This window comes from Mycobacterium sp. FW102-FHT13B02 (genome assembly GCF_058790275.1).
On the sequence record NZ_JBYTCM010000010.1, the window covers coordinates 1 to 114,197 of the forward strand.

General features: G+C 66.8%; 109 protein-coding genes and 4 pseudogenes (1 of these 113 running past the window's edge). 70 read left to right on the forward strand and 43 right to left on the reverse strand.

The genetic code is table 11. The features are described from left to right. Positions 1-101: 101 nt before the first annotated feature. The gene (locus tag AC3WTE_RS18045; protein ID WP_492439601.1) at positions 102-1,307 is read right to left on the reverse strand and encodes an esterase/lipase family protein; all 1,206 of its coding nucleotides are present in this window, start codon (positions 1,305-1,307) and stop codon (positions 102-104) included. A 149-nt stretch (positions 1,308-1,456) separates the two neighbouring features. On the opposite strand from AC3WTE_RS18045, the gene AC3WTE_RS18050 reads away from it, so the two are divergent. The 5 genes from AC3WTE_RS18050 (at position 1,457) to AC3WTE_RS18070 (ending at position 5,541) form a co-directional block, all read left to right on the forward strand. Beyond that, positions 1,457-3,448 (forward strand): glycosyltransferase family 39 protein, encoded by a 1,992-nt coding sequence (locus AC3WTE_RS18050; protein ID WP_492439602.1) that lies wholly within the window; start codon positions 1,457-1,459, stop codon positions 3,446-3,448. 95 nt (positions 3,449-3,543) lie between these two features. After that, positions 3,544-4,299 (forward strand): YebC/PmpR family DNA-binding transcriptional regulator, encoded by a 756-nt coding sequence (locus AC3WTE_RS18055; protein ID WP_459369856.1) that lies wholly within the window; start codon positions 3,544-3,546, stop codon positions 4,297-4,299. A gap of 25 nt (positions 4,300-4,324) precedes the next feature. Next, the gene (locus tag AC3WTE_RS18060; protein ID WP_492439604.1) at positions 4,325-4,744 is read left to right on the forward strand and encodes a MarR family winged helix-turn-helix transcriptional regulator; all 420 of its coding nucleotides are present in this window, start codon (positions 4,325-4,327) and stop codon (positions 4,742-4,744) included. Between the two features lie 21 nt (positions 4,745-4,765). Beyond that, the gene (locus AC3WTE_RS18065; RefSeq protein ID WP_492439606.1) at positions 4,766-5,212 is read left to right on the forward strand and encodes a hypothetical protein; all 447 of its coding nucleotides are present in this window, start codon (positions 4,766-4,768) and stop codon (positions 5,210-5,212) included. Further along, positions 5,209-5,541 (forward strand): rhodanese-like domain-containing protein, encoded by a 333-nt coding sequence (locus AC3WTE_RS18070; protein WP_492439608.1) that lies wholly within the window; start codon positions 5,209-5,211, stop codon positions 5,539-5,541. The genes AC3WTE_RS18065 and AC3WTE_RS18070 overlap by 4 nt, the downstream gene beginning before the upstream one ends. 6 nt (positions 5,542-5,547) lie before the next feature. On the opposite strand, the gene AC3WTE_RS18075 is transcribed toward AC3WTE_RS18070, so the two are convergent. Further along, entirely contained in the window at positions 5,548-6,198 is a 651-nt protein-coding gene (locus AC3WTE_RS18075; protein ID WP_492439610.1) for an NAD(P)H-binding protein, read from the reverse strand. Between the two features lie 113 nt (positions 6,199-6,311). Between AC3WTE_RS18075 and ruvC the strand changes: the two genes are divergently transcribed. The 14 genes from ruvC (at position 6,312) to AC3WTE_RS18145 (ending at position 22,578) form a co-directional block, all read left to right on the forward strand. Next, complete coding sequence (gene ruvC / locus AC3WTE_RS18080; protein ID WP_029105302.1) at positions 6,312-6,869, forward strand: crossover junction endodeoxyribonuclease RuvC; 558 nt, start codon at positions 6,312-6,314, stop codon at positions 6,867-6,869. Beyond that, positions 6,866-7,453, forward strand: coding sequence for a Holliday junction branch migration protein RuvA (gene ruvA / locus AC3WTE_RS18085; protein WP_492439612.1), 588 nt, complete (start codon positions 6,866-6,868; stop codon positions 7,451-7,453). The genes ruvC and ruvA overlap by 4 nt, the downstream gene beginning before the upstream one ends. Beyond that, positions 7,450-8,517 (forward strand): Holliday junction branch migration DNA helicase RuvB, encoded by a 1,068-nt coding sequence (gene ruvB / locus AC3WTE_RS18090; protein ID WP_492439614.1) that lies wholly within the window; start codon positions 7,450-7,452, stop codon positions 8,515-8,517. The genes ruvA and ruvB overlap by 4 nt, the downstream gene beginning before the upstream one ends. 5 nt (positions 8,518-8,522) lie before the next feature. Beyond that, positions 8,523-8,909 (forward strand): DUF1304 domain-containing protein, encoded by a 387-nt coding sequence (locus AC3WTE_RS18095; RefSeq protein WP_459369863.1) that lies wholly within the window; start codon positions 8,523-8,525, stop codon positions 8,907-8,909. A 32-nt stretch (positions 8,910-8,941) separates the two neighbouring features. Next, entirely contained in the window at positions 8,942-9,736 is a 795-nt protein-coding gene (locus tag AC3WTE_RS18100; protein WP_492439892.1) for a lytic transglycosylase domain-containing protein, read from the forward strand. Between the two features lie 137 nt (positions 9,737-9,873). Further along, complete coding sequence (gene yajC / locus AC3WTE_RS18105) at positions 9,874-10,206, forward strand: preprotein translocase subunit YajC (RefSeq protein WP_492439618.1); 333 nt, start codon at positions 9,874-9,876, stop codon at positions 10,204-10,206. A gap of 65 nt (positions 10,207-10,271) precedes the next feature. Then, a complete protein-coding gene (gene secD, locus AC3WTE_RS18110; protein WP_492439619.1) occupies positions 10,272-12,209 on the forward strand; it encodes a protein translocase subunit SecD in 1,938 nt (645 codons plus the stop codon). A gap of 7 nt (positions 12,210-12,216) precedes the next feature. Further along, positions 12,217-13,476, forward strand: coding sequence for a protein translocase subunit SecF (gene secF / locus AC3WTE_RS18115; protein ID WP_492439621.1), 1,260 nt, complete (start codon positions 12,217-12,219; stop codon positions 13,474-13,476). Positions 13,477-13,481: 5 nt separating this feature from the next. After that, positions 13,482-15,128, forward strand: a complete 1,647-nt coding sequence (locus tag AC3WTE_RS18120) for an ABC transporter substrate-binding protein (RefSeq protein WP_492439623.1) — start codon at positions 13,482-13,484, stop codon at positions 15,126-15,128. Further along, positions 15,125-15,649, forward strand: coding sequence for an adenine phosphoribosyltransferase (locus AC3WTE_RS18125; protein ID WP_459369868.1), 525 nt, complete (start codon positions 15,125-15,127; stop codon positions 15,647-15,649). Before AC3WTE_RS18120 ends, AC3WTE_RS18125 begins: the two co-directional genes overlap by 4 nt. A gap of 41 nt (positions 15,650-15,690) precedes the next feature. Next, positions 15,691-18,030, forward strand: a complete 2,340-nt coding sequence (locus AC3WTE_RS18130; RefSeq protein WP_492439624.1) for a RelA/SpoT family protein — start codon at positions 15,691-15,693, stop codon at positions 18,028-18,030. A gap of 130 nt (positions 18,031-18,160) precedes the next feature. Next, positions 18,161-18,919 carry a hypothetical protein gene (locus AC3WTE_RS18135; protein ID WP_492439626.1) on the forward strand — a complete coding sequence of 253 codons (759 nt, stop codon included), beginning with the start codon at positions 18,161-18,163 and terminating at the stop codon, positions 18,917-18,919. A gap of 206 nt (positions 18,920-19,125) precedes the next feature. After that, the gene (locus tag AC3WTE_RS18140) at positions 19,126-20,091 is read left to right on the forward strand and encodes an ESX-1 system-associated protein (protein ID WP_492439628.1); all 966 of its coding nucleotides are present in this window, start codon (positions 19,126-19,128) and stop codon (positions 20,089-20,091) included. Between the two features lie 1,104 nt (positions 20,092-21,195). Then, on the forward strand, positions 21,196-22,578 hold the full coding sequence (locus AC3WTE_RS18145) for an EspK C-terminal domain-containing protein (RefSeq protein WP_492439630.1): 1,383 nt from the start codon (positions 21,196-21,198) through the stop codon (positions 22,576-22,578). Between the two features lie 6 nt (positions 22,579-22,584). On the opposite strand, the gene AC3WTE_RS18150 is transcribed toward AC3WTE_RS18145, so the two are convergent. Further along, a complete protein-coding gene (locus tag AC3WTE_RS18150) occupies positions 22,585-23,412 on the reverse strand; it encodes a thioesterase family protein (RefSeq protein WP_492439632.1) in 828 nt (275 codons plus the stop codon). Between the two features lie 53 nt (positions 23,413-23,465). Then, on the reverse strand, positions 23,466-23,936 hold the full coding sequence (locus tag AC3WTE_RS18155) for a winged helix-turn-helix transcriptional regulator (RefSeq protein ID WP_492439634.1): 471 nt from the start codon (positions 23,934-23,936) through the stop codon (positions 23,466-23,468). Between the two features lie 93 nt (positions 23,937-24,029). Here AC3WTE_RS18155 and AC3WTE_RS18160 point away from each other — a divergent pair, with 93 nt between their 5' ends. Continuing rightward, complete coding sequence (locus AC3WTE_RS18160) at positions 24,030-24,731, forward strand: SDR family oxidoreductase (RefSeq protein WP_492439636.1); 702 nt, start codon at positions 24,030-24,032, stop codon at positions 24,729-24,731. 29 nt (positions 24,732-24,760) lie between these two features. After that, positions 24,761-25,186, forward strand: coding sequence for a tautomerase family protein (locus AC3WTE_RS18165; RefSeq protein WP_492439638.1), 426 nt, complete (start codon positions 24,761-24,763; stop codon positions 25,184-25,186). Positions 25,187-25,226: 40 nt separating this feature from the next. On the opposite strand, the gene AC3WTE_RS18170 is transcribed toward AC3WTE_RS18165, so the two are convergent. From AC3WTE_RS18170 to AC3WTE_RS18180, 3 genes are read right to left on the reverse strand one after another with little or no spacing between them, the layout of a single operon-like run. Beyond that, on the reverse strand, positions 25,227-26,054 hold the full coding sequence (locus tag AC3WTE_RS18170) for a thioesterase family protein (RefSeq protein WP_492439640.1): 828 nt from the start codon (positions 26,052-26,054) through the stop codon (positions 25,227-25,229). Next, entirely contained in the window at positions 26,051-28,900 is a 2,850-nt protein-coding gene (locus AC3WTE_RS18175) for an MMPL/RND family transporter (RefSeq protein WP_492439641.1), read from the reverse strand. The genes AC3WTE_RS18170 and AC3WTE_RS18175 overlap by 4 nt, the downstream gene beginning before the upstream one ends. After that, positions 28,897-29,328: an MmpS family transport accessory protein gene (locus tag AC3WTE_RS18180; protein ID WP_492439643.1), complete on the reverse strand. Its 432-nt coding sequence runs from the start codon at positions 29,326-29,328 to the stop codon at positions 28,897-28,899. Before AC3WTE_RS18180 ends, AC3WTE_RS18175 begins: the two co-directional genes overlap by 4 nt. A gap of 94 nt (positions 29,329-29,422) precedes the next feature. On the opposite strand from AC3WTE_RS18180, the gene AC3WTE_RS18185 reads away from it, so the two are divergent. Beyond that, positions 29,423-30,049 (forward strand): TetR/AcrR family transcriptional regulator, encoded by a 627-nt coding sequence (locus AC3WTE_RS18185; protein ID WP_492439645.1) that lies wholly within the window; start codon positions 29,423-29,425, stop codon positions 30,047-30,049. Between the two features lie 3 nt (positions 30,050-30,052). Here the strand turns inward: AC3WTE_RS18185 and zwf are convergent, their stop codons facing one another. The 3 genes from zwf to AC3WTE_RS18200 form a co-directional block, all read right to left on the reverse strand. Next, the gene (gene zwf, locus AC3WTE_RS18190) at positions 30,053-31,552 is read right to left on the reverse strand and encodes a glucose-6-phosphate dehydrogenase (protein WP_492439646.1); all 1,500 of its coding nucleotides are present in this window, start codon (positions 31,550-31,552) and stop codon (positions 30,053-30,055) included. Positions 31,553-31,650: 98 nt separating this feature from the next. Further along, positions 31,651-32,532 carry a peptidylprolyl isomerase gene (locus tag AC3WTE_RS18195; RefSeq protein WP_492439648.1) on the reverse strand — a complete coding sequence of 294 codons (882 nt, stop codon included), beginning with the start codon at positions 32,530-32,532 and terminating at the stop codon, positions 31,651-31,653. 170 nt (positions 32,533-32,702) lie between these two features. Beyond that, entirely contained in the window at positions 32,703-33,512 is an 810-nt protein-coding gene (locus AC3WTE_RS18200) for a DsbA family protein (protein ID WP_492439650.1), read from the reverse strand. Between the two features lie 33 nt (positions 33,513-33,545). Here AC3WTE_RS18200 and AC3WTE_RS18205 point away from each other — a divergent pair, with 33 nt between their 5' ends. Then, a complete protein-coding gene (locus AC3WTE_RS18205) occupies positions 33,546-34,253 on the forward strand; it encodes an MBL fold metallo-hydrolase (protein ID WP_492439652.1) in 708 nt (235 codons plus the stop codon). Then, the gene (gene hisS, locus AC3WTE_RS18210) at positions 34,244-35,509 is read left to right on the forward strand and encodes a histidine--tRNA ligase (RefSeq protein ID WP_492439893.1); all 1,266 of its coding nucleotides are present in this window, start codon (positions 34,244-34,246) and stop codon (positions 35,507-35,509) included. Before AC3WTE_RS18205 ends, hisS begins: the two co-directional genes overlap by 10 nt. Before the next feature lie 136 nt (positions 35,510-35,645). Here hisS and AC3WTE_RS18215 read toward each other — a convergent pair whose 3' ends face one another. Further along, entirely contained in the window at positions 35,646-36,164 is a 519-nt protein-coding gene (locus AC3WTE_RS18215) for a cytochrome b (protein WP_492439654.1), read from the reverse strand. Next, positions 36,161-37,225 carry a catalase family peroxidase gene (locus AC3WTE_RS18220; RefSeq protein ID WP_492439656.1) on the reverse strand — a complete coding sequence of 355 codons (1,065 nt, stop codon included), beginning with the start codon at positions 37,223-37,225 and terminating at the stop codon, positions 36,161-36,163. Before AC3WTE_RS18220 ends, AC3WTE_RS18215 begins: the two co-directional genes overlap by 4 nt. A gap of 44 nt (positions 37,226-37,269) precedes the next feature. On the opposite strand from AC3WTE_RS18220, the gene dtd reads away from it, so the two are divergent. Both dtd and AC3WTE_RS18230 read left to right on the forward strand, forming a co-directional pair. Beyond that, a complete protein-coding gene (gene dtd / locus AC3WTE_RS18225) occupies positions 37,270-37,710 on the forward strand; it encodes a D-aminoacyl-tRNA deacylase (protein WP_492439894.1) in 441 nt (146 codons plus the stop codon). Between the two features lie 43 nt (positions 37,711-37,753). Further along, entirely contained in the window at positions 37,754-38,185 is a 432-nt protein-coding gene (locus AC3WTE_RS18230; RefSeq protein WP_492439658.1) for an Rv2576c family protein, read from the forward strand. Between the two features lie 58 nt (positions 38,186-38,243). On the opposite strand, the gene AC3WTE_RS18235 is transcribed toward AC3WTE_RS18230, so the two are convergent. From AC3WTE_RS18235 to AC3WTE_RS18250, 4 genes are all read right to left on the reverse strand, one after another. Beyond that, positions 38,244-38,660 carry a ChaB family protein gene (locus AC3WTE_RS18235; RefSeq protein WP_492439660.1) on the reverse strand — a complete coding sequence of 139 codons (417 nt, stop codon included), beginning with the start codon at positions 38,658-38,660 and terminating at the stop codon, positions 38,244-38,246. 1 nt (position 38,661) lies between these two features. After that, on the reverse strand, positions 38,662-39,057 hold the full coding sequence (locus AC3WTE_RS18240) for a hypothetical protein (RefSeq protein ID WP_492439661.1): 396 nt from the start codon (positions 39,055-39,057) through the stop codon (positions 38,662-38,664). Then, complete coding sequence (locus AC3WTE_RS18245) at positions 39,057-41,180, reverse strand: catalase (RefSeq protein WP_492439663.1); 2,124 nt, start codon at positions 41,178-41,180, stop codon at positions 39,057-39,059. Before AC3WTE_RS18245 ends, AC3WTE_RS18240 begins: the two co-directional genes overlap by 1 nt. An 80-nt stretch (positions 41,181-41,260) precedes the next feature. Next, positions 41,261-42,295, reverse strand: a complete 1,035-nt coding sequence (locus tag AC3WTE_RS18250; RefSeq protein WP_492439665.1) for an alpha/beta hydrolase — start codon at positions 42,293-42,295, stop codon at positions 41,261-41,263. A gap of 221 nt (positions 42,296-42,516) precedes the next feature. On the opposite strand from AC3WTE_RS18250, the gene mbp1 reads away from it, so the two are divergent. Further along, positions 42,517-42,753 carry a microaggregate-binding protein 1 gene (mbp1, locus tag AC3WTE_RS18255; protein ID WP_492439667.1) on the forward strand — a complete coding sequence of 79 codons (237 nt, stop codon included), beginning with the start codon at positions 42,517-42,519 and terminating at the stop codon, positions 42,751-42,753. A 68-nt stretch (positions 42,754-42,821) separates the two neighbouring features. Here mbp1 and AC3WTE_RS18260 read toward each other — a convergent pair whose 3' ends face one another. From AC3WTE_RS18260 to AC3WTE_RS18270, 3 genes are read right to left on the reverse strand one after another with little or no spacing between them, the layout of a single operon-like run. After that, positions 42,822-43,352 (reverse strand): DUF6328 family protein, encoded by a 531-nt coding sequence (locus AC3WTE_RS18260; protein WP_492439668.1) that lies wholly within the window; start codon positions 43,350-43,352, stop codon positions 42,822-42,824. A 3-nt stretch (positions 43,353-43,355) separates the two neighbouring features. Further along, positions 43,356-43,568 carry a hypothetical protein gene (locus tag AC3WTE_RS18265; protein WP_492439670.1) on the reverse strand — a complete coding sequence of 71 codons (213 nt, stop codon included), beginning with the start codon at positions 43,566-43,568 and terminating at the stop codon, positions 43,356-43,358. A gap of 16 nt (positions 43,569-43,584) precedes the next feature. Then, on the reverse strand, positions 43,585-43,944 hold the full coding sequence (locus AC3WTE_RS18270; RefSeq protein ID WP_492439672.1) for a hypothetical protein: 360 nt from the start codon (positions 43,942-43,944) through the stop codon (positions 43,585-43,587). A 148-nt stretch (positions 43,945-44,092) separates the two neighbouring features. Between AC3WTE_RS18270 and AC3WTE_RS18275 the strand changes: the two genes are divergently transcribed. The 3 genes and pseudogenes from AC3WTE_RS18275 to AC3WTE_RS18285 all read left to right on the forward strand — a co-directional run bounded on the left by AC3WTE_RS18275 (position 44,093) and on the right by AC3WTE_RS18285 (position 48,034). Continuing rightward, positions 44,093-45,877: a thiamine pyrophosphate-requiring protein gene (locus AC3WTE_RS18275; protein WP_492439674.1), complete on the forward strand. Its 1,785-nt coding sequence runs from the start codon at positions 44,093-44,095 to the stop codon at positions 45,875-45,877. A 12-nt stretch (positions 45,878-45,889) separates the two neighbouring features. Beyond that, a pseudogene (locus tag AC3WTE_RS18280) lies at positions 45,890-46,840 on the forward strand (SDR family oxidoreductase); the annotation flags it as partial. 333 nt (positions 46,841-47,173) lie between these two features. Next, positions 47,174-48,034 (forward strand): SigB/SigF/SigG family RNA polymerase sigma factor, encoded by an 861-nt coding sequence (locus tag AC3WTE_RS18285; protein ID WP_492439676.1) that lies wholly within the window; start codon positions 47,174-47,176, stop codon positions 48,032-48,034. Here AC3WTE_RS18285 and AC3WTE_RS18290 read toward each other — a convergent pair. After that, on the reverse strand, positions 48,016-48,249 hold the full coding sequence (locus tag AC3WTE_RS18290; RefSeq protein ID WP_492439678.1) for a CDGSH iron-sulfur domain-containing protein: 234 nt from the start codon (positions 48,247-48,249) through the stop codon (positions 48,016-48,018). The genes AC3WTE_RS18285 and AC3WTE_RS18290 overlap by 19 nt on opposite strands. After that, positions 48,246-48,923 (reverse strand): HemK2/MTQ2 family protein methyltransferase, encoded by a 678-nt coding sequence (locus AC3WTE_RS18295; protein WP_492439679.1) that lies wholly within the window; start codon positions 48,921-48,923, stop codon positions 48,246-48,248. The genes AC3WTE_RS18290 and AC3WTE_RS18295 overlap by 4 nt, the downstream gene beginning before the upstream one ends. Positions 48,924-49,233: 310 nt before the next feature. Between AC3WTE_RS18295 and AC3WTE_RS18300 the strand changes: the two genes are divergently transcribed. Both AC3WTE_RS18300 and AC3WTE_RS18305 read left to right on the forward strand, forming a co-directional pair. Continuing rightward, a complete protein-coding gene (locus AC3WTE_RS18300) occupies positions 49,234-49,452 on the forward strand; it encodes a hypothetical protein (RefSeq protein ID WP_155899225.1) in 219 nt (72 codons plus the stop codon). Between the two features lie 18 nt (positions 49,453-49,470). Continuing rightward, the gene (locus AC3WTE_RS18305) at positions 49,471-49,626 is read left to right on the forward strand and encodes a DUF6131 family protein (RefSeq protein WP_492439681.1); all 156 of its coding nucleotides are present in this window, start codon (positions 49,471-49,473) and stop codon (positions 49,624-49,626) included. Between the two features lie 66 nt (positions 49,627-49,692). On the opposite strand, the gene AC3WTE_RS18310 is transcribed toward AC3WTE_RS18305, so the two are convergent. From AC3WTE_RS18310 to AC3WTE_RS18345, 8 genes and pseudogenes are all read right to left on the reverse strand, one after another. Continuing rightward, the gene (locus AC3WTE_RS18310; RefSeq protein ID WP_492439683.1) at positions 49,693-50,475 is read right to left on the reverse strand and encodes a DoxX family protein; all 783 of its coding nucleotides are present in this window, start codon (positions 50,473-50,475) and stop codon (positions 49,693-49,695) included. Positions 50,476-50,511: 36 nt separating this feature from the next. Beyond that, positions 50,512-50,769 (reverse strand): annotated as a pseudogene (locus AC3WTE_RS18315) (SDR family oxidoreductase); the annotation flags it as partial. Between the two features lie 155 nt (positions 50,770-50,924). After that, positions 50,925-51,131, reverse strand: a complete 207-nt coding sequence (locus AC3WTE_RS18320; RefSeq protein ID WP_492439684.1) for a hypothetical protein — start codon at positions 51,129-51,131, stop codon at positions 50,925-50,927. Between the two features lie 51 nt (positions 51,132-51,182). Continuing rightward, positions 51,183-51,482, reverse strand: a complete 300-nt coding sequence (locus AC3WTE_RS18325; RefSeq protein WP_492439686.1) for a hypothetical protein — start codon at positions 51,480-51,482, stop codon at positions 51,183-51,185. Positions 51,483-51,548: 66 nt separating this feature from the next. Beyond that, complete coding sequence (locus AC3WTE_RS18330) at positions 51,549-53,015, reverse strand: aminotransferase class I/II-fold pyridoxal phosphate-dependent enzyme (protein ID WP_492439688.1); 1,467 nt, start codon at positions 53,013-53,015, stop codon at positions 51,549-51,551. Then, on the reverse strand, positions 53,002-55,926 hold the full coding sequence (locus AC3WTE_RS18335; RefSeq protein ID WP_492439690.1) for an FAD-binding and (Fe-S)-binding domain-containing protein: 2,925 nt from the start codon (positions 55,924-55,926) through the stop codon (positions 53,002-53,004). Before AC3WTE_RS18335 ends, AC3WTE_RS18330 begins: the two co-directional genes overlap by 14 nt. Positions 55,927-55,944: 18 nt before the next feature. Beyond that, positions 55,945-57,051 carry an enolase C-terminal domain-like protein gene (locus AC3WTE_RS18340; RefSeq protein WP_492439692.1) on the reverse strand — a complete coding sequence of 369 codons (1,107 nt, stop codon included), beginning with the start codon at positions 57,049-57,051 and terminating at the stop codon, positions 55,945-55,947. 29 nt (positions 57,052-57,080) lie between these two features. Beyond that, complete coding sequence (locus AC3WTE_RS18345) at positions 57,081-58,892, reverse strand: glycoside hydrolase family 15 protein (RefSeq protein WP_492439694.1); 1,812 nt, start codon at positions 58,890-58,892, stop codon at positions 57,081-57,083. 78 nt (positions 58,893-58,970) lie between these two features. Between AC3WTE_RS18345 and AC3WTE_RS18350 the strand changes: the two genes are divergently transcribed. The 3 genes from AC3WTE_RS18350 (at position 58,971) to AC3WTE_RS18360 (ending at position 61,762) form a co-directional block, all read left to right on the forward strand. Next, on the forward strand, positions 58,971-59,987 hold the full coding sequence (locus AC3WTE_RS18350) for an iron-containing redox enzyme family protein (RefSeq protein WP_492439696.1): 1,017 nt from the start codon (positions 58,971-58,973) through the stop codon (positions 59,985-59,987). 118 nt (positions 59,988-60,105) lie between these two features. Then, positions 60,106-60,666 carry a hemerythrin domain-containing protein gene (locus AC3WTE_RS18355; RefSeq protein WP_492439698.1) on the forward strand — a complete coding sequence of 187 codons (561 nt, stop codon included), beginning with the start codon at positions 60,106-60,108 and terminating at the stop codon, positions 60,664-60,666. 4 nt (positions 60,667-60,670) lie between these two features. Next, positions 60,671-61,762, forward strand: coding sequence for a M42 family metallopeptidase (locus AC3WTE_RS18360; protein ID WP_492439700.1), 1,092 nt, complete (start codon positions 60,671-60,673; stop codon positions 61,760-61,762). On the opposite strand, the gene ctaD is transcribed toward AC3WTE_RS18360, so the two are convergent. Next, positions 61,763-63,421, reverse strand: coding sequence for an aa3-type cytochrome oxidase subunit I (ctaD, locus tag AC3WTE_RS18365; RefSeq protein WP_492439895.1), 1,659 nt, complete (start codon positions 63,419-63,421; stop codon positions 61,763-61,765). Positions 63,422-63,534: 113 nt separating this feature from the next. Here ctaD and AC3WTE_RS18370 point away from each other — a divergent pair, with 113 nt between their 5' ends. From AC3WTE_RS18370 to AC3WTE_RS18380, 3 genes are all read left to right on the forward strand, one after another. After that, positions 63,535-64,071: a Dps family protein gene (locus tag AC3WTE_RS18370; RefSeq protein ID WP_492439702.1), complete on the forward strand. Its 537-nt coding sequence runs from the start codon at positions 63,535-63,537 to the stop codon at positions 64,069-64,071. A 137-nt stretch (positions 64,072-64,208) separates the two neighbouring features. Further along, on the forward strand, positions 64,209-64,886 hold the full coding sequence (locus AC3WTE_RS18375; RefSeq protein WP_492439704.1) for a PAS and ANTAR domain-containing protein: 678 nt from the start codon (positions 64,209-64,211) through the stop codon (positions 64,884-64,886). Positions 64,887-64,916: 30 nt separating this feature from the next. Next, complete coding sequence (locus AC3WTE_RS18380; protein ID WP_492439706.1) at positions 64,917-65,942, forward strand: Rv2578c family radical SAM protein; 1,026 nt, start codon at positions 64,917-64,919, stop codon at positions 65,940-65,942. Positions 65,943-65,944: 2 nt separating this feature from the next. Here the strand turns inward: AC3WTE_RS18380 and AC3WTE_RS18385 are convergent, their stop codons facing one another. The 5 genes from AC3WTE_RS18385 to AC3WTE_RS18405 all read right to left on the reverse strand — a co-directional run bounded on the left by AC3WTE_RS18385 (position 65,945) and on the right by AC3WTE_RS18405 (position 70,742). Continuing rightward, positions 65,945-66,562, reverse strand: coding sequence for a TetR/AcrR family transcriptional regulator (locus tag AC3WTE_RS18385; protein ID WP_492439708.1), 618 nt, complete (start codon positions 66,560-66,562; stop codon positions 65,945-65,947). Positions 66,563-66,581: 19 nt separating this feature from the next. Continuing rightward, complete coding sequence (locus AC3WTE_RS18390; protein WP_492439710.1) at positions 66,582-67,403, reverse strand: mycofactocin-coupled SDR family oxidoreductase; 822 nt, start codon at positions 67,401-67,403, stop codon at positions 66,582-66,584. Then, positions 67,400-68,962, reverse strand: coding sequence for a flavin-containing monooxygenase (locus tag AC3WTE_RS18395; protein WP_492439712.1), 1,563 nt, complete (start codon positions 68,960-68,962; stop codon positions 67,400-67,402). The genes AC3WTE_RS18390 and AC3WTE_RS18395 overlap by 4 nt, the downstream gene beginning before the upstream one ends. Then, positions 68,959-69,558, reverse strand: a complete 600-nt coding sequence (locus tag AC3WTE_RS18400) for a TetR/AcrR family transcriptional regulator (RefSeq protein ID WP_492439714.1) — start codon at positions 69,556-69,558, stop codon at positions 68,959-68,961. Before AC3WTE_RS18400 ends, AC3WTE_RS18395 begins: the two co-directional genes overlap by 4 nt. 131 nt (positions 69,559-69,689) lie before the next feature. Further along, a complete protein-coding gene (locus AC3WTE_RS18405; RefSeq protein WP_492439716.1) occupies positions 69,690-70,742 on the reverse strand; it encodes an IS1595 family transposase in 1,053 nt (350 codons plus the stop codon). Positions 70,743-70,771: 29 nt separating this feature from the next. On the opposite strand from AC3WTE_RS18405, the gene AC3WTE_RS18410 reads away from it, so the two are divergent. Further along, positions 70,772-71,122, forward strand: a complete 351-nt coding sequence (locus AC3WTE_RS18410) for a hypothetical protein (protein WP_492439718.1) — start codon at positions 70,772-70,774, stop codon at positions 71,120-71,122. Here AC3WTE_RS18410 and ypfJ read toward each other — a convergent pair. Further along, complete coding sequence (gene ypfJ / locus AC3WTE_RS18415; RefSeq protein WP_459369898.1) at positions 71,119-72,009, reverse strand: KPN_02809 family neutral zinc metallopeptidase; 891 nt, start codon at positions 72,007-72,009, stop codon at positions 71,119-71,121. The genes AC3WTE_RS18410 and ypfJ overlap by 4 nt on opposite strands. Positions 72,010-72,041: 32 nt before the next feature. Between ypfJ and AC3WTE_RS18420 the strand changes: the two genes are divergently transcribed. Then, positions 72,042-73,568: a carboxylesterase/lipase family protein gene (locus AC3WTE_RS18420; RefSeq protein ID WP_492439720.1), complete on the forward strand. Its 1,527-nt coding sequence runs from the start codon at positions 72,042-72,044 to the stop codon at positions 73,566-73,568. On the opposite strand, the gene AC3WTE_RS18425 is transcribed toward AC3WTE_RS18420, so the two are convergent. Then, positions 73,556-74,071: an SRPBCC family protein gene (locus tag AC3WTE_RS18425; protein ID WP_492439722.1), complete on the reverse strand. Its 516-nt coding sequence runs from the start codon at positions 74,069-74,071 to the stop codon at positions 73,556-73,558. The genes AC3WTE_RS18420 and AC3WTE_RS18425 overlap by 13 nt on opposite strands. Positions 74,072-74,104: 33 nt before the next feature. Continuing rightward, positions 74,105-74,563 carry an MPT63 family protein gene (locus AC3WTE_RS18430; protein WP_492439896.1) on the reverse strand — a complete coding sequence of 153 codons (459 nt, stop codon included), beginning with the start codon at positions 74,561-74,563 and terminating at the stop codon, positions 74,105-74,107. Positions 74,564-74,702: 139 nt separating this feature from the next. Here AC3WTE_RS18430 and AC3WTE_RS18435 point away from each other — a divergent pair. Next, positions 74,703-75,350, forward strand: a pseudogene (locus AC3WTE_RS18435) (phosphoribosyltransferase); the annotation flags it as partial. Between the two features lie 2 nt (positions 75,351-75,352). Here AC3WTE_RS18435 and AC3WTE_RS18440 read toward each other — a convergent pair. Then, entirely contained in the window at positions 75,353-76,234 is an 882-nt protein-coding gene (locus tag AC3WTE_RS18440) for an oxidoreductase (protein ID WP_492439724.1), read from the reverse strand. 71 nt (positions 76,235-76,305) lie between these two features. Here AC3WTE_RS18440 and aspS point away from each other — a divergent pair, with 71 nt between their 5' ends. Then, positions 76,306-78,114: an aspartate--tRNA ligase gene (gene aspS / locus AC3WTE_RS18445; RefSeq protein WP_492439726.1), complete on the forward strand. Its 1,809-nt coding sequence runs from the start codon at positions 76,306-76,308 to the stop codon at positions 78,112-78,114. On the opposite strand, the gene AC3WTE_RS18450 is transcribed toward aspS, so the two are convergent. Continuing rightward, positions 78,107-80,659: a flavin-containing monooxygenase gene (locus AC3WTE_RS18450; protein WP_492439728.1), complete on the reverse strand. Its 2,553-nt coding sequence runs from the start codon at positions 80,657-80,659 to the stop codon at positions 78,107-78,109. The genes aspS and AC3WTE_RS18450 overlap by 8 nt on opposite strands. A 77-nt stretch (positions 80,660-80,736) precedes the next feature. Between AC3WTE_RS18450 and AC3WTE_RS18455 the strand changes: the two genes are divergently transcribed. Further along, complete coding sequence (locus tag AC3WTE_RS18455) at positions 80,737-81,180, forward strand: nitroreductase family deazaflavin-dependent oxidoreductase (RefSeq protein ID WP_492439730.1); 444 nt, start codon at positions 80,737-80,739, stop codon at positions 81,178-81,180. Between the two features lie 4 nt (positions 81,181-81,184). On the opposite strand, the gene AC3WTE_RS18460 is transcribed toward AC3WTE_RS18455, so the two are convergent. Beyond that, positions 81,185-82,369: a thiolase family protein gene (locus tag AC3WTE_RS18460; protein ID WP_492439732.1), complete on the reverse strand. Its 1,185-nt coding sequence runs from the start codon at positions 82,367-82,369 to the stop codon at positions 81,185-81,187. A gap of 96 nt (positions 82,370-82,465) precedes the next feature. Here AC3WTE_RS18460 and AC3WTE_RS18465 point away from each other — a divergent pair, with 96 nt between their 5' ends. The 9 genes from AC3WTE_RS18465 (at position 82,466) to AC3WTE_RS18505 (ending at position 94,382) form a co-directional block, all read left to right on the forward strand. Next, positions 82,466-82,942 (forward strand): winged helix-turn-helix transcriptional regulator, encoded by a 477-nt coding sequence (locus AC3WTE_RS18465; protein WP_492439734.1) that lies wholly within the window; start codon positions 82,466-82,468, stop codon positions 82,940-82,942. A gap of 9 nt (positions 82,943-82,951) precedes the next feature. Next, positions 82,952-83,863, forward strand: a complete 912-nt coding sequence (locus AC3WTE_RS18470; RefSeq protein WP_492439736.1) for a DUF389 domain-containing protein — start codon at positions 82,952-82,954, stop codon at positions 83,861-83,863. 48 nt (positions 83,864-83,911) lie between these two features. Beyond that, complete coding sequence (locus tag AC3WTE_RS18475) at positions 83,912-87,220, forward strand: transglutaminase family protein (protein WP_492439737.1); 3,309 nt, start codon at positions 83,912-83,914, stop codon at positions 87,218-87,220. Continuing rightward, complete coding sequence (locus AC3WTE_RS18480; RefSeq protein ID WP_492439897.1) at positions 87,220-89,832, forward strand: circularly permuted type 2 ATP-grasp protein; 2,613 nt, start codon at positions 87,220-87,222, stop codon at positions 89,830-89,832. Before AC3WTE_RS18475 ends, AC3WTE_RS18480 begins: the two co-directional genes overlap by 1 nt. Further along, positions 89,829-90,713 (forward strand): transglutaminase family protein, encoded by an 885-nt coding sequence (locus AC3WTE_RS18485; protein ID WP_492439739.1) that lies wholly within the window; start codon positions 89,829-89,831, stop codon positions 90,711-90,713. Before AC3WTE_RS18480 ends, AC3WTE_RS18485 begins: the two co-directional genes overlap by 4 nt. 4 nt (positions 90,714-90,717) lie before the next feature. After that, positions 90,718-91,758 carry a zinc-binding metallopeptidase family protein gene (locus tag AC3WTE_RS18490; RefSeq protein WP_492439741.1) on the forward strand — a complete coding sequence of 347 codons (1,041 nt, stop codon included), beginning with the start codon at positions 90,718-90,720 and terminating at the stop codon, positions 91,756-91,758. Positions 91,759-91,791: 33 nt separating this feature from the next. Beyond that, positions 91,792-92,100, forward strand: coding sequence for a DUF4333 domain-containing protein (locus tag AC3WTE_RS18495; protein WP_492439743.1), 309 nt, complete (start codon positions 91,792-91,794; stop codon positions 92,098-92,100). An 82-nt stretch (positions 92,101-92,182) separates the two neighbouring features. Beyond that, on the forward strand, positions 92,183-93,019 hold the full coding sequence (locus AC3WTE_RS18500) for a DUF3097 domain-containing protein (protein WP_492439745.1): 837 nt from the start codon (positions 92,183-92,185) through the stop codon (positions 93,017-93,019). A 34-nt stretch (positions 93,020-93,053) separates the two neighbouring features. Continuing rightward, a complete protein-coding gene (locus tag AC3WTE_RS18505) occupies positions 93,054-94,382 on the forward strand; it encodes a replication-associated recombination protein A (RefSeq protein WP_492439746.1) in 1,329 nt (442 codons plus the stop codon). On the opposite strand, the gene AC3WTE_RS18510 is transcribed toward AC3WTE_RS18505, so the two are convergent. Continuing rightward, positions 94,379-94,996, reverse strand: a complete 618-nt coding sequence (locus AC3WTE_RS18510; RefSeq protein ID WP_492439748.1) for a hypothetical protein — start codon at positions 94,994-94,996, stop codon at positions 94,379-94,381. The genes AC3WTE_RS18505 and AC3WTE_RS18510 overlap by 4 nt on opposite strands. A 163-nt stretch (positions 94,997-95,159) precedes the next feature. On the opposite strand from AC3WTE_RS18510, the gene alaS reads away from it, so the two are divergent. The 9 genes and pseudogenes from alaS to aroB all read left to right on the forward strand — a co-directional run bounded on the left by alaS (position 95,160) and on the right by aroB (position 104,820). Further along, the gene (alaS, locus tag AC3WTE_RS18515) at positions 95,160-97,850 is read left to right on the forward strand and encodes an alanine--tRNA ligase (RefSeq protein WP_492439749.1); all 2,691 of its coding nucleotides are present in this window, start codon (positions 95,160-95,162) and stop codon (positions 97,848-97,850) included. Positions 97,851-97,852: 2 nt separating this feature from the next. Then, positions 97,853-98,371: a Holliday junction resolvase RuvX gene (gene ruvX, locus AC3WTE_RS18520; RefSeq protein ID WP_492439751.1), complete on the forward strand. Its 519-nt coding sequence runs from the start codon at positions 97,853-97,855 to the stop codon at positions 98,369-98,371. Further along, entirely contained in the window at positions 98,368-99,654 is a 1,287-nt protein-coding gene (locus AC3WTE_RS18525) for an endolytic transglycosylase MltG (protein ID WP_492439753.1), read from the forward strand. The genes ruvX and AC3WTE_RS18525 overlap by 4 nt, the downstream gene beginning before the upstream one ends. Then, entirely contained in the window at positions 99,651-100,436 is a 786-nt protein-coding gene (locus tag AC3WTE_RS18530; protein WP_492439755.1) for a shikimate dehydrogenase, read from the forward strand. The genes AC3WTE_RS18525 and AC3WTE_RS18530 overlap by 4 nt, the downstream gene beginning before the upstream one ends. 494 nt (positions 100,437-100,930) lie before the next feature. Then, positions 100,931-101,362: a prepilin peptidase gene (locus AC3WTE_RS18535; protein ID WP_492439757.1), complete on the forward strand. Its 432-nt coding sequence runs from the start codon at positions 100,931-100,933 to the stop codon at positions 101,360-101,362. Further along, positions 101,359-101,853: a GNAT family N-acetyltransferase gene (locus AC3WTE_RS18540; protein ID WP_492439759.1), complete on the forward strand. Its 495-nt coding sequence runs from the start codon at positions 101,359-101,361 to the stop codon at positions 101,851-101,853. The genes AC3WTE_RS18535 and AC3WTE_RS18540 overlap by 4 nt, the downstream gene beginning before the upstream one ends. Positions 101,854-101,896: 43 nt before the next feature. Next, positions 101,897-103,093, forward strand: a complete 1,197-nt coding sequence (gene aroC, locus AC3WTE_RS18545) for a chorismate synthase (RefSeq protein ID WP_459369921.1) — start codon at positions 101,897-101,899, stop codon at positions 103,091-103,093. Positions 103,094-103,097: 4 nt separating this feature from the next. Next, positions 103,098-103,610, forward strand: a pseudogene (locus AC3WTE_RS18550) (shikimate kinase); the annotation flags it as partial. Between the two features lie 118 nt (positions 103,611-103,728). Further along, on the forward strand, positions 103,729-104,820 hold the full coding sequence (aroB, locus tag AC3WTE_RS18555) for a 3-dehydroquinate synthase (RefSeq protein WP_492439761.1): 1,092 nt from the start codon (positions 103,729-103,731) through the stop codon (positions 104,818-104,820). 55 nt (positions 104,821-104,875) lie between these two features. Here the strand turns inward: aroB and AC3WTE_RS18560 are convergent, their stop codons facing one another. Further along, positions 104,876-105,445, reverse strand: coding sequence for a B-4DMT family transporter (locus AC3WTE_RS18560; RefSeq protein ID WP_492439763.1), 570 nt, complete (start codon positions 105,443-105,445; stop codon positions 104,876-104,878). A gap of 33 nt (positions 105,446-105,478) precedes the next feature. Between AC3WTE_RS18560 and AC3WTE_RS18565 the strand changes: the two genes are divergently transcribed. The 9 genes from AC3WTE_RS18565 to AC3WTE_RS18605 all read left to right on the forward strand — a co-directional run. Further along, positions 105,479-106,570, forward strand: a complete 1,092-nt coding sequence (locus tag AC3WTE_RS18565; protein WP_492439765.1) for a M24 family metallopeptidase — start codon at positions 105,479-105,481, stop codon at positions 106,568-106,570. A gap of 28 nt (positions 106,571-106,598) precedes the next feature. Continuing rightward, positions 106,599-107,162 (forward strand): elongation factor P, encoded by a 564-nt coding sequence (efp, locus tag AC3WTE_RS18570; protein WP_459369926.1) that lies wholly within the window; start codon positions 106,599-106,601, stop codon positions 107,160-107,162. After that, positions 107,155-107,622, forward strand: coding sequence for a transcription antitermination factor NusB (gene nusB / locus AC3WTE_RS18575; RefSeq protein WP_492439767.1), 468 nt, complete (start codon positions 107,155-107,157; stop codon positions 107,620-107,622). The genes efp and nusB overlap by 8 nt, the downstream gene beginning before the upstream one ends. 2 nt (positions 107,623-107,624) lie before the next feature. Then, complete coding sequence (locus AC3WTE_RS18580) at positions 107,625-108,164, forward strand: hypothetical protein (RefSeq protein WP_492439769.1); 540 nt, start codon at positions 107,625-107,627, stop codon at positions 108,162-108,164. Between the two features lie 75 nt (positions 108,165-108,239). Continuing rightward, positions 108,240-110,489 (forward strand): molybdopterin-dependent oxidoreductase, encoded by a 2,250-nt coding sequence (locus AC3WTE_RS18585; RefSeq protein ID WP_492439771.1) that lies wholly within the window; start codon positions 108,240-108,242, stop codon positions 110,487-110,489. 441 nt (positions 110,490-110,930) lie between these two features. Next, the gene (locus AC3WTE_RS18590; protein WP_492439773.1) at positions 110,931-111,701 is read left to right on the forward strand and encodes a GntR family transcriptional regulator; all 771 of its coding nucleotides are present in this window, start codon (positions 110,931-110,933) and stop codon (positions 111,699-111,701) included. Beyond that, a complete protein-coding gene (locus AC3WTE_RS18595; protein ID WP_061006677.1) occupies positions 111,698-111,928 on the forward strand; it encodes a 4Fe-4S dicluster domain-containing protein in 231 nt (76 codons plus the stop codon). Before AC3WTE_RS18590 ends, AC3WTE_RS18595 begins: the two co-directional genes overlap by 4 nt. A gap of 13 nt (positions 111,929-111,941) precedes the next feature. Beyond that, positions 111,942-113,372, forward strand: a complete 1,431-nt coding sequence (locus tag AC3WTE_RS18600) for an ABC transporter substrate-binding protein (RefSeq protein ID WP_492439775.1) — start codon at positions 111,942-111,944, stop codon at positions 113,370-113,372. After that, positions 113,369-114,197: the 5' portion of an ABC transporter permease gene (locus tag AC3WTE_RS18605; protein ID WP_492439777.1), read on the forward strand. The gene runs 26 nt beyond the window's last position; only the first 829 of its 855 coding nucleotides appear in the window; it begins with the start codon at positions 113,369-113,371; the stop codon falls past the right edge of the window. The genes AC3WTE_RS18600 and AC3WTE_RS18605 overlap by 4 nt, the downstream gene beginning before the upstream one ends.

Here is a 114,197-nt window from a genome sequence, read left to right on the forward strand (position 1 = left end):
CTAACCGAAGATGACACGCCGCGACCCCACTCAAAACCCGAGTGCATCAACCACGCAACACAAAACGCAACAGCCACTGACCGCGGATCGTCGTGCACAAATCACGCCAACCAGACGCGCAGGCGCTCGTAGATCCGCTCGTCGTTCAGCAGCGTGAAGTGATGCGCCTCCGGCAGGTGCAGGTGATTGTCGCGGTCGAACCCCATGTCCCGCTTCCTGCTTCGGCCGCGCGCGCTGCGCACCTGAACCAGTCCGTCGCCGAGCACCCAGCCGATCGGGTTGGCCGGCGTCCGGGCCAGGGTCGCGGTCACGCAGTAGTACGACACCCCGTCGAGCAGCGGTATCTCGATCGGTGCTGCGGCGCGCAGGGCATCCGGCTCCCGGTCACGCCAGTCGCGTTCGTCGAGCGAGCCGAACCGCAGGTCGCGTATTCCGGTGCTGCGGCGCCGCAGCAGGCTGCCGAACGGCCGGGTTTCCGGCAGCGCGCTGAGTGCGGCCGACCCGTAGTGCACGACCTTCTCCAGCGGTGCGCCGGTGTGCGGTGTGCCCAGCGTGACGACCGTGCGCACCTGGTCCACCCATGCCCGGTCGGGCACCGCGCAGGCCGAGCGGATCACCAGGCCGCCCATCGAATGGCCGACCAGCGAGATCGAGGTCACCGGCACCGGCCACGCCGCCACCAATTTATCCAGCAGGTCGGCAAGCAGCAGGCCGTTGTCGGAGATGTGCAGACCGGTGTTGTAGCGGATCTCCACGCCGGTGATGCCGATGTCGGCTCCGAGGCGCTGGCTGTAGGTCGGCCGCTTGCCGAGCGCCCAGAATGCCTCGGTCTCGATCAAGCCGTGGAGAAAGACGACGACGTCGCCCGAGAGAGCAGGGTAGGCGGCCCGCAGGCTGTCGGTGTCGAGTGCGACGGGCCGGCCGTCGACGCGCACCGACATCGTGGTCGCCAGCACAGAGCCCTGCTCGTGGAGCTTGTCGCCGATCAGACCTTGCAGTGCCGCGAGCGCCCGGGCACTGCCGGGCCGGTCGGACAGCTTGCCTGTGACTTGTCCGTGTACCGCCTTGCCGGCGAGGGGCGCCGCCGTCGTCATCGTGTGACTGATGGTGGAGTAGACGCCGTCGGTGATGGCGTCGTAGACGACCTTCACGGGCTTGGCCGCCGGACCGACACCGAAACCCACCAGCCGGAACACGCGCTCGGAGATGGCGCGCTGGACCTGGTGGATGCCGTCGACGGCGCCGCCCAGCTCATTCAGGCCGAGAGCGGCAAGGGTGCCGGCTTCGCTGGCGAGGGGGTCGTCCATGAAATGAGTGTACGAATGTTCACTGGATATGCCGGGGGTAAATCTGCTGATTGTGAGCAGATTCATGAACTGCGTACCGGTCGGCAAGTCATAGCGGTGGCTCGCCGGCTTCACAGCTAGGCCATAGCTGGAGCTGCCTTAATGGTCGGGTGACTACGACATCCGCTGCCGTCCTCGACGCCCCGGCGGCCGAGCCGGAGACCGCGGCGCCACGGCGCTGGAGTCTCGCGACCAAGACCGGGGAGCGCGCCGCGCTGGCTCTGCTGCTGGTCGTCACCGCGGCCGGCTACCTGTGGAACATCACCGTCAACGGCATGGGCAACCAGTTCTATGCGGCCGCCGTATGGGCCGGCTCGCAAAACTGGGAGGCGCTGCTGTTCGGGTCCATCGACCCGCACAACGTCATCACGGTGGACAAGCCGCCGCTATCGCAGTGGGTCATGGCGCTGTCCGGCCAGATCTTCGGCTTCAGCAGCGCCAGCATGTTGATCCCCGAGGCGCTGATGGCGGTCGGCTCGGTGTGGCTGCTCTATGCCTCGGTGCGACGGATCAGTGGTCCGGCAGCCGGTCTGCTCGCCGGGGCGGTGCTCGCACTGACTCCGGTGTCCGCCATGATGTTCCGCTTTAACAACCCCGATGCGGCCATGGTGCTGCTGATGACGCTGGCGGCCTACTTCACCGTCCGGGCGGTCCACGGCAGTGTCGACGACGCGGCTCGCCGCGGTGTCGACGACGCGGCTCGCCGCGGTGGCGCCAAATGGATGGCGCTGGCCGGTGTCGCCCTCGGGTTCGCGTTCCTGGCCAAGATGCTCGAAGGCTTGATGGTGATGCCGGCCCTCGGGCTGACGTACCTGATCGCCGCGCCCGTAGCGCTGCGCAGCCGGCTGTGGCACCTGCTGGGCGCGCTGGGTGCGCTGCTGGCCTCCGCCGGCTGGTTCGTGGTGCTGACGATCCTGTGGCCGGCGTCGTCGCGCCCGTACATGGCGGGTTCGACCGACAACAGCTTCATGAATCTGGTATTGGGCTACAACGGGTTTGGTCGCGTGCTCGGCAAGAACCACATGGGCAGGATCGACCCCGACAAGCCGTCGATGGTGCACACCCTCACCGGTGAGCACGCGGGTCACGCCGCCGGCGAGGCGATCAAGACGGCAGGGCATCACGGGTTTGGCATGGGCGATCAGACTCAGGGCCTGCCGCGACTGTTCACCGGCGAGTTCGGCTTCGAGATCGGCTGGCTGGTGCCGGCCGCGCTCCTGGCCACGGTGCTCGTCTTGATCTCCCGTGGACGCGCACCCCGCACCGATCTGGTCCGTGCCGGCGCACTCCTGTTCGGCGGCTGGCTGGTGAGCGTCGGCCTGGTGCTGAGCTTCATGAAGACCAACGTGCACCCGTACTACTGCCTCGCGCTGGTTCCGGCGATGGCCGCGATGTTCGCGATCTTCGTCGTCGAGTTCTGGCGCCGCCGGGATTCCAAGCTGCACCGGATCGGTTTGGCGACAGTGCTTTTGGCCAGTGGGGTGTGGGGTTTTGTGATCCTGGACCGCAATGCCGAATGGCTGCCCGCATTGCGCTGGGTGCTCCTGGCCGCCGCGGTTGCCGGGGCCGCCGCACTGATCTGGTCGGGCGGCGACAACCGCAAGCGCATGGCGACGCTGGCGCTGGCACTGGCGATGTTCGGCGCCGTCGGGGGATCAGTGGCCTACTCGCTCGCGACCTTCGGCCAGCCGCATCTCGGCGGCGGACCGTCCGTCGGCCCGGCGGACAAGGACGACAAGGGGCACGGCGGCTGGGGTCAGCGGGACGCCAACCCCCAATTGAACGCGCTGCTCAAGGCGACCACCACGAAGTGGTCCGCCGCGATCGACCGGTCGTCGCCGGCCGCCGGCCTGGAGCTGGACACCCGCACGCCCGTCATCGCGATCGGTGGATTCGGCGGCAGTGACCCGGTCCCGACGCTGCAGCAGTTCCAGTCATATGTGGCGGGCCACGAGGTGGCGTACTACATCGTCTCCGACAACAAGGGGCACTGGGGCGCTGATGCGCACAGCGACATCGCGGACTGGGTGAGTGCCAACTTCGCGCCCATGAAAGTCGGGTCCGACACCGTCTACAACCTGGCCGTACCGGCCAAGAAGTAACGTCTGTTTCTGCGATTGACCAGGCCTGTCGGGCCCGCTATCCCGCCCACGTAAACTGGTCAATCGAAGTTTCACCAGAAAGAGGGCGTACACGCATGAGCGGCCATTCCAAGTGGGCGACAACCAAGCACCAGAAGGCCGTCAAGGACGCGCGCCGAGGTAAAGAGTTCGCCAAGCTGATCAAGAACATCGAGGTGGCGGCACGCACCGGCGGTGGTGATCCGGGCGGCAACCCGACGCTGTACGACGCTATCCAGAAGGCCAAGAAGACCTCGGTCCCGAACGACAACATCGAGCGGGCCCGCAAGCGTGGCGCGGGCGAAGAGGCCGGCGGCGCCGACTGGCAGACCATCATGTACGAGGGCTACGGCCCCAACGGTGTCGCCGTGCTCATCGAGTGCCTGAGCGACAACCGCAACCGCGCCGCCGGCGAGGTCCGCGTCGCGATGACCCGCAACGGCGGCAACATGGCCGACCCCGGTTCGGTGTCTTACCTGTTCTCCCGCAAGGGCATCATCACCCTGGAGAAGAACGGTCAGACCGAGGACGACGTGCTGATGGCCGTCCTGGACGCCGGCGCCGAAGAGGTCAACGACCTCGGTGACGCGTTCGAGGTCATCTGCGAGCCGACCGACCTGGTCGCGGTGCGCACCGCGCTGCAGGACGCCGGTATCGACTACGACTCCGCCGAGTCCGGCTTCCAGCCGTCGGTGTCGGTGCAGGTCGACCTCGAGGGCGCCCGCAAGGTGTTCAAGTTGGTCGACGCGCTCGAGGACAGTGACGACGTGCAGAACGTCTACACCAACGTCGACATCCCGGACGACGTCGCCGCACAGCTCGACGAGGAATAACCGCTTCGGCGGTAGCGTGCCGAGCATGTCCCAGCCGCCTCCGTTCAGCCCGACTGTCGCACTGCTGACGGTCAGCCGGGTCTGGGATGCCGCATTCGCCGACGCGCTGAAGCCGCTGGGTCTGACGACGCGAAAGTACGGCCTGCTGGGGCACATTCGCGGAAGTGCCGGCATCTCGTTCAGTGAGCTCGCGCGACGGTCCCGGATCACTGTGCAGAGTGTGCACGCCGCCGTAGCGGGGTTCGTTGAGGCAGGTCTGGTCGATGACGGCACGGCCCATGCCGGTGCGGCATCCACCTTGCGCGTGACGGCCGAGGGCGACGCGCTGTTGAATCGCGCCGCTGACGTCGTGACCGCTCTCGACGCTGAGTTCACCGCGCAGCATCCCGAACTGACAGAGGCGCTTCGCACGTACATGAGGCGGATCACGTCCGACTCTGCATAACCTTCAGTTAGGCTGAAGGTTATGCAAGCGCTGCTGTTGTCCGTTCATGTCGTAGCGGGCATCCTCTTCGTCGGGCCGATTGCCGTGGCCACCAGCCTGTTTCCCCGATACGCGCCAGTCGTGGGCGCGTCCGCGGATGCCGAACGCAGTGCAGGCACCGCCCGGCTGCTGCATCGGATCACCCGCGTCTACGGCGTGCTGGCGCTCGTGGTTCCCATCGTCGGCCTCGCCCTCGCGGGAGTCCAAGGGCGCATGTCCGAAGTGTGGATCATCACGGCGGTCGCGCTCACGGCCGTCGCCGGCGTTCTGCTCGTGGTGCAGATCGCGCCACGTCAGGCGCAGGCGCTCGCCACGCCGGGCGGTGTCGCCGAACTGCGGGTCCTCGGCATGGTGACGGGCGTCTTCAACCTGCTCTGGGTCGTCGTCGTGGTGCTGATGGTCGTGCACCCGGGATCGAGGTACGTATGAGCATCCGCCATTATCTGCGGCGGCCACCGGCCGTCACGGCGGCCGAGGCGCTGCGGCTCGTCGAAGAGGGCGCACTCGTCGTCGACGTGCGCCGCGCTTTCGAATGGCATCGGGTGCACATTGCGAGTGCGGTGCACCTGCCGCTGGAAGCATTGCCCGAGGGCTGCCTCGAACTTCCCGACGATCGCTTGCTCATCACGTTCTGCACCGGGGGCATCCGGTCCGCCGGCGCGGCAAATCTGTTGGTGGAGAACGGTTTCGAAGCGGTGAACATGACAGGTGGGCTCATTCAGTGGCGGGCCGCCGGTGGCCCGCTTGTCGCGCGATGAACCCGCTCAGCCGAGCGCCGCGGTGATCGGGATGTTCCCGGAGATCAGTTCGAACGTCCGCCCGGCGGTTTCCGGCGCATCCAGTACGGCCAGGAGAACGGCCGCGACATCCGCGCGCGGAATGCTGCCGCGGCCCGTGTTTTCCGCGATGTGCACCAGGCCGATGCCGGGCTCGTCGGTGAGTCGTCCCGGTCGGACGATCGTCGTCGTCAATCCGGTGCGGGCCCGCACGTCGGCGTCGGCCTCGGCCTTGGCCCGGATGTACGCCAGGAACACGGGGTCGTAACCAGCATCCAGGCTGCGGTCGTCGGCCGAGATCGCCGAGACCATGACGTAGCGCGTCACCCCGGCGGCTTCAGCGGCATCGGCCAGCAGGATCGCCGCGTCCCGGTCCACTGTCTGTTTGCGTTCGGCCCCGCTGCCCGGGCCGGCCCCGGCCGCGAACACCACTGCGTCGGCACCCTCGAGTTGCGCGGCGACGTCGGCCACCGACGCCTGCTCGAGGTCGAGCACGATCGCCGTCGCGCCGGCCGACTCCACGTCGGGGGCATGGGCCGGATTGCGGATCAGCCCGGCTACCGTGTCGCCGCGACGGGCAAGCAGTTGTTCCAGCAGTAGGGCGATTTTCCCGTGTCCGCCCGCGATGACGACCCGCATGCGTCCACTGTGTCACGTGCCCGCCCACATCTGAGGCGTGTCCCTCGCCGGAACTGTCGCCACCGCCCGCTAAGCTATCGAACAGCTGTTCGGGACCGTAGTGAGGAGTGGGCGTGCGGGTGATGGGCGTCGACCCTGGTCTGACGCGCTGTGGCCTCTCGATGATCGAGGGTGGCACGGGGCGCAAGGTCACCGCGCTCGATGTCGACGTGGTGCGTACCCCGTCGGACGTCGAGCTGCAGCGGCGGTTGCTGACCATCAGCGACACCGTCGAGCACTGGATGGACACCCACCGGCCCGACGTCATCGCCATCGAGCGGGTGTTCGCCAACCAGAACGCCAACACCGCCATGGGCACGGCACAGGCCGGCGGCGTCATCGCCCTGGCGGCGGCGCGCCGGGGGATCGACGTCCATTTCCACACGCCCAGTGAGGTGAAGGCCGCCGTCACCGGAAACGGTCGGGCGGACAAGGCCCAGGTCACCACCATGGTCACCAAAATCCTTGGGTTGCAACAGAAACCGACTCCGGCTGACGCCGCCGACGCGTTGGCCCTGGCCATCTGTCACTGCTGGCGGGCGCCCATGATCGCCCGGATGGCCGCGGCGGAGGCCAAAGCGGCGGAGTTCAAGAAGCAGTACGCGGCAAAGGTGAAGGCGGCACGCGCATGATCGCATCGGTCCGTGGCGAGGTCATCGACGTCGCGCTCGATCACGCGGTGATCGAGGCCGCCGGCGTCGGCTACAAGATCATGGCCACCCCGGCGACGCTGTCCACGCTGCGCCGTGGCGCCGAGTCGCGACTGATCACCGCGATGATCGTGCGCGAGGACTCCCAGACGCTGTACGGCTTCGCCGACTCCGACGCCCGCGACCTGTTCAACACCCTTCTCGGGGTGTCCGGTGTCGGTCCCAAGATCGCGCTGGCGACCCTCGCGGTATACGACGCTCCGACGTTGCGACAGGCCTTGGCCGACGGCGACGTGACCGCCCTGACCCGGGTGCCGGGCATCGGCAAGCGGGGCGCCGAGCGCATTGTGCTGGAGCTGCGCGACAAGATCGGTGCGACGGCGGGAGCGGGCGGCGGTGCCGTCGGAGGGCATTCGATTCGTGGACCGGTTGTGGAAGCCCTCATCGGACTCGGTTTTCCGGCCAAGCAGGCCGAGGAGGCCACCGACAAGGTGCTCGCCAACGATCCGGACGCCAACACCGCCACGGCGCTGCGGTCCGCCCTGTCGATGTTGGGTAAGAAGTGAGCCGCTTCGAAGACGAGGGCGCCGGGCCTGACGAGCCACAGGACCGGGAAGTATCACCCGCGCTGACCGTCGGTGAGGGCGACGTCGACGCCAGCCTGCGGCCCAAGTCGCTGCGCGAGTTCATCGGCCAGCCCAGGGTGCGTGAACAGCTGCAACTGGTCCTCGAAGGCGCCAAGAACCGCGGCGGCACACCCGACCACATCCTGCTGTCGGGGCCGCCCGGCCTCGGCAAGACCTCGCTGGCCATGATCATCGCCGCCGAGTTGAGCTCGTCACTGCGCGTCACGTCGGGTCCTGCGCTGGAACGCGCCGGCGATCTGGCCGCCATGCTCAGCAACCTGGTCGAGGGCGACGTCCTGTTCATCGACGAGATCCACCGCATCGCCCGCCCCGCCGAGGAGATGCTGTACCTGGCCATGGAGGACTTCCGGGTCGACGTCGTCGTCGGCAAGGGACCCGGCGCGACGTCGATTCCTCTGGAGGTCGCGCCGTTCACCCTGGTCGGTGCGACGACCCGCTCGGGCGCGCTGACCGGCCCGCTGCGCGACCGGTTCGGTTTCACCGCTCACATGGACTTCTACGAGCCGCCCGAGTTGGAACGGGTGCTGGCTCGCTCGGCCGGCATCCTCGGTATCGAGCTGGGTACCGAGGCCGGCGCGGAAGTGGCCCGGCGGTCCCGCGGCACGCCACGCATCGCGAACCGGCTGCTGCGGCGCGTTCGCGACTACGCCGAGGTCCGCGCGGACGGCGTCATCACCCGGGACGTGGCCAAGGCCGCACTCGCGGTCTACGACGTCGACGAGCTCGGCCTGGATCGTCTGGACCGGGCGGTATTGACCGCGCTGACCAAGAGTTTCGGGGGCGGCCCGGTCGGCGTCTCGACGCTGGCGGTCGCGGTGGGGGAGGAGGCCACCACCGTCGAGGAAGTGTGCGAGCCGTTCCTGGTGCGCGCCGGCATGATCGCCCGGACCCCGCGGGGCCGCGTGGCCACCCCGCAGGCGTGGACGCATCTGGGCCTACAACCGCCGATAAACGGACTTGGGCAAGCCGGACTGTTTGAATAGTGCTCATGCTGACTGCAGGGTTGATCGTTGCCGGCCTGGCCGCGCTGTTGCACGTGTACATCTTCGTGATGGAGTCCCTCACCTGGACCTCACCGCGTACCCGGGCCACCTTCGGCCTCACCGAGCAACAGGCGGTGGACACCAAGGAGATGGCCTTCAATCAGGGTTTCTACAACCTGTTCCTGGCTGTCGTCACCGCCATCGGTATCGCAGCAATTGCCATGGGGCACTGCGGAATCGGTCTCGCGCTGATCTTCGCCGGGGTCGGTTCCATGCTGGCCGCGGCGCTGGTGTTGCTGCTGTCGTCCCCGGACAAGGCGCGCGCGGCGATCTCACAGGGCCTCTTCCCGGCGATCGCGGTCGTGCTGCTGGTGATCGTGACAGTGAGGTGATCCGTCGGTGGGCGGCCGCCGTCGTCGCCGTCGTGCTTGCGCTCACCGGCACCGCGCGGTCGAGCGCGGACCCAGGGCCTGACCCGGCGCAGATCGCCGACGGCCTGGTCGCCGACGAACAGGCGGTGCGCGACCCGGGGACGCCCGAACCGGCGTTGATCTCCGCGGCACACCGGCAGCAGGCGGCGTACCGCGACATCGCCCGGCACCCGGACTGGGATGCCGTCATCGCACCGCGCATCCCGCCCGCCCTGACCACGGCCTATGAGCGCAACGTCGACGCCGGCCGTCAACTGTTCGGGATGACACCGCCGCGCGACACCGTTCCACCGTGGACCATCCAGCCGCCGGCGCCCGCCGACGAACTTCTCGGCTACTACCGCGAGGCGCAGGCGGCGTCCGGGGTCGACTGGACGTATCTCGCGGCGATCAACCTCGTCGAGTCGCGGTTCGGCCGGATCAACGGCGACAGTACGGCCGGCGCGCAGGGCCCCATGCAGTTCCTGCCGTCGACGTTCGCTGCATACGGCAGCGGTGACATCCGCGCGCCGCGCGATGCCATCCTCGCGGCCGGTCGCTACCTGGCCGCCAACGGTTTCGCCGCCGACCGGGACGGCGCCCTGCACCACTACAACCATTCCGGCGCGTACGTGCGCGCGGTCGACGATTACGCGGCGGTGCTGACCGCCGATCCCGCGGCGTTCGCGGGCTACCACCAATGGCAGGTCTACTACCGGACCACGGTCGGGGATCTCGTCCTGCCGGTTGGATACTCGGCGCCCAGCCCGATCCCGGCAGCTGACTACCTGGCCTCGCAACCGCAGTAGTGCCCGTCGGCGCTCGCGCCGGTTGCGGCCGCTGACGCCCGTGATGGCACACTGGTCAGTACCGCGGGACGTCGATCGGCTGGTCCGGCTCGCTTGCGGAGTTCACAGACTCAACAGAACGAAAGATTTTCGCTGTCATGGATTTGGTTGTCTTCCTGCCGCTGCTGCTGGTCATGGGTGCGTTCATGTTCTTCGCGTCGCGGCGTCAGCGGAAGCAGATGCAGGCCACCATCGACCTGCACAACTCGCTGAAGGTTGGCGACCGCGTGCACACCACGTCGGGTCTGCAGGCCACCATCACCCGGATCGACGACGACAACGTCGACCTCGAGATCGCTCCCGGCGTCGTCACCACCTGGATGAAGCTGGCCGTGCGCGACCGCGTCGAGGCCACGGAGGATGAAGCCGTGACTGCTGACGACCTGACTGTGGCGCCCTCAGAAGAGGGCGCGCCGAAGACCGAAGGCTGACATTCCCGCACCAACACGTACCCTTTGCGGGGCTGACGTACCGATCTCAAGGAGACCCTAGAACCGTGGCATCGTCTTCGGCGCCGGTGCACCCATACCGCTATTTGTCGTTGTTCCTGGCGCTGCTCGTCGGTGCCTACCTCCTGGTGTTTCTCACCGGCGACAAACAGGCCAAGCCCAAGCTGGGCATCGACCTGCAGGGCGGTACCCGGGTCACTCTGACTGCACGTACCCCTGACGGCTCGACGCCGACCCGCGAGGCGCTGATCCAGGCCCAGGAGATCATCGGCGCTCGTGTGAACGGCCTCGGTGTTTCGGGTTCTGAGGTCGTCATCGACGGTTCGAACCTGATCATCACCGTGCCCGGCCAGGATGGCAGCGAGGCCCGCAACCTGGGCCAGACCGCGCGGCTGTACATCCGGCCCGTCGTGCACGTCATCCCGGCACAGGGCGCGCAGCCCGCGAAGCCCGCGGCACCCGCAGCTCCGGCTCCCGGCGGAATGCCCGGCGCACCCGGGGGGATGCCTGGAATGCCCGGCATGCCCGGCATGCCGCCGCTGATCGCCCCGGCCGAGCCGGAGGCCCCGATCACCCCGCCGACACCGGGCATGCCCGCGCATCCGGCTACCACCGCTCCGGCGCCCGCGCCGGCGCCGCAGCCGCGCCCGTTCCCGGAGGAGCCGACCCCGGCACCGTCCGAGACCTCGGCCACGCCGGCTCCGCCGGCCCCCGCCGCTCCGGGCGCACCTGAGCCCGGCGCTCCGGCTGCACCTGAACCCGCCGCCCCGGCTGCACCTGAGCCCGGCGCCCCCGCCGCTCCGGCCCCGGGCGCCCCCGGTGCCCCGGCTCCTGGTGCCCCCGCCCCGGGCGCGCCCGCGCCGCATGGCCCCAAGGCCGAACTGGCCCAGCGCATCGCCGACGAGAAGGCCCTGCGTCAGAGCACCCAGCCGCAGATCCAGCTGCTGGCGCTGCAGTTCCAGGCCACCCGCTGCGACCAGCAGGACGTGCTGGCCGGCAACGACGACCCGAACCTGCCGCTCGTGACCTGCTCCAAGGACCACAAAGAGGTCTACCTGCTGGACAAGTCGATCATCAGCGGTGACGAGATCAAGGACGCCTCCTCAGGTCTGAACCAACAGCAGGGCGAGTACGTCGTCGACGTCACGTTCAAAGAGAAGGCCGCCGACGTCTGGGCCACCTTCACCGCCGCCAACATCGGCACGCAGACGGCCTTCGTGCTCGACTCCCAGGTGGTCAGCGCGCCGGCCATCCAGGAGGCGATCCCGGGCGGACGTACGCAGATCACCGGCCACTTCAACGCCTCGACGGCCAAAGACCTGGCCAATGTGCTGAAGTACGGCTCGCTGCCGCTGTCGTTCGAGTCGTCCGAAGCCGAGACGGTCTCGGCCACGCTGGGCCTGACGTCGCTGCGCGCCGGCCTCTGGGCGGGTCTCATCGGCCTCGGCCTGGTGCTGCTCTATTCGCTGGCCTACTACCGCGTCCTCGGTCTGCTCACCGCGCTGTCGCTGGTCGCCTCGGGCGCCATGGTGTTCGCGATCCTGGTGCTGCTGGGTAGGTACATCAACTACACGCTGGACTTGGCCGGTATCGCGGGTCTGATCATCGGTATCGGTACCACCGCCGACTCGTTCGTCGTGTTCTTCGAACGCATAAAGGACGAGATCCGCGAGGGCCGCAGCTTCCGCTCCGCGGTGCCGCGCGGTTGGGCCCGCGCCCGCAAGACCATCGTGTCGGGCAACGCGGTCACCTTCCTGGCCGCGCTGGTGCTGTACATCCTGGCCGTCGGCCAGGTCAAGGGCTTCGCGTTCACGCTGGGCCTGACCACGATCCTCGACATCGTGGTGGTGTTCCTGGTGACGTGGCCGCTGGTCTTCCTGGCGTCCAAGTCGGCGCGGATGGCCAAGCCTGCGTACAACGGCCTCGGCGCCGTACAGCAGATTGCGCGCGAGCGGCGAGCGGCCAGCCTGACGGGACAGGGGTAACAGCGATATGTCGAAGCATTCAACTGACGACACCGACCTGGAGCTGACCGAATCGGCTGCAGCCGAAGAAGATTCGGCGACCGAGATCGAGGAAACCGCCGCTGCCGAGCAGGGCGGCAACCTGCCGCGCCACGGATTCTTCGTCCGGCTCTACACCGGTACCGGTGCTTTCGAGGTGATCGGCAAGCGTCGCATGTGGTACGCGATCAGCGGCGTGATCATGCTGATCATGATCGCCAGCATCGTCATCCGAGGCTTCAACTTCGGTATCGACTTCGAGGGCGGCACCAAGATCGCGATGCCGGTGGCGGGCGTCTCCACCACCGCCACCCCGCAGGCGGTCGAAGACGTCTTCAGCAAGACGCTCGGCCACGCGCCGGAGTCGGTGGTGCGCGTCGGTAACGGCGACTCGGCCACCCTGCAGATCCGCACGGAGACGCTGTCGACGGCGGACACCGACAAGGTGCGCAACGCGCTGTTCGACACGTTCCACCCCAAGGGTGAGGACGGCAAGGCCTCCAAGGACGTGATCAGCGATTCGGCGGTCTCGTCCACCTGGGGTGATCAGATCACCAAGAAAGCGCTGATCGCGCTGGTGGTGTTCATCGTCATCGTGTCGATCTACATCACCATTCGCTACGAGCGCTACATGGCGCTGGCGGCGCTGGCCTCGCTGGCCTTCGACCTGATCAGCACCGCCGGCGTGTACTCGCTGGTCGGCTTCGAGGTCACCCCGGCTACCGTCATCGGCCTGTTGACCATCCTGGGCTTCTCGCTCTACGACACGGTCATCGTGTTCGACAAGGTCGAGGAGAACACTCACGGCTTCGAGCACACCACGCGACGGACGTTCGCCGAGCAGGCGAACCTGGCGGTCAACCAGACCTTCATGCGGTCCATCAACACCAGCCTCATCTCGGCGCTGCCGATAATCTCGCTGATGGTGGTCGCGGTGTGGCTGCTGGGCGTGGGCACCCTGAAGGACCTGGCGCTCGTTCAGCTGGTTGGTGTCATCGTCGGCACCTACTCGTCGATCTTCTTCGCTACACCGCTGCTGGTGTCGATGCGTGAGCGCACCGACCTGGTGAGGAACCACACCCGCCGCGTGCTGAACCGTCGCAAGTCGTCGACCGAGCGCGGCAGCGCCGGCGGCGACGAAGTGACTGTTGGCGCAGTGTCGGTGGACGCACCGGAGAAGCCGGCGCCGGGGGCCAAGCCGTTGCGGCCCACCGGTAAGCCGTCGGGTAAGCGAAACAGCCGGGGCTAGCCCTCATGCCCGCCCGGTTCCGCCGAACCGCATTGGCCGGTGCGGTGATGTTGGTGGCCGGTTTCGGCCTGTCCGGTTGTGGCAGTTCGACCGACGCCGTCGACTACATCGTCGACGGCGCACTGCCCACCTACAACACCGCGTCGGTCATCGGCGCGGCTTCGGGTGCGCCGCAGGCGTTTTCACGCGTCCAGACAGGTTTCAACTTCCGGGGGCCCGACGGGCAGCTGGTCGCCGACCGCGACTTCGGCACCGTCTCGGTGGTCGGACGTGCTCCGCTGACGCTCGACTACAAGATCAACGACAGTGCCGTGTACTCGGACGGCAAACCCGTCACATGTGACGACATGGTGCTGGCGTGGGCCGCGCAGTCGGGGCAGTTCCCGGCGTTCGACGCGGCCAGCCGCGCCGGGTACGTCGACGTGGCCGCCGTCGACTGCACGCCGGGTCAAAAGCGCGCTCGCGTCACTTTTGTTCGGGACCGCGACATCACGGACTACGGGCAATTGTTCGCCGCGACGTCGCTGCTGCCGGCGCACGTCCTGGACGACTCGCTCGGTCTGGGCGACGGCGGGGTGACGAAGGCGCTGCAGACCGGCGACGGACCGGCCATAGACAAGATCGCCGCGGCCTGGAACACTACCTGGGAGCTGAAACCCGACGCGGACCTGAGGCGGTTCCCGTCGGCCGGTCCTTACAAGCTGGCGTCGGTGGCGAAAGACGGCTCGATCACGTTGGCGGCCAACGACAAATGGTGGGGCGCCAAGCCGGTGATCGGCAAGATCACGGTGTCGCCGCGCGGTGCCGATATCGCGAGCCGGATCAAGTCGGGCAAGGTCGAGGTCGTCGACATCGCCACCGGAGTGGTCGGCAAGGACGATGTGCCGACCAGTTACGTGCGCAGCGAGAGCGCGTCTGATGACATTCAGCAGTTGATCTTCGCGGCCCAAGGGGCGCTGGCTGATCCCGGTATGCGGCGTGCCGTCGCGCTGTGTACGCCGCGGAACGCCATCGCCGCCGCGGTCGGCGTTTACGTCAGCAACGCCCGGCTGAACACGGCTTCGGACGATTCCCTGTCCGTGGCCGAAAATGTCGATGCGAGCGGACAATTCGCCGCCGCTGACGTCGACGGGGCACGGACTGCGGCGGGCGGCCAGCCGCTGACCGTGCGCCTGGGTTATCGCGGCCCGGATGCCCGGCTGGCCTCGGTGGTCGCCGCGATCACGAAGTCGTGTGCCGCTGCGGGTATCACCGTGCAAGAGGTGGCCTCGCCGACGGTGGGTGTACAAAGCCTGCGCGCCAACGACATCGACGTGCTCCTGTCCGGCGGTGGGGGAGCAGCGGGCAGCGGGTCCACTGGCTCATCCGTGGCGGATTCCTACGACCTGCACGGTGGCAACGGCAACAATCTCTCCGGCTACGCCAACGACCGCGTGGACGGCGTCATCGCGGCCCTAGCGGTGACCACCGACCCCAAGGAGCAGGCGCGCCTGCTCGGTGAGGGTGCGACCGTGCTCTGGGGTGATGTGCCGACCCTGCCGCTGTACCGCCAGCAGCGGACGCTGCTGGTATCGAAAGACATGACATTGGTGCGCGCCAATCCCACGCGGTGGGGTGCCGGCTGGAACATGGACCGTTGGGGAAGCAAGTGAACGATCTGAATGCCCTTTTCGCCGAACTCGTCCGTGAGGTGCCGGATTTCCCCGAGCCCGGCATCCAGTTCAAGGACCTGACGCCGCTACTGGCCGACGGCCGCGGACTGGCGGCTGTGACGGCCGCGCTCGCCGAGATCGCCGACGGTGTGGACCTGGTCGCCGGCATTGATGCCCGCGGCTTTCTGTTGGGCGCCGCGGTCGCGACGCGGCTGAGCACCGGTGTCCTCGCCGTCCGCAAGGGCGGCAAGTTGCCACCGCCGGTGCACAGTCAGACCTATGCACTGGAGTACGGCACCGCAACGCTGGAGATTCCCGCTGACGGGATCGATCTGACCGGCCGGCGCGTTGTCGTCATAGACGACGTGCTGGCTACCGGTGGCACGGTTGCTGCAACGGTGCGGCTGCTGCAAGCGGCAGGTGCGACGGTGACGGCAGCTGCGGTCGTGCTGGAGCTGAACGGCTTGGGTGGACGCGCTGTGCTGGAACCGCTGCCGGTCACCAGCCTGTACGTGGTCTGAGGGGCTATCCTCGACAAACCAGGTGAAGGAGGTGCGCGGCGTTGGCTGACGACAAGGTGACGCAGGTCCAGTCGGCGCCGCCAGAGCCGACGCCGGGGTCGCTGGAAACCACCAAGAGCACTGTCAGCGCGTCCCGCCGGGTCCGTGCCCGGCTTGCTCGCCGCATGACCGCGCAGCGCAGCCTGGTCAACCCGGTCCTCGAGCCGTTGGTCGCCGTGCACCGGGAGTACTACCCGAAGGCAGACCTGGCCATCCTGCAGCGCGCCTACGAGATTGCCGAGGAGCGGCACGCCCCGCAGCTGCGCAAGTCCGGCGACCCGTACATCACCCACCCGCTGGCCGTGGCCAACATCCTGGCCGAACTCGGGATGGACACCACGACGCTCGTCGCCGCGCTGCTGCACGACACCGTCGAGGACACCGGGTACACGCTGGATGCGCTCACCGCCGAGTTCGGCACCGAGGTCGGCCATCTGGTCGACGGCGTCACCAAACTGGACAAGGTTGTGCTCGGCTCGGCCGCCGAGGCCGAGACCATCCGCAAGATGATCATCGCCATGGCGCGCGACCCCCGAGTGCTGGTGATCAAGGTCGCTGACCGGCTGCACAACATGCGCACCATGCGGTTCCTGCCGCCGGAGAAGCAGGCCCGCAAGGCCCGCGAGACGCTGGAAGTCATTGCGCCGCTTGCGCATCGGCTCGGTATGGCCACCGTCAAATGGGAGCTCGAGGACCTGTCGTTCGCGATCCTGCACCCCAAGCGGTACGAGGAGATCGTGCGGCTCGTCGCCGACCGGGCGCCGTCACGCGACACCTATCTGGCCAAGGTGCGCGCCGAGATCGCGAGCTCACTGCTCGCCATGAAGATCAACGCGACGGTCGAGGGCCGGCCCAAGCACTACTGGTCCATCTACCAGAAGATGATCGTCAAGGGCCGCGACTTCGACGACATCCACGACCTGGTGGGCGTGCGCATCCTGTGCGACGAGATCCGGGACTGCTACGCCGCCGTCGGTGTCGTGCACTCGCTGTGGCAGCCGATGGCCGGTCGTTTCAAGGACTACATCGCGCAGCCGCGCTTTGGTGTCTACCAGTCGCTGCACACCACGGTCGTCGGCCCCGAGGGCAAGCCGCTGGAGGTGCAGATCCGCACCATCGACATGCACCGCACCGCGGAGTACGGCATCGCGGCGCACTGGCGTTACAAGGAAGCCAAGGGCCGCAACGGTTTACCGGCGGGCGGTCATGCCACCGAGATCGACGACATGGCGTGGATGCGCCAACTGCTCGACTGGCAGCGGGAAGCCGCGGACCCCGGCGAGTTCCTGGAGTCGCTGCGATACGACCTCGCCGTCCAGGAGATTTTCGTGTTCACGCCGAAGGGCGACGTGATCACGCTGCCGGCCGGTTCGACGCCTGTCGACTTCGCCTACGCGGTGCACACCGAGGTCGGCCACCGCTGCATCGGCGCCCGGGTCAACGGGCGACTGGTGGCACTCGAGCGCAAGCTCGAAAACGGTGAAGTGGTCGAGGTTTTCACCTCCAAGGCGCAGAACGCCGGCCCCTCCCGCGACTGGCAGACGTTCGTGGTGTCGCCGCGCGCGAAGGCCAAGATCCGGCAGTGGTTCGCCAAGGAGCGGCGCGAAGAGGCGCTGGAGACTGGCAAGGACGCCATCGCCCGTGAGGTGCGCCGCGGCGGAATGCCATTGCAGCGGTTGATGAACGCCGAGCTCATGGCCGCGCTGGCTCGCGAGCTGCGCTATACCGACGTCTCGGCTCTGTATACCGCGGTCGGTGAGGGCCATGTCTCGGCTCGGCACGTCGTGCAGCGCCTGGTCGCCACGCTCGGTGGTGACGACGAAGCCGCCGACGAGATCGCCGAACGGTCGACGCCGGCCACCATGCCGGTGCGGCGCCGCACCAATGACGATGTGGGCGTGGCCGTTCCGGGCGCGCCCGGGGTGCTGTGCAAGCTGGCCAAGTGCTGCACGCCGGTGCCCGGCGACAACATCATGGGCTTCGTCACCCGCGGCGGTGGCGTGAGCGTGCACCGGACCGACTGCACCAACGCCGCATCGCTGCAGCAACAGGCCGAGCGCATCATCGACGTGAAGTGGGCGCCGTCGCCGTCGTCGGTGTTCCTGGTGGCCATCCAGGTCGAGGCGCTCGACCGGCACCGGTTGCTGTCCGACGTCACCCGCGTGCTCGCCGACGAGAAGGTGAACATCCTTTCGGCGTCGGTCACCACGTCCAACGATCGAGTTGCGATCAGCCGCTTCACTTTTGAAATGGGTGATCCGAAGCATCTCGGTCACGTGCTGAACGTGGTGCGCAATGTCGAGGGCGTGTACGACGTCTACCGCGTGACGTCGGCCGCCTGACGCTGGTTTCTGCTGCTGCTCGTGATTTGAGCAAACTCGTGTACGGCGCTGCGCAAGATTGGTGCAGGACTGGGGTTGGCGGTACGGGTAATCTCAGATGCGGGACTGTCCAGATGTGGGGGTGGACGCGTTGAGCGGTGAATTGAAGGTCGACCTGGAGACCATGTCGTGGTCTGCAGCTTCGGTGCCGCCGGCAGAGGGGGTGAACATCCCCGCTAAGGCCGATCCAGTCAGTCTGATGCTTTCCTCATACCTGCCGGGCTTGGTTGACGGTGCGAACGATAAGGTCGTGGCGGCGACCGCCAACGATCAGGCATTTGCAGGGAAAGTGTCGTCGGCTCGGAGCGCCTATCAGAGCGGGGACGAAGCAGGCGGGCAGACGATCCAGAAGGCCGGTGAGAACGTCAATCCCGCACCCGGAGCTGGCCAGGCCGGCGGCGGCGCTGACGGTGGAATGGGCCAGTTCGGTCAGATGATGGGCATGGCTATGCAGGCCTTTCAGGCGCCCGCCCAGGTGATGCAGGCGCTGGGGTCGGTTCCGCAGACCGCGATGCAGGCGGCCCAGCAGATCGGACAGCAGGTCCAACAGCTGGCGGGTCAGGCCGGCAAGGACGGCGGCAAGCCGGGCGACGCTGGCGCTGGGGCTGCCGGCGGAGGAGCTGCTGGTGGAGCCGGTGGCCCGCAGGCCAAGCCCGAGGACCGCAAGCCGGACGAGGAAAAGGCTCGCGAGGACAAGCGGGACGAGAAGCCGGACGAAAAGAAGGACCGCGAGGCCGACACGAAGCATGCCGCTGCCGGTCCGGCCAGTGGCCCGACCGCGCCAGTGCCACCGTCTTCTCCCGCACCACGGTCTGGCCGCCATGCCGCCAATCCTGCGGTTGATGTGTAATTTTCGGTCTTGACTGTTTTGCGTTGTGAGTTTGTGAGGGAGGGCGATCTGTGACGCAACCGCCGACGTGGGGTGCGCCCCCGCCGCAGCCGCCGGGTGGCTGGCAGAATCAGCCGGGTCCGGGCGGGCAGTGGGGTCAGCAGCAGCCGTGGCCGGCTCCGGTTCCGCCGAAGAAGGGGGGCGCCGCGAAGTGGGCCATCGGGGCGGTGTCGTTGGTTGCGGTGATCGCCGTGACGGCCGTGGTTGCGGTGTCTTGTACCAAGGGCAGCGGTGGCAATAACGGCAACGGTGGCGGTACTACTTCGGCCGCGCCGTCGGATGTTGCAAGCGCCAACGACAAGGGGCCGGTCGGGATCATCACCGAGGACCCGTCGTGTGCGCCGTGGGGACCGATCAATAACACTTTGTACGATGTCGAAAACAAGGGATGGTTACAACGCGATCCAGCCATTCCGGCTTCGTCGTGGACACCGGAAATTCGAGCGCAATACGACGCGGTAGGAAAGGCCATGCGTAAGGCCGCCGATCAGGCGGTGCCACTGGCCAAAATGACCACGCATCGGGTGATGCGTGAGCTGTATGGACAATTTACAGCGTACTTGCGCGCCTATGCCGATAGCATCCCCACCTACACAGCTCGCGACGACAATTTGGCGCGCGCCGGATCGACTGCGGAGAACACCATCATGGCTGTTTGTGCCGCCATCTCATCCGGTTCGGCCGTGGCTCGCGCGGCTTTGGTCCCGTCGCCAGCGCCACCAGGTGCAATCGCGCCCATTGGGGATTTGTCCAATCCGCAGCGCATGTTTAACAGCCCCGACGCTGTCTGTTCAGATATCTCTTCAACTCTTGATCAACTGCTACTGAGTCCGGCGTTCAAGAACTGGGTAAACACCGACGCCCAAATCGCTGTGAGCAATTGGTCTGCCGAGCAGCAGGCGCTCACGGATGCGGTCGTACCGGTAATGAGCTCGACCGCGGATTCATTAGAGAAGTTGGCGCATACGAGCTCGAATCCCATAGTGCAGGATTTTATTCAACTCGGAGTGCAGTATCGGCGCACGTATGTCCAGTCTCTTCAGACTTATCAACCCAGTGATCAAGATATCTATGCAGCAGGTCAGCGGGCGCCCGGCGTGCTGCTAGGCGCTTGCAAGTACGCAGCAGGCTGAGATTCGGCGGTCGCACGGGAATTGCTCCAATTCTTCGAACAACGAACCGAAGCAACGTTTGTCGAGGCCAGGAGATTTTCGTGATCCTGGACTACCGTGGTGAAAGGGTGGTGGCCCATGGCGATTGAGCGTTTTCACCCAGGTGATTACGGCCCGAAGACTGTCGAAGGTCGAGCATTTCCGGACGTTGACGAGAACGCGCTCAACGATATCGCCGTCCGCTTGATGTCTTTGGGGGATCGCCTCGACGGTGAGGTGATTCCGCATCATGCTCATCAGCGGATGCAACTAACGGACTGGGAAGGCGAGGCCGGTCGGCTAGCGGAGGCCGCGGCCCAAGGTGTTCTCGGTTCGTATGGGGACGCGTGCGAAGCTGTGTATGCAGCCGCCAGGAAGGTATTTCGCGCCGAATCTGCAGTGGTTCAAACCAAGAACGCGGTGAATCAGACCGCGGAGACCACTGAGCAGGTCTGTCAGGTATTCGCGAAGGCAGCCCTTAATATGCTCGCCGCCGGTTGTGCGGCAGCGCAGTCGGGGGACGCGGCAGCGGCCAATACATTCTTCAACGCGGGCGTGACGTTCATGAAGTCAATACAGACTTTGACGGCCGCTGGTCTTGCCGAAAATACTGCGGCGGTTGCGGCGTGCGCTATCGTGCTAGCACACGAGCTGGGTGTTCCACCGGGTACACCCGGAGCGGAGGGCGAGATGCCGCCACCGCCACCTCCACCGCCTGCTCAGAATCCCGTAGCGCCCGGAGCCGGACCGGCGGCAGGGTCTCCTGTTGGCCTTCCAAATGCAGGTAGCGGCCACGGCGAAGGGTCTGGAGATAGCGCCGGGGCTGGTGGGCCTACGTCGACAAGCACTGTGAAAAATCCACCCGCGACGGGTCATGGGGACGCTTCGGGCGATAGCGGTGGGGCAGGTGGGCTCCAGCCAACCAAGACGGTCCCGAACCCACCTGCGGCGGCACAGGGCGATCGTACTGGTGATGCCGGCGGGGCCGTTCCAGGCAAAGTCCAGCCCCGAGTGGCACCATCAAGTGTTCCCGATGCGGTACCTCCCGCAGGGAATGAGCGTCCCGCTGGCGGCATCAACGCGGCGATGGGGCCATCAGGTTCGCGTCCGACTTCGTCAGCGACAACGTCGGCCAGTGCGCCGTCAACGTCGTCGGCTGCCACCTCGGCGTCGGGCGGCCCGTCAAGCTCCGCGACCGGCCAGCAAGGCACCGGCCAAGGCACCGGCCAGCCAACTGGCCAGCAGGCGCCGGATACCTCGAAGAACCCGTTCGGCCAGCTGCCGAACGCTCAGCCGCTGGCTGCGGCCGCGAATGTTGCTTCACTCGCAACTCCCGACCAGGCCCCGCCAACCGGCGCAGCGTCGGGTACCCCGGCCGCGGCTAGTGGCGCAGCGACCGGTACCAGCGGTGCGGGTGCCGCACCGGTAGCGCAGGCATCGGCCAGTACGGCGGCGCCGACATCGGGTACACCGGCCGGTGCTGCTCCGGCAGCCCCGTTGGGTCCGGCGCCGACGCCGCCCCCGGCCGCGCCGGTCGCACAACCGGGTGCAGGTGCAGGTGGCGCCGGTACAGGCCCGGGCGTCGCGCCGATGTCGACCAACCAGCAGCAGAACGCCGCTGCGGCGGCCCCGATCCCCGTGACGCCGGCGCGGGCCGAGCGTGATGCGATGGCGGCCGCGGCGCGGGCCGGTCTGGTGCGCAAGTCGGCGGGCGACGCGGATGTGCAGTTCGCCGAGCGAATTGCGGCGGCGTTGCACGCTCCGCCCTCGATCCCGGCGATGGCGTGGAATTTCGTGTGGGCGGTCGGTGTGACATCCGATGGCGAGATCATCGCCGCGAATTCCTATGGGGTGTCGTTCATTCCGGACGGCATGTGCCTACCGTCGCAGCTCATCTTCGTCAGCGCCGACGAGAGGATTCCAGCCGGCCAGCGCGGCCGGTGGGTCCGCGAGCCGTTCGTGGCGCTTCAGGCGTGGTGTGCGTTCCACGAGAAGACGCTCAAGGTCGTCATCGGCACCGAGCAAGAAGTGCAACGGTTCGCCGGCAGTATGCAGACGAGAGTCATTGCGCCTGAGGATATTCCGACCGACGGACTGATGAAAGGCCGCACGCGTCTGGAGGTCATCGCGCCCGAGGCGGCGGCGAAGCTGGCCGAATGGCCGGACGCGCAGCTGCACGAAGCGTTGCCGCCGCAGCCTGTACAGCTGATCCCGCCGGATCCGGCCGCGATCGGTAAAGCCTGGATGGAGTCGATCAGGCCGCTGATGCAGACGACCGGCGAGACCTACCGGGCGACGCACCTGGAGAAGCTGGCTGCCTACGGCCGGCTGCAGGAGGCCGCGGCGCTGTACCGGGCGTACACCGCGCCCTACGTGGCCGACCTGCGAGCAGCGATCACCGATTGGGTGTGGTGGCAGCAGTTCTCGACCATCCAGGGCGACGCCCAGCTCGTGGAGCTGGGCGCCTAAACCCGACTAAACACCCTTGGGCAGCATCGCCAGCTGGCGGCTCTGCACCACCACCTGACCGGTCGAGTCGAGGATCACGTGGTCCTCCTCGAACCAGGTCCCGCCGACCACGGTCGAGCTGGCCTGCACCCGCAGCCAGCCCGGCGACGGCCGCCGTCGCACGTAGGTGGTGAGCTGCACGGTCGGCGTCCAGCCGAAGTGCCCCTGATTCATCGTGACCGGGGGAGTAATGTCGCCGGCCATCAATGCGAACAGCAGGGCGGTGTCCGGATTCGCCTCGTCATCGGCGAAGGGCCGCAACCACATTCGGTTCACGGGATCGCCCTCCTCGCCAGAGAGGAACGGTGTCGCACCATCGAGCAGGAACTCGCAACCCTGCGCCACGTGCACAATCTCGCCAACCGCGTGGCCACCGGTCACCGGCACGGCGTCCGCGGGCGGCTCCACCGGCAGGTACGACACCCCGAGTGATTCCTGGTAGCGCGGCGGCTTCGCGTCGAGTGGGCCGAGGGTCACGGCACAGCTGACCGCCGCCCGCCCGCTCTGCGACAGCTGCACGTCGACTAGGGCCACCTGGCGCCCGTGCTTGCGCACCGTCGTGGTCAGCTGTACCTCACCGGGATCGGGGGCGTTGAGGTAGTTGGCGCTCACCGCGACCGGCGCCAGATCGGACTCTGCACCGATGGCCTGCTGCGCGGCCGCGGCACACACCGCCATCATGCAGCCCCCGTGCACCTTCGGGCCGATGGTCCACACCGGATCGATCGTGGCGGTGAAGGCGCCCTCGCCCACCGCGGTGACGGTGGTGAGGTCGGTGAACGGGTGCGCAGTCATTTCTTCTCCAACGATGCCATGGTGGTTGCTGATTCCGGGACAGGCAAAGCTCGCTACCTGTTCAGCCGGATCTCGATGTCACCTGGGGAAACGGTGGCAGCATCTGGATCATCGGTGACGATCACGCCAACCCGATTGCCGGACTCGCGATCGACGAAGCAGAGCGGACCGCGACCGCCTTTCTGCAGGTGTTTGTCACCCCATTGGCTCATTGCGAGGTACACCGGCAGCAGGTCTTCACCGGCCTCGGTCAATCGGTACTCGTCACGGGCGCGCTTGCCGGGCTCTTGATACGGCACCCGGACCATGAGCTCCGCGGCCTCCAACTGCTTGAGTGCGCGCGACACAGCCGGTGCCGACGTGCCGATCCGGTCGACGAAATCTTCGAATCGTGTGGTGCCGAAAAGGCTCTCGCGAACGGCGAGGAAAACGGTCTTGGTGCTGAGCAGGTCCAGAAGCTTGGCCACCGAACAGGCATTGCCGATCGACCACTGGCGATCGCGCAGCTTTTCTTCGAACTCCATCACACCCTCTTTTGGATAACGCTTGCGTTACTCAGATATCCGTGCTTCCATCTTAGTAACGACATCGTTATTCAGCAAGGGAGAGTGGTCGAAATGGTGACAGTGGCAGGAAAAGTGGTCGTGGTGACCGGCGGTCGACGGGGTCTCGGGGCCGCTCTGGTCGACGAGCTGCTGGCCCGGGGAGCGCGCAAGGTGTACTCGACGGGCCGTTCGTCGTTTACCGATGAACGCGCGGAAGTGGTCCCGGTCGAGCTCGAAGTGCGTTCGGAGGCTTCGGTTTCCGCGTTTGCCGACATTGCGTCGGATGCCGAGATCGTCTTCAACAACGCCGGCATCCTGCTGCCGGACGCGCTGCTGACCAGCAGCTTCGACGACATCGAGACGACGTTCGACATCAACGTCTTCGGGCCGCTGCGGGTGGCCCGCGCTTTCGCGCCGATCTTGGCGTCCAATGGCGGCGGCGCACTGGTCAACATGCATTCGGTGCTGTCCTGGGTGGCCGGAAGTGCGGCGTATGGCGCCTCCAAGGCGGCAATCTGGTCGGTGACCAACTCGCTGCGCGGTGAGCTCGCCACACAAGGCACTCAGGTGCTGGGTGTGCACGCCGGGCTGATCGAGACCGAGATGGTCGCGAACATTCCCGGTCCCAAGACCACGGCGGCCGACATCGCCACGCGCATTGTCGACGGCCTGGAATCCGGCGCGGTCGAGGTCTTGGCTGACGAGGTGTCGGTGGGTGTTAAGTCGGCGTTGTCAGGTCCTGTGGAGAACCTGACCTTCGCGATGGCGGTGTGAGCCGGTCCGACGAGAGGAACTGAAACGCCATGCCACTGTGGACCATTCACCACACGCCGGATTTCTTCACTGCCGAGGACAAGCGTGAGCTGGCCTCGCGCATCACCGATCGCTATGAGAAGGCCGGGCTGCCGCGGTTCTACGTCGTGGTGATATTCAACGAAACGCGTTCGGAGAATCTGTATGTCGGCGGCGAACAGACCGAGGTCGGGCTGCGGGTCGTCATCGACCACATCGCCCGTCATGCCGCAGACAAGCAGAGCCGCAACGCGATCGCGCACTGGATCAAGTCGATCCTGAGCCCGTACGTGGAAGCCCACGACAACCCGCACTGGGAGTTCCACGTCGACGAGACCAGCGAGGACCTCTGGATGATCAACGGCTTGATCCCGCCGCCGATGGGCTCCCACGCTGAAAAGCGTTGGGTCGCAGACAACGCGGTCTCCGCGTACTGACCGCGACGATATCGACCGCGGCGATGCTGCCGCCCGGGGCTCAGGACCCCAGCGGCAGCATCGCCATCTGTCGACTCTGTACGACCACGTGGCCATTGGCGTCGAGGATGACGTGGTCCTCTTCGAACCAGGTGTCGCCGATGACGGTGGAGCTGGCCATCACGCGCAGCCAACCCGGTACCGGTCGCCGCCGCAGATAGGTGGTGAGCTGCACGGTCGGCGTCCAGCCGAAGTGTCCGCGATTCATCGTGACCGGCGGTGTGATGTCACCGGCCATCAGCGCGAACAGCATGGACACATCTGGGTCGACTTCATCGGAAGCGAAGGGACGCAACCACATCCGGGTCGCCGGCTCGCCTTCGGTGCCGGTCAGGAACGCCGTGGCGGCGTCCATCCGCAGGTCGCATCCTTGCGCGACGTGGACCACCTGGCCCATCGGATGCTCCGGGGTGACGGGAACCGCATCAGCCGGTGGCTCGGCCGGCATCGCGGAGACAGCCAGCGGCACCTGATGGCGCGGCGGCTTCGCATCGACGGGTCCCAGCGTGACCGAACACGTGACGGCGACCCGGCCGCGTTGGGACAACTCCACCTCGATCAAGTTCACCTGCCGGCCGCGTTTGCGAATCGTGGTGCTGAGCTGGACCTCGCCGGGGTCGGGCGCATTGAGGTAGTTGGCACTCAACGCAATCGGGGCCAGATCGGCGGCGTCAGGAACGCTGCTTCGAGCGGCGGCGGCGCACAGGGCCATCATGCAACCACCGTGCACCTTGGGTCCGATGGTCCACATGTCGTCGATGTGGGCAGTGAACACGCCGGAGTCGACGGCCGTGACGGTGGTCAGGTCAGTGAACGGCTGATGGGTCATGCCATCTCCAATTCCGGTGTTGTGGTTACGGTTTGCGCGGCGCGGGCGGGACGGGTCCGGACCTTCAGCGGCCACCAGAACCAACGCCCGAGCAGCGCGGCGATCGACGGGGTGATCAGCGAGCGCACCACGAAGGTGTCGAACAACAGGCCGAGCCCGATCGTCGTGCCGATCTGGCCGACCGATCGCAGGTCGCTGGCGATCATCGAGATCATGGTGAACGCGAACACCAGGCCGGCGGCGGTGACGACGCCGCCCGTGGCGCCGGTGGCGCGGATCAGCCCGGTGCGCAAGCCCGCACCGATCTCCTCCTTGAAGCGGGACACCACCAGCAGGTTGTAGTCGGACCCGACGGCCAGCAGCACGATCACCGACATGGCGATCACCAACCACTGCAGCTCGATACCCAGGAAGTACTGCCAGATCAGGACCGACAGGCCGAAGGACGCCGCGAGGGACAACACCACGGTGCCGACGATCACGATTGAGGCGACGAGCGCTCGGGTGATCAGCAGCATCACCACGAAGATCAGGATGATGGCGGCCAGGGCCGCGATCAACAGGTCGTAATGCGCTCCCTGCTGGATGTCCTTGTACGTGGCGGCTGTGCCGCCCAGGGAGAACTTCGCGCCGGCCAGCGGAGTGCCCTTGACCGCCTCCTTGGCGGCCTGCAGCTCGGCGTCGACGTGCGAAATGCCTTCGAGGGTGGCCGGGTCCACGTCATGGGTGACGATGAATCGGGCTGCCTTGCCGTCGGGGGAGAGCATCAGCTGCATACCCCGCTGAAAATCGGGGCTGCTGAACGCCTCTGGCGGCAGGTAGAACATGTCGTCGTTCTTCGCGTCGTCGAACGTCTGGCCCATGGCCGCCGCGGTGTCGGTCATGCGCTCCATCTGCGTGACCATGCCGTCGAAGGTGCTGCGCATGGTCTGCATGAGATCGCGGACGTCGCTGGCCAGGCTGATCATCGGCGGCAGCTGCGCAGCGATCTGCGGCGTCACCACATCGAGCTTCCCCGACGCATCCGACAGCGCCTTCGTGTTGTCGGCCAGCTGGTCGAAGCCGTCGGTGGCGTCGAACACCGAGCGCATCGCATGACAGATCGGGATGTCGAAGCAGTGCGGCTCCCAATAGAAGTAGTTCCGCAGGGGGCGGAAGAAGTCGTCGAAATCGGCGATCTGGTCCCGCAATTCGGCGGTGGTCGCCGACATGTCCTGCGCCGCGAGTTGGGTGGCGTGCGTGGCATCGGCCAGCTGCACGCTGAGGTCGTGCATGTGCCGCATGATGCCGATCATCGAGGTGAGGTGGTCGGTCATGGTCTGCACGTCGCCGAGCCGGGCTTTGAGGAACTGCAGGTTCTCGTTCATCGACACGGCCTGGGCACTGATCTGGAACGGCACCGAACCGTGTTCCATGGGCGGCCCGAGCGGCCGGGTGATGCTCTGCACCCGGGCGATACCCGGCACCCGGAAGATGTTCTTGGCGATGCGATCCAGCACCAGCATGTCTCGCGAGTTCCGCAGGTCATGATCGGCTTCGACCATCAGCATGTCGGGATTCATCCGCGCTGACGTGAAATGTTCTTCGGCAGCCGCGTAACCGATGTTGGACGGCACGTCTTTCGGCACGTAGAAGCGGTTGTCGTAGCTGGTGCGGTACCCGGGCAGGGCCAAAACCCCGACCAGCGCGGTGGCGGTCGCCGCGACCAGAATGGGCCCGGGCCAGCGGACGACGGCGGTGCCGACGCGGCGCCAACCGCGGGTCTTGTTGGCGCGCTTGGGGTCCAGCAGGCCGAAGTGGGTGCTGACGACCATGACCGCGGGGGCGAAAGTCAGAGCCATCACCAGGATCACGACCATGGCGGTGGCGCACGGCAGGGCCAGGGTGTTGAAGTAGTTCAACCGGGTGAACAGCAGGCACATCATGGCGCCCGCGATGGTGAGACCGGATCCGAGGATCACGTGGTAGACGCTGGAAAACGTTGAGTAGTAGGCGGTTACCCGGTCTTCTCCGGCGTTGCGGGCCTCGTGGTACCGGCCGACCAGGAATATCCAGTAGTCGGTGCCGGCCGCGATGGCCAGGGCGGTCAGCACGCTGACCGCGAATGTCGACAGGCTGATGGCATGAGCGTTGCCCAGCACGGCGACCAGCCCGCGGGCCATGCTCATCTCGGTCAGCACCACCAGCAGGGCGATGAATGTCGTTGCGATGGAGCGGTATACGACCAGCAGCATCACCGCGATGACGACGAGCGTCACCACGGTCATCTTGACCATGCTCTTGTCGCCGGCCTCGTTGGTGTCGGCCACCAGGGCGGCCTGGCCGGTGACGAATGCCTTCACCCCGGCCGGTGGATGGCTGCGTTCGACGACGTGCCGCACGGCGTCGACGGACTCGACGCCTTGGGTGGAACCCTGGTCGCCGCGCAGGTTGACCTGCACATAGGCGGCCTTGTGGTCCTCGCTCTCGGAGCCCGCGGAGGTGATGCGGTCGCCCCAGAAGTCCTGCACGTGCTCGATGTGCGTGGTGTCTCGCTGCAGCTGTTGCACCAGATCGCCGTAGTACTGGCGCGCGCTATCACCGAGCGGTTGGTCCGATTCGATGATGATCATCAGCACGCTGTCGGAGTCGAATTCGCCGAACTTGACGCCGATGTGCTTCGTCGCGATGACGGACGGTGCGTCCTGAGGTGAGAGTGACACGGCGTTGTGTGCGCCGACGACTTCGAGTTTGGGCACCAGCAGATTGGTGGCCGCGGTGGCCGCCAGCCAGATCAGGATGATCGGCACCGAGAGGACGCGGATCAGCCGGGGATAGCCGCCCTGGGTGCTGTGCTGGCCGCTCATGCGGCTTTCACCAGGCAGAAGGTGGTGGCCGACGCGCCGTCGGCGGCCTGGTGGTCGCGCAGTTCGCCATTGACGGTGATCCGGCAGCTCAGCCGGCTGCTGTCGCCCTGGGCCACGAGGTTGGCGAACACGCTCGGCACCGTCGTGGTCAGGGTCTTGGACCAGGGCAGTGAGGTGAAGCGCTCCTGCTGCGGCTGGGCCCGCTCATCGACGTAGCTGATCATGCCGCTGGTGTCCGACGGTCCGTCCACCTCGTACGTGACGTACTTCGGGATGGTGGAAACGATGTTGTCCGTGCGGGATTCGGCGGAGTGCTGGCTGCCGAACACGCTGTGGAAGCGGTCGATGATGAAGCCACCGACCGTGACGACCCCCACAACGGTCAGCAGCACCCAGCCGCGCTGCGCGGTCTTGAGCAACCAGTTCATGAGAAGCACCATACGACCGTATATATACGCATGTATAGTTACGGAGCGGTGGCGACCATCACACCTCGTCACCGGCGGCGATTAGGGTGAAGGCATGGCGGGATCGACACGGCAGCGGAATGTGCGCGGGCAAGGGGCGCTGCTGCGCGACGAAATCCTGGCTGCCGCGATCCGGGTGATCGACTCGTCAGAGTCCACCAATGAGGTGTCGTTGCGCAGCATCGCGCGCGAGGCCGGCATCTCGAACATGTCGGTGTACGCCCATTTCGACAGTCGCGAGGACGTCCTGGCCGCCGTCGCGGAACTGAGCTGGGACCAGGTCCGCCAGGACATCGCCGAGCAGGTGCCGGCCGGCAAGACGCAACGCGAGCGGCTGTTGCTCGGCTGTCGTGCGTATGTGGCCTTCGCTCAACGCTTTCCATTGCGCTACGTGCTGATGGTGAAGGTCGACGAGATCACCCCGTCGGCACGCCAGGCGCTTCAGACGGTGACCCGCGGCCTGCTGGTCGCGGGCGGCATGGACCCTGACTCCGAGCCCGGTCCCGATGCGCAGCGGGTGGCCGCGGCACTGTCGGTGGCGCTGCACGGGGTGGCGATGCTGCACCGCACCGACACCCCGCATCTGTGGATGAGCGATTTCAGCACCTGCGAGATCATCCAGACCATGGTCGACGCCGCCATCTTGCAGCTCGAACAGGCGGCCGCGGCGCCGCGCCCATAGCCTCTACTTTTTCGCCTCCCGCCAACCCCGCTCGAACGGTAGCCGCCAGGCGTTGGGTGCGATCAGTTGGTGAATGGCGTTGGGTCCCCAGGTACCGGGCGGGTATGGCTTGGCCGGTGGCGGATCGGTAAGCAGCGCAGCCGAATTGGCCCAGAGCGACTCGATGCCCTCGGCGGTGGTGAACAGCGTGTGGTCGCCGCGCATGGCATCCAGGATCAGCCGCTCATAGGCCTCCAATACCTGATCGGCGCCGTCGGCCTCGGTCGCTGAGAACTGCATCGACAGCTTCTCCAGCTTCATGCCCGGCCCGGGGCGCTTGCCGTAGAACGACAGCGAGACCTTCGAATTGTCGGCGAGGTCGAAGGTCAGATGGTCAGGTCCCTGCGAGCCGACGCCCGAGCCCGCCGGGAACATCGTGCGCGGCGCCTCTTTGAACGCGATCGAGATGATCCGCATGCCTTCGGCCATCTTCTTGCCGGTGCGCAGGTAGATCGGGACGCCCGCCCACCGCCAGTTGTCGATGCCGACCTTCAAGGCGATGAATGTCTCGGTATCGGAATCTCTTGCCACACCCTCGAGTTCGCGGTAGCCGGTGAACTGCCCGCGCACCACGTCGGACACCTTCACCGGCAGCATGGACCGGAAGACCTTGTTCTTCTCCTCGCTGATCGCCCGCGGTTCCAGCGCTGTTGGCGGCTCCATCACGACGAACGCCATCACCTGGAACAGGTGCGTCACCACCATGTCCTTGTAGGCGCCGGTGCTCTCGTAGAAGTTGGCGCGCGCATCCAGCCCCAGCATCTCGGGAATGTCGATCTGGATGTGGTCGATGAAGTTGCGGTTCCAAATCGGCTCGAACAGACCGTTGGCGAACCGGAACGCCAGGATGTTCTGCGCGGCTTCTTTGCCCAGGAAATGGTCGATTCGGAAAACCTGCTCCTCGTCGAAGGTTTCGTGGACGAAGTTGTTCAATTCGACCGCGCTGGCCAGGTCGGTCCCGAAGGGCTTCTCCATGATTACCCGCGAGCGCTCGACCAGGCCGGCCTCGTCGAGTACCGCGATCACCGCCCGCGCGGCCTTCGGCGGCACCGAAAGATAGTGCAGTCGGCGCACATTCGGGCCGAGCCTCTTCTCCGCGGCAGCGACAGCGGCGGCCAGCCCCGACGGTCCGGCGCTCTGCGGGACGTAGGTGAGTGTCGCGGCGAACCGTTCCCACTGCTCGTCGGTCAGGCGATGGCTGCCGAATTCGTCGATCGCCTCCTTGGCCAACGCGCGAAACTCATCGATGGTCAGGTTCTCCAACGAGGTCCCGACGATCTGGATGTCGGGTGCCAGCTCAGACTGGTCCAGATATGCCAATCCGGGCAGCAGTTTGCGTTTGGCGAGGTCGCCCGTCGCGCCGAACAGCACGATGACGTGCGGGTCGACGGCGACATCGTCGTGGCGGTGCGGCCGAGAGCCGGGCGCCGGGTACGAGATGGTCTGCGGTTTGGTGTTCGCCACGATGCGCATGATTCCACCGCTGCCGCATCCGTGCAGGAGCTACCACGAAGAAGGCCCGGTCACCGTGATCGGTGACCGGGCCTTCGTCGTGGTAGCTGTCAGTCCAGCTGGATGTACTTCACGGTGACCGGCTGCGCGGGCTTGCCGTCGCCGCTGCCGCCCTCGATGCCGTTCTGGGCGATCTTGTCCAGCGTGGCCAGGCCGGTGGCGTCGATGGTGCCGAACGCGGTGTAGCCCGGTGGCAGCTGCGAGTCCTGGTACACCAGGAAGAACTGGCTGCCGTTGGTGTTCGGACCGGCATTGGCCATCGCCAGTGTGCCGCGCGGGTAGACGACCGGCTGGCTCAGCGCGGGGCTGTCGGGCTGGTACTGGTTGGTCGGGTACTCGTTGGCGAACTGGTAGCCCGGGCCGCCCATGCCGGAGCCCGTCGGGTCGCCGCACTGCAGGACGTCAAGACCGCCCTTGGTGAGCCGGTGGCAGGGGGTGTCGTTGAAGTAACCCTGCTGCGCCAGGCTGGCGAAGCTGTTCACGGTGCACGGTGCCTTGGCGTTGTCCAGCGTCAGCCCAAGGTTGCCCTGGTTGGTGCTCATGCTCGCCGTCACCGTCGCCGGCGTGGTCGGGATCTTGCCGGTGCGCGGCGGGTTGACCTTCTTGCTGGCCTGCTCCGACGACGCCGGGTACTGGCAGTTCTCGCCGAGCCCAGCCGGCGCCACGAACGGCGGCAGCTTGCCGTCGGCGGGTGGGTTCTGCGTCGGGGCCGTGGAGCTCTCGGTGGACGCCGAGGCCGTCGCCGACGACGACTTGGAATCCTTGTTGAGGTAGATGACGCCACCGACGATGCCGCCGATGACGGCCAGCACCGCGACCACCGAGGCGGCGATCGTCATGATGCGTTGCTTGCGGGCCTTCTCGGCCCGGCGCTCCAACTGCCGTTCCAGCTTGCGCTTGGCAGTCTCCCGCCGTTGTTCGTTCGTCGGCACCGCCGAAGTCCTCCTCGTCACGGTCGAGGCCAAGTGCCCCGACTTCAGCCCGTGGCCGCACTCCTCAGCACGGCTCGTTCTTCGCCGCTTGATCGTCGTGCGGCGACCGGTCGGCACCGAGTGTGCCAGGTCACCCTGAATGTCGGGGCTGCGACCCGCGTGACCAGCCGTCAGTTGACGGTCTTGAGCTGGTCCAGCAGCGCCTGCGGATCGGGATTTTGCAGCACGGCGTCGCCGATGTCGGTGCCGTTGAGCAGCACCGTCGGCGTGGAGCTGATGCCCGCGCTCGTGACGGCGTTGTTGACCATGTCGCGGTACTTGCCGCTGGTGATGCACTCGGCCACCGAATCGGGGGCGCCGGCCGTCTTGGCTTGGGCGACCAGCTCGTCGTCGGACGGGTAGGAGTCCGCCATCTCGCTGGGCTGGTGGGCGAACAGCGTGGCGTGGAACCGCTGGAAGGCGGCTGTGTCGGCGTCGGCCACGCAGTACGCTGCCGCGCCCGCCCGGACCGAGTACGACTTCAGGTCGCCACGGCCCAGGATCGACACCATGGTGTAGTCCACGGCGACCCGGCCGTCGGCGATCAGCTTGCTGATGGTCGGGCCGTACACCTGCTCGAACCGCCCGCAGAACGGGCACAGGAAGTCCTCGTAGACCGTCAGCGTGGCCTTCGGCTCGGAGCTGCCCGGTTTGGTCGCGACGTTCGGCGCCGCGAGGCGGATCGAACGCAGCGAAGTCGGACCTGCTTCGGAGGTGGACGAGGACGTCTCGGCGGCCCCTCCGACGGGAGTGTTCTTGTGGCGGAGCACGATGACCGCGGCGACACCTGCCGCGACCAGGGCGATGACGGCGATCACGGCGAACAGCACCCAGCCGGTGCGGGATTTCTTCGGCGGCGGAAAGCCCGGAACGTATTGCGGCGCACCGTAGTACTGGGGCTGGTCGGGCTGCGGGGGTCCCCACGGTCCTGGCTGAGTCATGAAGGCAGTTTCCCACGTGGGAAACTGGTTGCCGTGTTGGTGACGGGGTTTGCGGCCGGGATGTTGCAGTGCAACTGCTACATCCTCGCGGCGCGCGCCGGGGCGGACGCCATCATCGTCGACCCGGGCCAGCGGGCCATGGGCCGCATCCGCGAAATTCTGGATGAAAACCGGCTCACCCCGTCGGCGGTGCTGCTCACCCACGGGCACGTCGACCACATCTGGTCGGCGCAGAAGGTGGCAGACACCTACGGCTGCCCGGCGTTCATCCATCCCGAGGACCGGTTCATGCTGACCGATCCGATCAAGGGGTTCGGTTCGGCCGTCGTGGGGAAGCTGGCCCAACTGGCGTTCGGGGTGTTTTTCTCCGAGCCCAAGCAGGTCGTCGAACTGGATCGGGACGGTGACAAGCTCGACCTGGGCGGCATCACCGTGGCCGTGGACCACACTCCGGGCCACACCCGCGGCTCGGTGGTGTTCCGCGTCTCGCTTGCTGATCCCGTCGCTTCGCTCGCCCTGGCCGGCCCCGCCGACCTGGTATTCACCGGCGACACCTTGTTCAAGCAGTCGGTGGGCCGCACCGATCTCCCGGGCGGCAGCGGCCGGGACCTGCTGGACTCGATCGTGACAAAACTGTTGGTGCTCAACGACGACACCGTGGTACTACCTGGGCACGGCCCGCAGACCACGATCGGCGCCGAACGGCGTACCAACCCATTCCTCGAAGGTTTATCAAGTTGAGCGATTTTCAGGCGCCCAAGGGCGTCCCGGACTACCTGCCCCCGGATTCGGCGGAATTCGTCGCGGTGCGCGACGGCCTGCTGAATGTCGCGCGGCTGGCCGGGTACGGCCACATCGAGTTGCCGGTGTTCGAGGACACCGCCCTGTTCGCCCGCGGTGTGGGCGAGTCCACCGATGTGGTGTCCAAGGAGATGTACACCTTCGCCGACCGAGGTGACCGCTCCGTCACGCTGCGGCCCGAGGGCACCGCCGGCGTCATGCGGGCCGTCATCGAACACGGCCTGGACCGTGGCGCGCTACCCGCCAAGCTGCGGTACTCCGGGCCGTTCTTCCGCTATGAGCGTCCGCAGGCGGGCCGCTACCGCCAGCTGCAGCAGGTGGGTGTGGAGGCCATCGGCATCGACGACCCCGCGCTCGACGCCGAGGTGATCGCGGTGGCCGACGCCGGGTTCCGCTCGCTGGGGCTCGACGGTTTCCGCCTCGAGATCACCTCACTTGGAGACGACACCTGCCGTCCGCAGTACCGGAAGCTGTTGCAGGACTTCCTGTTCAAGTTGGACCTTGACGAAGAAACGCGCACCCGCGCCACTATCAATCCGCTGCGCGTGCTCGACGACAAGCGGCCGCACGTCAAGGCGATGACCGCGGACGCCCCGGTGATGCTCGACCATCTGTCGGAGGCGGCCAAGGAGCACTTCGACACCGTGCTCGCGCATCTGGACGCCCTCGGCGTGCCATACGTCATCAACCCGCGCATGGTCCGTGGCCTGGACTACTACACCAAGACCACGTTCGAGTTCGTGCACGACGGTCTCGGCGCGCAGTCAGGCATCGGTGGCGGCGGCCGGTATGACGGCCTGATGAAGCAGTTGGGCGGCCAGGACCTGTCGGGCATCGGGTTCGGGCTCGGTGTCGACCGCACGGTGCTGGCGCTGAAGGCCGAAGGCAAGACGGTGGCCTCGCCCGCGGCGGTCGATGTATACGCCGTGCCTCTCGGTGCGCCGGCCAAATTGCAGCTGGCGAAAATTGTTGCTGCCCTTCGTGGCTCGGGTGTGCGCACCGACATGTGCTACGGCGACCGCGGTCTCAAGGGTGCGATGAAGGCGGCCGACCGCTCCGGGGCCAAGGTGGCGCTGGTGGCCGGTGACCGTGACATCGAGGCCGGCACCGTCGGCGTCAAGGATCTGTCCACCGGTGAGCAGGTCGACGTGCCCATCGCCGACGTCGCCGCCCAGGTCGCCGCCCGACTTCTTTAACCGCGAGCGTGCGTGTCTGCGCATGACACGCCGCGTCAGGTGTGCAATAGCGTCACCTTCGCGGCTGGCGAGGGTGACGATAGTGCCCAGAGTTGTCGGCGTGGCGCGTGCAGACACGCCCGCTCGCGGGATGTGGTCAGTGCGTCATTCGGCGGAGCATGCCGTCGCGCAGTGTCAGCGTGTGCAGCAGCACGGCGCTGACGTGCGCGGCGATGGCGGCCACCAGCAGGTAGGCCACCACCGAATGGGCCTCGCGCAGAGCGCCGTAGAGGCCGGCGTCGAACGGGACGATGTTCGGGAGCGTGAGACCGTCGAACACCCGGACCGGCGTGCCCGACGCCGACACCATGGCCCAGCCGACGAGCGGCTGCGTCAGCAGCATGGCGTACATCGCCAGTTCGGACCCGGCGATCAGTCGGCCTTCCAGCGGCCCCACCGTGGCGGGCCACTTCGGCGCTTTGTGGGTGAATCTGTTTGCCGCCCTGGCGATCACGATGAGCAGGATGCTGACACCCAGCGTCATGTGGACGCCGACGAGCGCCGCGCGGGAGCCGATCGCGTTGGTGATCGTGAAACCGATCAGCAGTGCGGCGAAGACCGCCACCGCAGTTAGCCAGTGCAACACGCGGGTGCGGACGGGGAAGCGGTCGGTCATGGCTTGGCCTCCTGAACCTGAACGGCCGGAGTGGTTTTCGGCTCGGAGGTCCGTGCCCGGTAGGAGCCGGCGTACACCGCCGACCGCGCACTGAGCAGCGGATCGTCTGAGGGCTCGATACCGTCGGGCAGGACCAGGGGATCGAAGTTGATGTCGCGGGCGTTGCCGGCGGCGTCGGTCTGGGCCTCGGTGAGGGTCAGGACCCCGGCATCGATGACCTGCCGGTCGGCCGGCCAGGGCAGTGTCGGGTCGGTCGGGTCGCCGTCCCGTCCGACGGTCAGCCGCAGATTCCACTGCAGCGGAGCCTTTTTCAACTGCAGGATCAGCGCGTCGAACAACGCGTTGGGATCGTCGGATTTCGGTGGCAGGGCCGTCTGTTGCGGGACGAACGCCCAGCGGACGGGGGTGCGGACGCCGGCTTGGTTCACCAGAAAGAACTTGTGCAGACCCGAGAACGTGCTGTCGGCGAAACCCGGTGTGGGCGGGCTCTTCTTGACCAGGGCCATCGCCGCCGCGGTCTCGGGGTGCCGACGGAGAAACTCGGCCATCACCTGCGGGTCGGGTTTCCCCGTGCCTGCGGCCGGCTTGGACGCCAGCAAGCGGTCGTAGAAGCCCTGCGGTGAGTTGTCGAGGAACACCGGGATGTTCAGCATCGCGGTGCGCCACTGCTCGGCGCCCGGGAAGCCGATGGCCAGCCCGAGGCCCCGCGCCGCGCTCGGCGTGTCGGCAACGGTCGGGTTCCCGCCCGCGAGCGAAAACCGGCCGGCGACCGGCGTCTCGCCGGGCCCGAACACCGCGGCGCGCGACAATGTGGCCGCGTTGCCGTTGCTCATGAAATGGCCGACCACCGAGACGCCCTTGGCGTGGTTCTTCCGGAATCCGGGGTGCGCGCCGAACACATGTTGGAAGCCGTCCAGGAACGTCTGCCGGGTCAGGGTGCCGGCACGGCTGGTGTACGCGACCAGGCCGAGATCCACGGCAAGGAACGCGCCGACAGCGCCGAGTCCAACCAGTATCGAACGCCGGGTCAGGGGAGTGCCGCGCCAGGATGGGCCGTCCATGACCACCACAGGTACCACAAAGTGCTGTGGCAGCATCTGCAAACGTGCGGGTACTGGTGCAGCGGGTGACGTCGGCGCGGGTGACGGTCGACGGTGAGGTCGTCGGTGAGATCGCCCCGAATCCTCAGGGCCTGGTGGCCTTGGTGGGCCTGACCCACACCGACGACGTCGCCGTCGTCCACAAGATGGCGGACAAACTGTGGCGGCTGCGCATCCTCGACGGCGAGCTGAGCGCCGCCGACGCGGCCGCGCCGATCCTCGTGATCAGTCAATTCACCCTCTACGCCGACACCGCCAAGGGGCGTCGGCCGTCGTGGAACGCGGCGGCGCCCGGATCCGTCGCCGAGCCACTGGTCGACGAGTTCGCCGCAGCGTTGCGGAAACTGGGAGCAGAGGTCGCCACCGGGCGGTTCGGGGCCCACATGCAGGTGGAACTGGTCAACGACGGGCCGGTGACGGTGCTGCTGGAACTGCAGGCGGGTTGATGCGGGTGATGCAGGGTGTAACAGTCCGGTACCGTCAGTCGATATGACCGGCATGCGTAAAGCGACAGTCAAGTTCGGAGCGGTGTGTGGCGCGGCAGCAGTGGCGGCCGCTGGGCTGATGGCGCCCGTGGCGTCCGCTGCCCCGGCCGGTCACGAGGTCCGGTACACGCTGTCCGTAGGTGGCCCGGCCACCTTCGACCTGCTGTACCTGGTCAACCAGCCGGCCAACAAGGCCGCCTACAACGCCGACGCCTACTCCTACCTGAAGCGTGAGACGGTCACCGTCGGTCCGGACGCCCCCTGGGTGTTCACCACGACGCTGGCGGACCCGCAGTGGGCCATCTTCACCGTCAGCAGCACCACGCACGGCGGCCAGGCCGCCCCGGACTCGACGTGCGACATCGCGGTCGACGGTCAGTCGGCGGCGCACCAGACCGCGCCGTACAACGTGCAGTGCCAGCTCGGCCAGTGGTAATTCGCTAAGCCGCGAACAGGTACACCCGGGCCTGCTTGCCGCAGCGCACCGCAGTCGCTCAGGACTTGCGGCTCGCCCGGCGGTTGGCCTTCTCGATGGCGTCCACGAGTTCGGCCTTGGTCATCGTCGACCGGCCTCGGACGTCGAGCCGGCGAGCGATGTCCATGAGGTGTTTCTTGGTGGCCTGGGTGTCGACGCCCTCGGCCGACCGGCCGCGGGCATTAGGCCCGCCGCTGCGCGCCCGCTCGTCGGACGGGCCCTTGTGGTCTTTCTTCTCCCAGTGATCGCCGACCTTCTCAAAGCTGTGCTTGAGCGCTGAGTACGCGACCCGGTGGGCACGTTCACCTTCGCCGTATTCCTCGGCGGCCGAGTCGTGCGCCTTCGCGAAAGTGCGCTGTGCCTTGGCGCTCGACTTCTGGAGCGTGCTGGGCAGCTCACTCTTCTTGGCCTGTCCCTTCTTGGTTGTCTTCGGCATCTCACTCCTCCTCACTGGTGTGAACATCTGACAGATCCGTGGCGAGCTCGTCGTCATCGGCAATCGGGAAGAACGACGTCCCGTCCTCGGGCTCCGGCTCGGTACCTTCGATCTGGTCGAGCCGATTTCGGGCGACGGGGTCCAGTTCGGGTGAGTCCGAAAGCGGCGCGTTCTCACCGATGTCGGGTTCCTCGGCGTCGAGCTTGTCGTCAAGGGATTCGCCCTGCTCTGCCTCGGCCTCGTTCATGCCGAATTGATTTGCCCCATGCCAGTTTTCGGGTGGCTCGACGGTTTGGTCACCGTCGCGGTTGCGCAGTTCGTCAGAGTCGGTGGACTCGCTCGGGCTGAGCATGTTGTCATCGTCCGGCTCGGTGTGAGGGTCGGGTGCGGTGGACATCAGGCCGGCACCGCTTCGGTCTGACGACTCCACGCCCGATGGCGCTGAATCGTGTCGATGAAGGCCTCGATGAACAGCTCGTCGAGGGCGGCGCCGTGTGACGTCGTCGTGACAACGCCTCTGTCCGTGTGGGTTTCGGAAAGGCCCGCCGATTCGGGATTGATTCCCGCGGCGCGCAGCAAGCCGATGCCCGCGCCGAACGCGGCGATCGGTTTGAGGTGCTTGTAGGCCTCGCCGACGAAGTGGATGGCCGAACCGTCCTGAGCGAGCTGCTCAACGGATTGCCGGTCCCCCGGGATGAGTACCGCGTCGTAGACCGCCGAGGAGGTCGTGTTGAGCCCGAGATCCACGTCGAGATCGCGCCCCGTGTCGGTGGTAATGGTGCCGCCGCCGGTGAGGCTGACAATATCGGCGGTCGCTCCCGCCGCGCGGAGTGCAGCGGCGGTCCGCTCGGTGCCGTGTAGGTCGACACCGTCGGTGGCCAGTATCGCGACACGACGGCTGACGATGGAGTCGGCCCGCGTATTCAGTTGGGACAGCGCCGGCGACGGGGTTACGTGATCGGGGACGGCGACCTCGTCGGGTGCCATCAACCCGAGCCGGGCGGCGACTTTCTCGGCGAGTTCGTGATCGATCATGTTGAGCTGGGCGATGACTCGCGGCCGGATGCCGGTCTCGGGGCCGACCTTCCCGAGTTCAAAGGCGAACGCGGCGACGATGTGATCCTGCTCGACGGCGGACATGCTGATCCAGAACATCCGGGGCTGGCTGTAGTAATCCTTGAAACTTTCTGCGCGACTGCGGATCTTGTGACCGTCGACCCGCTCTGTGTAATGCCGGAAGGCGTCCTCGTCGGCCAGTGCGGGGCAGCCACCGCCGAGGTTGTTCTTGAGGTAACTCGTTGTGCCCTGTGGGATGGTGTGCTGACCGTACCCGTCGCGCTGGTTGTTGGTGACCGCTGCGACGGGCCGGTTGACGGGTAGTTGCGCGAAATTCGGCCCACCCAAACGGATCAGCTGGGTGTCGAGGTAGGAGAAGTTTCGGAACTGCAGCAGGGGATCGTTCGTGAAGTCAATGCCCGGGACCAGGTTCGCCGTGTGAAACGCGACCTGTTCGGTCTCGGCGAAGAAGTTGTCCGGGTTGCGGTTCAGTACCATCCGGCCGACGGGGATCACCGGAACGCGTTCCTCCGGAACGAGTTTGGTCGCATCGAGCAGGTCGAATGGGAAAGCGAACTCGTCGGATTCGGGAATCAGCTGAACACCCAGCTCCCATTCGGGGAACTGTCCGGCGGCGATCGCATCCCAGAGATCGCGGCGGTTGAAGTCGGGATCCTTGCCGGCGACCTGCTGGCATTCCTCCCAGATCAGTGAGTGCACGCCGAGCTTCGGCTTCCAGTGGAACTTCACGAACACCCCGTCGCCGGCGGCGTTCACGAGGCGGAAGGTATGTACCCCGAACCCCTCCATCATCCGGTAGCTGCGCGGAAGGGCCCGATCGGACATCAGCCACATGATGGCGTGCAGGGTTTCCGGCTGCAGCGACACGAAGTCCCACAGGGTGTTGTGGGCCGAGGCCGCCTGCGGAATCTCGTTGTGCGGCTCCGGTTTCACCGCGTGCACGAAGTCGGGGAACTTGATGCCGTCCTGGATGAAGAAGACCGGGAAGTTGTTGCCGACAAGGTCGTAATTGCCTTGCTCGGTGTAGAACTTGGTCGCGAAGCCGCGTACGTCTCGCACCGTGTCGGCAGAGCCCCGCGACCCTGCGACGGTGGAGAACCGGACGAAAACCGGTGTGCGCTGACCGGGCGTGATGAGGAACTTCGCCGTGGTGAAGTCGGCCAGGGAATCGTCGTAGGGCTCGAAGTATCCGTAGGCGCCCGCGCCCCGTGCGTGGACCACGCGCTCGGGAATGCGCTCATGGTCGAAGTGCGTGATCTTCTCCCGCGCATGGAAGTCCTCCAGCAGCGTCGGGCCGCGTTCGCCCGCGGTGAGGGCATCGTCGGTATGAGGAACGCGTACGCCTTGCGCGGTGGTCAGGTACGCCGGACCACCGCCGCTTCGAGCGTGGTCGATCCGCACTTTGTCGAGTTGTTCCTGCTTCTGATTCGATGTGTCGTTCACCGTGGTTCCTCTCATGGGGGACTCACGGTTGGGGTACCCGCCGCGCTTGGTGACAAACGCGGGGTTGGCGGTGCTACCGCCTAGAGCGATGCGGCCGCCGGATAGTCGGGCTCGTCCCGGTCTTCCTCGGACCTTGGGGTCACGCGTTTGACGAAATCGCCGATGTACTTGATTGCGCGCCGGCCTTCGGGCAGGACGCCGGCTGCCAACGGGAAATCGTGAATCTGCCCGTCCCACAAATGAAGATCGCACGGCGCGCCGGCATCGGTGAGCCGGTCGAACATCAGTTCCGCATCGGGCCGCAGGAATTCGTCGCTGCTGACGTGGATCGTGACCGGCGGCATCTGCTGCAGGTCAGCGTCGACGGGCGAGGCGATGGGCTGGCCGGCCGGGTTCTTTTCTCCGTGCGCGGCGACGTAACGGATGAACGATGTCATCGCCCGGGCGGTGAACATCGCGCAACGGTCCTTGCCGGCCGCGGACTTGTCGTGCGGGTTCAGCGTCGTCAGCGGCGAAATGGCCGCCACGCCGGCGGTGGGCGGGTGACCTCGCCGCAGCAGTTCGGCAGCCGTCTGCAGCGCGAGATACCCACCCGCGGAATCGCCGGCGACCACGATGTCGTCCCAGCGGTATCCGCGGCGCAGCAACCACCGCAGTCCGTCGATCGCGTCAGACAGTGCGGCTGACAATCCGTGTTGGGGCAGCATGCGATAGCCCACGTTGAGCACTTCCGCGTCGGCACTTTGGGACAGTCGTGCCACAAGTGCGCGGTGGGTGTTCAGACCGCAGGTGAGGAAGGCGCCGCCATGAAGGTAGAGGATGGCGCGGCGGGCGGACGAGTCGGCGGTACTGATGAGTTCTGCCGGGCAGGACGGCAGGCGGACGCGCCGGACCTCCACTGCACCGGGCATCGGGGCCAGCGCGGCAACCTGGTCGATGGAGTTGAACGGCCAATGCAGGTTGGGTTGCAGGCTCCACATCCGTACGGCGTTCTTGACGAATAACCGGCAGATCGCGCCGATGGCTTTTGATTGGGGGCTGCATCGGTGATGGTGATGCCGAGCGCTCACGAAGCGTACACGCCGTAATCGCTGGTCAGGTCGGCTGTTTCCCATTGTGATCAACTCCTGTTGCCTTCGGGTACCCCCACCGGGTTTGGTGAAACGTTGGGCGAGAAGAGGTTTCCGACGGCCCCAGAGCAGGTATGTCGGTAGTGCCGGAATTCTTCAAAGGAAAGCCGCAAGGGCGCCGAGCAGGGCAAGGCCCTGCTGGGCTGCCGCATCGCATGACGGACCAGATCCGAGCAGGTATCTGAGATGAACAAAGGAGAAATACAGTGGGCGAGCACAAGAGCGGTCCGGAAGAGGGCTTGAAGGGCACCGTCGAGGGCGTCAAGGGCAAGCTGAAGGAGGCTGCCGGCAGCGTCGTGGGCCGTGACGACATGGTCCGTGAGGGTCAGGCCCAGCAGGACAAAGCCCAGGCCGAGCGCGACGCGGCCAAGAAAGAGGCGCAAGCCGAATCGGCCCGCGCGGGCGCAAGCGCGGCCGAAGAGCGACAGCGGCGCAACCAGTAGTCGCTGTCGCAGCACGAACGGCCCGATCTCCCTGACCGTGGGGGAGATCGGGTCGTTCGGCGCGAAAGTTATTGCGGGGGAGAGGCATCGGTGTGGTCCGACTGCACCATGGCCAACGGTACGAGCACCCAGAACGTGGTGAAACCGATGAGGGCAACGCCACCGGCGATCCAACCGGTCGTGCGGTCGGCCACGCTACCGAAGATCAAGGTGGTCACGCCGGCCAATGCGGTGCCGAGCAGGAGCAGGCCCAAGTATGCGCACCGGTGCGCCGCACTGACCAGAAGGGTCAGGCGCCGGCGTCGAAACAGCATGCGGTGCATGCCCACTGGCGCTATGAGCAGAACTGTGGAGGCCACCGAAAGGGCTACCGTCGCCAGATAGACAGTTCGGCTATGCGCATCGAGCGCAGTGAAGCGTTGCTGGAAGGGCAGCGTCAGCAGGAACCCGGTGAGCAGCTGCACACCGGTCTGTACGACGCGAAGCTCCTGCAGCAGATTCGACCAATTGCGGTCCAGCCGTTCGACCCGGGTTTCGTGGCGCGCCGCCCAGTCCCATCGCTGGTCGCGTTGGTCGATGCCACGCACATCGCCGTCCATGGGTCACATCCCTCTGCGCCTTAGCTTTTGGGCGCCGCTGACCGTGATGCGGTCGTCCGGCCCCGCGCCGTAGAAGCTGAACACCCCGTCACCCTTCATCGAGATCACCTGAATCTCCTGGATGGTCAGCCAGCGGCCGCCCGCAGGATCTTCGACCACATCACCCTCGTTGATGTGCGCGGGCTCGATCAGTTCGAAGCGGTCGGTCGTCGACATGATGACCCGCCGTTCGTCACGGAGTCTCGAAAGTGAAGGTGAGCACCGCGAAGGCGGTCAGCAGCAGCGCCCACGCAACGAGCGGCACCGCGATGCCGTATCGGGTGCGCGCCGTCACGAAGGACAGCCCGATGGCGAGCACTGCGACCACTGGCGCGCCATACTCGATGAGCCCGAACACGAACGGGCTCGGTCCCAACTTGGCGCATGTGTTCTCCGAACAACCTGCGGTCGCGAGGACTTGCAGGTACTGGTACACCACGATCACGAATGCGCCCGGCACGGTAAGACCCGCCAGCACCCAGTTGACGAGGCGCCTCCGGTGCGCCGTTCGCTCGTCGTGGGTATCGCGTGCCGCGACCTGTACCTCAGACATCGCCACCTCCCGGTAATGGGTTGCTTCGTTCGGCATGTATCTGCTTGTCGTACCCGGTGTGTGGGCGGCCAAACGCGTGTTTCGCCCGGTGTCGATCGGGTACCTCGCCAGCAACACGACACGGGCCGAGACGACTTATGGAGGCGGCATGACGACGACCGTTGGGGACTATCTACTGGAGCGCTTGCGGCAATGGCATGTGCGTCACGTGTTCGCCTATCCCGGTGACGGCATCAACGGGATCGTCGCGGCGTTCGGCCGCAGCGATGATGTGCCCCAGTTCATTCAGACCCGGCACGAGGAGATGGCGGCGTTCGCGGCGACGGGGTACGCGAAATTCTCCAACACGTTCGGGGTGTGCATGGCGACCTCGGGCCCGGGCGCCATCCATCTGCTGAACGGGCTGTATGACGCGAAGCTCGACCGGGTTCCCGTCGTGGCAATCGTGGGGCAGACCGCACGCAGCGCGATGGGCGGAAGTTATCAGCAGGAAGTCGACCTGCAGAGTCTCTACAAAGATGTGGCCAGCGACTATCTTGTCGAGGTCAACGTCGCCAACCAGTTGCCCAATGCCCTCGATCGGGCCATCCGCGTCGCGCTGGCCAGGCGGTCTCCCACTGCGCTGGTGATCCCGTCGGATCTGCAGGAACAGCCCTATTCGCCGCCCGAACATGAGTTCAAGCAAGTGCCGTCGAGTGATCCCCAGTACGTGCCGCCGGCGGTGTGCCCGCAGAACGAGCAGATTCGGCAGGCTGCCGACGTACTCAATGCTGGTGCGCGCGTGGCTGTTCTGATCGGTCAAGGGGCTCGCGCAGCCGCGGATCTGGTGTGCGAAGTCGCCGACAAGACCGGTGCTGGGGTGGCCAAGGCGCTACTGGGCAAGGACGTCCTCTCGGATGACCTGCCGTACGTCACGGGATCCATCGGACTGCTCGGGTCCCGTCCCAGCTATGAAATGATGCGGGACTGCGACACGTTGCTCATCGTTGGATCGAATTTCCCCTATAGCCAGTTCCTTCCGAAATTCGGCCAGGCCCGCGCGGTGCAGATCGATATCGACGGCACGGCGATCGGTATGCGGTACCCGACCGAGGTGAACATCGTGTCGGACGCTTCGGCGGCACTGGCCGCCCTGTTGCCCCTGCTCGAGGAGAAAACCGATCGTTCGTGGCGAGAAACCATCGAGCACAACGTTTCTCGTTGGTGGGAGACGATCGAACGGCAGTCTATGTTGTCGGCCCGGCCGGTGAATCCGATGCGGATCGTGTGGGAGCTTTCACAACGCATCCCGCCGAACGCCATCGTGACCGCCGATTCGGGTTCGTCCACCAATTGGTATGCGCGGTGCCTGAAATTCCGGGGCGACATGCGCGGCTCGTTGTCGGGCACCCTCGCCACCATGGGCCCGGGCGTGCCGTACGCGGTCGGGGCGAAGTTCGCTCATCCGGACCGGCCGGTGCTGGCGCTGGTCGGTGACGGCGCCATGCAGATGAATGGAATGGCCGAGTTATTGACGATCAAGCGCTACCAATCGAAGTGGTCGGATCCGCGTTTGGTGGTATGTGTGTTCCACAACGGTGATCTGAATCAGGTCACATGGGAACTGCGAGCGATGGGCGGCGCGCCGAAATTCGTTCCATCCCAGTCCTTGCCGGAGGTCTCGTACGCAGAGATCGCGTGCACGATGGGTCTCGAAGGCATCGCGGTCGACAACCCGGATCGCATCGGTGAGGCCTGGGACCGGGCGTTGGCCGCGGACCATCCGGTGGTGCTGGATATCCAGTGTGATCCCGAGGTGCCACCGATCCCGCCGCATGCCACCTATGAACAGATCAAGGACATGACTGCCGCCGTGCTCAAAGGCGATCCCAACGGCTGGCACCTGGTCTATCAGGGCCTGAAAACCAAAGCGCAGGAGTATGTTCCGGGCTGACCGGCGGGCATTATGAAGCAGAATCGGAGTGTTCGACCGCCCCGGACCGTCGTGGTCACCGGAGCGAGCGCGGGCATCGGACGGGCGATAGTCCGTGAATTCGCAGCTGCGGGCGACCGGGTCGCACTCATCGCCCGTGGTCGGGCCGGGCTCGAGGCCGCCGCCGCGGACGCGGAGAAGCTCGGTGGCGCGGCGCTGGTGCTGACAGCTGACGTGTCCGACGCCGAGGCCGTCGAGCGCGCTGCCGAGGAAGTCGAGGACCGCTTCGGTCCAATCGACGTATGGATCAATAATGCGTTCGCGACGATCTTTTCGCCCGTCCACGCGATATCGCCGCAAGAGTTCCGGCGCGCTACCGAGGTCACGTATCTGGGGGTGGTCTACGGGACGATGGCCGCGTTGAAGCGAATGCGCTTACGTGGGCATGGCACGATCGTGCAGATCGGGTCCGCGCTGGCCCAGCGTTCCATCCCATTGCAGGCGGCTTACTGCGGCGCCAAGCATGGCATCGACGGCTTCACCGAGTCGCTTCGCACGGAACTGCTTCACGAGCGTAGTGATGTGCACGTCACCGTGGTTCAGATGCCAGGTGTCAACACTCCGCAGTTCTCCTGGGTTCGCTCGCGGCTGCCGCGCCACCCACGCCCTGTGGCGCCGGTATATCAGCCTGAGATCGCGGCGCGCGCGGTCTTCTTCGCGGCGGAACATCCTGCGCGCAAACAATATTGGGTGGGTGGCAGCACGATCCTCACCCTGCTGGGACAGCGGGTGGCGCCGGCCCTGATCGATCGCTATCTCGCCTCGACCGGATACTCGTCGCAACAGACTGGGGCGCATCTCGTCCCGCGGCACGGCAACCTGTTCGACCCGCTGGATGACCAACCGGGTGCCGACCATGGTGCACACGGCGTGTTCGACGCCGAGGCGCACGAACGCTGTCTCAGCTGGTGGCTGCGGAGCCATCTGCCGTTCGGCTAACCGGTGAACGAAGGAGTCCATTCCGGTGGTGGCCGAGTGGGTCCGCGTGTAGTGTTGGAGGCACATCGCTGTTACAGCGTGGCCGCTTAGCCAAAAGCGGAGTAGGTCGAGGGGCTATTGCTCGGCGCGTGAATTGGGTCCAGAACCGGGCCAAATTCTCTGGTTTCGCCGACCGCGGTCAAGCTCGACATCGGCAAATCGCCGTTCCGCCCTGGAGGCGGAATTCAACACGTACCTGACATGTCTGTGTACCCGGCTGCCTAGCGCCGCGGTTCGGTGACGTCATGCGCGTGTTGTGAAGCCCCTGGAGGGTGCTGCATGTCAATTTCTTTGATGGAAAAGGATGCCCGTGAAGTGGGCGAGCCGACAGACGTCGGCGTCGCAGAGGAGACGGGACCGGAGTCCCAATCGCACGAAACTGAAGACGAGTACGCGGACGTCATCACCATGATCGCGGTGCTGAGAAAAATGCCGCGCGATTCTGGCTCGTACGCCCGCCAGCACGAACGCATCGTGTTGCGGTGTTGCCCGCTGGCCGACCGGGTGGCGAGGCACTTCGACCGCCGGGGCGAGAACCTCGAGGACCTGATACAGGTCGCGCGCGTGGGACTGCTGCAGGCGATCAATCGGTTCGATCCTGATCGAGGGTCAAGATTTGTCGCGTTCGCTCTGCCGACGATGATGGGTGAGTTGCGTCGCTACTTCCGTGACTACGGCTGGAAAGTTCACGTGCCCAGAAGGATTCGCGACCGGCAGCATGACATCGCCTGTGCCACCGCATTTTTGACCAATGACCTCAGGAGAGCGCCGACCATCAAAGAGCTGGCCGACGCGCTGGACATCGACCGGGGTCAGGTTGTGGAGAGCATCGTGGCCGCGAAGGCGTATCAGCCGCAATCGCTCGACGTGAATATCAGTGACGACGACCCGCGATCGCAGGTGCTCGGCGATTCCCTCGGCGAGCTGGACGCCGGGTTCGATCGTGTCACGGATCGGGAATCGGTGAAGTCCCTGCTGGCCGCCCTGCCTGCGCGCGAGCAGAAGGTCCTCTACCTGCGTTACTTCGGTGCGATGACACAGCGGCAGATCGCCGATTCGATCGGCGTTTCTCAGATGCACGTGTCCCGGATACTGGACCGCACGTTGCGAGACCTGCGGGCTCAGGTCGGCTGCTGCTGATTTCGTGAGGCGCTGTCATCGGCGGTGGACCGGGTCTGCCGCCGATGACTCGCATCGCACCACGGATATGCCTTGCTGCGCTGGCAGCAACAGATCGCCACCATGAATCGGTCCGAACACACCTGGGTGCCGTCCTCGAGTTCAACCTGGACCGGTCCCTGGACGAGTATGGGGCCGCGAGGCACGATACGAACGTCTCGCCGAGTGTTGCTCATGGTTTGACCGCCTCGATGACGACCAGCTGCTCGGTCCGTCGCCCACGTGGCAACCGGCCGGCGTCCTCCAGCCAGCGGGCGCGGGCAGTCATCACGGGGCCGAAGGGGATTGTCCTGCGGGCGGCGACCCGGGCCCGGAGCCCACCGGCTCGCAAGGCGGAGATGCTGTTCGGCACGCCGGCGAACTCCGATTGGACGATGAGCACGGTGCCGCCCTGTGTGAGCAGATCGGGGGCGGATTTGCACAGCGGGCCGAGGACGAGCCGGCCGTCGGGGCCCGCGTTGAATGACATCGGCGGGCCGCCCGCGTCCGGAATGACGGCATCGGCGTCGGAGGGCGCTGGTACGTAGGGCGGATTGCACAACACGAGGTCGAACGGCTCCAGTTCGAGGGCAGCCGACCAGCACCCCAGGCGGACGTCGATCACGCTGCCCGTGAGCCGGGCATTGACACGGGCAGCCGAGATGGCCGCCGGCGAGGCGTCGAAGGCGGTCACGCTGCTCGCCCCGGCATCGGACGCCGCAATCGCCGCGACACCGCTGCCGGTGCACAGATCGGCCACCCGCATGCCCTCGGGTCGGCAGCAGCTGTGCATCGTTTCGATCAGCAGTCTCGAATCAGATTGTGGCAGATAGACTTCCGCGCATGGGCGCGAGATATCGGAGCTCAGCATCGGGCTTCCTCTCTCATTCAACCTCTCCGATATAACCGCGAAGCGCCGGCGGCAAACGTGTCGAACCGGTAACGCCCGCGGGCTCCGGCGGGGTTTGATATCGGCCGGAGCCCGCCGCGCGTGCGGTTCGTGAGCAGCTCGACTGGCCGGGAATTCGGGCTGCGGCGGCCGGAAACGATTCCGCCACGGCCTTTCTGGAGCTGGCGACACGCCTTCGCCAGGAGAATTCGCGGGAGCGTTAGTTTGCCACCGCGCGCGCATGGGTACTTGTTTCCCTGAGACCAAAGCGGTCTGTGTAGGAGGAGCCATGTTGCGAGGAAGCGTGGGCGTCATCGTGGTGGTCTGGCTGCTGGTCGGTGTACTGGCGGCGTGGCAACGCGACTATTTCCGCGGCGGCGACACCAGCTGCGGCTCAGCGGGGCGTATCGCGCTGACCGTGGTAGCCGGACCGTTGAACTACGCCGGGGTCAATCCGAAGGTCGTCGATTGCCGACTGCCGCAACCAAGTTCGATGCGGGCAACCGCGTGAGTTAAGGAAACGATCATCATGATTGCTTTGGGAGTACTACTGCTCATTCTGGGCTTCGTCTTCAACATCTATCTGCTGTGGGTCCTGGGCATCGTGCTCGTCGTGGTCGGCGCGGTCTTCTGGCTGCTCGGCGCCGCCGGTCATGCTGTCGCCGGACGCCGCTACTGGTATTGATGCACAGGCGGCCACGGCCGGTACGAGGGGCAGGAGCCCGGGCCCGCAGGCCCGGGCTCCTGCCTGCTAGGCGCGGGCTTTCGCCTTCTTTGCGGTTGTGACTGCGGTACTGGCCAATTCGGTTGCCTGCTCTCGTGCGGTGTCGGCCAACTCCGAAGCACGTGCGCTGGCTTTCCGGTAGGCAGACTCGGCATATGGGGCAGCTTTCCGGTAGGCAGACTCCGCGTACGGGGCAGCTTTTTCGAGGCCGTCTTCCAGTTTGTCGAGCGCGACACCGGCGAGTTCGCGGCCGTGCTCGAAACCGGTCTGGACGCCGTGGCCTACCTTCTCGCCCAACTCCGGCATCCGGGCGAGCGCGACTTCGGTCCTCGAAGGCACTGTGGATGAGAGGGCGTCCGCCGCACGCTGAGCGGCCCGCCTGCCCCGCCAGCCGAGTGACGGTTTGCCGGCGGTGTCGGCCGCGGCCAGAATCAAACCGCCGAGCAGGCTCAGGTCGGCCAGGAAACCACGGCGTTTCGCGGCTTTGGCCTCGGGATCGCTCTCGGCCCAGAACATGTGATTACCCAAGTTGGCGGGAATGACCGTCGCCGCGAGCACCGCCGAGGCGACGCGCGGAATACGTCCGGTCGCAAGCAGCAGCCCACCGCCGACCTGAGCGGCCGCGGTGGCCCGCGCCACGGCGACGGCGTTCGACGGCACATTGCGGGCCACCGGATCCGGCATGTCCTTCAGGCCGTCGAGTGCGGGGCGTACGGCTTGTGCCCCTGAGTCGATGTTCACGAGGGTTTCGACGCCCTGTCCGATGAACGCAGTGGCCAGAAGCGGACGGGCGATCCTACGAATGATCATGGGGCAGGGATTTCCCGTGCGGCTCTGGCCCAAACATCATCCCGGCATTGTCTCGCCGCCGAGGGGCGCCAGCACCTCACCGCTGTAGTACGACGACAGGTGGTCGGCGGCGAAGAAGACGAATGAGGGGGCGATCTCGTCGGGCTGGGCCGGCCGCTCGAAAGGCGCGTTACTGCCGAATGATTCGACCTTCTCCTGCGGCATGGTGGCCGGGATCAGTGGCGTCCAGACCGGGCCGGGGGCAACGCAGTTCACGCGGATGCGACGTTGTGCGAGTGACTGGGCGAGCCGGTGACCAGGGCCGCGCTCCCGCACCTGCCGGAGGGCGCGGCCGTCATCAACACGGCGTCGGCTTCAGGAGGCCGCGACCGACGTACTCGCGCATTTCGTCGCGTGGCGGGTCTGCCATGTCGACGGTGTGCCCGGGATAGGGGATGGGAGCATCCATGTCAGGCATCTCGGCCGAGATCGTCTTCGTCAGGGTCGATGTCGACGACTTCCGTCTGTTCTTGCCAGTCGTGTGCTGTTGCCTCCATGGGCGGCCCGGCCGGACCGCTCACCGCGGTCTCGTCGTCGGGTGCCTGTTCTTGAAGGTCGCGTGACTGCTCGGCAGCATCGGCATCCGGAACGGCGTCTGGAAACTGTTCTGGTGTCATGACGGAGCGGATACCCGGGCAGGAAGGCCGGAAAACACCGAGCAGGCCCGGTCAACTGGTGGGCGGCGTCTGAGGCGCGCCGGGATGCGTCTGGAGGTAATCCAGCTCGCGCTGCCGCACCCGGCGGTGCCGTGAGGCGAGCCAGATGCCACCCACAGCGGCGAGGATCACAGCGATCGCCAGGGCGACGCCACCCATACCTGGCTGACCTGAAGCGAAGAAGTAGAGGCTGATCACCAGGACGACAACGGCTACGGCGACGGCCAGCAGGCCGGGGGCGTTGGAGCCGTCCTTGAGCGACTCGCCGGCGTGCGGTCGGGTGGTGCGGGCATGGTCGACGGGGTCTTTCATCAGATACCTCCTGGGAGCGGGTCCTCCGTTGTGCATTGCCTGTGTATTGCCCAGCGGAGCGCGGTTCTACACCCGTGGGGCAGTGACGCGGACCGATTTCAGCTCGGGATCAGCCGGATCGGGCAGGTACATGCCCGCGGCCAAGCCGGTTCGCAGATACTCCAGCACCGCGGCGTTGATCAGTTCGCCAGGGACAATGGCCGGTATGCCCGGGGGATATGGCGTGATCTGTTCGGCCGCCACCCTTCCGGCAGCCATCTCGACGGGCACCGTCTCGACCGGGCCGAAGAACACATCCCGCGGCGACTGCACCGTTTCCAGCTGCAACTCGCCGGGCGAGGGCAACTGAACCTCACGGGGTGGCTCGAAATCGCCCACTGCCGTGGGTAACCGGCGCAACGCCAGCACCAGCGGCCGGACGGTCTCGGGCTCGTCGGCCATGGACAGCGTGATCAGGATCCTGCGGTGGTCGGCGAGCCCGACATCAATGTGGTGGTGCTTTCGCAGCCATTGCTGCGCCTGGTAACCGGACACGCCGGTCGCCGAGACATCCACCAGCACCTGGAGCCGGTCCAGGTCGTGGGAGGCTTCGACACCGAGCAACTCGTCATCGAGGACGTGAAGACCGTCGATGTGCTCGATATCGCGACGAAGATCGTCGGCCAACCGCAACGCGGCGCCCAGCAATCGATGTCCGTCCTCGACCATCTGTCGTCGCCAACCGTCCATCGCCGCGTACATCAGGACGCTGGGACTGGTGGTGGACAGCAGGTCGGCGCACGCGGCGAGCCGCCGGTCGTCGATGAGGTCGCCCTGCACGTGGAACACCGAACCCTGCTCGAATCCCGCGCCCATCTTGTGCACGCTGACCACGCAGATATCGGCGCCCGCGTCCATCGCCCAGGTGGGCAGGCCCTCATGGAACGGCAGGTGAGCGCCCCACGCCTCATCGACGATCAGGGGTTTGCCCCGCGCGTGACACACCTCTGCGATGCTCGCCAGGTCGGCACAGGTGCCGTACGGGGACGGGCTTACGATCAGCGCGCCGGCGGCGTCGGGATGGCGCTCCCAGCCGTCGGCGACATCCTGCGGCGACGGCGGGTGGGACAGATGCCGCTCGGCATCCCAGCGAGGGCTGATCCAGCGGGGGAGCACGCCCGAGAACACCAGGCCCGCGACAATCGACTTGTGGCTGTCACGGCCCAGCAGCAGGCTGCCGTCGCCTCCGGCCACTGCCAGCATGGCGGCCTTCACCGATAGTGAGCTGCCACAGGTGGAGAACCACGCCACGTCGGCACCCACGGCGGCTGCCATCAAGTCTTCGGCGTGCCGCAGGTATCCGCCTGAGTTGCGATGGTCGTCCAAGCCGCCGCTGGCCAATACGTCATCCAAGAATGGCTGCACGCCAAGCGCATCCAGTACGCGGGCGTCGGTGCCACGCCCCTGTCGATGCCCGGGAGGGCTGAAGCCGTATTGGCCGATCGAGCGATAGTGCACGAGGGCATCGAGCATGGGCGTCTCAGACTGGTTCATGGTCACCGTCCTGTTGTCGGTCGTGGCCCTGTTGTCGGCTGTGCCGCAGTCCCGCTGCGAGTAGCTGCACGGTGTGCAGCGCCGGGGGACGGTCGGTGAGTTCGCCGATCTGGGTCCGGCAGCTGAAACCGTCTGCGACGACGATCGTTTCCGGGTCCGCACGGCGGATCGCCGGCAGCAGTTGGTCTTCGGCGCACGCCACCGAAACGTCGTAATGACCCTTCTCGAAACCGAAATTCCCAGCCAGTCCACAACATCCGGCATCGAGTACCTCGACGTCGACGCCTGCTTGCCGCAACAGGTCCTGCTCGTGCTCGTAGTGCAGGACGGCGTGCTGGTGGCAGTGCTGCTGCACCATCGCTGATCCGCCGCACCACCGTGGCTGCCAGTCAGTTGCTTTGCGCTGCAGCACCTCTCCGATGGTGAACGTCTGGCCGGCGAGTCGACGGGCGTCCTCGTCGCCGTAGAGCAGGTTCGGCGCATCCGACCGGAAGACCGCGGCGCAGCTGGGTTCGAGGACCACGATGGGGATGCCGGCTTCCAGTACCGGCCGCAGCTGGCGCAGGGTACGGCGGAGCACTCGTTTGGCCACGCCGAGCTGGCCGGTCGAAATCCAGGTCAGCCCACAGCACGCGGTGCGCCTGGGTACATGCACGGTGAAGCCCGCGGCTTCGAGCACGGCTACCGCGTCTTGTGCGATCTCGGGGTCGAAGTAGTTGGTGAAGGTATCGGGCCACAACACGACATCGCCGCGGTGCGCGGTGTTGATTTCGTTGGGGCGCTGCCGAAACCATTCGGTGAAGCGCGTGGCCGCGAATTTCGGTATCGACCGGTGCGGGTCGATGCCACCGAGCTTCTTCAGCGCGGTCGACACCCCGCGGGTCTGACTGACGGCATTGACCGGACGGGGCGCCGTCGCGGCAGCCCGAGCCAGCAACGGCAGCCAACCCATCGAATAGTGCGACATCGGTCGCAGCCGCCGCTGGTAGTGGTGATGCAGGAATTCGGCTTTGTATGTGGCCATGTCGACGTTGACCGGGCAGTCCGACAGGCAGCCCTTGCAGGCCAGGCACAGGTCGAGCGCGTCGCGCACCTCGGTCGACCGCCAGCCATCGGTGATGACGTCGCCCTGCAGCATCTCGAACAACAGCCTCGATCTGCCGCGCGTCGAGTGCTCCTCTTCGCCGGTGGCGCGGTAGCTCGGGCACATCACGGCGGACTTCTCGCTGCGGCATTTGCCCACGCCGACACAGCGATTGGCAGCATTGCTGAACCGGTTGCCCTCTCTGGGGTAGGCGAACGCGGTCCCGGGCTCAATGGGCCGGTAACCGGTACCGAGTCGAAGGTTGTCGGTGTTTCGGAACGGCCGCACGATCTTCCCGGGATTCATCTTGTTGCCGGGGTCGAAGAGGTCTTTGGTCTCTTCGAACGCGCGGACGACGTTGTCGCCGAACATGATCGACAGCAGCTCTCCGCGGGACTGCCCGTCTCCGTGTTCACCGGACAGTGAGCCGCCGTAGCGGGTGACGAGACGTGCGGCGTCGAAAGTGAATTGGCGGTAGTGCTCGATGCCCGCGGCGGTGCGCAGGTCGAACGGGATGCGGGTGTGCACACAGCCCTGGCCGAAATGTCCGTACAGCGAGGAGGATCCGTAGTCGTAGCGCTCGAGCAACGAATGGAAATCGCGAAGGTAATCGCCGAGCCGGTCCGGTGGCACAGCAGCGTCTTCCCAGCCTTCGTGCGTGTCGGGGCCGTCGGGCGGATATGCCGTGGCGCCAAGCCCGGCCTCTCGTGCCGCCCACAGTTCGTGCATGCGGGTGGCGTCGTCGACGACAACCGGTTGCGACGTGGTGATACTTCGTAGTTGCTGAACCAGGTGCTGTGCCTTGGCGTCCGCCTCGTCCTGATCGTTGCCGTCGAACTGGACCAGGAGCCACGCCGCGCCATCGGGCAGGGCCCTCAGTGCCTTTCGGGCCAGGTGCTGGCTGTGTTCGAGCGATACCAGGCGCTCGTCGATACCTTCGAGTGCGGCCGGTTGATGCTCGAGTACCGCCGGCACGGCGTCGCCGGCCGCGCACACATCGCTGAAGCCGAGAATCACCAGTGACTTGGCCGGCGGCACCGGCACCAGATGCAGTTCGGCGCGGAGCACGGTGACGAGCGTGCTCTCACTTCCGACCAGCGCACTGGCCAGCTGGAATCCGTTCTCGGGCAACAGGGAATCGAGGTTGTATCCGGACACCCGGCGCGGTATGTCAGGGTACTGGGCGCGGATATCGGACGCGTAGTGGTCGACGATCCTGCGCAGGCCCTGGTATATCTGCGCCTTGCGGTCCGTGCCGGCGGCGAGTCTGTCGAACTCGGCATTGTCGGTGTTGCCTACCCACATCCGGGTGCCGTCGTAGGTCAGGATTTCGAGGCGCCGGACCGCGTCGGACATCTTGCCGTAGGCCTGAGCCGTCGACCCGCACGAGTTGTTGCCGATCATGCCACCGATGGTGCAACTGACGTGCGTCGATGGTTTCGGACCGAGCATCAGCTCATAGGGGGCGAGATGCCGGTTCAAGTCATCGAGTTTGATGCCGGGTTCGACTATGGCCGTTGCAGTCTGGGCATCGACGGACTCGACGCGGGTGCAGTACTTGCTCCAGTCGAGCACCACCGCGGTGTTACAGCACTGGCCGGCCAGGCTCGTGCCGCCGCCGCGCGACAGCACCGGCACCCCGTGTGCGTGGCACACCGCAATCGCCTCGGCTGCGGCCTCCGGGGTCCTCGGCACCACGACGCCGATGGGCAGCTGACGGTAATTCGACGCATCGGTCGAGTAGACGGCGCGGGAGCCGGCATCGAACCGGACCTCGCCGTCCACGCGGTCTTTCAGGTCCGTGATCAGTTCTCTCGGTTGATTCAACTCGACTCCTTGCTGTGCTCAGCTGACGCGGTATTGCGACATGTCGGCCTCGCGGAAGGTCAGGCCGGTACCGCTGCGATCAGCGCTCACGGGCAGCGCGCCGTCGGCCGGTTCGTCGGTGCCGTCGAAGGCCATCTGCTCGATGCGCACGTGGTCGTGAAACCATTCGAGGTGCCGGAGATTGGGCGTGGCGGCCGCGACGTGCCGATGCAGATATGGCGCGCAATGACCGGAGATGTCCAGTCCGTGGGCCTCGGCGACCGCGGCCGCCTGCCGCCACCCGGTGATGCCGCCGCAGCGGGAGGCGTCCACCTGCAGGCAGTCGACCGCGCGTGATTCGCACAACCGCCGGAAGTAGTAAGTGTCGTAACCGTATTCGCCTGCGGCCACGTCGGCGTCGACGGCGTCACGGACCGCACGCAGGCCGTCGATGTCGTCTGACGACACCGGTTCCTCGAGCCATGACACGGCGAGGTCCTCGGCATCACGCATGACCTGGACCGCCTGCTTGCGGCAGTAACCGCCGTTGGCGTCCACCATCAGCGCCACCTCGGATCCGATAGTGGCACGGGCCGTCCGCATGCGCGCCAGATCACGTTTTGCCTCGGCGCCGAACGACTCACCGATCTTGATCTTGACACTGCGGGTGCCGAGCGATGTCGTCCAGTGCTGCAGTTGATCGACCAGCTGGTGGTCGTCGTAGGTCGTGAAGCCGCCGCTCCCGTAGATCGGCACGGCGGTCCGGTCGGTGCCGAGGAGCCGGTAGAGCGGCAGGTCCAGCAATGTCGCCTTGAGATCCCAGAGCGCGGTATCTATTGCAGAGATCGCTTGGCCGCCAACGCCATAACGCCCGACGTTCCGGATGGAGCGGACCATGGCGGTGAAGCATCCGCCGATGTCCATCGCGTCCCGATGCAGCACGACGCCGGCGAGATAGGTATGGATCAGGTCTGCGACCGCCGACGGCCCGTAGGTCCACCCGACTCCGGACTGACCGCCGGCCCGGATCACCACGACGACCACGGTCGTGGCATCCCACGCGAAAGTGCCATCAGCTTCGGGGGCATCGGTCGGCACGGTATAAGCGGCCGCAGTGATGGTCTTGATCGCGGTGTCGCCCTGCATGGCCGGGGCATACCCGAAGTGGTCGGAGTCTACACCGAGAATCGCTGATCTTCGCCGGTTGCCGATGTCGCCGTGTGGGAGCCCGCGAGCCCGCGGGCGCTGTTGATGAGCCCGACCAGGCTGAATGCTTGCGGTGTGTTGCCCACCTGCGTGCCACGCTCGGTGTCGTACTCCTCGCTGAGCATGCCGACGTCGTTGCGCAGGCTCAACAACCTTTCGTACAGGGCGACCGCGTCGCTTCGGCGGCCTGTCGCATCGAGGGCGTCGACCATCCAGAAGCTGCACGCGATGAAGGCGTTGGTATTGCACACCGGACCACTGAGGTCGGTGCAATCGGAGTACCTGAGCAGCAGGCCATCGTGATCCAGCTCCCGCCGGACGACGTCGACGGTGGCTCGGATTCGAGGGTCGTCCCAAGGTAGAAACCCCACGCGGGGCAGCAGGAGCAGGGCGGCGTCGACGGCTTTGGTTCCATACGCCTGAGTGAACGATCCGAGCTCCGGGTCGTAGCCTTTTCGGCACACCTCGTCGTGAATCTCCTGCCGCAGGCGGCGCCACCGGTCGACCGGACCGTCGAGGTCGTGGTGTTCCACACTGCGGATCGCGCGATCGACACCCGCCCAGGCCATCACTTTGGAATGGACGAATTGTCTTTGACCGCAACGGAATTCCCACAGGCTGCAGTCAGGCTCTTGCCAGTGACCTTCCAAGAAGTCCAGAAGTCCCAACTGGATGTCCCAGGCCGTGGATTCGCTGGGCAGGCCGGCTTCCCGCGTCAGATGCAGGCCGTCGAGGACTTCGCCATAGACATCGAGTTGAAGTTGCCCCGCCGCGGCGTTTCCGATCCGTACCGGCGCAGACCCCCGGTAGCCGCTGAGCCAGGACAATTCGACCTCGGGGATGCGCCGCGCGCCGTCGACGGCATACATGATCTTGAGGCTCGCCGGGTCGCCTGCGACCGCTCGCACCAACCATTCTCGCCAATCCCTGGCCTCGTCGTCGAACCCGGTACCCAGCAGCGCCTGCAGAGTGAACGTCGCGTCCCGCAGCCAGCAGTAGCGGTAATCCCAATTGCACGAGCCGCCGATCTGCTCGGGCAGCGACGACGTCACCGCTGCCACGATGCCGCCCGTCGGCTGATACGTCAGCGCCTTCAGGAACATCAGTGACCGGCGGACCTCGTCGGCCCAGGGCCCGTCATAGCGGCACCGGCCGAGCCAGCCGCGCCAGAACTTGACGGTGGCCCCCAGCGCGGGACCGGCTTCGGTCCGCTTCGGCGCCGACAGATGGGATGGGTTGTGCGTCAGCACGAACGGAATGTTCTCGCCCACTGATACGGCGAACGTCGCGTGCCTTTCCCGGTGATCTCCGGTGCACTCCACGGGACTGCGCAGGTAGATCGAGTCCGGGCCGGCAACCGCCACCACGTCGTCGCCGTGCGCTCGGATCCACGGCACCACGTGTCCGTAGTCGAAGCGCAGTTTCAGGGACATCCGCATCTCGACCCGCCCGCTGATGCCCTCGACGATGCGGACAAGGTCGGCGCGCTCGCCCCTGGGCGGCATGAAGTCGACGACTCGGACGACGCCGTCCGGTGTTACCCACTCGCTCTCCAGTACGAGCGAATCGGCTCGGTACCGGCGCCTGGTCACGCTCGCACCGCTGGCTGGGCCCAGCTGCCAGCAACCGGCATCGGGGCCGCCGAGCAAAGCGGCGAAGCATGCCGGGGAGTCGAAACGCGGCAGGCACAGCCAATCCACCGAGCCGTGGCGATCGATCAGTGCGGCCGACTGGAGGTCTCCGACAAGGGCGTAGTCCTCGATGGGCGCCGGTTGCGACATGTGCACCGGAATTACCCGGATCCGGCCGGTCCAAACCCGGGTTTAACGCCGCGCGCCTGCGGGTATCGCGAAATTCCCATGTGCACAGATGAATTACTCCAGCCTTTGCTCCCGGATCCCCGTGGCCCGTTGTCGGGTGTGGTCGTCGAGCTGCTCGGCGAGCGGCTGCCGTCGGCCTATCTGACCCGCATCCAGCTACCGCTCGGCGAGGTCGACCCCTTCGGGATCGATCTGCAGCTGGCGCTCTACGTCTGCTACGAACTGCATTATCGAGGTTTCGCCGACACCGACGAGAAGTGGGAATGGAATCCCGCGTTGCTCGATGTTCGTCACCGCATCGAGGATCGGTTTCTCGCCGCTGTCCGCCGGCTTGTCGGCGATATCCCGCATGATGCGTCGGCGCAGGACGAGCTCGACCGCTGTGAGTCCGCGCCCGTCGACCCGACGAGTCTGTCGGTCTACATGCGGGATCGGGCGACGTGGCCGCAGATGCAGGAGTATTTCGCCCACCGATCGCTCTATCACCTCAAGGAAGCCGATCCGCAGTCGTGGGTCATTCCTCGGCTGACCGGCCGAGCGAAGGCCGCGTTCGTGGCCGTGGAATACGACGAGTACGGCGGTGGTGGTGGCTACCGGACCATGCATCAGCGGTTGTTCGCCGACCTGCTCGGTGCCGCGGGCATGAGCGACAGATACCTGCACTATCTCGGCAACGCCACGGGTCCCACGCTGGCTGCGGTGAACCTGATGTCGATGTTCGGGCTGCATCGGCGCCTCCGGGGTGCGGCCGTCGGCCACTTCGCCGCGACCGAGCTGACGTCGTCGCCGGCATCGCAACGAATGGTCAAGGGCCTCAACAGGCTCGGTGCTCCGGTGGCATGCGTCGACTTCTACCGCGAGCACGTGGAGGCGGATGCCGTTCATGAGCAGGTGGTCCGCAAGGAGGTCGTCGCCGACCTGTTGTCCCGCGAGCCCGAACTCGATCGAGACGTGGTGTTCGGTATTCGCGCGTTCGACGCGGTGGAGGGGATGCTCGCCACCCAGATGCTGTCCAGTTGGGCGGCGGGATGTTCGTCATTGCGGAATTGGCCGTGAGGCCGGCCGGCGACCGGGCTCCAGCGGTCGGAGTGCAGTTTGACCCGAAGCGCATCGGGTAATCGGTGAGGGACGCGCTCACAGCCCGGGCGCGTAACGCGTATTCACAGGAGGAACCATGGCTGTTACCACCGGCAAATCCCCGATCGATGTGATCGATTTCCTCACTGATCAGCACGAGCAGATCAAGTCGCTGTTCACGGAGACCCTTGCGCTGTCCGGCGAAGAGCGGGAGCGAGCTTTTCGCGATCTGCGCCGGCTTCTCGCAGTGCATGAAACGGCGGAGGAAGAGATCGTCCATCCCCGCGCGAAGCACAAGGTGCCAGGTGGGGAGAAGATCGTCGAGGCCAGGCTGGAAGAAGAGAACGCGGCGAAAAAGGCGCTCGCGGAGCTGGAGTCGCTCGACATCGACAGCAAGGACTTCACGAGCAAGCTGACGAAACTCCGGGACGCCGTGATCGCGCATGCCGAGCACGAGGAGGCCGAGGAGTTCGCCAAGCTGGGTGCCGAGCTGTCGCCGAAGGAGCTCGAGCGCATGGGGGAGGTCGCCAAGCTCGCCGAAGCGGTCGCTCCGACCAGGCCGCACCCCGGAGTGGAATCACAGGCCGCGAACCTCATCGTCGGGCCGTTCGCCGCGATGCTGGACCGGGCGCGGGACGTGATCTCGAGCGCCACCTGAGCCGATGTTCGAACTGCTGCAGGAACTGCTGTGGGCGTATGGACCGTGCGGGCAGGAAGACGCGGTACGGGAAATTTGTCTGCGCGAGCTGGAACCGGTCGTCGACAGCGTGTGGGTGGACCGCGCGGGCAACGTGGTCGGGCGGGTGCACTCCTCGTCCAGCGATGAGGGGGCCTCGCCCGTCCGGGTGATGGCGCACATGGATGAATTGTCAATGCTCGTCAAGCGCATTCAGCCCGACGGCAGGGTGCAATTGACGCCGCTGGGCACGATGTACCCCGGTAACTTCGGCCTCGGGCCGGTGCTGATGCTGGGTGACCGGGAACACGTATGTGGTGTTCTCACAGTCGGATCCGAGCACACCACCCAGGAAAGTCCGCGAATCTGGCGGACCAAGCCCGACGGTGGTGATCAGGCGCTGAACTGGCTTGACGTGTATGTGTTCACGGGCCGCACGCCGGAGCAGTTGGCCGACGCCGGTATCGGCCCCGGTACCCGAGTCTGTGTCCACCGGAGCAAGCGTGAACTCGTTGAGATCGACGATTACCTCGGCTCCTACTTCATGGATGACAGGGCCCTGCTGACGGTCCTGCTCTCGGCTGCCCGAGAACTGCGGCAGCAGGACCAGCGGCCGCCGCAGGACGTCTACTTCGTCTGTACGACCAGCGAGGAGGTCGGCGGACTGGGCGGCTCGTACGCCAGCCGATCCCTGCCCGGTGAGTTGACCCTGGCGCTCGAGGTCGGCCCCACCGAAGCCGAATACGGCACCACCGTCTCGCGGGGTCCGATCATCGGCTACAGCGACGCGCAGTGCCTGTATGACAAGTCGGTCGCGGACCGTCTGATGGAGGTGGCGGCCAAGCTGGGTACCGACCCGCAGCCCGCCGTCCTCGGCGCGTTCGAATCCGATGCGTCCCACGCGAAATCGAACGGCCACACGGCCACCGCGGGGTTACTGTGTCTACCGACGCTGAGCACGCACGGGTATGAGGTGGTGCCGCGCGACGGCATCGGCGCGCTGTCCGCGGTCCTCGTGGAGTTCCTGATGGACCCTGGCGAGGCCGGTAACCGTTCACCTCGGGGGCAGACGGCGTGATCAGCGTCTGATGTGTGCCTCGTCGCGCATCCGCTCGACCATGTGCGGGTAGTGCAGCTCGAACGCCGGTCGCTCCGAACGGATTCGGGGCAATTCGGTGAAGTTGTGCCGCGGCGGCGGGCAGGTGGTCGCCCATTCCAGGGAGTTGCCGTAGCCCCACGGGTCGTCGACCGTGACCGGCTCGCCGTAACGCCAGCTCTTGAAGACGTTCCACACGAACGGCAGCATCGACAGCGCCAGGATGAATGACCCGATGGTGGACACCACGTTGAGGGTGACGAAACCGTCGCCGGGCAGGTAGTCGGCATAGCGGCGGGGCATGCCCTGGTCGCCCAGCCAGTGCTGCACCAGGAAAGTGGTGTGGAAGCCGATGAACGTGAGCCAGAAGTGCAGCTTGCCGAGGCGCTCGTCGAGCAGCCGGCCACACATCTTCGGGAACCAGAAGTAGATGCCCGCATAGGTGGCGAACACGATGGTGCCGAACAATACGTAATGGAAGTGCGCCACAACGAAATACGAGTCGGTGACGTGGAAGTCCAGCGGCGGGCTGGCCAGCAGCACACCCGACAGACCGCCCAACAGGAAGGTCACCAGGAAGCCGACCGAGAACAGCATCGGCGTCTCGAAGGTCAACTGGCCCTTCCACATGGTGCCGATCCAATTCCAGAATTTGATGCCGGTCGGGACCGCGATCAGGAACGTCATGAAGGAGAAGAACGGCAGCAGGACGGCACCGGTGGCGAACATGTGGTGCGCCCACACCGACACCGAGAGTACGGTGATGGCCCAGGTCGCGTAAACCAGTGTGGTGTAACCGAATACCGGCTTTCGGGAGAAGACCGGGATGATCTCGGTGACGATGCCGAAGAACGGCAGGGCGACGATGTACACCTCGGGGTGCCCGAAGAACCAGAACAGGTGCTGCCACAGGATCGGGCCGCCGTTGGCGGCGTCGTAGATGTGCGCACCCAGATGTCGCTGCGCCAGCAGGCCGAACAGGGCCGCGGTCAGGATCGGGAAGGCGATGAGTATCAGCACGCCGGTGGCCACGATGTTCCAGGTGAAGATCGGCATCCGGAAGGTCGTCATTCCCGGCGCGCGCAGACACACCACCGTGGTGATCATGTTGACCGCACCGAGGATGGTACCCAGCCCGGACAGAATCAGGCCGACGACCCACAGGTCACCGCCGGTGCCCGGCGAGTGCACGACGTCGGACAGCGGCGTGTAGGCCGTCCACCCGAAGTCCGCCGCGCCTCCGGGGACGATGAACCCCGACAGCACCACCAAGCCGCCCAGGAGGAACAGCCAGAACGACAACGCGTTGAGTCGGGGGAATGCGACGTCCGGCGCGCCGATCTGCAACGGCAGCACCAGGTTTGCGAAACCGAACACGACGGGCGTCGCATACAGCAGCAGCATCAGCGTGCCGTGAATGGTGAACAGCTGGTTGTACTGCTCGTTGGACAGGAACTGGAGGCCGGGTGTCGCGAGCTCGGTGCGCATCAGCAGCGCCATGATCCCGGCGCTGAAGAAGAATCCGAATGATGCCGCCAGATACATCTGGCCGATCAGCTTGTGGTCTGTCGTGGTGATGAGGCCGTAGAGGACGGCGCCCAACCGCTTTCGGCGCGGGGGAAACGGCCGTTGCGGCAACACCGGGACGTCGACAGCAGTCACCCCGGGGCGTTACCCGGAGTGCGCTGGCGCTAAACGGTGTTTTGACCGCGGCCTCCCTGGGTAGGCCGAGGGGTGACACCGAGGAGTTGAAGATGAGCGAATTCACCATTCCAGGGCTCTCCGAAGAGCAGAGCAGCCGTATCCGAGTGCTGCTGCAGAACCAGCTGAGCACGTACAACGACCTGCATCTCACGCTCAAGCACGTGCATTGGAATGTCGTGGGCCCCAATTTCATTGGCGTGCACGAGATGATCGATCCGCAGGTCGAGCTGGTGCGGGGTTACGCGGATCAGACCGCGGAGCGGCTGGCGGCACTCGGCGCATCGCCCGACGGTACGCCGGGGGCGATCCTCAAATACCGCACCTGGGACGACTACTCGATCGGCCGCGATACCGCGCAGGCGCACCTTGCCGCCCTCGATCTGGTTTACGACGGCGTCATCAAGGACGCGCGCAAGGCGATCGAGGAACTCGATGAGCTCGATCTCGTCACCCAGGACATGCTGATCGGCCAGGTTGCCGAACTGGAGAAGTTCCAGTGGTTCATCCGTGCCCACCTGGAATCCGCCGGCGGCGAGCTCGCCACCGGCGGTGCGCATACCGAGCGCCAGGCAGCGGCTCAGGTGTAGGCCGTCTCCTGGAGCACGTCGCATCACAGCTGAGGAAGTAACCGATACGCGTCATGGGGGACTCATACGCGGCAAGCTGGGCCGACAATCCCGGTATCGCGTTAGGATGGCTGCGGCTACCTGCCACCCACAATGACATGAGTGAACCCGAAGGCGAAACCGCCGAATCCGAATCCTGGGACGTCGCTGCCGTCTTCAGCGGCGGCCATACTCAACATGTCGGCAGTTTTCAGTTCAGGCTCGCTGAGCAGCGGTGGGTGTGGTCCGAAGAGGTTGCTCGCATGCACGGATACACGCCGGGGGAAGTGGAGCCCACCACCGAGTTGCTGCTGAGCCACAAGCATCCTGACGACCGGGCCAAGGTTGCGGAGATCCTTGAGCGGGTGCAGACCGGCGGGTTGTTCAGCAGCCGGCACCGCATCATCGACTCCGGCGGAAAAATCCACTGGGTCGTGGTGGTCAGTGACCGGATGACCGACGAGAATGGCGAGATCACCGGCACCCACGGCTACTACATCGACGTCACCTCCGGCATCCAGTCCGATCTCACCATGGCCATGGCGTCGGTGGTCGAATCGCGCGCCGTGATCGATCAGGCCAAGGGCATCCTCATGGCGGCCTACGGCATCGACGCCGACCGTGCCTTCGAGATTCTGAAATGGCGTTCGCAGGCCACCCAGGTGAAGCTCCGAACTGTCGCGACCCGGTTGGTGGAGGCCGTGATGCGCGAGGGGCTGGCGCCCGAGACGGTGACCGTGATCGATCATCTGTTGCTCGTCGAGGGTCCTCCCGACGATGACGACGACGAGGCTTGACATCGGGTCGAACAATTGTTCGAATGCAGTATGCGGTGGGACGGGCAGGCGGTAGCGCGGGCCGAAGTGGACGGTGCCCTGCCCGGCCTGGAACGCCTCGGGCTGGTGCGCAGCGTCCGGGTGCCGAAATTCGACGGCATCACATTCCACGAGGTGCTCTGCAAGTCGGCGTTGAACAAGGTGCCGGAGGCGTCGAATCTGCCGTTCCGCTACACCGTCAACGCCTACCGCGGCTGTTCGCACGCCTGCCGGTACTGCTTCGCGCGGCCCACCCACGAGTATCTGGACTTCGACTCCGGAAACGACTTCGACCGCGAGCTGGTGGTGAAGACCAATGTCGCAGAAGTTTTGCGGCGCGAGCTTTTCCGGCGGTCGTGGACGCGGGATGCGGTCGCGTTGGGTACCAACACCGATCCCTACCAGCGGGCCGAGGGCCGCTACGCGCTGATGCCCGGAATCATTGCGGCACTGGCTGATTCCGGGACACCGTTCTCGATCCTGACCAAGGGCACGCTGCTGCGTCGCGATCTGCCACTGATCGTCGATGCCGACGGTCGGGTCGGGGTCAGTGTCGCCGTGTCATTGGCGATGCTGGACCCGGATCTGCACCGCTCAGTCGAGCCCGGCACACCGACGCCCGCCGCGCGGCTGGAACTCATCTCGGCGATAGCGCAGGCGGGGCTCGGCTGCCATGTGATGGTGGCGCCGGTACTGCCGTATCTCACCGACTCCGTCGACCAGCTCGATGCCTTGTTGTCGCGGGTCGCCGAGGCGGGCGCCACAGGCGTGACGGCGTTCGGGTTGCATCTGCGCGGCGCGACCCGCGGCTGGTTCCTGGCCTGGCTGGGCTCGGCGTATCCGGAGCTCCTGCCCAGGTATCGCGAATTGTACGGTCGCGGAGCGTATCTCGGCCCCGAGTACCGCGAACGGTTGCGCACCCGGGTGGCCCCGCTGGTGGCCCGGTACGGCCTCGGTAACCGCGGACACAGACCTGACACCGTGCGTACCGCCCCGGCGGCAGTGCCCGCCGGGGCGGTGCAGCCTGCGTTGTTCTGACGCTACTTCTCCAACGCGCGCAGGCAGAACGCGTAGATGCGGTCGCTGCCGATCGGGGTGAGCCCGAGGCCGGGTCCGAGTGCGCGTAACCGTAGGGCGCCGAAGATGGTCTGCATGACCAGTGCCGCGGTGGTTTCGACGTCGAGGCCCGGGCGAAAGGTGTCATCCCCGATGCCGCGTTCGACGATGTCGACGATCAGCGCGTGCAACGGCGTCAGCACTCGGCCATAGTCGTCGGGCATGGTTTCCGCCAGGCGATCGTGGTAGAAGGTCAGCCCACGATTGATGCTGTCCTGGGTGCTGGAGGCGGGAGGCACGCAGATGCCGTCGACCAGCGCACGCAGCGCCGCCTTCGGTTCCAGCTCCGCCGCCTCGGCCTGCCACGTCGTGGTGAACTCGTGCAGCATCGCATCGATCAGCGCCAGCACCAGATCGTCTTTGGTGGCGAAGTGCTGATAGAAGGCGCGCAACGACGTCTTTGATCGTTCCACGACCTCGAGGACGGTGAATTCGGTGCGGCCGGTCTCACCGAGGATGTCGAGGGCCGAGCGCATGAACTCTCTGGCGCGTGTCTGCGCGTCGGCACTGTTGTTTGCCACTCCGGCGTTCCCCTTCGCCATGGCGACTGACGTTACCCGGTCAAATCTTGAGATAGCCCTTGTCTGCCGGGATTTGCGCGGCCGTCACCAACGACGACGCGTCACTGGCCAGCCACACCACGATGTCGGAGATCTGGTCCGGCTTGATCAGCGAATCCGTCGGCAGTGCGCCGGGGGAGAAGCTGTGGATGTAGTTCGGGTGATCCTGCAGAATCTGGTACATCGACAGGTCGTTGCCCATCGGGGTGTCGGTGCCGTACGGGTGGATCGAATTCACGCGGATTCCGTACTCACCCAGCTCAACTGCCAGCGCATTGACCATGCCGACGACGCCGAACTTGGTGGCGCTGTAGTGGCCGCAACCCGGTACCGCCTTGATGCCCGCGGCCGAGCTGGTCGCGATGATGGAACCGCCGTTGCCGGCGTCGATCATCGCGGGCACCACGGCTCGGATGGTGTTCCACATCCCGGTCAGGTTGATGTCCAGAGTGTCCTGCCACTGCTGCGGGGAGATTTCCCACAGCCGTCCCCAGTTCAGCACCCCCGCGTTGGCGACCACGATGTCCAGGCGGCCGAACTGTTCGATGGCCTCGGCCACCACGTGCTGCTGACCCTCGGCGTTGCGGACGTCGACGGCCTTGGCGTAGATCTTGCGGCCCTCGCCTTCCACGAGATTCACGGTCTCGACCAGGTCCTCGGGCGTCGCGGGCGCATATCCGTTGGCCTCGGCCACGGGCGCGCAGGCGTCGATCGCGACGATGTCCGCGCCGGCGCGTGCCAGCCGCACACAGTGCGAACGCCCCTGACCCCGAGCGGCTCCGGTGACGAACGCGACCTTGCCGGCCAGTGGTTGATCGATCATGCGCTCAGTTCCTCACTGATCTTGGCTGCGTGAACGGCGCTGAACTGATAGTCCGTGAGCGGCGAGCGCCGCGCGAAAATCCTTGCGCCGGTAATGGTTTGTGGTCGGTAATACGGTGTCTCGTACTGAGAGTTGACGAAGTAGGTGTTCAGTTCGGAGGCGCGGGTGTAGTAGGTGTGGGCGGTGCGACCCCGTCGGTCCATCAGCGCATTCCACCGGTTGAACGCATCATTGCTCACCGCGACGATCGGGGCGTCGGCGCGGCGGCGGGCTTCGTCGATCAGCCGAACTGCGTGGGCGGCAACGGTTTCTACGTAATCCATCCAGGCGAACCCCACGAACCCGAGCGGGCCGACGATCTCCCACCGGTTCGGTAGCCGGGGATGGGCGCTACCGGCGTAGGCGTGCAGTCCGTGAGCGCGGTAGTACTCGGCGAGGTCGAAGCCGTTCGAGCCCACGATGGTTCCAGGCCGGTACGTTTCCGGGTCGGTCCACAACTCGTAGCCGGTGGCGGTGACCAGCAGGTCGGCGGGATGGTCGACTCCGTCGACGGTGCGGACGCCGTCACGGGTGATCCGCTCGATCGGTGTGGTGATCAGGTGCGTGTCCGGATGGTTCAGGGCCGGCAGGAAATCGCTGGAGATCACCGGACGTTTGGCCATGATCCCGTAGCGGGGCAGCAGTGCCTTGCGCATTGCCGGGTCCTGCACGGTGGTGCGCAGCAGCAGCCGGTAGAGGTTGCGGCTGTTGCCGTCGTACAAGGGCATCAGTTTGGTCAGCGCCTTGCGGGGCAGCCGGGAGAAGACGTGGATGATCGGCGCGACCATCGCCGCATCCATCAGGAGCCGCCCGAATACGTTGACCGCGCCGACGAAGCCCGGCACTTTGAGCAGACGCCGTAGCCACGGCGGGATGTCGAAGTCGACTTTGGGCAGTACCCAGGCCGGGGTGCGTTGGTACACATCGAGGTTCGCGGCGACCCCGGACAATGCGCCGGTGATCTGCACCCCGCTGGAGCCTGTGCCGATCACCGCGACGCGCTTGCCGCGGACGTCGTAGTCGTCGTCCCAGGCGTTGGGCCGCATGACGGTGCCCTCGAAGTCCTCGATGCCGTCGATGTCGATCACGTTCTTGGCGTTCACGTAGCCGCCGACCGAGCTGATCAGGAAGCGGGCCGTCACGTCCGACTGGTTGCGGATGGAGAGCCGCCACAGGCCGGCGTCGTCGTCCCACTGTTGGCGGACCACCTCGGAATTACCACGCAGGTGCGGACGTAGCCCCAGCTTGTCAGCGGTGTCGCGGAGGTACGCGTAGATTTCGGGCCCGGGTGCGAAGAACCGGCTCCAGTTGGGATTGGGTGCGAACGACAGTTGATACCACAGCGACGGAATGTCGACGGCGAGCCCGGGGTAGTGGTTGTCGCGCCAGGTGCCGCCGAAGTCGTCACCGCGGTCGATGATGACGAAGTCGTGAATACCTTTCTGCTGCAGAAGGTAAGCGGAGGCGATACCGCCGGGCCCTGCGCCGATGATGACCACTTCGTGGTCGGGTGTGGTCACGGTGCCTCTCCGGTGAGTCCACTGATGATGTGGTCGGTGACGAAGCGCCGGATGGCGCGGGGGTTGTCGAGGTTGATGCCGATGGGCGGGAGCAGTTCGAAGCTCAGCAGCACCCGGACGATCCATTCGCCGGCGCGGGCAGGGTCCACTCCGGCGCCGATTTCACCGTCGCGCTGCGCGGCTTTGACACGCGGCTTCCAGAGTTCGACGGCGCGCTTCATCAGGTCCTCACCGATGTTGCGGAGCAGCAGGACGACGATGCCCTCGTTGATGCCCTTCTGCGGCGCCGAGGGGGAGCTCTGCCGGTGGGCGCAGATCAAGACGGCGGCGGCGGCCACCTGGTCGGCCAGCGTGGACTGCTTGTCGATCTCGGCGGCCATGCCGTCGACGAACGTCGACGCCAGGTGGTCCAGCGCCACGCTGATGGCGTGATCACGACCGCCGAGCGCGTTGTACACCGTCCCGCGTGACACGCCGGCGGCCTCGGCAACCGCGGTGAGGCTGAATTGCCTTGGCCCCAAACGATGCAGCGTTTCCGCGGTGACTTCGATCAGTGCCGGCGAGATGGTGCGGGGCGTCGGCGGCTTGGCAGGCATTTGAACATGTTAACGAAATTTGTTCAAAGTGGTCATCGATTCGGGGAACTGACTTTGGGGTGGCCCCGTGTCGGGGGTGCGGTGTAGGTTCGAACGTATGAACTGCTTATCTGCTTAAGTGGACTTGGCGATCAGAATTCACCAAAAGTGTTGCTAGGTAAGAACTCCTGATCATTGTCGAGGGATGGTTCGACGTCGCGGACCTGGGCTTCGGTGCCGCCGATGAGGTCGTTGAGCGGGTGCGGGTCGGTATTCACGGCTTGTTGGAGCAGTCGGTAGAACAGCATTCCGCGGGCCTTTGACCTGCGGCGATTGAACCGGAAAGTGAATTCGTCGAGGTAGTACGGCAGGTGTTCACGCTCGACGCGGTAGTGGTGCGTGCCGGCGTTCCAGCGTTTGAGCAAGGATGCGATGCGATGTGGGCCTGGCAGGGTGACGTGGCCCGGTTCGGGGGCGTTGTATCCCGAGATGTATTCGTGGCGGTAGCCCTCGCCAGCTAGGACGCGGAACATGCGCGCACCGTCGGTGCGGATCAGCGACCCGGGTTCGGCGGTGTTGCGAGCGAAATCCACCAGCTGTTTGGACCCGGGTGCATCGGCCACACCCAACCGAATCCGGCCGAGGCGAAGTTTCCGGTTCACCTGCGTGCCAAGGTTTTCCACCGCGATCATCACGGGAACCTTGGTCGTGGATGCACCGTCGCGGCCAGTGGCGCGGCCACCGATGAACGATTCGTCGACCTCAACCACACCGGAAAGAAGCTCACGATCGGGGCGCACCATTGCCCGCCGCAGCTTGTGCAGCCAAGCCCACGCAGTCTCGTAGGAACCCAGGCCGAGCATGTCGTGCAGGTTCTGTGCCGAGGCCCCGTTCTTCTGCGAGGTGACCAGCCAGATAGCGGCAAACCACGTGGTCAGGGGCGTGCGAGTGCGATGAAAGATGGTCCCGGCGGTCACTGATATCTTACGGCCGCAGGCCACGCATTTCCAATGCTGCGACGAGGTCTGCCATGCCCGGTCGCCACTACATACCGGGCAGCGAAAGCCTTCTGGCCAGCGTAGATTCGCCAGATACTCCAAACACGCCGCGTCGTCAGGAAACCAGGTCCGAAACTCTTGAAACGTCCGCGGGTAATCCACTCCGACGACCGGGCCACCCTCTGCAGTACCCACGCTGACCAGCATAGGTCCAATTAAGCAGATAAGCAGTACGTATGAGCGAAAGTTTGGTGGACCCCAGCGCCGACGAGGGGTCGTTGCTGGGTCGTATCGCTGAGCTCGAGCGGGTGAAGGCGGCTGCGGCGGCCGAGCAGGCCCGTGCGGCGGCGTTGGTGGAGGCGCGGCGGATCGAGACGGCGCGTGCGGGTGGTCCGCGGGTGTCGCGGGCCGCGTTGGGCTCGGAGATTGGGTTGGCGCGGCAGGAGTCCCCGCATCGGGGTGAGCGGTTGATGGCGCTGACCACGCCATCGGGCGCGGTCTACACCTCCACCGCACCGCCGGGACCCGAAGCGCTACGCATCTTCACCCGCGACGTCTATATCGCGCGCATCCACCCCGCGGCTTAACCCAGGTTCTGTGCGTTGAAGGTGTCGCACTGCTTGGGGTCACCGGTCTGGTAGCCCGTGGTGAACCACTTCTGGCGCTCCGCCGACGACCCGTGTGTCCAGGACTCCGGGTTCACGCGGCCAGTGGCCTGTTTCTGGATGCGATCGTCACCGACCGATGAGGCGGCCGACAAGGCATCGGCAATGTCCTTGTCGCTCAACGGCTGTAGAAAGGGGACGCCCGTGCTCTTCTGTTTCACCGTCGAGGCGTAGTGCGCCCACACGCCGGCGTAGCAATCGGCCTGCAGCTCGGTGCGCACGCTGTTGCCCTCGGCGCCCTTCGGCCCCCGTTGTGCCTTGCCGATGTCACCGAGCAAATCCTGCACATGGTGGCCGAACTCGTGTGCCACGACGTACTCCTGCGCCAAAGGTCCGCCACTGGAACCGAATTGGTCGACGAGGGTCTGGAAGAACGTGGTGTCGAAATAGGCGGTCTTGTCGCCCGGGCAGTAGAACGGGCCGACATCGGTGGTGGCCGGCCCGCACGCGGTGTTCACGCTCTGGCTGAACAACCGGATCTTCGGCGGCCGGTAGCCCTTGAGCAGCTGCGACCACACCCCGTCCACCGAGTTTCCTGTTGCCACAATGCGGCACTCCAGGTATTTGTTGGCGTCGGCGCCGGTCTTGCACTTGCTCAGGTCGTACGCGCTGGAGCCCTGGCTCGACTGCGGCGCCTGGTTCTGGTGGCCGAGAATCGAACTCGGGTCCACCCCGAGGAACATGGCGACCACCACGATCACCAGACCGCCCATGCCGCCGCCGATCGCGATGCCACGGCCGCCGAAGCCGCCACCCCCACTGGTCGACGTGTTGCTCGTGTCGATCTCCATACCTTCGTTGAAGGTCATCACCGCTCCGTCCGGGCCTCGAATACGACAGGATGCCAGCTTTCCACACTAGGATTTCCGGTGTGGCCGTCCAGCCCGAAACCATCGACCGTTCGACCATCGTTCACACCGTCGCGGGAGCCCTCCGGGGCACCACCGAGGGCAGCGTGCACGTCTGGCGGGGTGTCGGCTACGCCGAGCAGCCCGTCGGCCCGTTGCGGTTCCGCGCTCCGCAGCCGCTGATCCCTTGGACCGGCATTCGCGACGCCATCGACCATGGGCCCATCCCGCCGCAAGGCAAGTCGTTCGTCGGTGGCGGGCGCGACGACCCCAAGATGCGGGACGAAGCCTGCCTGACCGTGACGGTGTGGTCACCCGATGTCACGGGTTCGCTGCCGGTGATGGTGTGGATTCCCGGGGGTGCGTTCGTGTTCGGGGCCGGCCAGCTGCAGCTGTACAACGGCTCGCGGCTGGCGGCCAACGGCAAGGTGGTGGTCGTCAACGTCACTTACCGGCTCGGGGTGTTCGGTGGTTTCGAACTCGGCGATCTCGGCCCGGGATTCGACGACAATCTATGTCTACGGGACCAGATCGCGGCACTGCAATGGGTGCGCGACAACATCGCGGCATTCGGTGGGAACCCCGACCAGGTCACCGTGTTCGGCGAATCCGCCGGCGCTACGTCGGTGCTGGCGCTGCTGGCCAGTCCAGCTGCCGACGGATTGTTCGGCCGGGCCATCGCGCAGAGCCCGGCATTGCCGCTCATCGCCGACCGCGAAACCCGGGCGCGCCAGGCTCATGAGTTCGTCCGCCGCCTGGGCGTCGGCGTCGAAGAAATCGCCGTGCTGCCGCAGCGCCAACTACGCCGCGCCGCCGGCCAGCTGCAGGGGGAGAGCGCCGCCAGCAGCCCGAAGTTGGCCTACGGACTGACCTACGGCGTCGACCTGCTGCCCGCGCATCCGGTGTCGGCCGCCCAGGCTGGGGCGGTGGCGAAGGTGCCGTTGATCGTCGGCACCAACAGCCGCGAGGCGTCGATGTTCGCCTGGGGCAGGCCGCCGATGCTGCCCACTACGGTGCCGATGGTCGACGACTATTTCGCGCGCATGGCTCCGGACTCCAAAGATGCTGTGCTGCAGGCATATCCGAGCTACCCGCGCCGCCGGGCGCTGATCGCGATCGGCTCCGATGTCATGTTCGGCGCGCCGACGTGGGCCTTCGCGGACGCCTACAGTCGGCATGCGCCGACACACGTCTACCGGTTCGACCACACCACCTGGACGCTGAAAGTGCTGGGACTGGGCGCGACGCACGGCAGCGAGATCGTGCACATCCAGCACAGCTACGGCTCGTACCTGGGCCGGATGCTGCACCCGCTCGGGCGTCAGGTTCAGCCGTCGGTGGGCCGGCGCATGCAACGCACCTGGCTGGATTTCGCGACCCGGTCAGATGGCATGGCGGATTGGCCGGCATACGACATCGAGCGTCGCGCCACCCGGGTCATCGGCTCGATGCGCGACGAGACCATTGACGACCCCGACCGGGTGCGACGTGCGGTCTGGGAAGGGCTCTACGCGCCGTAGCGCTCGTCCCCGTAGCGCTCGTCACAGTAGCGGCGCAGGTTGTGCAGGAACCGCTGGAACAGCCACGCCATCACGGGCCGGCCGGCTCGCATGCCCAGCTCGCCGGCGAGACCGTTCGGCTTCATGGCCATCACCCACGTCAGGTGGCAACCATCTGCGGTCTCCTCGACGGTATAGCCCTCAGCGAAGGCCGAGAGCATGTTCGAGGTGCTGGTGTTGAATCGGAAAGCCATGTAGGAGAACGGTTCCCAGCCGATGAACTCCTCGTCGCCGACGATGTGACCGCGCATCGTCACCGTGCGGGTGGTGCCCACGCCGTACGGCTTCGGGCTGGTCCACTCCACGTTGGTGATCAGCGTGGCCCAGTGCGGCCAGGATGTCTCATCCGAGAAGACCTCGAACAGCTGCTCCGGCTTGATCGCCAGATCGACTTTGCTGACGAAGCGGAACGGTGCGCTGTCGATGAAATCCACGCCGACGCGTTCGCACTGGTAGGTCTTCATGAGTAGACACCCTAGAACAGGGTGTCTACTAACTCACGGGGTCCAGACCATCAGGTCTTCCATACCGTTGTTCATCGTCACCGTCGTGGGAGCGGGGCCGGTGACGTCGAAGTGAATCTTTCCGGTCGATTGCCCGCCCTGCGGAATGGTCCCGCCACTGATGTTGACCGGGCTGGCGACCATCCACAGCACGCGGTAGCTGGCCTGGTTCGGCGCGACGGCGTTGAACTGTGAGATGCCGGGGGTCACGGGGCCACTGAGCGCGCGGACGGTGGCCGTGGCTTCCCACAGCTTTCCGGCGACCGGATAGCCCGGCATGACATCGGAGCTCGGCTTGAGGTCGCTGACCCTCCAGCTCAGCTGAACTTGACCGACGGTGTCGGTCATCGTCAGCGTGGTTCCGAGCTTGCCGACGAGCGGATAGTTGGCTGATGCGATCGGTGTACTGGCGATGCCGATGACGGCAACACTCGCAACGGCTGCTGCGGCAATCTTCACTTCTACCTCCCGACGTTTTTACCTGCGATGTCAATAACGGATTACCACTGAACAGGCGCGCTGTGAATGGCCTTTAGGCCTCGGCCTGGCGGCTAAGATCGGGAAGTGGACCGACGGGAGCGGGGTAGACCCGATGTCTACGCGAAACCAGGTATCGAGGCGCGTCTTTCGTAACCGCGCGGAGGCCGGGCGCGTGCTGGCCGGTCTGCTGACGGCGTACCGCGGCAGACGCGATGTCGTCGTGCTCGGTCTGGCCCGCGGTGGCGTCCCCGTGGCGCGGGAAATCGCCGAAGCGCTCGGCGCGCCGCTGGACGCGCTGATCATTCGCAAGCTGGGCGTGCCCGGTCACGAGGAGTACGCCATGGGCGCGATCGGCGCGGGTGGTCACATCGTCGTCAATCAGGATGTAGTTGGGCCACTGCATATTTCGCAGCAGACGCTGACCGAGGTCGCAGAGGCCGAGGGCCGCGAATTACGCCGGCGCGAAGCCGACTACCGCCGTGGCCGACCACCACCGGAAGTGATCGGGCGAACGGTGATCCTGGTCGACGACGGCATGGCCACCGGAGCCAGCATGCGGGTGGCGGCCGAGGTGGTGCGCGCGAACGGCCCGCGGACGCTGGTGGTCGCGGTACCCGTGGCTGCCGAGTCGGCGTGTCGGGCGCTCACCGGAATGGTCGACGAGATCGTCTGCGCCGACATGCCGACGCCCTTCGCGGCCGTGGGGGAGTCGTACCACGATTTCGGCCAGGTCAGCGATGCCGAGGTGCGCCGGCTGCTGCGTTAACCCGGGCCGTCACTCGCGGCGGCCAGCAGCGGCACCAGGATGTCGCTGATGGGGGTGGCGATGCCGTGCACGGCGCCCTTGCGCTGAATCACGCCGTTGCGGATGTCCCATTCCAGCGGACGGCCTGCTTGGCGGTCGATCAACATCGAGGTCGCCATGTCGGTGGGCGCCTGCGCCAGCATATCGGCGATCTCGTCGATCACGCTATCGGGAAGGGTCGCGCCCTCGGCTCGCGCGACGGCAAGGCATTCGGCCAGGTATCGACGGGCCAGCGCGGCGACGTCGTCGCGCCGGAACATCCCCGAACGGCGCCCGGACAACACCATGAAACCCACCACGGCATTGACGAGCAGCTTGCGCCACGCTGCGCTGACGAAGTCCGCGTCCAATTCGACGTCGATCCCGATGCCGTCGAGTGCCGCCGCCAGGCGGGTGGCTGCGGGTCCGTCGGGCAGGACCAGCCGCGGCGTGGTGCGCACCTGCACCCAGCCGTCCGGCTGGGTCTCGGCGGCGATCCAGATCGCCGCAGGTACGACCACAGATTCGGGGCAATAGGGCCGCAGGCGGTCGGCCTGCTCGACACCGTTCTGCAGTGCGCAGACGATGGTGTGCGGGCCGCACAGACGGGCCAGCCAGGAGGCGGCGTCGGCGTACTGGGTGTCCTTGACCGCCAGCAGTACGACGTCGACCGGGCCGGTGACGGTTTGGGGATCGGTGTGTACCGGGCCCGGTACGACGATCGGCTCGGCGCCGTCGACCCGGACCTCGATCTGCTGCCGTGCGGTCCGCCCGCACAGCACCACCTCGCGACCCGCCGCGTACAACAGCGCGGCGATGGTTGATCCGATGGCGCCTGGTCCTACGAGGGCAAAGCTCACTGTCGCCAAAATACCGGTCGAGGCACCCCTTTAGACTGAGCGATCGAATCCAGACTTCTTGAGGAGATTTCGTGTTGCGCAGCCACGCCGCCGGTTCGTTGCGGTCCACCGACGCCGGCCAGACGGTGACCCTCGCCGGATGGGTGGCGCGCCGGCGCGACCACGGCGGCGTCATCTTCATCGACCTGCGCGATGCCTCCGGGGTCTCCCAGGTGGTGTTCCGTGACGCCTTGGAAGAAGGTCAAGTGCTGGAGCAGGCACATCGGCTGCGCGCCGAGTTCTGCGTCCAGGTGACCGGCGTCGTCGAGGTCCGGCCGGAGGGCAACGCCAACAAGGACATCGCGACCGGTGACATCGAGGTGAACGCGGTGGCGCTCACAGTCTTGTCCGAGAGCGCCCCCCTGCCGTTCCAGCTCGACGAGACCCCCGGCGAGGAAGCCCGCCTGAAGTACCGCTACCTGGACCTGCGCCGGGAAGCGCCGGGCAACGCGATTCGCTTGCGCGCCAAGGTCAACGCAGCGGCCCGCGCGGTGCTCGACAAGCACGACTTCATCGAGGTCGAGACACCGACCATGACCCGGTCGACTCCCGAGGGTGCCCGCGACTTCCTGGTGCCCGCCCGCCTGCAGCCGGGCTCGTTCTACGCGCTGCCGCAGAGCCCGCAGCTGTTCAAGCAGCTGCTCATGGTGGCGGGCATGGAGCGCTACTACCAGATCGCGCGCTGCTACCGCGACGAGGATTTCCGCGCCGACCGCCAGCCCGAGTTCACTCAGCTGGACCTCGAGATGAGCTTCGTCAATGCCGACGACGTGATGGGCGTCGCCGAAGAGGTACTGGCCGCGCTGTGGCAGCTGATCGGTGTCGATGTGCCGCTGCCGCTGCCGCGCATCAGTTACGAGGAGGCCATGCGCCGCTTCGGTTCGGACAAGCCGGACCTGCGCTTCGCTGTCGAGCTCGTCGAGTGCACCGAGTACTTCAAGGACACGCCGTTCCGGGTGTTCCAGGCGCCGTACGTGGGTGCGGTCGTCATGCCGGGGGGCGCGTCGCAGCCGCGCCGCACGCTGGACGGCTGGCAGGAATTCGCCAAGCAGCGCGGCCACAAGGGCCTGGCCTACGTGCTCGTGGGCGAGGACGGCGAGCTGGGCGGCCCGGTGGCCAAGAACCTCACCGACGCCGAGCGGGCCGGTCTGGCCGAGCACGTCGGCGCGAAGGTGGGGGACTGCATCTTCTTCGCGGCCGGTCCGGCCAAGGGCGCCCGTGCGTTGCTCGGCGCGACGCGCATCGAGGTCGCCAAGCGGCTCGACCTGATCGATCCCGACGCCTGGGCGTTCACCTGGGTGGTGGACTGGCCGATGTTCGAGTCGGCCGATGCGGCCACGGCATCCGGCGACGTCACCGTCGGCTCGGGTGCCTGGACAGCCATGCACCATGCCTTCACCGCGCCCACCCCCGAGTCGGAGGCGACCTTCGACACCGATCCCGGCGCCGCACTGTCTGACGCTTACGACATCGTCTGTAACGGCAACGAAATCGGCGGCGGCTCGATCCGCATCCACCGGCGCGACCTCCAGGAACGGGTGTTCGCGATGATGGGTATCGACCACGATGAGGCGCAGGAGAAATTCGGATTCCTGTTGGACGCCTTTGCCTTTGGCGCACCGCCGCACGGCGGTCTGGCCTTCGGCTGGGACCGCATCGTGGCGCTGCTGGCCGGGATGGATTCGATCCGCGAGGTCATCGCGTTCCCGAAGTCCGGCGGCGGCGTGGACCCGCTGACCGACGCTCCGGCGCCGATCACCGCGCAGCAGCGCAAGGAGTCGGGCATCGACTTCAAGCCCGAGGCCAAATCGGAACCCAGGGCAGAGGCAGAGGCTAAGTAGCCAAGAACCTCCGCAGCGCCGCAGCCATCTGGTCGCGGACGGGTTCTCCCGACACGACCATGTCGACCATCGTCGTCGACAGGTGCGTGTGGCCGCGGGCTTGCACGTGCTCGGTCGGCACGCCCGCTCCGGTCAGCGCGGCGGCGTAGGCGTTGCCTTCGTCTCGGAGCGGGTCGAACTCGCAGGTCACCACCATCGTCGGTGGCAGGCCGGCGAGGTCGCCGCGCAGCGGGGCCCGGCGCGGATCATCGGTAGGGCCGCCGTAGTGCGCACCGAACCACTGCATGAGTGGTGTGGTGAGCCCGTAGCCTTGGGCATTCTCCTCGTAGGACGGGTACGGCTGCGCGTCGGTTACGGGCGCCAGCAGAAGTTGCCCACTGAGGTGCGGGCCGCCGTGATCGCGGGCCCACTGGCATACGCCGGCGGCGATGTTGCCGCCCGCGCTCCATCCGGCGACCGCCAGCCGGTCCGGAAGTCCACCGAGCGCGCCGGCGTTGCCGGCGGCCCACTGCAGGGCGGCGATGCCGTCCTCGACGGCCGCGGGGAACGGATGTTCCGGGGCGTGCCGGTAGTTCATCGAGAGGACCAGGGCGTCGGCCCGCACGCACAGGTCGCGGCACAGCGGATCGTCGGACGACGCGTCACCCAGTACCCAGCCGCCGCCGTGGAAGTAGACGAGCACTGGGTGTGGCCGCGGCGTCGCCGGACGGTACAGGCGGTAGTCGAGTTCGCCTGCGGCGCCGGGGAAGCGGCCGTCGATGACCTCGCCGACGTCCGGGCCCGGCGGGCGGGCGGCATTCGCCTCGACCATGGCGGCGCGCGCCGTCTCGACCGGAAGTGATTCCAGTGGAGGCAGATTCATCGCCGCCATCATGTCCAGCACCATCTGGACGTCGGGTTGCAGCCGCCGGACCACACCGTCGTGGCAGTGCGAACCGTGTGGGCCGGTCAGTTGAAAACCGAGGTAGTCCTGGCCGACGACGTCGGCGCAGGCGGCGCCATAGAAGTCGACGCCCGCGGCGTACGGCATGAAGATCCGCGGTTTGCCGGGGATGTTGGCGCCGACGTACCACGAATTCGCTTGCGGGAACATCGTGATGGCGCCCGCGTCGGCGACATGCTGCATCCAGCCGGCTTCGGCCGTCGGCGTCGGTTCGATGGTGTCGAAACCGTGCGCACGCAGATACGCCATGGTGTCGGCGACGAATTCGACGTGCTGCTCGATGGACACCGCCATGTTGGACAGCACCGATGGACTGCCCGGTCCGGTGATCAGGAACAGGTTCGGGAACCCGGTGGTGGTGAGGCCGAGGTAGGTTGACGGCCCTTGTGCCCATTTGTCTTTCAGCGCGAGTCCGTCGCGCCCGACGATGTCGATGGCCGTCACCGCGCCGGTGATGGCGTCGAAGCCCGTGGCGAACACCAGCGCGTCGAAGTCGAAGGATTCACCCACGGTCTCGACGCCGGTTTCGGTGACGCGGACCAGGGGCTGGGTGCGCAGGTCGACCAGTCGCACATGGGGCTGGTTGAACGTGGCGTAGTAGTCGGTGTCGAGGCACAGGCGTTTCGCGCCGACCGGATAGTCATTGGGGCACAACAGTTCTGCAGTCCGCGGATCATGAACGGCCGCGCGGATCTTGTCGCGGACGAAGTCGGCGAATGACTCGTTGGCGGCCGGGTTGCTCATCAGGTCCGAGAACATGTTGAGCGTTTCCAGTAGTTCGCCGATCTGCCAGGCGCGTTCGTACCGCTGCTGGCGGTAGGCCTCGGGGACCGCGAACGTCGGGATCAGCGTGCGCTCCTGCGGTACCCCGCCGAACGACGCCCGCGCCGCGGCGCGGTAGGCCGGCTCGTCGGCCAGTGCCTCCTGTTTCTCCTGCGACACCGGCCCGTTGTGCGCCGGGATGGAGAAGCACGGCGTGCGCTGGAAGACGGTCAGTTGTGCGGCCTGCGCGGCGATCAATGGAATCGATTGGATGCCCGACGATCCCGTGCCGATCACCCCGACCCGCTTGCCGGTGAAGTCGACGGCTTCGTGGGGCCAGCGATTGGTGTAGAGCGTTTCGCCCGTGAAGGTCTCGATGCCCGCGATATCGGGTTCCTTGGGTATCGACAGGCAACCGGTGGCCATCACCAGGTGATGACACGTGACGTCGTCGCCGTGGTCGGTGCGCACGCGCCAGGTTCCGTCGGTCCAGTGCGCGCTGGTGACGCGGGTACCGAGCGTGATGTCGCGTCGTAGGTCGAACTTGTCGGCGACATGGCCCAGATAGCGCAGGATCTCCGGCTGGGTGGCGTACTTCTCCGACCACTGCCAGTCCCGGTGCCAGTCGGGGTCGAAGCTGAACATGTAGTCCAGGCTCGGGATGTCGACCCGCGCGCCCGGATACCGATTCCAGTACCAGGTACCGCCGATGTCGTCGTCGGCCTCGAAGACGCGCACCGAGAAGCCGTGCTCGCGCAGTTTGTATATCAGGTACAGGCCGGCGAACCCGGCTCCGACCACGACGGCGTCGACGTCTGTGGGGTGGCAGTGTGACGTCATTTGCACCTCCGTCAATACCACGCAAGTATCGCGCCGGGACGGGAACATTTGGGCCGGTTTACGCGGTTGCGTCAGTCATGACCGAATTCACGGACGCCGCGTCCTTCCACGCCTTCAACGCCGCCATCGTCGACGAGTTCCGCGCGAACGGCGGACAGGTGGGTGGACAGTTCGAGGGCGGCAACCTGCTGCTGTTGCACACCACCGGTGCCAAGTCGGGGCAACCGCGGATGTCGCCGTTGGCGTACCTGCCGGTCGACGGCAAGATCATCATCGTCGGCTCGAAGGCCGGCGCCGATACCCATCCCGACTGGGTGCACAACCTGCGCGCCAACCCTGCCGCGCACGTCGAGATCGGCACCGACGCCGGCCTGGACGCTTACGACGTCGTCGCCCGCGAACTGCCCGATGACGAGCGCGAGGCCACGTATCCGCTGGTCACGGCCGTGGCCCCCGTCTTCGCCGACTACCAGGCGAAGACGTCGCGCGTCATCCCGTTGTTCGAGCTCGTGCGCGCCTGAGGCGCTACAGCCGCTCGATGATGGTGGCGTTCGCCATGCCGCCGCCCTCGCACATGACCTGCAGCCCATAGCATCCGCCGCGCTGCTCGAGCGCGTTGACCAGGGTGCTCATGATGCGTGCGCCGCTGGCGCCGAGCGGATGGCCGATGGCGATGGCGCCGCCGTTGACGTTCGTCTTCCCGAGATCGGCTCCCGTGTCGGCCGCCCATGCCAGCACGACCGGCGCGAACGCCTCGTTGACCTCGAACAGGTCAATGTCGGAGAGCGACAGGCCGGACCGGGCCAGCACCTTCTCGGTTGCCGGGATGACGCCGGTCAGCATGTACAACGGATCCGAGCCGACCGCGGTCATGGTGTGGATGCGGGCCAGCGGCTCGAGGCCGTGGCTGCGGGCGAAGGCGCCACTGGTGATCATGACCGCCGCGCTGCCGTCGGACAGCGGTGACGAGTTGCCGGGTGTGATCTCCCAACGGATCTGGGGGAAACGCGCGGCGTAGGCGTCGCTGTAGAAGGCCGGCCTCAGTCCGGACAGCGTCTCCACGGACGTGCCGGGCCGGATGATCTCGTCGGCGGTCAGGCCGGCCACCGGCACGAGTTCGTTGTCGAACAGTCCGTCCTTGGCGGCTCGTGCTGCCTTCTCGTGGCTGGCGGCAGAAAACTCGTCCAGTTGGGCACGTGAAAAGTTCCATCGCGCGGCGATCAGCTCGGCGCTGATGCCCTGGGGGACAAGACCGTCGGGATAGCGCTCGGCCATGCCGACGCCGAACGGGTTGCTGCCGGGCAGCACGGCCGTGCCCATCGGAACCCGGGACATCGACTCGACGCCCGCGGCGATCACCGCGTCGTATGACCCGGCGAGCACACCCTGCGCGGCGAACGAGATGGCCTGCTGCGAGCTGCCGCACTGCCGGTCGACGGTGGTGCCGGGCACGCTCTCGGGAAAACCCGCTCCCAGCACGGCGTTGCGGGCGATGTTGGCCGCCTGATCGCCGGCTTGCGTGACCGCACCGCTGATGACGTCGTCGACCAGTGCGGGATCGACGCCCGTGCGGTCGACCACCGACCGCAGGCCGTGGGCCAGCAGATCGGCGGGAAGAACGTCGTGCAACGCGCCGCTCGCTTTGCCCTTGCCGACCGGTGTGCGTACCGCCGCCACGATGACGGCGTCGCGGTCTGTGTATCCGGACATCAGAATCCTCCTGGAACTCCACGCTGAGTACTGCTTCCTATACTCAGATCTAACACCTGGGTATGGCAAGAACAACCCAGCGGTAGAGTGATTCGCATGACAGCGCTCCAGGGTGTCCTCGCCGATCGCGACACATGGTCGGCCGTCGGCCAGTGCGCCATCGAGAAGACCATGTCTTTGGTCGGCACCAAATCAGCGATGCTGCTCCTGCGCGAGGCCTACTACGGCACAACACGATTCGACGACTTCGCCCGACGGGTCGGCATCACCAAGGCGGCCACCTCGGCCCGGCTGGCCGAGCTGGTCGAGGCCGGCCTGCTCACCAAACGGCCGTACCGGGAGCCCGGCCAGCGCAGCCGCGACGAATACGTCCTGACCCAGGCGGGCACGGACTTCATGCCGGTGGTGTGGGCGATGTTCGAGTGGGGCCGCAAGCACCTGGGCGACACCGGACTGCGGCTCACGCACCTGGGGTGCGGCGCCGACGCCACTGTGGAGATCCGGTGCGCGGCGGGACACGAGGTGCCGCCCGAGGAGCTCGGAATGAAGCTGGCCCGGCACCGCGGTCGGTAACCTTCGGCCGTGCTGCATCTACGCGTCATCACGCCACCGGAGCTCACCGAGTCGGTGCTCGACCTGTACCGGCATCACCGCGGGATCGCCAACGTGGTCGCGCATCGCGGCGCCGCGATCGATCCGCAAGGTGACGTGGTCACCGCCGACATCGCCCGCGACGCCGCCGACGGCCTGATCGGCGGGCTGCGGGCCCTGGGCATCGACCAGGATGGCGCGATCACGATGGAAGTGCTCGACACCGTGCTGTCCACCGCGGCCTACCGTGCCGAGGACGAGATACACGGCGACGGTGAAGACGCGGTGGTGTGGGACGAACTGGTGCTGCGCACGCGCGAACAGAGCAGTCTCAGCCTGTCGTACCTGGCCTTCCTCTGCATCGCCTGTCTGCTGGCGGCGGTGGGTGTGCTCAACGACTCGGCCATCACGGTGGTCGGAGCCATGGTGGTGGGGCCGGAATTCGGGCCGCTGGCCGCACTGGCGGTCGCGGTCGTGCGGCGCAAGGGTTACCTCGCGCGGCGGGCCGCGCTGGCGCTGGTCATCGGGTTCCCGGTGGCGATGGCCATCACCGCAGTGGCGACCCTCGGCTTCGAGGCGCTCGGTTGGGTGACGCTGCGCAGCATCCATCAACTGCAGAACGTCGACTTCATCTTCCGGGTCGGGCCGTTCTCGTTCGTGGTGGCGCTGCTGGCCGGAGCGGCCGGCATGCTGTCGCTGGTGACATCGAAATCGGCCGCGCTGATTGGGGTCTTCATCTCGGTGACAACCGTCCCGGCGGCCGGGATGTCCGTCGTCGCGACCACCACCGGGGACTGGGACGTGGCCCTGGCGTCGGCCGGGCAACTGGCCGTCAACATGATCGGCATCACAGCGGCAGGCGTGCTGGTACTGGCCGGGTACAACCGGACGCGCCGCACCTAGCGTGCTCCGCCCTGCGACCTGCCGGTTCTTGTGGTGGGATCGGTCGCTATGGCAATCAAAGTGGCGCTGGAGCATCGCACCAGCTACACCTTCGACCGGCTGGTCAAGGTGCACCCGCACGTGGTGCGGTTGCGCCCGGCACCGCACTCGCGCACGCCGATCGAGGCCTACTCGCTGCAGGTCGAACCTGCCGACCATTTCATCAACTGGCAGCAGGACGCGTTCGGTAACTTCGTGGGGCGCTTGGTGTTTCCGAACCGGACCAACCGCCTGAGCATCACGGTCGGACTGATCGCCGACCTCAAGGTGATCAACCCCTTCGACTTCTTCATCGAGGAATGGGCCGAAACCGTCCCGTTCGCCTACCCGGACAAGCTGCTCGACGATCTCAAGCCCTACCTGCGTCCGGTCGAGGATTCCAGCGACCTGACGGCGGCGTGGGTCCGCAACTTCGACGTCGCGTCGGGGACGGGCACCATCGATTTCCTGGTGGCGCTCAACCGGGCGGTCAACGCCGACGTCGCCTACAGCGTTCGGCTCGAACCCGGGGTCCAGACACCGGATTTCACGCTGCGCACCGGCATCGGCTCGTGCCGCGACTCCGCCTGGCTCCTGGTGGCGATCCTGCGGCAGATGGGCTTCGCGGCGCGCTTCGTGTCCGGCTACCTCGTGCAGTTGAGCGCCGACATCGAGGCGCTGGACGGGCCCTCGGGTCCGCCGGCCGACTTCACCGACCTGCACGCCTGGGCCGAGGTGTACATTCCGGGCGCCGGCTGGGTCGGTCTGGACGCCACATCGGGCCTGCTGGCGGGGGAGGGCCACATCCCGCTGTCGGCCACGCCGCACCCGGAATCGGCCGCGCCGATCACCGGCGCCGTCGACCCCTGCGAAGCCACCCTTGATTTCGTCAATGTGGTGACCCGGGTGCACGAAGACCCACGCGTCACCCGGCCGTACACCGAACAGGCGTGGGCGTCGATCACGGCCCTCGGCTCCGTCATCGACAAGCGGATGGCCGCGCGCGACGTGCGGCTGACTGTCGGCGGCGAACCCACCTTCGTCTCGATCGACAACCAGACCGACGAGGAATGGACCACGGCCGCCGACGGACCACACAAGCGGCTACTGGCCTCGGCCCTCACCGCGCAGCTCAAGGATGCCTGGGCCCCGGGCGGCCTGGTGCAACGCAGCCAGGGCAAGTGGTATCCCGGAGAACCGTTGCCGCGCTGGCAGATCGGGCTGATGTGGCGCACGGACGGGACGCCGCTGTGGGCCGATCCGACGCTGCTGGCCGACCCGTGGGCCGGCGAGCAGACGACGCCCGTGCCGGCAGATGCCGGACTGCTGCTGCTCACCGAGATCGCCGCCGGGCTCGGGTTGCCGGACAGTCAGGTGCGCCCGGCGTACGAGGACGCGCTCGCGCGACTGGCCGACGCCGTGCGTCTGCCGGACGGGGACCCGGTTACCGACGACCTGACGGACGACGGTGCAGCACCGCGAAAAGCCCTGGTGGACAAGCTCGATGCGGCGGTGACCGAACCTGCCGCATTCGTGCTGCCGCTGAACCGCCGCGACGATGACACCGGTTGGGAGTCCGCGGATTGGCGACTGCGCCGGGGCCGCCTGGTCCTCACGGCCGGGGATTCACCAGCGGGCCTGCGGTTGCCGTTGAACTCGATCAGCTGGCATCCGCCGCGGCCGGTGCCCGATGCCGACCCGTTGGCGGGGGAGAGTGGCGACAGCTCGACCCGGCCTGCCGCCGTCGTCAGCGCGGACGGCGCACCCCCCACCGCCCTGGTGGCCGAAGTGCGCGAGGGCCTGCTGTACGTATTCCTGCCGCCGACAACGACATTCGGTGATTTCGCCGACCTCGTCGGCCGCATCGAGCAGGCCGCTGCCAAGGTCGGCGCGCCCATCGTGATCGAAGGCTACGCACCACCGTCGGACCAACGCCTGCAGCAGATGACCGTCACCCCCGACCCCGGCGTCATCGAGGTCAACGTGGCACCCACGGCGTCGTTCGCGGAGCAGGCAGCGCAACTGGAGACGCTGTACGAGGCGGCCCGGCAGTCCCGGCTCGGCACCGAGGCCTTCGACGTCGACGGCACGCATGGCGGCACGGGCGGCGGCAACCACATCACCCTCGGCGGCATCACGCCCGCCGACTCGCCGCTGCTGCGCCGGCCTGACCTCCTGGTGTCGATGCTGACCTACTGGCAGCGGCACCCCGCCCTGTCGTATCTGTTCTCCGGTCGGTTCATCGGCACGACGTCGCAGGCGCCACGCGTCGACGAGGGGCGTCTCGAAGCGCTGTACGAGCTGGAGATCGCCTTCGCCGAGATCGCGCGCATTACAAGTGAATCGAAACAGGCTCCGTCGGACGGTCGCTCCGCAAGCGTCGCTCCGTGGGTCATCGACCGCGCCCTTCGGCACCTGCTCACCGACATCACCGGCAACACCCACCGTGCCGAGTTCTGCATCGACAAGCTCTACAGCCCGGACAATGCCCGCGGCCGTCTCGGTCTGCTGGAACTGCGCGGCTTCGAGATGCCGCCACATTTCCAGATGGCCATGGTGCAGTCCCTGCTGGTGCGGTCGCTGATCGCCTGGTTCTGGGACGAGCCGCTGCGGGCGCCGCTCATCCGGCACGGCGAGAACTTGCACGGCCGATACCTGTTGCCGCACTTCATTCTCCAAGACATCGCCGAGGTGGCGGCCGACCTGCGGGCACACGGCATCGCGTTCGACACCAGCTGGCTGGACCCGTTCACCGAGTTCCGCTTCCCCCGCATCGGCAGCGTGAATTACGACGGCGTCGAGCTCGAGCTGCGCGGCGCCATCGAACCGTGGAACACCCTGGGTGAGGAATCCGCGGGCACCGGGACCGCGCGCTACGTCGACTCGTCGGTGGAGCGGCTGCAGATCCGGTTGATCGGCGCCGACCGGCATCGTCATATCGTCACGGTCAACGGACATCCGGTACCGCTGCTGGCCACCGATACCCCGGACATCCAGGTCGGTGGTGTCCGCTATCGGGCCTGGCAACCACCGAGTGCCCTGCACCCCACGATCACCGTCGACGGGCCGCTGCAGATCGAACTCATCGACGGGTTCACGGGATTCTCTCGAGGCGGCTGCACGTACCACGTCTCGCATCCCGGCGGACGGGCGTACGACACTCCGCCCGTCAACGCCGTCGAGGCCGAGTCCCGGCGCAGCCGGTGCTTCGAGGCCATGGGATTCACCCCGGGTGCCGTCGATCTGGCTGATCTGCGCGAGAAACAGGCCCGTCAATCCACCGATGGCGGAGCGTCGGGCATCCTCGATCTGCGCCGGGTGCGTACCGTTCTGCGGTGATGGTTCTCCGCGCCCGCAATCTCGACGACCCCATGGCCGGGTACCGCGCTGCGCGGGCCCAGGCGCCGCTGTTCGACGTCCGCGATGTCGCGACTGTCGGCTACGACGAACTGGTTTCCGAGTCCGGCGCGGTCCGCCCGGCCTGGCAGGAACTGACCGACTGTGTCCGGGACCGGGGTCGCACCGGTCTGGACCAGCTACGCGGCGTCGTACGTGAGCTCGTCGACAACGACGGCATCACGACCATCGACAGCGAGGCGGAGGTCGACGCCTGGCAGCTCGACGCGCTGCCGCTGCTGCTGTCCGCGGGCGACTGGGCCACTCTGGAATCCGGTGTCGTGCAACGGTCCCGGCTCCTTGATGCGGTGCTGACCGATCTCTACGGCGAGCGCAGGTCCATCACTTCCGGTGTGCTGCCCGCGCAGCTGCTGTACGCCCACCCCGGCTATGTGCGCGCCGCCCGGGGCATCGCGGTGCCGGGCCGGCACCAGCTGTTCCTGCACGGCTGCGACGTCAGCCGGCACCCGGACGGCAGTTTCGCGGTGAACGCGGACTGGACGCAGGCACCGTCGGGAGCGGGCTACGCGCTGGCCGACCGCAGGGTCGTCGCCCACGCGGTGCCGGACCTGTACGAGCGGGTGGCGCCCCGACCCGCTTCGCCGTGGGCACAGGCCCTGCGCCTGGCGCTGATCGACGCGGCACCGGAGGCCGCGCAGGAGCCGGTGGTCGTCGTACTGAGCCCCGGCATCCACTCCGAGACGGCCTTCGACCAGGCGTACCTGGCCAGCGTGCTGGGCTTTCCGCTGGTCGAGAGCGCCGATCTGGTGGTGCGCGAAGGCAAGCTGTGGATGCGCTCACTCGGCACCCTCAAACGCGTCGACGTCGTGCTGCGCCGCGTGGACGCCGACTACGCCGACCCGCTGGACCTGCGGCCGGATTCCCGGCTGGGTGTGGTGGGCCTTGTCGAAGCACTGCGCCGCGGCGCAGTCACCGTGGTGAACACGTTGGGCAGCGGGATCCTCGAGAGCCCCGGCATCATGCGGTTCCTGCCCGAGCTGGCCCAGCTGCTGACCGGCGAAACCCCGGAGCTGGCCGGTGTCCAATGTTTCTGGGGCGGCATCGACGCCGAACGCTCGCACCTGGTGCGCAGACTCTCCACGCTCCTGATCCGCCCCGTGACCGGCGGCCCGGCGATCGTCGGCCCGGCACTGTCCGCGGCGCAGCACGCCGAGCTCGCGGCCCGCATCGAGGCCACCGGATGGCAGTGGGTGGGCCAGGAGCTGCCGAAGTTCTCCTCGGCGCCCATGGACGTACTGCCCGGCGGGCTGTCGGCCGGCAGCGTCGGCATGCGGCTTTTCACCGTCGCCCAACGCAGCGGATACGCGCCGATGATCGGCGGCCTCGGCTACGTGCTGGCCCCCGGGCACGCTGCGTACAGCATGAAAACCATTGCGGCCAAAGACCTCTGGGTGCGTACCCCGGACCGGTCGACCGCCGTGCCGATGACGCCCGTCGAGCTGCCCGCCAACACCGGCAGCCCGACGCGGGCCGTCAGTTCGCCGCGCGTGCTGTCGGATTTGTTCTGGCTGGGCCGGTACGCCGAACGCGCTGAGTTCACCGCGCGACTGCTCACCGTGACCCGCGAGCGCTATCACGAGTTCCGCTACCGCCGTGACGTCCCCGGTAAGGACTGTGTGCCGGTGCTCCTCACGGCGCTGGGTGAGATCACCGGCAGCGATACGGGCTCCGACGGTGACGACGCCGAACAGGTGGCGATCGCGCCCACCACGTTGTGGGCGCTGACGGCCGACCGGCACCGTCCCGGCTCGCTGGCACAGTCGGTCGAGCGCCTCGGGCTGTCCGCGCGTGCGGTCCGCGATCAGATGTCGAACGACACGTGGATGGTGCTGGCCGCGGTGGAACGTGCGGTGCTGCATCCGGGTGACCGCGGCCGGCGGCGCGAGCCGTTGCCGCCGCCGGACTCGAAGACCGAGGGGGAGGCGTACCTGGCCACCGCCCACAGCCAGACCCTGGCCGGGATGCTGGCGCTGTCCGGCGTCGCCGCGGAATCGATGGTGCGCGACGTCGGCTGGACCATGATGGACATCGGCAAACGCATCGAGCGGGGCCTGGGCCTGACCGCACTGTTGCGGGCCACCCTCACCACAGTGCGCGGCGCCGAGACCGAGCGCACGGTGACCGAGTCGGCGCTCGTGGTGTGCGAGTCGGCCGTGATGTACCGGCGACGCACCCTGGGGAAGGTGAGCGTGGTGGCCATCGCCGAGCTGGTGCTGTTCGACGAGGAGAACCCGCGCTCGCTGGCCTTCCAGATCGAGCGGCTGCGCGCCGACCTGCGGGCGCTGCCGTCGTCCACCGGATCCACGCGGCCCGAACGCATGATCGAGGAGATCGCGACCCGGCTGCGCCGACAGGACCCCGCCGATCTCGAACACCTCGACGGGGACGGTCGGCGTGATCAACTGGCAGAGCTGCTCAACACGTTGCACGCGGACCTGCGGGAGCTGTCCGAGCTGATTCGCGCCGCACACCTGGCCCTGCCGAGCGGCATGCAGCCGCTGTGGGGTCCCGACGAACGGCGGCTGATGCCATGACGCGCGAATACCAGATCACCCATCGCACGCGATACCGCTACTCCGATGTCGTCACCAGCTCGTACGGCCGCGGGTTCCTCACTCCGCGCAACAGCGGGCAACAGCGCTGCCAGTCGTATCGGTTGAACATCGATCCCGAACCTGCCGACCGCTCCACGAGCCGGGACGCCTACGGCAATATCAGCTCGTATTTCCATGTGACACAACCCCATCACGAACTCGTCGTGACCGGGCGCAGCATCGTGGAGGTCGATCCGCCGCCGGCCGGATGGTATGCGGCCGGAGCGGCCGTGGCGCCATGGGAGGACGCCCGGCCGACCGGGCCAGAAGGTGCGCTGGCCACCGAATTCGTGCTGGACCTGCAGCCCGCTGAGATCACCGACGCGGTAAGGGCTTATGCCGCACCGAGTTTCGCTACGGGCAGGCCGCTGATCGAGGTGCTGCGCGACCTCAACTCGCGCATCTTCAGCGACTTCACCTACCGATCCGGATCGACGACGGTGTCGACGAAGGTCGCGGAGGTACTGGTAGCCCGCGAGGGGGTGTGCCAGGACTTCGCGCGCCTGGCCATCGCTTGCCTGCGCGCGAACGGTCTTGCCGCGAGCTATGTCTCGGGTTATCTGGCCACCGACCCGCCGCCGGGGAAGGAACGGATGGTGGGGGTCGACGCCACGCATGCCTGGGCGTCGGTGTGGACGCCCCAGAACCAGTGGCTGGGGCTGGACCCGACCAACGACCAGATGGTCGACGAGCGTTACATCGTGGTCGGGTTCGGCCGGGACTACGCCGACGTCCCGCCGCTGCGCGGCATCATCTACACCGACTCCGACAGCAGCATCATCGACGTCTCGGTAGACGTCGCTCCGATTGCGGGAGGTTAACCGCGTGCGTGACTTCAACTGCCCCAATTGCGGTCAGCGGCTGGCCTTCGAGAACTCGGTGTGCCTGGGCTGCGGCAGCGCGCTCGGCTTCTCCCCGGAGAGCATGGCGCTTTTGGTGATCGCGCCGCCGGAGAGCAGCGATCACGCGGGTGCGGTCGCCTCGACGGACTACCAACTGTGTGCGAATCTGCATCTGGCCGAATGCAATTGGCTGGTGCGGGTGGGCCCGGTCGCGCAGCTGTGCGCATCATGCGAGTTGACGCGGACCCGGCCTGCTGACGACGACACCAAAGCCATGGCCGCCTTCGCCACCGCCGAGCAGGCCAAGCGCCGACTCATCTTCGAACTGGCGGAACTGGGTCTGCCGATCATCGGCCGCGACCGCGACCCGGAGCAGGGACTCGCCTTCGACCTGTTGTCCAGCGAGCAGCACCAGGTCTTCACCGGCCATGAGGACGGTGTCATCACGTTGGACCTCGCCGAAGGTGATGACGTCCACCGCGAACAACTGCGCGTCGAGATGGCCGAGCCGTACCGGACCCTGTTGGGCCACTTCCGTCATGAGATCGGGCACTACTACTTCTACCGCCTGATACAGCCGTCGCCCCAGGCCGTCGCGGACTTCACCGCACTGTTCGGGGACCCCGACAGCGACTATCAGGCGGCGCTGGACCGGCACTACCGCGACGGCGCGCCCGCGGGCTGGGACCAGGATTACGTGTCGTCCTACGCGACCATGCACCCGGCCGAGGACTGGGCCGAGACGTTTGCGCACTACCTGCACATCCGGGACACGCTGGACACCGCGGCGGCTTTCGGTTTCGCGCCCGCCGGCGCCACCTTCGTGCGGCCGGTGCTGGGCCCCAGCGGCTTTGACACGCTGATCGAGCTCTGGCTGCCGCTGGCCTGGGCGTTGAACATGGTCAACCGGTCGATGGGTAAACCCGATCTCTATCCGTTCGTGCTGCCGCCGGCCGTCTTGGAGAAGATGCGGTTCATCCACGCGGCAGTGGACGACGGCGGTGCGGACCGCGCGGCGCGTTGACGCAGCCCACGCGGATAGAGCACGATCGCGCCCATGATGCGCGTAAGGATGGGGGCAGCGGCACTAATGGGTCTGGCGGCCCTATCGCCGGCTGCATGTAGCTCGAAAACCACGGTCAAAGCCGACGACGCCGCCAAGCAGGTGGTCAAGCTGGTGTCCGATCAGAACAAGTTCACCCCCACCGATGTGAAGTGTCCGTCCGACGTGGAGGCCACCAAGGGCGGCCAATTCGACTGCCACTTCACCGGCCCGCGCAACGTGCCGTACGTCGCGCACATGAAGATCGTGAAAGTCGACGGCGAGCGCATCACCTGTGACATCAAGGTCGAGAAGGCCCCGTAGTCCGTCATTCGTGATCGGGCCGTGACGAAAACGCGGGTGGCGCAACCGGATCTGGTCGGCGTGGCTTCCTAGGATCGGAGCCGTGAGTGACCGATACGGATCCGATGTGCTGGCCCGCAACCCGAACGCCAAGAAACGTTCGACCGAGCAGCCTGCCGAGAAGGGGCTTGTGGTCGAGTGCGCCACGACCGGCTTCGTGGGCGCCGTGGTGCAGGTCGAATACGGCCGCATGGTTCTCGAAGACTTCGACGGATACCGCAAGCCGTTCCCCATCGGTCCGGGGTACCTGATCGACGGCAAACCCGTCATCCTCACCGCACCCAAGCGGTCCGCACCTGCCGCCCCCGCCCGCACCGCATCGGGTTCGGTTGCGGTGCAAGGACATCGGGCCCGTACCGCATTGGCCAGCCGCATCTACGTGGAAGGCCGTCACGACGCCGAACTCGTCGAGCAGGTGTGGGGACACGACCTGCGGGTCGAGGGCGTGGTGGTCGAGTACCTCGGGGGTGTGGACGATCTGGCCGCCATCGTGCGGGATTTCCAACCCGGTCCGGGCCGCCGGCTCGGCGTGCTCGTCGACCACCTGGTGTCGGGCTCGAAGGAGGCGCGCATCGCCGAGCAGGTGCGCCGCGGCCCGGGCGGTGAGCACACCCTGGTGGTGGGCCACCCGTTCATCGACATCTGGCAGGCAGTCAAACCCGCCCGCATCGGGCGCGAAGCCTGGCCGGTGATCCCGCGCGGTGTCGAGTGGAAGCACGGCGTCTGCGACGCGCTGGGCTGGCCGCACGCCGACCAGGCCGACATCGCGCAGGCGTGGCAGCGCATCCGCGGCCGCGTCCGGGACTGGAACGATCTGGAAGCGGCGCTGATCGGACGGGTCGAGGAGCTGATCGACTTCGTGACCACCCCGGCCGACTGAACCGCCGGTCGGTGCGGCGTGGTAAGCCTGAACCGTGTCTGATGGGCTGTTCGACGTAGGAGGCGATGCTGACGTATCGGCCGGCATCCCCACCCGGGCACCATTGGCCGTGCGGATGCGGCCGGCCGGGCTCGACGAGGTCGTCGGTCAGGATCATCTGCTCAAACCGGGGTCGCCGCTGCGCCGGCTGGTCGAGGGCTCGGGCGCGGCCAGCGTCATCCTGTACGGCCCACCCGGCACCGGCAAGACCACGCTGGCGTCCCTGATCTCGGGTGCCACCGGTCGCCGGTTCGAAGCGCTGTCGGCGCTGTCGGCGGGCGTCAAGGACGTGCGCGCGGTGATAGAGGAAGCCCGTCGAGGCGCGATTCACGGCCGCCAGACCGTGCTGTTCATTGACGAGGTGCACCGCTTCTCCAAGACCCAGCAGGACGCCCTGCTGGCCGCGGTGGAGAACCGCGTCGTGCTCCTGGTGGCGGCGACCACCGAGAACCCGTCGTTCTCCGTGGTCGCACCGCTGCTGTCGCGATCACTGATCCTGCAGCTGCAACCGCTGACCGCCGACGCCGTGCGGGCCGTGGTGCAGCGGGCGATCACCGACCCGCGTGGCCTGGGCGGCGCTGTCGAGGTCGACGACGACGCCGTCACTCTGCTGGTGACGCTGTCGGCCGGGGATGCCCGGCGTGCGCTCACGGCACTGGAGGTCGCGGCGGAAACCGCCGACGAAGAGCGCGTGACGGTCGAGGTCGTCGAACAATCGCTGGATCAGGCCGCGGTGCGCTACGACCGTGACGGTGACCAGCACTACGACGTGACCAGCGCGTTCATCAAATCGGTGCGCGGCTCCGACGTCGACGCCGCGCTGCACTACCTGGCCAGGATGCTGACCGCGGGGGAGGACCCCCGGTTCATCGCGCGCCGGCTGATGATCCTCGCCAGTGAGGACATCGGCATCGCCGACCCGACGGCCCTGCCGACCGCGGTGGCCGCCGCGCAGACCGTGCAGCTCATCGGGCTCCCGGAGGCCCAGCTGACGCTGGCCCACGCGACGGTGCACCTGGCGACGGCGCCGAAATCCAATGCGGTGACCGTGGCCCTGGGGGCGGCGATGGCCGACATCAAGGCCGGTAAGGCGGGGACGGTGCCGGCGCACCTACGGGACGGGCACTACGCCGGTGCGGCCGCCCTCGGCCACGCCCAGGGCTACAAGTACGCGCACGACCACCCGGGTGGTGTTGCGGCGCAACAGTATCCACCCGATGAGCTGGTGGGTGTCGACTACTACCGGCCCACCCCGTACGGGGCGGAACGGGAGATCGGCGGCCGCCTGGAGAAGTTGCGCGCCATCATCCGGCGGCGGCGCTAGACCAGCTCCGGCACCCGCAGGTGGGCGATGGCGAGATCGAACGCGCAATCGTCGATCTCGGTCGCACCGGCGGCCTGTACCGATTCGACCTTCAGCGCCGTCGCCTGCGGCCAGTAGTCCTCCATCAATTCGCGGGTGCGGAACGACGCCGACGACACCACTCGGCCCGAGCCGCGGTCGACGAGCAGGCTGGCGCTGCAGAAACCGGGCAGATGCTCGATCTGCCGCAGCACGGTGTCGCGGAAGTAATCGATGCCGGCCTCCATCAGGTCCGGCGGCACCGTGAGCCAGGTGGCGCGCACGCACGCGCCGTTGCCGCGTTCGCGGTGCAGGACGGCGATCTCCCACTCTTCGACCTGCGGGGCGCCGCCGCCGAACCGCTCGGCAGCCAGATTGCGGAGCCGGCGGCCTTCGCCGGCGCTGTAACGCAGGGCGTCCTCGGACTCCCAGGCGCTGGTGGCGATGCAGCGACCCGTTTCCCGGTCGACCATCAGGGACAGGCCGACAGAACCGGGTAGTTCCTGCAGGGTAGGCATGACCTCGTCGCGGATGTAGGCAATGCCGGCGTCGATCTGGTCGGGGCGCGCCATCATCGTGGTAGAACGTGCGAACACGGTCCACCCCCTCTTTATTCGGGGCGGCGCTCCGGCGGCGCCACCGGATAAGGACAACTGTCCTCCCCGGCGGTGCGGCGCACAATGGTTCTTGGGCTGGGGCCGAAACCGCACCCGGTACTGTTATGCGGGCAACTACCCGGTCGATGAAGGACGTCAGCACGTGCAGACACACGAGATCAGGAAACGATTCCTCGATCATTTCGTGAAAGCGGGCCACACCGAGGTGCCGAGCGCATCGGTGATCCTGGACGATCCGAACCTGTTGTTCGTCAACGCCGGCATGGTGCAGTTCGTGCCCTATTTCCTGGGCGACCGCACCCCGCCGTACGACAAGGCGACCAGCGTCCAGAAGTGCATCCGCACGCCGGACATCGACGAGGTGGGCATCACCACCCGGCACAACACCTTCTTCCAGATGGCCGGCAACTTCTCGTTCGGCGACTACTTCAAGCGCGGCGCCATCGCGCTCGCCTGGGGCCTGCTGACCAATCCGGTGTCCGAGGGCGGTTACGGCTTCGACCCCGAAAAGCTCTGGGCCACCGTGTATCTCGATGACGACGAGGCCATCGGGCTCTGGGAGGAAATCGCCGGGTTGCCGCCGGAGCGCATCCAGCGCCGCGGCAAGGCCGACAACTACTGGTCCATGGGCATCCCCGGCCCTTGCGGCCCGTGTTCTGAGATCTACTACGACCGCGGCCCCGAGTACGGGATCGACGGCGGCCCCGAGGCCAACGAGGACCGCTACATCGAAATCTGGAACCTCGTGTTCATGGAGAACGAGCGGGGCGAGGGCACCAGCAAGACCGACTTCGAAATCCTCGGCCCGCTGCCGCGCCAGAACATCGACACCGGCATGGGTGTCGAGCGCATCGCCTGCCTGCTGCAGGGCGTCGACAACGTCTACGAGACCGACCTGGTCCGGCCCGTCATCGACAAGGTCGCCTCGGTCGCGCCCCGCCACTACGGCGCGGGCAACCACGCGGACGACGTGCGCTACCGCGTCATCGCCGACCACAGCCGCACCGCCGCGATCATCATCGGCGACGGCGTCACCCCGGGTAACGAGGGCCGCGGGTACGTGCTGCGGCGCCTGCTGCGCCGCATCATCCGCGCCGCCAAGCTGCTCGGCGTCGAGCAGCCGATCATGTCCGACCTGATGACCACCGTGCGCGACACGATGGGCCCGTCGTACCCGGAGCTGGTCACCGACTTCGAGCGCATCAACCGCATCGCGGTCGCCGAGGAGACCGCCTTCAACCGCACCCTCGCGTCGGGTTCGCGGCTGTTCGAGGACGCCGCGGCGGCCACCAAGGCCGCGGGCAAGACCGTCGTCTCCGGCAGTGACGCCTTCACCCTGCACGACACCTACGGGTTCCCGGTCGAGCTGACGCTCGAGATGGCGGCCGAAGCCGGCCTGTCCGTCGACGAAGAGGGCTTCCGCAGCCTCATGTCCGAGCAGCGCGCCCGTGCCAAGGCCGACGCCGCCGCCCGCAAGCACGCGCACGCCGACCTGTCCGCCTACCGCGACCTGGTCGACGCCGGCCCGACCGAGTTCACCGGTTTTGACGAATTGACTTCCGAGGCAAAAATTCTCGGCATCTTCGTGGACGGCAAGCGAGTGCCGGTGGTGACGCACGGCGGTGAGGGTGCCGGTGAGCGGGTCGAGCTGGTGCTCGACCGCACTCCGCTGTACGCCGAGTCGGGCGGTCAGATCGCCGACACCGGCTCGATCACGGGCACCGGCTCGTCGGCCACCGCCAAGGCCGCGGTAACCGATGTGCAGAAGATCGCCAAGTCGCTGTGGGTGCACACCGTCAACATCGAGTCCGGCGAGTTCGTCGAGGGCGACACCGTCACGGCCGCCGTCGACCCGACCTGGCGCCGCGGCGCCACCCAGGGGCACTCGGGCACGCACATGGTGCACGCCGCGCTGCGACAGGTGTTGGGCCCCAATGCTGTTCAGGCCGGTTCGCTCAACCGCCCGGGCTACCTGCGGTTCGACTTCAACTACCAGGGCGCGCTCAGCGACGAGCAGCGCACCCAGGTCGAGGAAGTGACCAACGAGGCGGTGCAGGCCGACTTCGAGGTGCACACCTTCAACGAGAAGCTGGAGAAGGCCAAGGCCATGGGCGCCATGGCGATGTTCGGCGAGTCGTACCCGGACATGGTTCGCGTCGTCGAGATCGGCGGACCGTTCTCCCTCGAGCTGTGCGGTGGTACCCACGTCCAGCGCTCGGCGCAGATCGGCCCGGTGACCATCCTCGGCGAGTCGTCGGTGGGTTCGGGTGTGCGCCGTGTCGAGGCCTACGTCGGCCTGGACTCGTTCCGGCACCTGGCAAAGGAACGGGCGCTGATGGCCGGCCTGGCCTCGTCGCTGAAGGTGCCCTCGGAAGAGGTGCCCGCGCGCGTGGCCACCTTGGTCGAGAAGCTCAAGGCCGCCGAAAAGGAACTCGAGAAGGTGCGCCTGGCCGGTGCCAAGGCCGCCGCCGCGAACGCCGCGGCCGGTGCCGAGGTGATCGGTAAGGTCCGCCTCGTCGCGCAACGGCTGCCCGGCGGATTCTCCGGTGGCGACCTGCGCACCCTGACCGGTGACATCAAGGGCAAGCTCGGCTCGGAGCCGGCGGTGATCGCGCTGATCGCCGACTCGGGTGACTCGGTGCCGTATGTGGTGGCCGTCAACGCGGCCGCGCAGGACCTCGGGTTCAAGGCCAATGAACTGGTGCAGCAGCTGGGTGCTGCCGTCGGCGGCCGTGGTGGTGGAAAGGCCGATCTGGCACAGGGTTCCGGTAAGGGGGCAGCGGGTATCGACGCGGGTCTGGCCGCGCTACGCGCTGAACTGGGCCGGAGCTAGCTTTGGCTGATACCGACCGCATGCCCGACCGCCCCGGTGCCGACGACCCCGGACGCGGTCGTCGGCTGGGCATCGACGTCGGCACGGTGCGGATCGGTGTCGCCGTGTGCGACCCGGACGGAATCCTGGCGACCCCGCTGGAGACGGTTCGTCGTGACAAGACCGCCAAACATCTGGCTCGGCTGGTGAAACTGGCCGGTGAGCAGGACGCGGTCGAGATCGTCGTCGGATTGCCCCGCACCCTGAAGGACCGGGCCAGCAGCTCGGCCCTCGACGCGATCGAGGTCGCCGACGCCCTGGCAGTGCGGGTGGCCCCGACTCCGGTGCGGATGGCAGACGAACGCCTGACGACGGTGACCGCGCAGCGCTCGCTGCGGGAGGCCGGAGTGCGTGCGAAGGGGCAACGGCAGATGATCGATCAGGTGGCAGCCGTCGGCATTCTCCAGAATTGGCTGGACATGCGCCGGACGGTGCTGGCCGCCGCGGCGAACAATGAGGCCGGCCAGGAGGGGCAGGCATGACCCCGGCCGAGGACATGATTCCGGACGCCCCCGATGACGACGAGTGGGGCAGCACCCGCATCAAGCCCGAATCGGTGGGCCGGCCCCGCCGCGGTATGAGCCGGGCCGAGCGGGTTCGCGCCGAGCGAAACCGCAAGCGCCGTCGCCGCCGCAGCATCGTGGCGCTGACCGTCTTCATCGTCGTCGTGGTCTGTGCGGTGTTCCTCGGTTCGCGCCTGTGGCACGGGATCTTCGGTTCGGGCAACGACTACTCCGGTGACGGCAACAACGACCTGGTCATCGAGGTGCATCAGGGCGACTCGACAACCGCCATCGGGCAGAACCTGCACGACCACGGCGTCGTGGCCAACGTGAAGACGTTCGTGCAGGCCGCCGAGGGCAACAAGGCGATGACCGAGATTCAGCCGGGCTTCTACAAGCTGCGCACCGAGATCTCGGCAGCCAACGCGGTATCCCGGCTCACCGAGAAGAACAATCGCGTCGGCCGCCTGGTGATCCCGGAGGGCCGCCAGCTCGACGACACCACCGACGTCAAGACCAACAAGATCAACCAGGGCATCTTCAGCCTGATCTCGGCTGCCTCGTGCGTCGACCTGGACGGCAACCGCAAATGCGTGTCTGCCGACGATCTGAAGAAGGCAGCCGGTGCGGCCGATGTCTTGGCGTTGATGGTGCCGAGCTGGGCGGCGGGGCCGGTGAAGGCGCTGGGCGCCGACCACCGCAGGCTCGAGGGCCTCATCGCGCCGGGCACGTGGAACGTCGACCCGGCCGGCACGCCGGAGTCGATTCTGGCGAGCCTGATTAGCTCGAGCGGTCACCAGTACGAACGTGGCGGCCTACTCGACGCCGGCGCGAGCGCCAACATGACGCCGTACCAGATCCTGATCGTGGCGTCGCTGGTGCAGCGCGAGTCCAACCCGCAGGACTTCGCCAAGGTGGCCCGCGTCATCTACAACCGGCTCGCCACTCCTGATCACCGCAGGCTGCAGTTCGACTCGACGGTGAACTACCCGCTGGATCGGCAGGAGGTGGCCACCACCGACGCCGACCGCGAGCAGCCGACGCCGTGGAACACCTATGCGCGTGAAGGCCTTCCGGCCACGCCGATCTGTTCGCCCGGGCAGCCCGCGGTGGTCGCGGCTCAGGACCCGGCGCCGGGGGACTGGCTGTACTTCGTGACCATCGACCTGCAGGGCACGACGGTGTTCACCCGGGACTACCAACAGCACCTCGCCAGCATCGAGCTCGCCAAGCGCAACGGCGTGCTCGACAGCGCTCGATGAGCGGGCGTCGGGCGGCGGTCCTGGGCTCGCCCATCGCGCATTCACGGTCCCCGCAGCTGCACCTGGCGGCCTACCGGGAACTCGGACTCACCGACTGGACCTACGACCGCATCGAGTGCACCGAGGCCCAACTGCCCGGCCTGGTGAGCGGATTCGGCCCGGAATGGGTCGGCGTCTCGGTCACCATGCCCGGCAAGTTCGCGGCGCTGCGGTTCGCGACCGAACGCACGCAGCGGGCTGAGCTCGTCGGCTCGGCCAACACCCTGGTGCGCGTCGAGGGTGGCTGGCGAGCCGACAACACCGACGTCGACGGAGTCGTCGGCGCGCTGGGCGAGGTGTCGGGGCCCGCGGCGGTGCTGGGCTCCGGTGGCACGGCGCCCGCGGCGGTGGTGGCCCTGGCCGAACTCGGTGTGCGGGACCTGACGATCGTCGCCCGCAATGCCGACAAGGCGGCGTCACTGGTGGCGCTCGGGGACAAGCTCGGGATGCACGCCCGGTGGGTCGCCTTGGGCGAACCGCTCGATTCCCTTGGCGTGGTGGTCAATACGCTGCCCGCCGACGTGGCTTCGCAGTTCGCTGGGACCGTGGCCGACGCTGCCGTGCTGCTCGACGCCATCTACGACCCATGGCCGACACCGCTGGCTGCTGCCGTTGCCTCGGCTGGTGGCCGCGTGGTCAGTGGCCTGCAGATGCTGCTGCACCAGGCCTTCGCCCAGGTCGAGCAGTTCACCGGGATGCCCGCGCCGCGCGAGGCGATGGCAGCGGCGCTCGCGGCGAGCTGAGATTCTGTGAGTAGCGTCGCTTTCGTGTCGAAGGTGCTGGCGGCGCAGTCGCGACCGGCCATCTGCTGGGCACTTGAAAAGCAAATGCCTTGTGGACGTTGACCCGGCGCTGACGGTCACAAAGTTCGAATAGTGAAGACCCTGGGCGCGGGGTGAACGCGAGGCCCGCGTTGACTCCGCAGCTACGGCGCAAAAGCCCGAGTGCGCGAGACCACGATTGCAAGATGAAAGTGGCATGGCGGTGCGGGCGCCTGCCTGTGCCCCACGGATTGGCGCAGAGCCGAAAATTGGGGCCGATGAGTACGTGAGTGCAATCGACGTGTTGATCCGCCAGTGGTGATTGAACTCAGGGACGTCGGCGAGCCTGGAACGGTACCTGACTTCAATAATCGCGGCAGCACGTGCCTCGTGACTGAATCTACGTACTTCGCTGGGCCGGCACCGCGTGGAACATTCGTGTCGGGACGCCGCCCCAGCCCCCTTAGCCTCGAAAGATGGGGGCGGCCTTGGTTATTGGTACGTGGATGATCGCGCTGACGGCCTACGACCTGCGGGAGCGACGGTTACCGAACTGGCTGACCTTGCCGGGCGCCGCGGTCATTCTGCTGGCGGCAGCCATTCTCGGCCGGGGTCTCGCCGCGCTGACCGGCGCCGCCGCGCTGGGCGCGCTCTACCTCCTGATCCACCTGCTCAGCCCGCATGCGATGGGCGGCGGCGACGTCAAACTGGCTCTCGGGCTGGGCGCGCTGACCGGGATGTTCGGTGCCGACGTCTGGGCGCTGGCGGCCATCGGGGCGCCGCTGATCACGGCGGGCTATGCGGTGGTCGTCGTGCTGCGGCGAGACGGCCGGACCGTGCCGCATGGGCCGTCGATGTGCCTCGCCAGCGCGGCGGCGGTCGCGCTCGGTACCTTGGCCTCACCATGAGCATCCGCGCCGCCACCACCGCTGACCTGCCTGCCATCGCCGAGATTTACGCGCACTACGTCGTGGGCAGCGTCGCGTCGTTCGAGCTGGAGCCGCCGGCCGCAGACGAATGGCAGACGCGGTTCACCAGGGTTGCCGCTGCCGGCCTGCCCTTCCTGGTCGTCGAACGCGACGGCAAGGTCGCGGGCTACGCGTACTGCCTGCCGTGGAAGTCCCGGCCGGCCTATCGGGGCACCGTGGAGGACTCGATCTACCTGGCGCCGTGGGCCACCGGCCAGGGCGCGGGCTCCGAATTGCTCGGCGCGCTGCTGGACGCTGCCCGCGCCGCGGGCGTCCGCGAGGTGATCGCGGTGATCGCCGACAGCGGCGATCCGTCGTCCGTCGCATTGCACAAGAAGCTGGGTTTCGACGACGCCGGGCGGCTGCGGCAGGTCGGCCACAAGCACGGCCGGGACATCGACACCGTGCTGCTGCAATGCAGCCTGCATTGAGGAGATTTCAGCCGGTAAACCCCCTCATGGGACAATGGGACACGTGTTGCGATGGACCACAGCAGGTGAATCCCACGGCCGCGCCCTCGTGGCCATGGTCGAAGGCATGGTGGCCGGCCTTTCGGTGACCTCGGACGACATCGCCACGCAGTTGCAGCGGCGTCGTCTCGGCTACGGCCGCGGTGCCCGGATGAAGTTCGAAAAGGACGAAGTCACGCTGCTCGGCGGGGTTCGGCACGGTCAGACGCTGGGCGGCCCGATCGCCATCCAGATCGGCAACACCGAGTGGCCCAAGTGGGAGACCGTCATGGCCTCCGACCCGGTCGACCCGGCCGAACTGGCCAACACCGCGCGCAACGAGCCGCTGACCCGGCCCCGGCCCGGCCACGCCGACTACGCCGGCATGCTCAAGTACGGCTTCGACGACGCCCGCCCGGTGCTCGAGCGCGCCAGCGCCCGCGAGACCGCGGCCCGCGTCGCGGCGGGCACCATCGCCCGCGCCTTCCTGAAGCAGGCCCTCGGCGTCGAGGTCGTCTCGCACGTCATCTCCATCGGCGCATCCAAGCCCTACGACGGCCCGGTCCCGCAGCCCGAGGATCTCGAACGTATCGACGCGAGTCCCGTTCGGGCGTTTGACGAAGAAGCCGAAACGTCCATGATCACCGAGATCGAGGCCGCCAAGAAGGACGGCGACACCCTCGGCGGTGTGGTCGAGGTCGTGGTCAGCGGGCTGCCCATCGGTCTGGGCTCGTTCATCAGCGGCGACAACCGGCTGGACAGCCAGTTGGCCGCGGCGGTGATGGGCATCCAGGCCATCAAGGGCGTCGAGATCGGCGACGGCTTCGAGACCGCGCGACGCCGTGGCACCGTCGCGCACGACGAGATGTACCCCGGCCCCGACGGCGTGATGCGCTCCACCAACCGGGCCGGCGGCCTGGAAGGCGGCATGACCAATGGTCAGCCGCTGCGGGTCCGTGCCGCGATGAAGCCGATCTCGACCGTGCCGCGCGCGCTGGCGACCGTCGACATGGCCACGGGCGAAGAGGCCGTCGCCATCCACCAGCGGTCCGATGTCTGCGCCGTGCCCGCGGCCGGTGTCGTCGTCGAGGCCATGGTGGCGCTGGTGCTCGCGCGCGCCGCGCTGGACAAGTTCGGTGGTGACTCGCTGGCCGAGACGCGCGCCAACGTCGAGAACTACCTGCGTGCGGTGCAAGAGCGCGAACCGCAGATGTCCGGATAAATCGATGGTGCCCAAGGCTGTACTGGTCGGCATGCCCGGGTCGGGCAAGTCGACGATCGGTCGACGGTTGGCGAAGGCGCTGCAGGTGCCGATGCTCGACACCGACGCCAAGATCGTCGAGACCACCGGTCGCAGCATCGCCGACATCTTCGCCGAAGGCGAACCGGTGTTCCGCAAGATCGAAGCCGACGTCATTCGCGACGCACTGGCCGAACACGACGGCGTGGTCTCGCTCGGTGGTGGCGCGGTGACCACCCCGGAGGTACGTGAGGCACTTGCCGGGCACACCGTTGTCTACCTGGAAATCAGTGCGGCAGAAGGTGTTCGGCGCACCGCTGGCGGTGGCCGTCCGCTGCTCGCCGGCGACGATCCGGGGGCCAAGTACCGCGCCTTGATGGCGCAGCGCGTGCCGCTGTTCCGGCAGGTCGCCACGCTCCGCGTGAACACCAACCGACGTAATCCCGGGGCTGTCGTACGCCACATCGTGCACCGGCTCGAGCAGCCGCGCTGCGACGAGCACTCCCGGCGTCGCCGCCGTTCGGCATGGCGCCGGCTGCCCACGGTCCTGAATCCCGGACCGACCACCGAGGCCCCGCCGAGCCCCGCGGCACTGGCGAAACGACTGAAAGGCTCCAATGACCGAGAGTGTCGCTGAACCTGTTGTGGTCGACGTGAACGTCGACCGGCCCTATCCGGTGATCATCGGGCGGGGGTTGCTCGGCGACCTCGGCCGGGTTCTGCGGGGGCGGCACCGCGTCGCGATCCTGCATCAGCCGGTGCTGACCCAGACCGCTGAAGCGATCCGTGGTTACCTGGCGGACCAGGGGATCGACGCGCACCGTATCGAGATTCCGGACGCCGAGGCGGGCAAGGAGCTGCCCGTCGTCGGCTTCATCTGGGAAGTGTTGGGGCGCATCGGCATTGACCGCAAGGACGCCATCGTCAGCCTCGGCGGTGGCGCGGCCACCGACGTCGCCGGATTCGCCGCGGCGACCTGGTTGCGGGGCGTCGACATCGTGCACGTGCCGACGACGCTGCTCGGCATGGTCGACGCCGCCGTCGGCGGCAAGACCGGCATCAACACCGACGCCGGCAAGAACCTCGTCGGCGCCTTCCACCAGCCGCTGGCCGTCCTGGTCGACCTCGCGACGCTGGAATCGTTGCCGCGCAACGAGATCATCGCCGGGATGGCCGAGGTGGTGAAGGCCGGCTTCATCGCCGACCCGGTGATCCTCGACATGATCGAGGCCGATCCGGAGGCCGCGCTGGACCCGACCGGAACGGTGCTGCCCGAGCTCATCCGCCGGGCCGTCGCGGTCAAGGCCGAGGTGGTCGCCGCCGACGAGAAGGAGTCGGCGCTGCGCGAAATCCTCAACTACGGCCACACTTTGGCGCACGCCATCGAGCGCCGCGAGCGCTACCAGTGGCGGCACGGCGCCGCGGTCTCGGTGGGCCTGGTGTTCGCCGCTGAACTGGGCCGGCTCGCGGGGCGTCTCGATGACGACACCGCCGACCGCCACCGCCGCGTCCTCACCGCGCTGGGCCTGCCGGTCAGCTACGACCCCGACGCTTTCGGCCAGCTGCTGGAGTCGATGGCGGGGGACAAGAAGACCCGTTCGGGTGTACTGCGTTTCGTGGTGCTCGACGGGCTGGCCAAGCCCGGCCGGCTCGAGGGTCCGGACCCTTCGTTGTTGGCGGCGGCCTATTCGGTCGTGGCGAAGGACTGAAGTAGCGCAAAAAAATCGCGGCCGGTGATACCGGCCGCGATTTTGTCTCCGAGTCTCAGGACTCGGGGTTGGCTTTGGGTGTGGTCTCGATGACCTCGGTTTCGCCTTCGGCACCTTCGACGGGGACCGCGACGGCGACCGCGGCGAACACGTCGGTGTCGGCGCGGTCACCCGCCCCGGCGTGGTCGTGCTTCGGGGGCGGCGGGGCGTGGCGGTCGATGAGCCAGCGGCCGAGCGTCACGCCGCAGATTCCGCCGACGAAGACGATCAGCGCCGTGAAGGCGGCAAACGTGGTGACCTCGGAAACGAGCGCGTCGACGTAGATGTTGTCGTAAATCTGTCCGATGAGCCACGAGACGAGGCCGCTGACGACGCCGGCGAACAGGCCGCCGACCAGCCACGCCATGGCGAGGTCGTCGCGGCGGTCGGGATCGGGCTGCGCCTTCGCGTCGTTCTGTCCGTCGAGGACGCCCCAGGCGAACGCTGCGAGGATGTACAGCACGACCAGCGTGACACTGATCATGAGGGACTGTTTTTCCCAGGCCCCGATCATCGCGCCTTGCAGCAATCTGACGATCACCATCAACGCCGCAAAGACGATTCCGCGCAGCAACCACTTACTCATGAGCAGACAGCGTAGCGAGTAGCGTCACATATCGTGACAATTTCCCACCGGCGCCACATTCTGCGTCGCCATCTGGCGGCTGCGGAGTTGGATGCGATCCTGGTAACCGACCTGGTCAACGTCCGTTATCTGTCCGGATTCACCGGTTCGAACGCCGCACTGCTGATTCCCACTCACGGGGACACCCCGGTGCTGGCCACCGACGGGCGGTACCGGACGCAGGCCGCACAGCAGGCCCCGGATACGCAGGTCCTCATCGAGCGTGCGTGCGCCCCGCAACTGGTGCGCGCCGCGGAAGCCGCCGGGGTCAAGCGGCTCGGCTTCGAAAGTCACGTCATGACGGTCGACGCGCACGCGGCACTGCAGCGCGTCAGCGGGGACGTCGAACTGGTCCGGGCGCCCGGCATGGTCGAGACGTTGCGAGAGGTCAAGGACGCCGGCGAGATCGCGATCTTGCGACTGGCGTGCGAGGCCGCCGACGCCGCGCTCAAAGACCTGATCGAATCCGGCGGGTTGCGGGCCGGCCGCACCGAGAAAGAGGTCGGCCGCGAACTCGAGTCACGGATGCTGGACTACGGCGCCGACGGGCCGTCGTTCGAGACCATCGTCGCCGCCGGCGCCAACTCCGCCATCCCGCACCACCGGCCCACCGATGCGGTGCTGGCGGCCGGCGACTTCGTCAAGATCGACTTCGGCGCGCTCGTCGCGGGCTATCACTCCGACATGACCCGTACATTCGTGCTGTCGCCCGTGGCGCAGTGGCAGCGCGACATCTATGACCTGGTCGCCGCGTCGCAGCGGGCGGGCCGCGAGGCCCTGGCGCCGGGCACCACGCTGTCAGCCGTGGATCGGGCGTCGCGGCAGGTCATCGTCGATGCCGGCTACGGTGAGCAGTTCTCCCACGGGCTCGGGCATGGGGTGGGGCTGCAGATTCACGAAGCGCCGGGAATCAACTCCGCCGCCGCCGGTACACTGCTTGCTGGCTCTGTGGTCACCGTGGAGCCCGGTGTCTACCTGCCCGGCAGGGGCGGCGTCCGGATCGAGGACACGCTAGCCGTGGGCAGCGATACGACACACACACCTGAGTTGCTTACCCGGTTCCCCAAGGAACTGGCCATCCTCTGATGACAGAGAGCTAGGAGCAGTACCGATCGTGGCATCTACCGCCGATTTCAAGAATGGCCTCGTGCTGAACATCGAGGGCCAGCTGTGGCAGATCACCGAGTTCCAGCACGTCAAGCCCGGCAAGGGCCCGGCCTTCGTGCGCACCAAGCTCAAGAACGTGCTGACGGGCAAGGTCGTCGACAAGACCTTCAACGCCGGCGTGAAGGTGGAGACCGCGACCGTCGACCGTCGTGACGCCACCTACCTGTACCGCGACGGCAGCGACTTCGTCTTCATGGATGCCGAGGACTTCGAGCAGCACCCCCTGACCGAGGCTCTGGTGGGCAACGCCGCCGGCTTCCTGCTGGAGAACCTTCAGGTGCAGATCGCGTTCCACAACGGTGTGCCGCTGTACCTCGAACTTCCGGTCAGCATCGACATCGTTGTCGCGCACACCGAGCCCGGCCTGCAGGGCGACCGCTCCAACGCCGGCACCAAGCCGGCCACCCTGGAGACCGGTGCCGAGATCCAGGTGCCGCTGTTCATCAACATCGGCGACAAGCTGAAGGTGGACACCCGCGACAGCAGCTACATCAGTCGGGTCAATGCCTGACCGTCGTTCCGACAAGGGTCGGCACCAGGCGCGCAAACGTGCCGTCGATCTGCTGTTCGAAGCCGAGGCCCGCGGGATCACCGCCGCCGAAGGCGCGAAGTTGCGCAACACCCTGGCCGGCAGCGACCCCGAGATTTCGGCGCTGAACCCGTACACGGTGGCCGTCGCCAATGGCGTCACCGACCATGCGGCACACATCGACGACCTGATCTCCGCACACCTGCAGGGCTGGACGCTGGAGCGCCTGCCCGCGGTGGACCGGGCGATCCTGCGCGTCGCGGTGTGGGAGCTGCTGCACGCGACGGATGTGCCGGAGCCGGTCGCCGTCGACGAGGCGGTAGAGCTGGCGAAAACGCTGTCCACGGACGAGTCGCCCGGTTTCGTCAACGGTGTCCTCGGCCAGGTCATGCTGGTGACCCCGCAGATCCGGGCAGCAGCGGCGGCGGTCCGGGGCGAGTAGCCGTGGACGAACCGCAGGACTGGGCGCCTTACTCGAGTGTCGAGGACGCGGCCAAGGTCTACCTGCGCGATCCGGAGCTGGCACTCGAACAGCTGCGCTCGGTGATCGACTTCCGGTCGATCAAGTCCTTCATCATGTCGCGCGGCGCGTCCGAGGAGTCCTGGGGCGACGCCGTGTGGCAGGAGGTCATTCTCACCGATGGCGAGCGGCTGATCATGTGGCGGGCCGACGATGACGTGAGCGGCGAGGACGAAGAGGTGCGTCGCACGTTGGACACGTCGGTGCGGACCATCTTGTTGTCGACCATCACCGACCACATCCTGACCACGCAGTTCGAGGTGCTGGCCGACGGCACCCGGCGCCTGGCCGAAGTGCGGCTGCGGATGTACACCCAGCTGATCACCCGCAGCCGGCAGAAGTCGGCCATCGACAGCGACTTCTTCTGCGAGTCGTTCCGGTACACCAAGTCTGTCGACGACGGCGGCCTGGCCCAGATGCAGCGGCTGCTGCAGTTCGGCCGCGAGCTGTCGCACGCCCTTTAGGTCTGGTCCATCCTGCCTCCCGGTCAACGGGAGCAATCGTGACCCGCGTCTCAGTAACGCCGTTACAGTCGGGGGATGGGAACCGAGCCACGAGTGATCGCCAAAGTCGGCGAAGACGGTCTGCACCTGCATGCCTGCTGTCTCTGTGAGGCCATGTGCGGCTTGGAGATTCAGGTGTCGGGCGGCAAGGTCGCCGGCATCCGGCCGAACAAGACCGACGCATGGAGCGCGGGCCACATCTGCCCGAAGGGCGCCTCGCTGGGTGCACTGCACGAGGACCCCGATCGGATCCGCCGGCCCATGATCAAGATCGACGGCCAGTGGCACGAGGTCGACTGGGACACCGCGTTCCGTCGCTGCACCGAACTCCTGGCACCCATCATCGACAAGCACGGCATCGGCGCCGTCGCCGCCTACGCCGGAAACCCACTGGCACACTCGTTTTCGCTGTCGCGGTATGCGGCGATCCTGCTCGGCCTGTCCGGCATACCGATCACCTATTCGCCGGGCACCATCGACCAGTGGCCCAAGAACCTGTCGTCGCACCTGATGTACGGCAGCTGGTGGGCGTTCCCGACGCCCGACGTGCAGCGCACCGACCTGCTGGTGGTGATGGGCGCCAACCCCGCGGCGTCGCAGGGCTCGCTCCTGGCCGCGCCGGACATCATGGGCATCATCGGGGGAATTCGCCAGCGCGGCAAGGTGATCGTCATCGACCCGGTGCGGACCCAGACCGCCGCCAAGGCCGACGAGTGGCTGCCCATCACGCCCGGTACCGACGCGGCGCTGCTGCTGGGCGTCATCCACGTTGTGTTCGACGAAGGACTGGTCAACCTCGGCCGGCTGGCGCAGCATCTCGACGGGGTTCCCGAGCTGCAGCGCGCCGTCGCCGACTGGTCACCCGAAAGAGTCTCTGCCGCAACAGGTATCGATGCTGAGCGGATCCGGGAGCTGGCCCGTGAGCTGGCCGGCACGACGCGCGCGGTCGTCTACGGCCGCATCGGCACATGCAACCAGGAGTTCGGCAGCCTCGCCAGCTGGCTGATCGACGTCGTCAACATCGTCACCGGACACTTCGACGTGCCCGGCGGGGCGATGTTCGCGACACCGACCGCCTGGACCGTCACCAGTCAGACCATCCCCGGGCTGGAGGACGGGGCACCCAACTTCGGTCGCTACCAGACCCGGGTCCGCGGGGCGAAGGAAGTGCTGGGCCAGGTACCGGTCTCCTGCATGCTCGAAGAAATCACCACACCGGGCGAGGGCCAGCTCAAAGCCCTGATCACGGTGGCGGGCAATCCCGTGCTGTCGACGCCGGGCGGCGACAAGCTGGACGAAGCGCTGACGGGCCTGGACGCGATGATCTCGGTGGACCTGTGGCTCAACGAGACCACCCGGCACGCCGACGTGATCCTGCCCGGCCCCTCGGCACTCGAGCAGCCACACTCCGCGGACCTGCTTCTCGGCTCGGCCATCAACAGCTTCGCGCGTTACTCGCCGCCGGTATTCCACCGCGAGGACCCGGACGCGCCGGAAGAATGGGAAATCCTCATCCGGCTGACCGGGCTGTGCACCGGCACCCCGGCCGAGGACGTCGACGTTGCCGCGCTCGACGACGGCTGGTTCGACTACCTGTGCTTCACCCAGGGCCTCGACGGCTCCGAAATCCGCGCGAAGTACGACCACGGCGGCCCGGAACGCATGCTCGATCTGACGCTGCGGACCGCCGCGTTCGGCGACCGGTACGGCGAGAATCCCGATGGCCTGACGCTCGAGAAGCTCAAGGCGTACCCCGATGGCATCAACTACGGCCCCATGGTGCCGCGCGTGCCCGAGGTGCTGGGTACGGCGGACAAGAAGATTCGCCTTGCCCCGCAGTACCTGCTCGACGACCTGCCGCGGCTGGCTTCGCGACTCGAGCGTGCCGATGACGAGCTGGTGCTGGTGAGCCGGCGGCACCTGCGGTCCAACAACTCGTGGCTGCACAACGTCGGCGCGCTGATGAAGGGTCGCGACCGGTGCACCTTGCTGATGCACAGTCGCGACGCCGCCGCGAGGGGCATCACAGACGGCGACACTGCCGAAGTCGCCTCGGGCGCAGGGAAGATCGTCGTGCCCGTCGAGGTGACCGACGCGATCAAGCCGGGCGTCGTGTCCATGCCGCACGGCTGGGGGCACGGACAGTCCGGCACCCGGCTCGGGATCGCCAACGCGTCGCCCGGGGTGAACACCAATATCCTCTCGCTGCCGGACTTCATCGACGAGCCGTCCGGCAACGGTGCGCTCAACGGGATTCCGGTGACGGTGTCGGCGGCGGGGAGCTAGCGGCCCGTGTGCTGCGCGTTGACCGTGCATCTATGCAGGCCGCTACTCGAACATCCTCTGCGGCAGCGCAATCTCAACCGCTGAAAGGGACTTGCTAGCCGCAGAGATACTTGGTTTCAATCGCGAGGCACTGTTAGACGTCCTGTTTGAAGCTAGGGACATCTTCGGGGCGTCAGCGGTCCCTGAGTTCAATCGCCACGGCAGATTGTCATCACGATTGAACTCACGCACTTTCGCAGAGTCGAAGGTTGAGGCCACGGATAAACGCGGTTCGATTCATCGAGATTCGAAATGCGGCGCCTGTCCGGGGTGGCGCAATGGGGCGCGAAGCGGGTATTGTCCCTGGTCACGCAAGCCAAGAGGCGGCGCAATAAGGGGTCCTTCGAACCGCCTGATTTGCGGGTGCAGACCTGAGGAGCGCGGGTCCCTACCGTCATCGGCATGCCCGAGTCTTCCCCGTCGCTTCGCTCGCCCCGGCCGACCGATCCGACCCCGCTGCGCCGGCGCGCCGACCGCGCCCGCCAGGTCGCCGACGTGCTGCGCCAGCAGGTGCGCGACGGCATCTACGCGGACGGCCTGCCCGGTGAGGCCGAACTGGTGGCCGAGTTCTCCGTGTCTCGCAACACCGTTCGTGAGGCCTTGGCGATCCTGAAAGCCGAAGGGCTGATCGACCGCGGCCCGCGGGTCGGCACCCATGTCGCCCAGCGCAAATACGACCATGGGCTGCACGCGCTGGTCGGGCTGAAGGAGACGTTCAAGGACTACGGCGAGGTCCGCAACGAGGTCCGGGCTGCGACGCATATCCCCGCACCCGCGGCGGTGGCGCGCCGGTTGCAGTTGAACCCCGGCGAGCTCGTCGTCTTCGTCGAACGGCTGCGTTACCTGGGCGACCTGCCGCTGAGCCTGGACCTGACGTACCTGGTGCCCGACATCGGCGCAGCGGTGCTCGAGCACTCATTGGAGACCAACGATGTGTTCGCGTTGATCGAGCAGGTGACCGCGCAGCGGCTGGGTTCGGCGGATATTGCGCTGGAAGCGGTTTCGGCTGATCCGCACACCGCGGCCACGCTGGACATCCCCGCGGGCGGCGCGATCCTGATGCTCGAACGCCTCACCACGCTCGACGACGGGCGTCCCGTCGACCTCGAATACATCCGACTGCGTGGTGACCGAATCACCATGCGCGGCAACCTGTTACGGAGTGAATCATGACGCTGGTCAACAACCAACGCGCCGATGTACCGGTCACGATCGACGAGTCGCTGTGCATCGAGGGCTGCACGCTGTGCGTCGACGTCTGCCCGCTGGACTCGCTGGCCATCAACCCCGACAACGGCAAGGCGTACATGCACGTCGACGAGTGTTGGTACTGCGGGCCGTGCGCCGCACGCTGCCCAACCGGTGCCGTCTCCGTCAACATGCCCTACCTCATCCGCTAAGGACCCCAGCCCAATGAAACGCACGCAACTCGCCCGGTTCTCCGCCCTGGCGGCCACCCTCGTGCTGGCCGCCACCGGCTGCTCGGTGGATTCGGCCGGTAAGGACGACGACGTCATCACCGTGGTCGTCGGCTACCAGTCCAAGACCATCAACACCGTCACCGCAGGGACATTGCTGCGTGCGCAAGGGTATTTGGAACATCGGCTCAGTGACATCGCTTCCAAGACCGGCAAGAAGTACCACGTCGAATGGCAGGATTACGACACCGGTGCGCCGATCACCGCCCAGATGGTCGCCGAGAAGATCGACATCGGTTCCATGGGTGACTACCCGCTGCTGATCAACGGCTCCAAGACCCAGGGCAACGAGCGCGCGAAGACCGAGCTCGTTTCGGTGACCGGGTCCAGTCCCACGGGGTCGCTGAACATGGTTGTGGTGGCGCCGGATTCGCCGATCCAGTCGTTGAACGAACTCGCCGGCCAGAAGGTATCGGCCAGTGTGGGCTCGGCGGGTCACGGCACCCTGGTCCGGGCGCTGTCGAAGATCGGCATCGACCCGAAGACCGGTGTCGAGGTGCTCAACCAGCAGCCGCAGATCGGTGCGTCGGCACTGGAATCCGGTCAGGTCAAGGCGCTTTCGCAGTTCGTCGCCTGGCCGGGACTGCTGGTCGTCCAGAACAAGGCCCGCCTGCTGTACGACGGCGCCGAGCTGAATTACCCGACGTGGCACGGTGTCGTGGTGCGGCGGGCCTACGCTTCGGCGCATCCCGAGGTGCTCGACGCGTTCCTGCAGGCACAGCTCGACGCCACCGATTTCCTCAACACCAAACCAGTGGAAGCGGCCCGGATCGTGGCGCAGGGCAGCGGCCTGCCGCAGGAAGTCGTCTACCTGTACAACGGCCCCGGCGGCACCCGGTTCGACACCACGCTGAAGCCGTCGCTGGTCGATGCGCTGAAAGGTGATGTGCCGTACCTGAAGTCGATCGGCGACTTCGCCGACCTCGATGTCAACGCGTTCGTCCAGGACGGACCGCTGCGCAAGGCGTTGACCGAGCGGGGCCGCGACTACAACGCTGAGGTCGCCCGCACCGCCAATCCGTCGGTGGTGCACGGCACCGACCCGGTGTGCAACATCCCGGTCGACAACCCGGCGCTCGCCGGTGAGTTCTGGCCGGACGGTTCGGACACCACGCAGCCGGCGGCCAACCCGACCTGCCTTCTCAAGGCGATCCGGGCCGCGCAGGACAAGGGCACCAAGGTCCTTGCCGCCTACGTCCCGGACGCGGAACTCGGAACCCGTTGGCTGGCAGATAAATCCGTGTGGGTCCAGCAGGGTGCCGAGTTCGTGCCGTTCGACACCGCGGCTGGCGCCCATCGGTACCAGGCGGCCCATCCCGGATCGTCGGTGGTGACCTATCAGCAGGCTCTGGCGGGTGTGGCATGACGGCCATCGCCGCGGCCCCGGCCGCACCCACACGCCCTGCCGAGGCCGAGGTCGCGCGGCGGCCGGGGCCGGCGAAATGGCGCGGCTACGTGATCAAGACCCTGTCGGTCATTGCTGCCGTGGGCATCTGGCAGCTGCTGACCGTCCATCACATCCGGTTCTGGCTGCGGTTCGACAATCTGCCGACCGTGACCCAGATCGCCGCCAAATTCGTCGAGCGGCTGGGCGCCGCGCAGTACTGGCTGGACCTGACGCAGTCGGTGATCCGGATCGTCAGCGGTTTCGGACTCGCGGCCGTGATCGGTGCGGTCACCGGTATCGCTCTCGGCCGGTCGCAGCTGTTCGCGGACCTCGTCGGTCCGCTGACCGAGCTGGCTCGTCCGATTCCGGCCATCGCGCTGGTGCCGGTGGCCATCCTGCTGTTCCCGACCGACGAGGCCGGCATCGTGTTCATCACGTTCCTGGCGGCGTTCTTCCCCATCATGGTGAGCACCCGGCACGCCGTTCGGGCCCTGCCGACGCTGTGGGAGGACTCGGTGCGGACCCTCGGCGGCAGTCGCTGGGATGTGTTGCGGCAGGTGGTGTTTCCGGGCCTGCTGCCCGGGCTGTTCGGCGGACTGTCGGTCGGTATGGGCGTGGCGTGGATCTGTGTGGTGTCCGCGGAGATGATCTCCGGCCGGCTCGGCGTCGGCTACCGGACCTGGCAGGCCTACACCGTGCTGGATTACCCGAGCGTTTTCGTCGGCATCATCACCATCGGCGCGTTGGGTTTCGGCACGGCGGCCGCGGTGGAGCTGATCGGCCGGCGGCTCACGCGCTGGCTGC

Coding starts and splice junctions, on each gene's coding strand:
- AC3WTE_RS18055 (WP_459369856.1), top strand. CDS start 3,544: ATGAGCGGCCATTCCAAGTGGGCGACAACCAAGCACCAGAAGGCCGTC.
- AC3WTE_RS18560 (WP_492439763.1), bottom strand. CDS start 105,445: ATGAGTAAGTGGTTGCTGCGCGGAATCGTCTTTGCGGCGTTGATGGTG.
- AC3WTE_RS18290 (WP_492439678.1), bottom strand. CDS start 48,249: ATGAGCAACACTCGGCGAGACGTTCGTATCGTGCCTCGCGGCCCCATA.
- AC3WTE_RS18360 (WP_492439700.1), top strand. CDS start 60,671: ATGTTCGAACTGCTGCAGGAACTGCTGTGGGCGTATGGACCGTGCGGG.
- AC3WTE_RS18375 (WP_492439704.1), top strand. CDS start 64,209: ATGAGTGAACCCGAAGGCGAAACCGCCGAATCCGAATCCTGGGACGTC.
- AC3WTE_RS18295 (WP_492439679.1), bottom strand. CDS start 48,923: ATGCTGAGCTCCGATATCTCGCGCCCATGCGCGGAAGTCTATCTGCCA.
- AC3WTE_RS18250 (WP_492439665.1), bottom strand. CDS start 42,295: ATGGGAAACAGCCGACCTGACCAGCGATTACGGCGTGTACGCTTCGTG.
- AC3WTE_RS18045 (WP_492439601.1), bottom strand. CDS start 1,307: ATGGACGACCCCCTCGCCAGCGAAGCCGGCACCCTTGCCGCTCTCGGC.
- secF (WP_492439621.1), top strand. CDS start 12,217: ATGTCGAAGCATTCAACTGACGACACCGACCTGGAGCTGACCGAATCG.
- AC3WTE_RS18095 (WP_459369863.1), top strand. CDS start 8,523: ATGCTGACTGCAGGGTTGATCGTTGCCGGCCTGGCCGCGCTGTTGCAC.
- AC3WTE_RS18120 (WP_492439623.1), top strand. CDS start 13,482: ATGCCCGCCCGGTTCCGCCGAACCGCATTGGCCGGTGCGGTGATGTTG.
- AC3WTE_RS18450 (WP_492439728.1), bottom strand. CDS start 80,659: ATGACGTCACACTGCCACCCCACAGACGTCGACGCCGTCGTGGTCGGA.
- AC3WTE_RS18150 (WP_492439632.1), bottom strand. CDS start 23,412: ATGACTGCGCACCCGTTCACCGACCTCACCACCGTCACCGCGGTGGGC.
- AC3WTE_RS18070 (WP_492439608.1), top strand. CDS start 5,209: ATGAGCATCCGCCATTATCTGCGGCGGCCACCGGCCGTCACGGCGGCC.
- AC3WTE_RS18400 (WP_492439714.1), bottom strand. CDS start 69,558: ATGCCTGCCAAGCCGCCGACGCCCCGCACCATCTCGCCGGCACTGATC.
- AC3WTE_RS18535 (WP_492439757.1), top strand. CDS start 100,931: ATGGGGGCGGCCTTGGTTATTGGTACGTGGATGATCGCGCTGACGGCC.
- AC3WTE_RS18455 (WP_492439730.1), top strand. CDS start 80,737: ATGACCGAATTCACGGACGCCGCGTCCTTCCACGCCTTCAACGCCGCC.
- AC3WTE_RS18075 (WP_492439610.1), bottom strand. CDS start 6,198: ATGCGGGTCGTCATCGCGGGCGGACACGGGAAAATCGCCCTACTGCTG.
- AC3WTE_RS18065 (WP_492439606.1), top strand. CDS start 4,766: ATGCAAGCGCTGCTGTTGTCCGTTCATGTCGTAGCGGGCATCCTCTTC.
- AC3WTE_RS18240 (WP_492439661.1), bottom strand. CDS start 39,057: ATGTCCACCGCACCCGACCCTCACACCGAGCCGGACGATGACAACATG.
- AC3WTE_RS18330 (WP_492439688.1), bottom strand. CDS start 53,015: ATGAACCAGTCTGAGACGCCCATGCTCGATGCCCTCGTGCACTATCGC.
- AC3WTE_RS18525 (WP_492439753.1), top strand. CDS start 98,368: ATGACCCCGGCCGAGGACATGATTCCGGACGCCCCCGATGACGACGAG.
- AC3WTE_RS18060 (WP_492439604.1), top strand. CDS start 4,325: ATGTCCCAGCCGCCTCCGTTCAGCCCGACTGTCGCACTGCTGACGGTC.
- AC3WTE_RS18260 (WP_492439668.1), bottom strand. CDS start 43,352: ATGGACGGCGATGTGCGTGGCATCGACCAACGCGACCAGCGATGGGAC.
- AC3WTE_RS18480 (WP_492439897.1), top strand. CDS start 87,220: ATGGTTCTCCGCGCCCGCAATCTCGACGACCCCATGGCCGGGTACCGC.
- AC3WTE_RS18155 (WP_492439634.1), bottom strand. CDS start 23,936: ATGGAGTTCGAAGAAAAGCTGCGCGATCGCCAGTGGTCGATCGGCAAT.
- aroB (WP_492439761.1), top strand. CDS start 103,729: ATGACCGAGAGTGTCGCTGAACCTGTTGTGGTCGACGTGAACGTCGAC.
- AC3WTE_RS18380 (WP_492439706.1), top strand. CDS start 64,917: ATGCGGTGGGACGGGCAGGCGGTAGCGCGGGCCGAAGTGGACGGTGCC.
- AC3WTE_RS18170 (WP_492439640.1), bottom strand. CDS start 26,054: ATGACCCATCAGCCGTTCACTGACCTGACCACCGTCACGGCCGTCGAC.
- AC3WTE_RS18275 (WP_492439674.1), top strand. CDS start 44,093: ATGACGACGACCGTTGGGGACTATCTACTGGAGCGCTTGCGGCAATGG.
- AC3WTE_RS18270 (WP_492439672.1), bottom strand. CDS start 43,944: ATGTCTGAGGTACAGGTCGCGGCACGCGATACCCACGACGAGCGAACG.
- AC3WTE_RS18305 (WP_492439681.1), top strand. CDS start 49,471: ATGATTGCTTTGGGAGTACTACTGCTCATTCTGGGCTTCGTCTTCAAC.
- AC3WTE_RS18345 (WP_492439694.1), bottom strand. CDS start 58,892: ATGTCGCAACCGGCGCCCATCGAGGACTACGCCCTTGTCGGAGACCTC.
- AC3WTE_RS18350 (WP_492439696.1), top strand. CDS start 58,971: ATGTGCACAGATGAATTACTCCAGCCTTTGCTCCCGGATCCCCGTGGC.
- AC3WTE_RS18200 (WP_492439650.1), bottom strand. CDS start 33,512: ATGACTCAGCCAGGACCGTGGGGACCCCCGCAGCCCGACCAGCCCCAG.
- AC3WTE_RS18320 (WP_492439684.1), bottom strand. CDS start 51,131: ATGACACCAGAACAGTTTCCAGACGCCGTTCCGGATGCCGATGCTGCC.
- AC3WTE_RS18420 (WP_492439720.1), top strand. CDS start 72,042: ATGCCAGCTTTCCACACTAGGATTTCCGGTGTGGCCGTCCAGCCCGAA.
- AC3WTE_RS18185 (WP_492439645.1), top strand. CDS start 29,423: ATGGCGGGATCGACACGGCAGCGGAATGTGCGCGGGCAAGGGGCGCTG.
- AC3WTE_RS18145 (WP_492439630.1), top strand. CDS start 21,196: ATGGGGCCATCAGGTTCGCGTCCGACTTCGTCAGCGACAACGTCGGCC.
- AC3WTE_RS18425 (WP_492439722.1), bottom strand. CDS start 74,071: ATGAAGACCTACCAGTGCGAACGCGTCGGCGTGGATTTCATCGACAGC.
- AC3WTE_RS18340 (WP_492439692.1), bottom strand. CDS start 57,051: ATGCAGGGCGACACCGCGATCAAGACCATCACTGCGGCCGCTTATACC.
- AC3WTE_RS18410 (WP_492439718.1), top strand. CDS start 70,772: ATGAGCGAAAGTTTGGTGGACCCCAGCGCCGACGAGGGGTCGTTGCTG.
- AC3WTE_RS18285 (WP_492439676.1), top strand. CDS start 47,174: ATGTCAATTTCTTTGATGGAAAAGGATGCCCGTGAAGTGGGCGAGCCG.
- AC3WTE_RS18600 (WP_492439775.1), top strand. CDS start 111,942: ATGAAACGCACGCAACTCGCCCGGTTCTCCGCCCTGGCGGCCACCCTC.
- AC3WTE_RS18530 (WP_492439755.1), top strand. CDS start 99,651: ATGAGCGGGCGTCGGGCGGCGGTCCTGGGCTCGCCCATCGCGCATTCA.
- AC3WTE_RS18485 (WP_492439739.1), top strand. CDS start 89,829: ATGACGCGCGAATACCAGATCACCCATCGCACGCGATACCGCTACTCC.
- AC3WTE_RS18385 (WP_492439708.1), bottom strand. CDS start 66,562: ATGGCGAAGGGGAACGCCGGAGTGGCAAACAACAGTGCCGACGCGCAG.
- AC3WTE_RS18165 (WP_492439638.1), top strand. CDS start 24,761: ATGCCACTGTGGACCATTCACCACACGCCGGATTTCTTCACTGCCGAG.
- AC3WTE_RS18590 (WP_492439773.1), top strand. CDS start 110,931: ATGCCCGAGTCTTCCCCGTCGCTTCGCTCGCCCCGGCCGACCGATCCG.
- AC3WTE_RS18585 (WP_492439771.1), top strand. CDS start 108,240: ATGGGAACCGAGCCACGAGTGATCGCCAAAGTCGGCGAAGACGGTCTG.
- AC3WTE_RS18325 (WP_492439686.1), bottom strand. CDS start 51,482: ATGAAAGACCCCGTCGACCATGCCCGCACCACCCGACCGCACGCCGGC.
- AC3WTE_RS18310 (WP_492439683.1), bottom strand. CDS start 50,475: ATGATCATTCGTAGGATCGCCCGTCCGCTTCTGGCCACTGCGTTCATC.
- AC3WTE_RS18180 (WP_492439643.1), bottom strand. CDS start 29,328: ATGAACTGGTTGCTCAAGACCGCGCAGCGCGGCTGGGTGCTGCTGACC.
- AC3WTE_RS18595 (WP_061006677.1), top strand. CDS start 111,698: ATGACGCTGGTCAACAACCAACGCGCCGATGTACCGGTCACGATCGAC.
- ypfJ (WP_459369898.1), bottom strand. CDS start 72,009: ATGACCTTCAACGAAGGTATGGAGATCGACACGAGCAACACGTCGACC.
- AC3WTE_RS18465 (WP_492439734.1), top strand. CDS start 82,466: ATGACAGCGCTCCAGGGTGTCCTCGCCGATCGCGACACATGGTCGGCC.
- ruvA (WP_492439612.1), top strand. CDS start 6,866: ATGATCGCATCGGTCCGTGGCGAGGTCATCGACGTCGCGCTCGATCAC.
- AC3WTE_RS18495 (WP_492439743.1), top strand. CDS start 91,792: ATGATGCGCGTAAGGATGGGGGCAGCGGCACTAATGGGTCTGGCGGCC.
- AC3WTE_RS18160 (WP_492439636.1), top strand. CDS start 24,030: ATGGTGACAGTGGCAGGAAAAGTGGTCGTGGTGACCGGCGGTCGACGG.
- yajC (WP_492439618.1), top strand. CDS start 9,874: ATGGATTTGGTTGTCTTCCTGCCGCTGCTGCTGGTCATGGGTGCGTTC.
- AC3WTE_RS18220 (WP_492439656.1), bottom strand. CDS start 37,225: ATGGACGGCCCATCCTGGCGCGGCACTCCCCTGACCCGGCGTTCGATA.
- AC3WTE_RS18370 (WP_492439702.1), top strand. CDS start 63,535: ATGAGCGAATTCACCATTCCAGGGCTCTCCGAAGAGCAGAGCAGCCGT.
- AC3WTE_RS18540 (WP_492439759.1), top strand. CDS start 101,359: ATGAGCATCCGCGCCGCCACCACCGCTGACCTGCCTGCCATCGCCGAG.
- AC3WTE_RS18405 (WP_492439716.1), bottom strand. CDS start 70,742: ATGCTGGTCAGCGTGGGTACTGCAGAGGGTGGCCCGGTCGTCGGAGTG.
- nusB (WP_492439767.1), top strand. CDS start 107,155: ATGCCTGACCGTCGTTCCGACAAGGGTCGGCACCAGGCGCGCAAACGT.
- AC3WTE_RS18235 (WP_492439660.1), bottom strand. CDS start 38,660: ATGCCGAAGACAACCAAGAAGGGACAGGCCAAGAAGAGTGAGCTGCCC.
- AC3WTE_RS18175 (WP_492439641.1), bottom strand. CDS start 28,900: ATGAGCGGCCAGCACAGCACCCAGGGCGGCTATCCCCGGCTGATCCGC.
- AC3WTE_RS18215 (WP_492439654.1), bottom strand. CDS start 36,164: ATGACCGACCGCTTCCCCGTCCGCACCCGCGTGTTGCACTGGCTAACT.
- AC3WTE_RS18460 (WP_492439732.1), bottom strand. CDS start 82,369: ATGTCCGGATACACAGACCGCGACGCCGTCATCGTGGCGGCGGTACGC.
- AC3WTE_RS18475 (WP_492439737.1), top strand. CDS start 83,912: ATGGCAATCAAAGTGGCGCTGGAGCATCGCACCAGCTACACCTTCGAC.
- AC3WTE_RS18230 (WP_492439658.1), top strand. CDS start 37,754: ATGACCGGCATGCGTAAAGCGACAGTCAAGTTCGGAGCGGTGTGTGGC.
- AC3WTE_RS18265 (WP_492439670.1), bottom strand. CDS start 43,568: ATGTCGACGACCGACCGCTTCGAACTGATCGAGCCCGCGCACATCAAC.
- AC3WTE_RS18355 (WP_492439698.1), top strand. CDS start 60,106: ATGGCTGTTACCACCGGCAAATCCCCGATCGATGTGATCGATTTCCTC.
- AC3WTE_RS18390 (WP_492439710.1), bottom strand. CDS start 67,403: ATGATCGATCAACCACTGGCCGGCAAGGTCGCGTTCGTCACCGGAGCC.